Annotated in this window: 100 protein-coding genes, 16 tRNA genes, 3 rRNA genes, 1 other RNA gene, 6 pseudogenes and 2 riboswitches (2 of these 128 running past the window's edge); of the genes and pseudogenes, 39 read left to right on the top strand and 87 right to left on the bottom strand. The window is 39.0% G+C overall.

Annotated elements, in window-relative coordinates:
- Positions 1 to 576 carry the 3' end of a DUF4041 domain-containing protein gene (locus ACJYYY_RS02060; RefSeq protein WP_408869049.1) on the top strand. It extends 780 nt beyond the left edge of the window, so only the last 576 of its 1,356 coding nucleotides appear in the window; the start codon falls outside the window, past its left edge; the stop codon is at positions 574 to 576.
- Between the two features lie 37 nt (positions 577 to 613).
- Complete coding sequence (locus ACJYYY_RS02055; protein ID WP_408869048.1) at positions 614 to 1,783, top strand: tyrosine-type recombinase/integrase; 1,170 nt, start codon at positions 614 to 616, stop codon at positions 1,781 to 1,783.
- Positions 1,784 to 1,885: 102 nt separating this feature from the next.
- On the opposite strand, the gene ssrA is transcribed toward ACJYYY_RS02055, so the two are convergent.
- The 6 genes from ssrA to ACJYYY_RS02025 form a co-directional block, all read right to left on the bottom strand.
- Positions 1,886 to 2,252: a transfer-messenger RNA gene (gene ssrA, locus ACJYYY_RS02050) on the bottom strand.
- 175 nt (positions 2,253 to 2,427) lie between these two features.
- Positions 2,428 to 2,895 carry an SsrA-binding protein SmpB gene (gene smpB, locus ACJYYY_RS02045; protein WP_035312952.1) on the bottom strand — a complete coding sequence of 156 codons (468 nt, stop codon included), beginning with the start codon at positions 2,893 to 2,895 and terminating at the stop codon, positions 2,428 to 2,430.
- A 143-nt stretch (positions 2,896 to 3,038) separates the two neighbouring features.
- On the bottom strand, positions 3,039 to 5,405 hold the full coding sequence (rnr, locus tag ACJYYY_RS02040) for a ribonuclease R (protein ID WP_035312950.1): 2,367 nt from the start codon (positions 5,403 to 5,405) through the stop codon (positions 3,039 to 3,041).
- 25 nt (positions 5,406 to 5,430) lie between these two features.
- Positions 5,431 to 6,177, bottom strand: a complete 747-nt coding sequence (locus tag ACJYYY_RS02035; RefSeq protein ID WP_408869047.1) for an alpha/beta hydrolase — start codon at positions 6,175 to 6,177, stop codon at positions 5,431 to 5,433.
- A 209-nt stretch (positions 6,178 to 6,386) separates the two neighbouring features.
- Positions 6,387 to 6,620, bottom strand: coding sequence for a preprotein translocase subunit SecG (gene secG / locus ACJYYY_RS02030; RefSeq protein ID WP_035312947.1), 234 nt, complete (start codon positions 6,618 to 6,620; stop codon positions 6,387 to 6,389).
- A gap of 142 nt (positions 6,621 to 6,762) precedes the next feature.
- Positions 6,763 to 6,951 carry a helix-turn-helix transcriptional regulator gene (locus tag ACJYYY_RS02025; RefSeq protein ID WP_035312945.1) on the bottom strand — a complete coding sequence of 63 codons (189 nt, stop codon included), beginning with the start codon at positions 6,949 to 6,951 and terminating at the stop codon, positions 6,763 to 6,765.
- A gap of 166 nt (positions 6,952 to 7,117) precedes the next feature.
- Here ACJYYY_RS02025 and ACJYYY_RS02020 point away from each other — a divergent pair, with 166 nt between their 5' ends.
- Entirely contained in the window at positions 7,118 to 7,441 is a 324-nt protein-coding gene (locus tag ACJYYY_RS02020; RefSeq protein ID WP_035312942.1) for a helix-turn-helix domain-containing protein, read from the top strand.
- A gap of 83 nt (positions 7,442 to 7,524) precedes the next feature.
- Positions 7,525 to 7,818: a hypothetical protein gene (locus tag ACJYYY_RS02015; protein WP_035312940.1), complete on the top strand. Its 294-nt coding sequence runs from the start codon at positions 7,525 to 7,527 to the stop codon at positions 7,816 to 7,818.
- Here ACJYYY_RS02015 and ACJYYY_RS02010 read toward each other — a convergent pair.
- The 3 genes from ACJYYY_RS02010 to ACJYYY_RS02000 form a co-directional block, all read right to left on the bottom strand.
- On the bottom strand, positions 7,808 to 8,653 hold the full coding sequence (locus tag ACJYYY_RS02010) for an LD-carboxypeptidase (RefSeq protein WP_035312938.1): 846 nt from the start codon (positions 8,651 to 8,653) through the stop codon (positions 7,808 to 7,810). The genes ACJYYY_RS02015 and ACJYYY_RS02010 overlap by 11 nt on opposite strands.
- 62 nt (positions 8,654 to 8,715) lie before the next feature.
- Positions 8,716 to 9,876, bottom strand: a complete 1,161-nt coding sequence (locus ACJYYY_RS02005) for a hypothetical protein (RefSeq protein WP_408869046.1) — start codon at positions 9,874 to 9,876, stop codon at positions 8,716 to 8,718.
- A gap of 169 nt (positions 9,877 to 10,045) precedes the next feature.
- Positions 10,046 to 13,138 (bottom strand): efflux RND transporter permease subunit, encoded by a 3,093-nt coding sequence (locus tag ACJYYY_RS02000; protein ID WP_408869045.1) that lies wholly within the window; start codon positions 13,136 to 13,138, stop codon positions 10,046 to 10,048.
- A 220-nt stretch (positions 13,139 to 13,358) separates the two neighbouring features.
- Between ACJYYY_RS02000 and ACJYYY_RS01995 the strand changes: the two genes are divergently transcribed.
- Complete coding sequence (locus tag ACJYYY_RS01995; RefSeq protein ID WP_035312936.1) at positions 13,359 to 13,910, top strand: YdeI family protein; 552 nt, start codon at positions 13,359 to 13,361, stop codon at positions 13,908 to 13,910.
- Between the two features lie 2 nt (positions 13,911 to 13,912).
- Positions 13,913 to 14,542: a hypothetical protein gene (locus ACJYYY_RS01990; RefSeq protein ID WP_408869044.1), complete on the top strand. Its 630-nt coding sequence runs from the start codon at positions 13,913 to 13,915 to the stop codon at positions 14,540 to 14,542.
- Between the two features lie 15 nt (positions 14,543 to 14,557).
- On the opposite strand, the gene rhaM is transcribed toward ACJYYY_RS01990, so the two are convergent.
- From rhaM to ACJYYY_RS01965, 5 genes are read right to left on the bottom strand one after another with little or no spacing between them, the layout of a single operon-like run.
- A complete protein-coding gene (rhaM, locus tag ACJYYY_RS01985) occupies positions 14,558 to 14,872 on the bottom strand; it encodes an L-rhamnose mutarotase (protein WP_035315482.1) in 315 nt (104 codons plus the stop codon).
- Positions 14,873 to 14,874: 2 nt separating this feature from the next.
- Positions 14,875 to 15,693, bottom strand: coding sequence for a rhamnulose-1-phosphate aldolase (gene rhaD / locus ACJYYY_RS01980; RefSeq protein WP_198015775.1), 819 nt, complete (start codon positions 15,691 to 15,693; stop codon positions 14,875 to 14,877).
- 11 nt (positions 15,694 to 15,704) lie between these two features.
- Positions 15,705 to 16,958: an L-rhamnose isomerase gene (gene rhaA, locus ACJYYY_RS01975; protein ID WP_408869043.1), complete on the bottom strand. Its 1,254-nt coding sequence runs from the start codon at positions 16,956 to 16,958 to the stop codon at positions 15,705 to 15,707.
- A 1-nt stretch (position 16,959) separates the two neighbouring features.
- On the bottom strand, positions 16,960 to 18,405 hold the full coding sequence (gene rhaB, locus ACJYYY_RS01970) for a rhamnulokinase (protein ID WP_035315484.1): 1,446 nt from the start codon (positions 18,403 to 18,405) through the stop codon (positions 16,960 to 16,962).
- Positions 18,406 to 18,419: 14 nt separating this feature from the next.
- The gene (locus tag ACJYYY_RS01965; RefSeq protein WP_035315486.1) at positions 18,420 to 19,694 is read right to left on the bottom strand and encodes an MFS transporter; all 1,275 of its coding nucleotides are present in this window, start codon (positions 19,692 to 19,694) and stop codon (positions 18,420 to 18,422) included.
- A gap of 112 nt (positions 19,695 to 19,806) precedes the next feature.
- Here ACJYYY_RS01965 and ACJYYY_RS01960 point away from each other — a divergent pair, with 112 nt between their 5' ends.
- The 4 genes from ACJYYY_RS01960 to ACJYYY_RS01945 all read left to right on the top strand — a co-directional run bounded on the left by ACJYYY_RS01960 (position 19,807) and on the right by ACJYYY_RS01945 (position 23,849).
- Positions 19,807 to 20,811, top strand: coding sequence for an AraC family transcriptional regulator (locus ACJYYY_RS01960; RefSeq protein ID WP_408869042.1), 1,005 nt, complete (start codon positions 19,807 to 19,809; stop codon positions 20,809 to 20,811).
- An 89-nt stretch (positions 20,812 to 20,900) separates the two neighbouring features.
- Entirely contained in the window at positions 20,901 to 21,830 is a 930-nt protein-coding gene (locus ACJYYY_RS01955) for an ABC transporter ATP-binding protein (RefSeq protein WP_035315488.1), read from the top strand.
- Entirely contained in the window at positions 21,823 to 22,620 is a 798-nt protein-coding gene (locus tag ACJYYY_RS01950; protein ID WP_035315489.1) for an ABC transporter permease, read from the top strand. Before ACJYYY_RS01955 ends, ACJYYY_RS01950 begins: the two co-directional genes overlap by 8 nt.
- Positions 22,621 to 22,721: 101 nt before the next feature.
- Positions 22,722 to 23,849 (top strand): cation:proton antiporter, encoded by a 1,128-nt coding sequence (locus tag ACJYYY_RS01945; protein ID WP_035315491.1) that lies wholly within the window; start codon positions 22,722 to 22,724, stop codon positions 23,847 to 23,849.
- 227 nt (positions 23,850 to 24,076) lie between these two features.
- On the opposite strand, the gene ACJYYY_RS01940 is transcribed toward ACJYYY_RS01945, so the two are convergent.
- Positions 24,077 to 24,283, bottom strand: coding sequence for a TM2 domain-containing protein (locus ACJYYY_RS01940; RefSeq protein WP_035315493.1), 207 nt, complete (start codon positions 24,281 to 24,283; stop codon positions 24,077 to 24,079).
- Between the two features lie 64 nt (positions 24,284 to 24,347).
- A complete protein-coding gene (locus ACJYYY_RS01935; protein ID WP_408869041.1) occupies positions 24,348 to 25,382 on the bottom strand; it encodes an NAD(P)/FAD-dependent oxidoreductase in 1,035 nt (344 codons plus the stop codon).
- Between the two features lie 123 nt (positions 25,383 to 25,505).
- Here ACJYYY_RS01935 and ACJYYY_RS01930 point away from each other — a divergent pair, with 123 nt between their 5' ends.
- The 4 genes from ACJYYY_RS01930 to ACJYYY_RS01915 are packed head-to-tail and all read left to right on the top strand — an operon-like array spanning position 25,506 to position 29,185.
- Positions 25,506 to 26,309: an ABC transporter ATP-binding protein gene (locus tag ACJYYY_RS01930; protein WP_408869040.1), complete on the top strand. Its 804-nt coding sequence runs from the start codon at positions 25,506 to 25,508 to the stop codon at positions 26,307 to 26,309.
- The gene (locus ACJYYY_RS01925) at positions 26,299 to 27,216 is read left to right on the top strand and encodes an ABC transporter substrate-binding protein (protein WP_035315496.1); all 918 of its coding nucleotides are present in this window, start codon (positions 26,299 to 26,301) and stop codon (positions 27,214 to 27,216) included. The genes ACJYYY_RS01930 and ACJYYY_RS01925 overlap by 11 nt, the downstream gene beginning before the upstream one ends.
- 21 nt (positions 27,217 to 27,237) lie before the next feature.
- Positions 27,238 to 28,224 carry an iron ABC transporter permease gene (locus tag ACJYYY_RS01920; RefSeq protein WP_035315498.1) on the top strand — a complete coding sequence of 329 codons (987 nt, stop codon included), beginning with the start codon at positions 27,238 to 27,240 and terminating at the stop codon, positions 28,222 to 28,224.
- Complete coding sequence (locus ACJYYY_RS01915; protein ID WP_035315500.1) at positions 28,217 to 29,185, top strand: iron ABC transporter permease; 969 nt, start codon at positions 28,217 to 28,219, stop codon at positions 29,183 to 29,185. The genes ACJYYY_RS01920 and ACJYYY_RS01915 overlap by 8 nt, the downstream gene beginning before the upstream one ends.
- Positions 29,186 to 29,514: 329 nt before the next feature.
- Here the strand turns inward: ACJYYY_RS01915 and ACJYYY_RS01910 are convergent, their stop codons facing one another.
- The 4 genes and pseudogenes from ACJYYY_RS01910 to ACJYYY_RS01895 form a co-directional block, all read right to left on the bottom strand.
- Entirely contained in the window at positions 29,515 to 30,294 is a 780-nt protein-coding gene (locus tag ACJYYY_RS01910) for an HAD family hydrolase (RefSeq protein ID WP_035315502.1), read from the bottom strand.
- A gap of 156 nt (positions 30,295 to 30,450) precedes the next feature.
- Positions 30,451 to 30,597: pseudogene (locus tag ACJYYY_RS01905) on the bottom strand (SDR family oxidoreductase); the annotation flags it as partial.
- Between the two features lie 174 nt (positions 30,598 to 30,771).
- Positions 30,772 to 31,668 carry a LysR family transcriptional regulator gene (locus tag ACJYYY_RS01900; RefSeq protein ID WP_035315505.1) on the bottom strand — a complete coding sequence of 299 codons (897 nt, stop codon included), beginning with the start codon at positions 31,666 to 31,668 and terminating at the stop codon, positions 30,772 to 30,774.
- 166 nt (positions 31,669 to 31,834) lie between these two features.
- The gene (locus ACJYYY_RS01895; protein ID WP_035315507.1) at positions 31,835 to 32,440 is read right to left on the bottom strand and encodes a hypothetical protein; all 606 of its coding nucleotides are present in this window, start codon (positions 32,438 to 32,440) and stop codon (positions 31,835 to 31,837) included.
- A 247-nt stretch (positions 32,441 to 32,687) separates the two neighbouring features.
- Here ACJYYY_RS01895 and ACJYYY_RS01890 point away from each other — a divergent pair, with 247 nt between their 5' ends.
- Positions 32,688 to 34,100: a DHA2 family efflux MFS transporter permease subunit gene (locus tag ACJYYY_RS01890; RefSeq protein ID WP_408869039.1), complete on the top strand. Its 1,413-nt coding sequence runs from the start codon at positions 32,688 to 32,690 to the stop codon at positions 34,098 to 34,100.
- A 70-nt stretch (positions 34,101 to 34,170) separates the two neighbouring features.
- Here the strand turns inward: ACJYYY_RS01890 and ACJYYY_RS01885 are convergent, their stop codons facing one another.
- Genes ACJYYY_RS01885 through ACJYYY_RS01855 form a run of 7 tightly spaced genes read right to left on the bottom strand, consistent with a single transcriptional unit; the run spans position 34,171 to position 40,067 of the window.
- On the bottom strand, positions 34,171 to 34,689 hold the full coding sequence (locus ACJYYY_RS01885) for a hypothetical protein (RefSeq protein WP_408869038.1): 519 nt from the start codon (positions 34,687 to 34,689) through the stop codon (positions 34,171 to 34,173).
- A 52-nt stretch (positions 34,690 to 34,741) separates the two neighbouring features.
- Positions 34,742 to 35,260, bottom strand: coding sequence for a hypothetical protein (locus ACJYYY_RS01880; RefSeq protein ID WP_035315912.1), 519 nt, complete (start codon positions 35,258 to 35,260; stop codon positions 34,742 to 34,744).
- Between the two features lie 52 nt (positions 35,261 to 35,312).
- Complete coding sequence (locus ACJYYY_RS01875; RefSeq protein ID WP_408869037.1) at positions 35,313 to 35,825, bottom strand: hypothetical protein; 513 nt, start codon at positions 35,823 to 35,825, stop codon at positions 35,313 to 35,315.
- 52 nt (positions 35,826 to 35,877) lie between these two features.
- A complete protein-coding gene (locus ACJYYY_RS01870) occupies positions 35,878 to 36,396 on the bottom strand; it encodes a hypothetical protein (protein ID WP_156921252.1) in 519 nt (172 codons plus the stop codon).
- A gap of 1 nt (position 36,397) precedes the next feature.
- Entirely contained in the window at positions 36,398 to 36,787 is a 390-nt protein-coding gene (locus ACJYYY_RS01865; RefSeq protein WP_408869036.1) for an LPXTG cell wall anchor domain-containing protein, read from the bottom strand.
- Positions 36,788 to 36,790: 3 nt separating this feature from the next.
- Entirely contained in the window at positions 36,791 to 39,067 is a 2,277-nt protein-coding gene (locus ACJYYY_RS01860) for a hypothetical protein (RefSeq protein WP_035314554.1), read from the bottom strand.
- Between the two features lies 1 nt (position 39,068).
- Positions 39,069 to 40,067, bottom strand: coding sequence for a WxL protein host-binding domain-containing protein (locus ACJYYY_RS01855; RefSeq protein ID WP_408869035.1), 999 nt, complete (start codon positions 40,065 to 40,067; stop codon positions 39,069 to 39,071).
- Positions 40,068 to 40,299: 232 nt separating this feature from the next.
- Here ACJYYY_RS01855 and ACJYYY_RS01850 point away from each other — a divergent pair, with 232 nt between their 5' ends.
- Entirely contained in the window at positions 40,300 to 41,805 is a 1,506-nt protein-coding gene (locus ACJYYY_RS01850; protein ID WP_408869034.1) for a helix-turn-helix domain-containing protein, read from the top strand.
- Positions 41,806 to 41,832: 27 nt separating this feature from the next.
- Here the strand turns inward: ACJYYY_RS01850 and ACJYYY_RS01845 are convergent, their stop codons facing one another.
- From ACJYYY_RS01845 to ACJYYY_RS01820, 6 genes are all read right to left on the bottom strand, one after another.
- Positions 41,833 to 42,690: a WxL domain-containing protein gene (locus ACJYYY_RS01845; protein WP_035314560.1), complete on the bottom strand. Its 858-nt coding sequence runs from the start codon at positions 42,688 to 42,690 to the stop codon at positions 41,833 to 41,835.
- Between the two features lie 30 nt (positions 42,691 to 42,720).
- Positions 42,721 to 46,479, bottom strand: coding sequence for a pectate lyase-like adhesive domain-containing protein (locus ACJYYY_RS01840; RefSeq protein WP_408869033.1), 3,759 nt, complete (start codon positions 46,477 to 46,479; stop codon positions 42,721 to 42,723).
- Between the two features lie 30 nt (positions 46,480 to 46,509).
- Positions 46,510 to 46,866 carry a hypothetical protein gene (locus tag ACJYYY_RS01835; protein WP_035314564.1) on the bottom strand — a complete coding sequence of 119 codons (357 nt, stop codon included), beginning with the start codon at positions 46,864 to 46,866 and terminating at the stop codon, positions 46,510 to 46,512.
- A gap of 68 nt (positions 46,867 to 46,934) precedes the next feature.
- On the bottom strand, positions 46,935 to 47,720 hold the full coding sequence (locus ACJYYY_RS01830; protein WP_035314566.1) for a WxL domain-containing protein: 786 nt from the start codon (positions 47,718 to 47,720) through the stop codon (positions 46,935 to 46,937).
- Positions 47,713 to 48,753, bottom strand: coding sequence for a DUF916 and DUF3324 domain-containing protein (locus tag ACJYYY_RS01825; protein ID WP_408869032.1), 1,041 nt, complete (start codon positions 48,751 to 48,753; stop codon positions 47,713 to 47,715). Before ACJYYY_RS01825 ends, ACJYYY_RS01830 begins: the two co-directional genes overlap by 8 nt.
- 31 nt (positions 48,754 to 48,784) lie before the next feature.
- On the bottom strand, positions 48,785 to 49,606 hold the full coding sequence (locus ACJYYY_RS01820; RefSeq protein WP_035314567.1) for a WxL domain-containing protein: 822 nt from the start codon (positions 49,604 to 49,606) through the stop codon (positions 48,785 to 48,787).
- Positions 49,607 to 49,854: 248 nt separating this feature from the next.
- Here ACJYYY_RS01820 and ACJYYY_RS01815 point away from each other — a divergent pair, with 248 nt between their 5' ends.
- Positions 49,855 to 51,351 (top strand): helix-turn-helix domain-containing protein, encoded by a 1,497-nt coding sequence (locus tag ACJYYY_RS01815; protein WP_408869031.1) that lies wholly within the window; start codon positions 49,855 to 49,857, stop codon positions 51,349 to 51,351.
- A gap of 42 nt (positions 51,352 to 51,393) precedes the next feature.
- Here the strand turns inward: ACJYYY_RS01815 and ACJYYY_RS01810 are convergent, their stop codons facing one another.
- From ACJYYY_RS01810 to ACJYYY_RS01760, 11 genes are all read right to left on the bottom strand, one after another.
- Positions 51,394 to 52,023, bottom strand: a complete 630-nt coding sequence (locus ACJYYY_RS01810) for a hypothetical protein (RefSeq protein WP_035314572.1) — start codon at positions 52,021 to 52,023, stop codon at positions 51,394 to 51,396.
- Between the two features lie 113 nt (positions 52,024 to 52,136).
- Entirely contained in the window at positions 52,137 to 53,387 is a 1,251-nt protein-coding gene (gene dltD / locus ACJYYY_RS01805; protein WP_035314574.1) for a D-alanyl-lipoteichoic acid biosynthesis protein DltD, read from the bottom strand.
- On the bottom strand, positions 53,384 to 53,620 hold the full coding sequence (gene dltC / locus ACJYYY_RS01800) for a D-alanine--poly(phosphoribitol) ligase subunit DltC (protein ID WP_035314577.1): 237 nt from the start codon (positions 53,618 to 53,620) through the stop codon (positions 53,384 to 53,386). Before dltC ends, dltD begins: the two co-directional genes overlap by 4 nt.
- Before the next feature lie 21 nt (positions 53,621 to 53,641).
- Positions 53,642 to 54,826 (bottom strand): D-alanyl-lipoteichoic acid biosynthesis protein DltB, encoded by a 1,185-nt coding sequence (dltB, locus tag ACJYYY_RS01795; RefSeq protein ID WP_035314578.1) that lies wholly within the window; start codon positions 54,824 to 54,826, stop codon positions 53,642 to 53,644.
- Complete coding sequence (gene dltA, locus ACJYYY_RS01790) at positions 54,823 to 56,340, bottom strand: D-alanine--poly(phosphoribitol) ligase subunit DltA (RefSeq protein ID WP_035314580.1); 1,518 nt, start codon at positions 56,338 to 56,340, stop codon at positions 54,823 to 54,825. The genes dltB and dltA overlap by 4 nt, the downstream gene beginning before the upstream one ends.
- A 31-nt stretch (positions 56,341 to 56,371) precedes the next feature.
- Positions 56,372 to 56,518, bottom strand: coding sequence for a teichoic acid D-Ala incorporation-associated protein DltX (locus tag ACJYYY_RS01785; RefSeq protein ID WP_084038628.1), 147 nt, complete (start codon positions 56,516 to 56,518; stop codon positions 56,372 to 56,374).
- A gap of 388 nt (positions 56,519 to 56,906) precedes the next feature.
- Positions 56,907 to 59,717, bottom strand: coding sequence for a lectin-like domain-containing protein (locus ACJYYY_RS01780; RefSeq protein WP_035314581.1), 2,811 nt, complete (start codon positions 59,715 to 59,717; stop codon positions 56,907 to 56,909).
- A 97-nt stretch (positions 59,718 to 59,814) separates the two neighbouring features.
- Positions 59,815 to 60,651: a WxL domain-containing protein gene (locus ACJYYY_RS01775; protein WP_035314583.1), complete on the bottom strand. Its 837-nt coding sequence runs from the start codon at positions 60,649 to 60,651 to the stop codon at positions 59,815 to 59,817.
- A gap of 35 nt (positions 60,652 to 60,686) precedes the next feature.
- Positions 60,687 to 61,007 carry a hypothetical protein gene (locus tag ACJYYY_RS01770; protein WP_035314585.1) on the bottom strand — a complete coding sequence of 107 codons (321 nt, stop codon included), beginning with the start codon at positions 61,005 to 61,007 and terminating at the stop codon, positions 60,687 to 60,689.
- Between the two features lie 23 nt (positions 61,008 to 61,030).
- Entirely contained in the window at positions 61,031 to 61,822 is a 792-nt protein-coding gene (locus ACJYYY_RS01765) for a WxL domain-containing protein (RefSeq protein ID WP_035314586.1), read from the bottom strand.
- Positions 61,812 to 62,849, bottom strand: a complete 1,038-nt coding sequence (locus ACJYYY_RS01760) for a DUF916 and DUF3324 domain-containing protein (RefSeq protein ID WP_408869030.1) — start codon at positions 62,847 to 62,849, stop codon at positions 61,812 to 61,814. Before ACJYYY_RS01760 ends, ACJYYY_RS01765 begins: the two co-directional genes overlap by 11 nt.
- A 235-nt stretch (positions 62,850 to 63,084) precedes the next feature.
- On the opposite strand from ACJYYY_RS01760, the gene ACJYYY_RS01755 reads away from it, so the two are divergent.
- A complete protein-coding gene (locus ACJYYY_RS01755) occupies positions 63,085 to 64,578 on the top strand; it encodes a helix-turn-helix domain-containing protein (protein WP_035314590.1) in 1,494 nt (497 codons plus the stop codon).
- A 266-nt stretch (positions 64,579 to 64,844) separates the two neighbouring features.
- On the opposite strand, the gene ACJYYY_RS01750 is transcribed toward ACJYYY_RS01755, so the two are convergent.
- From ACJYYY_RS01750 to ACJYYY_RS01735, 4 genes and pseudogenes are all read right to left on the bottom strand, one after another.
- Positions 64,845 to 65,036, bottom strand: a complete 192-nt coding sequence (locus ACJYYY_RS01750; RefSeq protein WP_035314592.1) for a hypothetical protein — start codon at positions 65,034 to 65,036, stop codon at positions 64,845 to 64,847.
- A 16-nt stretch (positions 65,037 to 65,052) separates the two neighbouring features.
- Positions 65,053 to 65,439: pseudogene (locus ACJYYY_RS01745) on the bottom strand (S-layer protein); the annotation flags it as partial.
- Positions 65,440 to 65,667: 228 nt separating this feature from the next.
- A complete protein-coding gene (locus ACJYYY_RS01740; RefSeq protein ID WP_035314597.1) occupies positions 65,668 to 65,970 on the bottom strand; it encodes a hypothetical protein in 303 nt (100 codons plus the stop codon).
- 7 nt (positions 65,971 to 65,977) lie between these two features.
- Positions 65,978 to 66,337: a M23 family metallopeptidase gene (locus ACJYYY_RS01735; protein WP_232217936.1), complete on the bottom strand. Its 360-nt coding sequence runs from the start codon at positions 66,335 to 66,337 to the stop codon at positions 65,978 to 65,980.
- A 789-nt stretch (positions 66,338 to 67,126) separates the two neighbouring features.
- Here ACJYYY_RS01735 and relB point away from each other — a divergent pair.
- The 3 genes and pseudogenes from relB (at position 67,127) to ACJYYY_RS01720 (ending at position 68,747) form a co-directional block, all read left to right on the top strand.
- A complete protein-coding gene (gene relB / locus ACJYYY_RS01730) occupies positions 67,127 to 67,348 on the top strand; it encodes a type II toxin-antitoxin system RelB family antitoxin (RefSeq protein ID WP_035314599.1) in 222 nt (73 codons plus the stop codon).
- A complete protein-coding gene (locus ACJYYY_RS01725; protein ID WP_408869029.1) occupies positions 67,348 to 67,620 on the top strand; it encodes a type II toxin-antitoxin system RelE family toxin in 273 nt (90 codons plus the stop codon). Before relB ends, ACJYYY_RS01725 begins: the two co-directional genes overlap by 1 nt.
- A 181-nt stretch (positions 67,621 to 67,801) precedes the next feature.
- Positions 67,802 to 68,747, top strand: a pseudogene (locus ACJYYY_RS01720) (IS30 family transposase).
- 4 nt (positions 68,748 to 68,751) lie between these two features.
- Here ACJYYY_RS01720 and ACJYYY_RS01715 read toward each other — a convergent pair.
- Positions 68,752 to 69,021: a hypothetical protein gene (locus ACJYYY_RS01715; RefSeq protein ID WP_035315522.1), complete on the bottom strand. Its 270-nt coding sequence runs from the start codon at positions 69,019 to 69,021 to the stop codon at positions 68,752 to 68,754.
- A 377-nt stretch (positions 69,022 to 69,398) separates the two neighbouring features.
- On the opposite strand from ACJYYY_RS01715, the gene ACJYYY_RS01710 reads away from it, so the two are divergent.
- From ACJYYY_RS01710 to ACJYYY_RS01695, 4 genes are all read left to right on the top strand, one after another.
- Positions 69,399 to 70,184: a hypothetical protein gene (locus ACJYYY_RS01710; protein WP_408869028.1), complete on the top strand. Its 786-nt coding sequence runs from the start codon at positions 69,399 to 69,401 to the stop codon at positions 70,182 to 70,184.
- Between the two features lie 84 nt (positions 70,185 to 70,268).
- A complete protein-coding gene (locus ACJYYY_RS01705; RefSeq protein WP_035315526.1) occupies positions 70,269 to 71,000 on the top strand; it encodes a hypothetical protein in 732 nt (243 codons plus the stop codon).
- 100 nt (positions 71,001 to 71,100) lie between these two features.
- Positions 71,101 to 71,496 (top strand): hypothetical protein, encoded by a 396-nt coding sequence (locus ACJYYY_RS01700; RefSeq protein WP_035315528.1) that lies wholly within the window; start codon positions 71,101 to 71,103, stop codon positions 71,494 to 71,496.
- Positions 71,497 to 71,771: 275 nt separating this feature from the next.
- On the top strand, positions 71,772 to 72,857 hold the full coding sequence (locus tag ACJYYY_RS01695; RefSeq protein ID WP_408869027.1) for a hypothetical protein: 1,086 nt from the start codon (positions 71,772 to 71,774) through the stop codon (positions 72,855 to 72,857).
- An 86-nt stretch (positions 72,858 to 72,943) separates the two neighbouring features.
- Here ACJYYY_RS01695 and ACJYYY_RS01690 read toward each other — a convergent pair whose 3' ends face one another.
- The 10 genes and pseudogenes from ACJYYY_RS01690 to tenA all read right to left on the bottom strand — a co-directional run bounded on the left by ACJYYY_RS01690 (position 72,944) and on the right by tenA (position 82,038).
- Positions 72,944 to 73,318 carry a Pycsar system effector family protein gene (locus ACJYYY_RS01690; protein WP_408869026.1) on the bottom strand — a complete coding sequence of 125 codons (375 nt, stop codon included), beginning with the start codon at positions 73,316 to 73,318 and terminating at the stop codon, positions 72,944 to 72,946.
- A 267-nt stretch (positions 73,319 to 73,585) separates the two neighbouring features.
- Positions 73,586 to 74,715: pseudogene (locus ACJYYY_RS01685) on the bottom strand (IS3 family transposase).
- A gap of 670 nt (positions 74,716 to 75,385) precedes the next feature.
- A complete protein-coding gene (locus tag ACJYYY_RS01680; protein WP_035315555.1) occupies positions 75,386 to 75,616 on the bottom strand; it encodes a hypothetical protein in 231 nt (76 codons plus the stop codon).
- Between the two features lie 461 nt (positions 75,617 to 76,077).
- A complete protein-coding gene (locus tag ACJYYY_RS01675; protein WP_051457049.1) occupies positions 76,078 to 76,341 on the bottom strand; it encodes a winged helix-turn-helix domain-containing protein in 264 nt (87 codons plus the stop codon).
- Between the two features lie 1,395 nt (positions 76,342 to 77,736).
- The gene (locus ACJYYY_RS01670; RefSeq protein WP_035315560.1) at positions 77,737 to 77,958 is read right to left on the bottom strand and encodes a hypothetical protein; all 222 of its coding nucleotides are present in this window, start codon (positions 77,956 to 77,958) and stop codon (positions 77,737 to 77,739) included.
- 43 nt (positions 77,959 to 78,001) lie between these two features.
- Positions 78,002 to 78,707: pseudogene (gene mobV / locus ACJYYY_RS01665) on the bottom strand (MobV family relaxase); the annotation flags it as partial.
- Between the two features lie 501 nt (positions 78,708 to 79,208).
- Positions 79,209 to 79,823 (bottom strand): thiamine phosphate synthase, encoded by a 615-nt coding sequence (gene thiE / locus ACJYYY_RS01660; protein ID WP_035315561.1) that lies wholly within the window; start codon positions 79,821 to 79,823, stop codon positions 79,209 to 79,211.
- Positions 79,813 to 80,628 carry a bifunctional hydroxymethylpyrimidine kinase/phosphomethylpyrimidine kinase gene (gene thiD, locus ACJYYY_RS01655; RefSeq protein ID WP_035315563.1) on the bottom strand — a complete coding sequence of 272 codons (816 nt, stop codon included), beginning with the start codon at positions 80,626 to 80,628 and terminating at the stop codon, positions 79,813 to 79,815. Before thiD ends, thiE begins: the two co-directional genes overlap by 11 nt.
- The gene (gene thiM, locus ACJYYY_RS01650; protein ID WP_035315564.1) at positions 80,625 to 81,368 is read right to left on the bottom strand and encodes a hydroxyethylthiazole kinase; all 744 of its coding nucleotides are present in this window, start codon (positions 81,366 to 81,368) and stop codon (positions 80,625 to 80,627) included. The genes thiD and thiM overlap by 4 nt, the downstream gene beginning before the upstream one ends.
- The gene (tenA, locus tag ACJYYY_RS01645) at positions 81,349 to 82,038 is read right to left on the bottom strand and encodes a thiaminase II (RefSeq protein ID WP_035315566.1); all 690 of its coding nucleotides are present in this window, start codon (positions 82,036 to 82,038) and stop codon (positions 81,349 to 81,351) included. The genes thiM and tenA overlap by 20 nt, the downstream gene beginning before the upstream one ends.
- Before the next feature lie 74 nt (positions 82,039 to 82,112).
- Positions 82,113 to 82,211, bottom strand: a riboswitch (TPP riboswitch).
- 62 nt (positions 82,212 to 82,273) lie between these two features.
- A riboswitch (TPP riboswitch) is annotated at positions 82,274 to 82,371 on the bottom strand.
- Positions 82,372 to 82,659: 288 nt separating this feature from the next.
- Between tenA and ACJYYY_RS01640 the strand changes: the two genes are divergently transcribed.
- On the top strand, positions 82,660 to 83,340 hold the full coding sequence (locus tag ACJYYY_RS01640) for an IS6 family transposase (protein WP_035315567.1): 681 nt from the start codon (positions 82,660 to 82,662) through the stop codon (positions 83,338 to 83,340).
- A 592-nt stretch (positions 83,341 to 83,932) separates the two neighbouring features.
- Here the strand turns inward: ACJYYY_RS01640 and ACJYYY_RS01635 are convergent.
- Positions 83,933 to 84,685, bottom strand: a complete 753-nt coding sequence (locus ACJYYY_RS01635; RefSeq protein ID WP_408869025.1) for a hypothetical protein — start codon at positions 84,683 to 84,685, stop codon at positions 83,933 to 83,935.
- A gap of 141 nt (positions 84,686 to 84,826) precedes the next feature.
- Here ACJYYY_RS01635 and ACJYYY_RS01630 point away from each other — a divergent pair, with 141 nt between their 5' ends.
- On the top strand, positions 84,827 to 85,426 hold the full coding sequence (locus tag ACJYYY_RS01630; protein ID WP_408869024.1) for a hypothetical protein: 600 nt from the start codon (positions 84,827 to 84,829) through the stop codon (positions 85,424 to 85,426).
- 125 nt (positions 85,427 to 85,551) lie between these two features.
- On the opposite strand, the pseudogene ACJYYY_RS01625 reads toward ACJYYY_RS01630, so the two are convergent.
- A pseudogene (locus ACJYYY_RS01625) lies at positions 85,552 to 86,681 on the bottom strand (IS3 family transposase).
- 2,598 nt (positions 86,682 to 89,279) lie between these two features.
- Between ACJYYY_RS01625 and ACJYYY_RS01620 the strand changes: the two are divergent.
- Positions 89,280 to 90,032 (top strand): replication protein, encoded by a 753-nt coding sequence (locus ACJYYY_RS01620; protein WP_051456925.1) that lies wholly within the window; start codon positions 89,280 to 89,282, stop codon positions 90,030 to 90,032.
- 780 nt (positions 90,033 to 90,812) lie between these two features.
- On the opposite strand, the gene ACJYYY_RS01615 is transcribed toward ACJYYY_RS01620, so the two are convergent.
- Positions 90,813 to 92,363, bottom strand: coding sequence for an RNA-directed DNA polymerase (locus ACJYYY_RS01615; protein ID WP_408869023.1), 1,551 nt, complete (start codon positions 92,361 to 92,363; stop codon positions 90,813 to 90,815).
- A gap of 339 nt (positions 92,364 to 92,702) precedes the next feature.
- Here ACJYYY_RS01615 and ACJYYY_RS01610 point away from each other — a divergent pair, with 339 nt between their 5' ends.
- The 6 genes from ACJYYY_RS01610 to ACJYYY_RS01585 all read left to right on the top strand — a co-directional run bounded on the left by ACJYYY_RS01610 (position 92,703) and on the right by ACJYYY_RS01585 (position 97,634).
- A complete protein-coding gene (locus ACJYYY_RS01610; protein WP_035314539.1) occupies positions 92,703 to 93,932 on the top strand; it encodes an LPXTG cell wall anchor domain-containing protein in 1,230 nt (409 codons plus the stop codon).
- Positions 93,933 to 93,979: 47 nt separating this feature from the next.
- Complete coding sequence (locus tag ACJYYY_RS01605; RefSeq protein WP_035314541.1) at positions 93,980 to 94,198, top strand: hypothetical protein; 219 nt, start codon at positions 93,980 to 93,982, stop codon at positions 94,196 to 94,198.
- Between the two features lie 28 nt (positions 94,199 to 94,226).
- Positions 94,227 to 94,595: a hypothetical protein gene (locus ACJYYY_RS01600; protein WP_035314543.1), complete on the top strand. Its 369-nt coding sequence runs from the start codon at positions 94,227 to 94,229 to the stop codon at positions 94,593 to 94,595.
- A gap of 599 nt (positions 94,596 to 95,194) precedes the next feature.
- The gene (locus ACJYYY_RS01595) at positions 95,195 to 95,794 is read left to right on the top strand and encodes a tyrosine-type recombinase/integrase (RefSeq protein ID WP_035314545.1); all 600 of its coding nucleotides are present in this window, start codon (positions 95,195 to 95,197) and stop codon (positions 95,792 to 95,794) included.
- Between the two features lie 515 nt (positions 95,795 to 96,309).
- Entirely contained in the window at positions 96,310 to 96,519 is a 210-nt protein-coding gene (locus ACJYYY_RS01590; protein ID WP_035314547.1) for a DUF3173 family protein, read from the top strand.
- Positions 96,520 to 96,521: 2 nt separating this feature from the next.
- A complete protein-coding gene (locus ACJYYY_RS01585) occupies positions 96,522 to 97,634 on the top strand; it encodes a tyrosine-type recombinase/integrase (RefSeq protein WP_408869022.1) in 1,113 nt (370 codons plus the stop codon).
- A gap of 91 nt (positions 97,635 to 97,725) precedes the next feature.
- On the opposite strand, the gene ACJYYY_RS01580 is transcribed toward ACJYYY_RS01585, so the two are convergent.
- The 24 genes from ACJYYY_RS01580 to ACJYYY_RS01465 all read right to left on the bottom strand — a co-directional run bounded on the left by ACJYYY_RS01580 (position 97,726) and on the right by ACJYYY_RS01465 (position 108,867).
- Complete coding sequence (locus ACJYYY_RS01580; RefSeq protein ID WP_035314549.1) at positions 97,726 to 98,193, bottom strand: MarR family winged helix-turn-helix transcriptional regulator; 468 nt, start codon at positions 98,191 to 98,193, stop codon at positions 97,726 to 97,728.
- Positions 98,186 to 98,605: a hypothetical protein gene (locus ACJYYY_RS01575; protein WP_035314550.1), complete on the bottom strand. Its 420-nt coding sequence runs from the start codon at positions 98,603 to 98,605 to the stop codon at positions 98,186 to 98,188. Before ACJYYY_RS01575 ends, ACJYYY_RS01580 begins: the two co-directional genes overlap by 8 nt.
- A 288-nt stretch (positions 98,606 to 98,893) precedes the next feature.
- The gene (locus ACJYYY_RS01570) at positions 98,894 to 99,892 is read right to left on the bottom strand and encodes a DUF2971 domain-containing protein (RefSeq protein WP_035314551.1); all 999 of its coding nucleotides are present in this window, start codon (positions 99,890 to 99,892) and stop codon (positions 98,894 to 98,896) included.
- A 138-nt stretch (positions 99,893 to 100,030) separates the two neighbouring features.
- A tRNA-Leu gene (locus tag ACJYYY_RS01565) sits at positions 100,031 to 100,113 on the bottom strand.
- A gap of 16 nt (positions 100,114 to 100,129) precedes the next feature.
- Positions 100,130 to 100,200 (bottom strand) — tRNA-Cys (locus ACJYYY_RS01560).
- A 10-nt stretch (positions 100,201 to 100,210) separates the two neighbouring features.
- Positions 100,211 to 100,282: transfer RNA gene (locus ACJYYY_RS01555), tRNA-Gly, on the bottom strand.
- A 7-nt stretch (positions 100,283 to 100,289) separates the two neighbouring features.
- Positions 100,290 to 100,361 (bottom strand) — tRNA-Gln (locus ACJYYY_RS01550).
- A 22-nt stretch (positions 100,362 to 100,383) separates the two neighbouring features.
- Positions 100,384 to 100,456 (bottom strand) — tRNA-His (locus ACJYYY_RS01545).
- Positions 100,457 to 100,486: 30 nt separating this feature from the next.
- Positions 100,487 to 100,560 (bottom strand) — tRNA-Trp (locus ACJYYY_RS01540).
- A 5-nt stretch (positions 100,561 to 100,565) separates the two neighbouring features.
- Positions 100,566 to 100,649, bottom strand: a tRNA-Tyr gene (locus tag ACJYYY_RS01535).
- A gap of 15 nt (positions 100,650 to 100,664) precedes the next feature.
- A tRNA-Phe gene (locus ACJYYY_RS01530) sits at positions 100,665 to 100,737 on the bottom strand.
- A 10-nt stretch (positions 100,738 to 100,747) separates the two neighbouring features.
- A tRNA-Asp gene (locus tag ACJYYY_RS01525) sits at positions 100,748 to 100,821 on the bottom strand.
- Between the two features lie 26 nt (positions 100,822 to 100,847).
- Positions 100,848 to 100,921 (bottom strand) — tRNA-Met (locus ACJYYY_RS01520).
- Between the two features lie 16 nt (positions 100,922 to 100,937).
- A tRNA-Val gene (locus ACJYYY_RS01515) sits at positions 100,938 to 101,013 on the bottom strand.
- 36 nt (positions 101,014 to 101,049) lie between these two features.
- Positions 101,050 to 101,121, bottom strand: a tRNA-Glu gene (locus tag ACJYYY_RS01510).
- Positions 101,122 to 101,151: 30 nt separating this feature from the next.
- Positions 101,152 to 101,240: transfer RNA gene (locus ACJYYY_RS01505), tRNA-Ser, on the bottom strand.
- 6 nt (positions 101,241 to 101,246) lie between these two features.
- A tRNA-Asn gene (locus tag ACJYYY_RS01500) sits at positions 101,247 to 101,319 on the bottom strand.
- A 5-nt stretch (positions 101,320 to 101,324) separates the two neighbouring features.
- Positions 101,325 to 101,440: ribosomal RNA gene (rrf, locus tag ACJYYY_RS01495) — 5S ribosomal RNA — on the bottom strand.
- Positions 101,441 to 101,564: 124 nt separating this feature from the next.
- Positions 101,565 to 104,494: ribosomal RNA gene (locus tag ACJYYY_RS01490) — 23S ribosomal RNA — on the bottom strand.
- A gap of 206 nt (positions 104,495 to 104,700) precedes the next feature.
- Positions 104,701 to 104,776: transfer RNA gene (locus ACJYYY_RS01485), tRNA-Ala, on the bottom strand.
- A gap of 24 nt (positions 104,777 to 104,800) precedes the next feature.
- Positions 104,801 to 104,877: transfer RNA gene (locus ACJYYY_RS01480), tRNA-Ile, on the bottom strand.
- Between the two features lie 99 nt (positions 104,878 to 104,976).
- A 16S ribosomal RNA gene (locus tag ACJYYY_RS01475) occupies positions 104,977 to 106,524 on the bottom strand.
- The 16S, 23S and 5S rRNA genes sit together here with 16 tRNA genes alongside, the layout of an rRNA operon.
- A 487-nt stretch (positions 106,525 to 107,011) precedes the next feature.
- Positions 107,012 to 108,364 (bottom strand): glucose-6-phosphate isomerase, encoded by a 1,353-nt coding sequence (locus ACJYYY_RS01470; protein ID WP_035314288.1) that lies wholly within the window; start codon positions 108,362 to 108,364, stop codon positions 107,012 to 107,014.
- Between the two features lie 161 nt (positions 108,365 to 108,525).
- A complete protein-coding gene (locus ACJYYY_RS01465) occupies positions 108,526 to 108,867 on the bottom strand; it encodes a CvfD/Ygs/GSP13 family RNA-binding post-transcriptional regulator (RefSeq protein WP_035314290.1) in 342 nt (113 codons plus the stop codon).
- A 187-nt stretch (positions 108,868 to 109,054) separates the two neighbouring features.
- Here ACJYYY_RS01465 and ACJYYY_RS01460 point away from each other — a divergent pair, with 187 nt between their 5' ends.
- A complete protein-coding gene (locus tag ACJYYY_RS01460; protein ID WP_035314291.1) occupies positions 109,055 to 110,218 on the top strand; it encodes a MalY/PatB family protein in 1,164 nt (387 codons plus the stop codon).
- 48 nt (positions 110,219 to 110,266) lie between these two features.
- On the opposite strand, the gene ACJYYY_RS01455 is transcribed toward ACJYYY_RS01460, so the two are convergent.
- A complete protein-coding gene (locus ACJYYY_RS01455; RefSeq protein ID WP_035314293.1) occupies positions 110,267 to 110,857 on the bottom strand; it encodes a peptidylprolyl isomerase in 591 nt (196 codons plus the stop codon).
- A 120-nt stretch (positions 110,858 to 110,977) separates the two neighbouring features.
- Between ACJYYY_RS01455 and ACJYYY_RS01450 the strand changes: the two genes are divergently transcribed.
- The 4 genes from ACJYYY_RS01450 to ACJYYY_RS01435 all read left to right on the top strand — a co-directional run.
- Complete coding sequence (locus ACJYYY_RS01450; protein ID WP_408869021.1) at positions 110,978 to 112,186, top strand: MFS transporter; 1,209 nt, start codon at positions 110,978 to 110,980, stop codon at positions 112,184 to 112,186.
- A 161-nt stretch (positions 112,187 to 112,347) separates the two neighbouring features.
- Positions 112,348 to 114,753, top strand: a complete 2,406-nt coding sequence (locus ACJYYY_RS01445) for a Na+/H+ antiporter subunit A (RefSeq protein WP_408869020.1) — start codon at positions 112,348 to 112,350, stop codon at positions 114,751 to 114,753.
- A complete protein-coding gene (locus ACJYYY_RS01440) occupies positions 114,734 to 115,165 on the top strand; it encodes a Na(+)/H(+) antiporter subunit B (RefSeq protein WP_232217928.1) in 432 nt (143 codons plus the stop codon). The genes ACJYYY_RS01445 and ACJYYY_RS01440 overlap by 20 nt, the downstream gene beginning before the upstream one ends.
- A protein-coding gene (locus ACJYYY_RS01435) for a Na(+)/H(+) antiporter subunit C (protein ID WP_035314296.1) crosses the window boundary here: on the top strand, positions 115,166 to 115,343 show its 5' portion. Its footprint extends 167 nt past the window's final position; only the first 178 of its 345 coding nucleotides appear in the window; its start codon is at positions 115,166 to 115,168; the stop codon falls past the right edge of the window.

Raw genomic sequence — 115,343 nt, 5'->3', positions numbered from 1 at the left:
CAAAAGGAGATAGCATCAAAAAGAAAAGTGTTAAATAAAGAAATATCACATTTTGAAAATATGATTAATGAGTTGAAAGAAAAAATCACAACTTCATCTACTGAGGAAGAACGTAATGCCTTAACAATTGAAATAGATATTTTACAAAAAAAGGTAGATAAATATCAAGAAGAAAAAGAAGATTTGGATTATAGAGAATCTAATGCTAGAGCTGGATACGTCTACATTATAAGTAATATTGGTTCCTTCGGAAATGATGTTGTAAAAATAGGTGTAACTCGACGACTCGAACCACTTGAGCGAATCAATGAATTGAGCAGTGCATCAGTTCCATTTAAATTTGATGTTCACGCACTAATATTTAGTTATGACGCCTATACATTAGAATCACAACTACATCAACATTTCTCAGCACATAGAATTAACAAGGTTAATAATAGAAAAGAATTCTTTAAAGTTTCTATTGAAGATATAGAAGAAGTTTTAGTTTCTCATAAAAATTTGACTATTGATTTTGAAAAGATGGCTGAAGCGCAAGAATATAGAGAAAGTTTAATAAAAGAATCCACTTTATAATTTACTTTTCACTTAACATTTAAATAGGAGGCTGAATATGGCTAGTTACAAAAAATTAAAATCCGGATGGCAATTCCGGATTTCTTTTTATATAGGAGGCGTTCGTAAAACAAAAAGTGTCAATGGGTTTAGAACAAAGTCAGAAGCACAAATCGCTGCCACTGAATTAGAACAACAATTAAGTCGAGGTAATTCTTTAACAGCTGGTGAAATTCCTTTCGTTCAATATTTCACTAATTGGTACACGCTTTTCCGTAAAGGAAAATTAAGTTGGAAGAATGATCGCGACATTGAAATTAGTATCAATACAGCGGAACGTTTTTTTAAGGCCACAAAGTTAAAAGATATCGATCGTCATCTCTATCAAGAATTTTTAAATGATTATGGAGCAACACATGCAACTGCTACTGTAAAAAAAATCCACACCTATACACGCGCCTGTTTACAGGATGCATTAAATGACGGTGTTATCTTTAAAGACCCTACCTATCGTGTTAAGGTTGTTGGCCAAGTTAAAAACAAAGACGAAAGTCTTAAATTTTTACACGAGAATGAACTCCTAAAATTATCTAACAATATGCAAGATAATCTTAATCCACGTTATCCTTCGCGGTATATGATTTTATTCGGTATCGCCACTGGTTGTCGTTTTTCAGAAGTGGTGGGTCTTACCTGGGATTGTGTTGACTTTAAACAACAAACGATTAAAATCAATAAAACCTTTGATTATCAACGAACGCTTGATTTTTTGCCAACAAAAAATGATGGTTCAATGAGAACTATTTCTGTAGATCCTTTCACTCTCTCTTTTTTAAAAGAGCTACTTGTTTACCAACAAACAAAACTAAAAAAGAAAAACAGCAAGAACCTGGTGTTTATAGATGCAAATGCAACCATAAATTCAAACACTGCTGTCAACAAAGTTCTAAGAGCAGCCTGCGCTGAACTAAAAATAAATTCGATTACTTTCCATGCATTACGTCACACTCACGCTTCCATTCTGTTGTATCGTGAAATAAACATCAAGTATGTTTCACGAAGATTAGGTCACACCGATATTGTTACTACATTACAAACTTATGGTCATATTCTTGATGAACTTGAGCAACGTGAATCATCTAAAGTTGACCAAGTCATGGATAATCTCTATCAACAAACACGCGAATTAGAGTGTACCGATAATGTACCAAAAATAATAAAACAATGATTTACAAGTTAATCTCTCAAGAACAAAAAAAGAACTTAAACGCTATTATATCAACGTTTAAGCTCTTTTTTTATTGTGCATTTCCATACAGGTTTAACACTGAAATGGAGACGGCGGGAGTCGAACCCGCGTCCAGACATATCGGCACTTGAATTTCTACACGCTTAGTCTACCTATTAGAATTTCGCCAAATAGGCAGCCGGTAAACAGGCTTTCTAAAGGCTAGTCTGATTAATCTCTTCTGTCATGCTCCAGACGGAAACAATCGAGCGTATCCCACTTAATTTGAGACCCTGATCTTACCACATGGGCGATGGAAGGAGGATCTTGCTAGTTAACTACTTACGCAGCTACTGCAAAGTTGTTGTTAGTTTTGCCAGTTATTATTGGCTGTGACGTTTTGACAGAGACGATCCCTCTGACATGCCATCCAAGCTCGAACTATGCCTGTCGAATCCGTAACGTCCCCTCTATAAAGAGGTTAGCTTCCGGGAATAAGCCGAAAAAGCTTAATTGTAGATATAAAAAGTGGGAGCAGTTACAATCCGGCAACATACTCCCTTGACGTTGTTTTTGCGTGCACGTCATCACAATTGGTTTGGCACCAATACGCTAATTATAACAAGTTACCCATCAAAAATCAACTAGTATTTTTGATTATCACGGAAAGCACGTTGAATATCGCGCTTCGCTTCTTTTTGTTTTAAGTCTTGGCGTTTATCATACTTCTTTTTACCGCGTGCTAAACCGATAACAACTTTTAAAAAGCCGTTTTTAAGATACATTTTCACAGGGATCAAAGAGTAACCTGATTCCTTCGTATCACCAATTAATTGGTCGATTTGCTTACGATGAAGTAATAATTTACGCACACGTAACGGTTCATGGTTGTAGCGGTTTCCTTGTTCATACGGACTAATATGCACGTTGTACAAGAAAATTTCACCCTTGCGAATTTGCGCATAGCCATCTTTTAAGTTAATGCGGCCATTACGAACCGATTTAATTTCAGTTCCTTGCAAAACAATGCCTGCTTCATACGTTTCTTCGATAAAATAATCGTGGTACGCTTTTTTATTGCCTGCAATTTGTTTACCTGCACCTTTTGGCATCTGTTGTCACCCTCTCACTCTGATGAATGTTTCTTTGTTTTCAACTAACAGCTGACTCTTTCACGCAATCACTTGTGACTCACGTCACGGCGTGCTCGCCTTCCAAGTGTTGCGCTGCTGACCAGTTGTCTTCGCTTTTATTTTTACTTCGAATATTTTTGGTAAAATGGTTTTTTCGCTTTTTTATGATTATTATTGTTGCTTTGGCCGCCACCTTTGCCTTTACCATACTGGGGTTTATCTTTATCCCCTTTAGAGCCTTTCGGTGCATAACCTTTCATATTAAGTGCTTTTGGCACTTTTTTGCCTTTGGTATATTCACGTCGTTCTGTTTTAGGCAGTTCTTCAAGGTCAACCACGACTGCTGGACCCGGTTGCGCTACTGAAAAGTCGATTTTACGTGCATCGACATCGACTTTTTCAACTTTAACCATAATTTCATCACCGATGCGGTATGTTTTACCTGTACGTTCACCGATTAATGAGAATTGTTGCGGATTAAAGTTATAGTAATCGCCTTTAAGGGCACTGATATGAACTAAGCCTTCAATTGTGTTTTCAAGTGAAACAAACAACCCAAAGTTAGTCGCTGAACTGATAACGCCTTTAAATGTTTCGCCCACTTTATCAAGCATAAACTCGGTTTTCTTCAATTCATCCGTTGCACGTTCTGCTTGAATCGCACGACGTTCACGTTTCGATGTATGATCCGCAATCTCAGGTAATTCAGTGTTCCAGTGCGTTAGCGCTGCCTCATCTGTTTTGTGATTGATTAAATACGAACGAATTAAACGATGCACAATTAAATCGGGGTAACGACGAATTGGCGAGGTGAAATGTGTGTAAAAGTCAGTCGATAAACCAAAGTGGCCGAGGCTATGTGTATCGTAACGTGCTTGTTGCATTGAACGTAACATCACAGTTGAAACAACCAATTCTTCTGGTTTCCCCTTCACTTTTGCAAGTATTTCTTGCAACATGCTCGGTTTCAAACCATCCTTCGTGCTTTTTACAGTCAAACCAAAGTTGGTAATAAATTCGAAGAATGTTTGTAAACGGTCTTCTTTCGGTTCCTCATGCACACGATAAATAAATGGCACGTGCATGTTATTGAAATGTTCCGCCACTGTTTCGTTGGCCGCCAACATAAATTCTTCAATCATTTTTTCACCAACACCACGTGTTCGTAGTACCACATCGGTTGGATGCCCCGCCTCATCAACCAAGACACCAGCTTCGCTAATATCAAAATCAACGGCACCACGCACATCACGACGGTGACGTAATAATTGCGCCACTTTTCCCATCATTTCAACCATTGGCACAACGGTCGCAAATTGTTCGCGCACAGCCACATCATGATCGGTTAAAATTTGGTTAACACCCGTGTAGGTCATTCGTTCGGTTGTATTAATCACACTTTCAAAAATATCATGGCTAACCACCGCACCATTGGCATCAAGCTCCATCGTACATGATAGCGTAAAGCGATCTTGACGCGGATTCAATGAACAAATACCATTTGATAAGCGGTGTGGAATCATTGGAATAACACGATCGACCAAGTAGACGCTTGTGCCTCGATCAGCGGCTTCGCGATCGAGCGCTGAACCTTCAGTCACATAATGACTAACATCGGCAATATGCACGCCTAACTCAAAGTTACCATTCGGTAATTGTTTCACGCTAACCGCATCATCTAAATCCTTCGCTGACTCGCCATCAATTGTAATTAACATTTCAGCACGCAAATCACGACGCGTACCAATTGTCGATTCTTCGATTTCATCAGGTACGTCGTTAGCTTCTGCCAACACATCCTCTGGGAATTCGATATCAATTTCTAAGCCATGCACGATTGATAAAATATCAACCCCCGGATCATTTTTATGACCGATTACGCTCGTTATGTAACCTTTGGCTGGTTGGTTCGCCTGTGGGTAGTCTTTAATCGTCACAACAACTTTATGGCCTTCCACTGCTTGTACACTGCCTTCAGTAATAATTTCCACTTGAAAGTTCAATTTTTTATCATCTGGTGTCACAAACGCATCACCATTCATTTTTTCACTGTACGTTCCGACCAACGTCGCCGTGCCACGTTCGATGATTTTAATAACCATACCTTCTTGACGTGAATCATTGCGTTTTGATTGAATGATTTCAGCCATAACGGTGTCACCATTCATCGCATTGTTTGTCATCCGCGGTGGAATAAAGACATCATCTAAACTTTTATCTTCAGGAATAACGAAACCAAAGCCTTTTTCATGCGCCTGGAAGCGACCTGTCATATGATTCATTTTTTCTGGTAAGCCGTAACGATTGCGTTTGTTACGAATAACCTTGCCTTTTTCTTCGAGTTGTACGAGTGCTTTAACAAGTACTTTAAACTCATCTGCCTCTGTTAATTGTAGCCCTTTTTCAATCTCTTCTAACGTCACTGTTGTTTCCTCTTGTTCTTGTAGAAAAGCGATTACCTCATCTTTGTATTGTGATTGTGATAACATGCACAACACCTCCTTATCATTGTTGTTAATTACTCCAGTCCAAACTTTCTATAAAAGTAAGAATGTCTTGATGTAATTGATTTCTTTCTTTATCCAGCGTCAAAATATGGCCCGACTGTGGGTACCATTTGAGTTCTTTTTGAACCGATTCAACGTGGTTATATATATACTTGGCATTTTCAGCTGCAACCATCTTATCTTGCTCCCCTTGTGTAACTAAGATGGGCGCATAAATCATGTCAATGTTTTGACGAATTGTTTGTATCTCAGCAGCTAACTTTGTAATTGTTTCAAATGACGCCGAGTCAAACCGTGCCATTTCGCGGGCAATTTGTGCCTCATCCTTGCCTTCATACTTTTTATAGTTAGCCGCAAAGCGACTAAAACCGGCAATAATTGGCGAATCACCATCAACTTTGGCTGGTGCAGCCATGGTCACTATCCCTTTAACAGGCTTGCTATAGCCTAGTTTCAACGAAAAAGCCCCACCGAGCGATAAGCCCATCACAACAATCTCGTCAAATCCTTCTTTTTTTAAAAAATCATAGCCATCGACGGCCGATTGCCACCAATCAGCGGGTGTTGTTTCAAGTAACATTTCCGGCTCCAGTCCATGACCTTTGTACAACGGGGCATAGCTCGTTATATTCTCATTTTCAAGAAAACGACCGAGCATCCGCACATCGGTTGTATTACCGGTAAAACCATGTAAAAGCAAACAGGCTTTCGGGCCTTTTTTAAAATAAAACGGTTCTGCTTGACGAAGTTTCATTTGGTGTTCACGTCCTTATCTGTGGTGAGTTTAAAAGTTGATAAACAAAAAGCATCTGCCTTATGCAGATGCTTAAGCGATTATCGCTTCGTTTCTGTTTCTAAACAGCCGCACTCGTACCGTTGGAATGATCTTTTTTTGCTAATTATCCAGATGATACATCCCGCTTGTTGTAAACAAGAAGTTGTCATACAGCCTTAATTTGTTACTTATTTCACAAAAAAACTTAGTAAAATAACTAATACAAAGAAAACGATAGAAAGGATTACTGTTGCACGATGTAACACAAGTTCAACACCACGCACTTTCTTTTTACCGAATAATTGCTCTGCGCCACCCGTAAGTGCACCTGATAAACCGGCATCTTTACTTGGTTGCAAAACAACAGCAGTAACTAATAATACACAGGTAATAATTAACAACACTATTAATAAAGTATGCATAATAATCCTCCAAAACAATATATGTGCCTTTAGTATAACATGAAATGACTACCTATGCTAGTTAATGACATGTGCTAAGCGTTTTCTTTTCACCTTGTTTCAACACGCTCACTCTGAATCACAAAAGACACATTACGTAACATCAATCATCAAAAAATCGTGTCCAATCAAAGCCTAAAATTGTAGCTACTTTTTTTGCGGTCTTGACAGTCGGGTTCCGCTGACCGTATTCATACATTGCATAGGCCGTCCTTGAAATCCCTGTTTCGCGAGCAACATTCTCTTGTGTCAATTTCTTTCCCTTACGAATAACGACTAACCATTTTCTCATGTCGCACCTCCAAAAAGTCACGTTACGTGTACTGAAACTATAGCCTTTTTTACACAGCTCTGTCAACTATAACGAAAATAACGATGATTATTTTACCAACTTATTATAAGACGTTATAATAAAGGAAGAACGACACATTTAGTGACGTCAATTGAAGGAGTGAAACATGGATACTTTGAAGAAATTACGTCATCAAAAAAACATCCGCCAAATCGATGTTGCGACTGCTCTTGGCATCGCACGAACAACTTATGCAATGTATGAATCAGGTCAAAGAACACCTGATAAGGAAATGCTCATTAAATTAGCGGACTTTTTTGCTGTTTCGGTCGATTATTTAATTGGTTATGTCAGTATTCCACCACAGATGAGTCAGCTAAATGAAATAGGTCTACTCGACTGGTATAAAAAACTGCCCGAAGCAGCACCAGAGGATTTGCAAAAATTAAAAGACATTTGGGAGATTATTAAAAAAGATGAAAATTCTTAAGTAATCTTCTCGTTATTTTCAGTTGTTTCACATCTTCCTTAACTATAATTACTTTATAGTTAACATAAAGGAAGTGCCTTATAATGCCACATAAACAAAAAATGACAACCGCGATGATCATTGAAGCGATTAACGCTTCAATCTCATACGATTGCCAACTCAATAGTCAATTATTAACCACACAACTGCAACACTCTAAACAGTCACAGTCATTTGAAGCTCGTGTATACCTCCAAAACAAACTGCTTTGTTTTCTAGATAACGTCATGATTATTCAGGCGATTCGTTCTTGGTTAATGGTCGAATACGACTTGAATCCCTACATTAAACTCGAACTATTTACTGATGAAGCGCATCATATTTCCGCTAGCTTTTAAAGGTGACCTCATGACCAATTGGCAAAACGCCTGCCTCATCGCCATGTCCGATTGCCGCCGTACGCACTAGTGGAATACCCGGTGGTAATACATCCGCTAGCAGTTGCTCGATTTGTTGACTCCCAGTCTTATCTAACTCACTAAAGGTACCTAATACCACACCGACACAGTTATTAAACACATTTAACTGGGCCAACTGAGCCACATAGGTCGCGTTGCGTTCATAATTACCCGATAACCCTTCTAACAATAACACCCCTTTGTTTACCTTTGGCCAATACGATGTCCCTGCTAATTTCAGCAAACACCGGATGTTGCCACCATAAACAATGCCCGAAAAAGTTTGTTCATTACGAACAAAATGATAGCTAGGCAACGATCCATTAGACATAAACTGTTTAATAAACTGCTGTTGTTGAGTGGCAGCGGACGAACCCGCTAAGGTCATCAATTGGAAATAGTAACCTGCCACAGCTGTTTTTTGCCAAATCGCATTTAACAAGGTCGTTAAATCACTCAATCCAACGAGTGGTTTTTTTGTTTGTTTTATAATGTCAAAATCAATAAAGGGCAGCACTTGATTCGCTAAATCGCCACCTGAGATATCAAAAATCAGTTTAATTTTGTCATCCTGATATAATTTAGCAAGTTCAACCGCACGTTGATGCGCTGTGCCGCTGGCCTGGCCTTCACAAGCGAAAAGTGTTGCCGCTCTAACTGTTTGAATACCCAAATCAGCCAGAAACTGCTCGATTTGCTTTAGCTTTATTTCAGATGCACGCGGACGACCATTTGAACAAGCAATTAGACCGATAGTATCACCGTTTTTCAACACCGCTTCACACCTCTTTTCTTTACTTTCATCATACACTATCCTTTACATATAGTTAATCCGAATTATTGTTTAGGTTTGGACGCTTCCTTCGTCTCGTTTTTGGTGGCCTCACTCGATGCTTTTTCTGCTGCTTGTTTGGCTGCCTCACTCGACGCTTTTTCTGCTGCTGCTTGTTTGGCTGCCTCACTCGACGCTTTTTCTGCTGCTGCTTGTTTGGCTGCCTCACTCGACGCTTTTTCTGCTGTTGCTTGTTTGGCTGCCTCACTCGACGCTTTTTCTGCTGCTGCTTGTTTGGCTGCCTCACTCGACGCTTTTTCTGCTGCTGCTTGTTTGGCTGCCTCACTCGATGCTTTTTCTGCTGCTGCTTGTTTGGCTGCCTCACTCGCAGCCTTGTCCATTGCTACCTGTCGAGCAGATTCTTCCGCTGCCAAACGTTCTTCCTCGGCAATTCTTAAACGTTCCTGTTCTTCATCCATCACTAGTCGTTTATTAAGTTTAACTAATTCTATATGATAGGTTTGGCGGATGGCTTTATTTTTGATTTGTTCTAACAAATTTAACGCCTCTTCATAGTTTTTTCGTCGCTCAGATAAACTTACTAACTCCGTTTCATTTTCAAGTGTTTCCTCTAGTTGTTCTGTTGCACGGGCTTGTTTCATTCCGACTCCGACAACCGTCATCATCTCTGTATGCCACTGTGTATTGGTAAAGTCAGCAAGTGTTTCATTCAATTTCACTAGTGTCTTCATTTTTGTAGATTGGGCAATAACGATTTCATCAGATGGAATCACTTCATCACCGCTTATAGCTGGATTCGTAAACTGAACATTCAGCTCGCTTTGTAGGGCGTACATTTTTGTTACGGCCGTTACAATTTCATTCAATTGCGTACGTAAATCTTTTTGGTGTACGCGTGCCACTTTTTTTTGAACACTTTTAATTTTTTCTAACGAAATATCTTCGTTTAAAAACGAACTATTTTCAGCAACATATAGTGATTTAACCGCCGTTTGGGCAATACGTGCACGACCTGTTGTGCTGTTTGCCTCAGCTAATTTAGCAGCCCGTTCTTCCTTTGCTGCCACCTGTGCTTGATACTGTAAACTACCAACATATATGCCCAGAGCTATTACAAATATCCCAATTGCAATCACACTTTTTTTAACCGTTCGCTTTTTTGCCTGCTGTTTCTTTTGTTCATGATAATCTGCACGTGTTGGCATCTCATCTCCCCCTTTTTTACCTGAAGTGCATAATGACAGTCTTTTGCTTCCTCTTATTGCATGTCTTTAGTCAATACCCTTTTCATTAATAAAAAATACTTATTTTTGTTTTTTATATAAAAAAACAGTCCTCTATTGAGGACTGCCTTTTTAATGTCAACTGTCGTTTTTAATCATCAACAATTACATTACGTTTTTTCTTCAATAATTTGGAAAGTAATTCATACATCAGAGGAACAATCACTAATGTTAAGGCAGTTGAACTAATCAATCCACCAATAACCGTAATCCCTAAGCCTTTCGAGATCAAGCCACTACCTTCAGCACCAATCGCTAACGGGATCAACGCACCAATGGTTGCAAGAGCTGTCATTAGGATTGGACGTAAACGTGTTGCCCCCGCTTCAATGATGGCTTCGCGCATCTCTAATCCTTCATGCTCTTTATGAATAATCCGGTCGACAAGTACAATTGCATTTGTTACAACGATTCCGATCAACATCAGTAAACCAATCATTGTTGAGACATCAATCGGCTCATTCGCAATCAATAAGGCAATAATCGAACCAATTACTGTCACTGGTAACGAGAATAAGATTGCAAGTGGCGCAAGTCCCTCACCGAAGGTAATAACAAGGATAAGATAGACTAACGCAATTGCCGCAACCATCGCTAAGCCCAGTTGACTAAAGGCACTATTCATATCCTCAGTCACACCACCAGTATCAATTGTAACTGATTTAGGTGTGTCAATTTTATCAACTTTTGCTTGTACTGCTGATGATGCTTTCGAAATATCTTTATCGGTCACTTTACCCGACACGGTTGCATACACCTTACCTTGACTACGGCTCACTGAGTTCGCTGTTGTGCCATTCTCGACTTTCACAAGTTTCGACAAAGCAATCGCTTCACCAGTCGGTGTCTTAATCGTTTGTTTCAAGACATCGTCAAACTCTTTTGGTGCTTTGACGCTGCTTTGAACCTCAACATCGATATCTTTATCGTCTTTTTTAATCGTTGTTAAGACGGTTGCTTTTTTATTCGGGTTGATGGCTTGGCTAATTTGAGCGGTTGATAAACCGGCTGCTGCCACTTTCTCGCCATCAATTTTCAACGTATGCTCTTCGTACGTTTCAGTTAAACTCGATGACACATTGTTCATATCATCACGTTTAGACATGATCGCTTCTATTTTTTTAACAGTTGCTTTCAAATCTTTTTCGCTGTTTCCATAAACAGAATAGCTTAATTCACTGTTCGACGTCATACTGAAATCTTGAGATTTCCATTCGCCAGCTTGTTTCAAGCCCATAATTTTGTTCATAACTTTTTCTTTCACTGCTTCAAAGTTTTTCGTGTCACTGTCAAAGGTGACATACATTAACGAACCGTTACCCGAACCACCCATCATCGGGTTAGCACCACCAGTTGATAATTGTGTCATCTTAACATCTTTCCGTTCCATAAATAACTGTTCAACTTTTTCAACATCTTTAGCGATGTCTTTTTCGGTTTGACCCGCTTTTGGAGTGTATGTCACATACATTAATTTTTGTTCATCGTCAGGCATGAAACTAAAACCAACGAGTGGTGTTAAACAGAGGCTACCAATTAAAACGATGAGCGTTGCCATCGATGTAATCCATTTATGATTAAGCACCCACTTTAAAATACGGGTATAACCGACTGCCATCTTACCATGCTCTTCAGTTTGTTTCTTAATAACCTTCGTCGGGTTATTAATTTGTTTTTTAAATAGTGAATGTGATAACACCGGTACAATTGTAACCGCAATAATTAACGAGCCAATTAACGCAAATGCCACCGTTAAAGCAAATGGCAGGAAGATTTCTCCGACCATGCCACCGACTAAACCAAGCGGTACAAAGACAGCTACGGTTACTAAGGTTGAAGACACAATTGGCCGGAACATCTCAAGTGTTGCTTCGCGAATGAGTGCCTTGCCTTTTAATTTCTCATCCGGTAAATGCATCCGACGATAGATGTTTTCGACCACGACAATCGAGTCATCAATTACGCGACCAATCGCAACGGTCATGGCACCTAAGGTCATCATGTTTAAGGTAATATCCATTTGTTTCAAGACAATAATACCCATTAATAACGACATCGGAATGGATACAATTGAAATAATCGTTGAACGGAAGTTACGTAAGAATAGTAAGATGATTAAGACGGCGAATAGTGCACCGAACAATGCTTTATCGAACATTGTTTTCACTGATGCTTCAATCGGTTGCCCTTGATCTAGGGTTGTATCGATTGTGACATCGTAACGGTCTTCGTATGTTTTTAACTTGTCTTTAACAGCGTTAACAACATCCACCGTATTGGCATCTTGGCCTTTAACAACTTGAATGGCTATCGCTTCTTTACCATTTGTGCGTGAGACAGATTCGACAACACCGACTTTTTCAATCGTTGCAACGTCTTTTAATTTAATGCTCGCTGGAACACCGGCCGCTGCAGCTGCTGCGGCTTGTGCTGGATCCGTAATCGTAAGTGGAATAAGCAGATTTTCTAGTTCCTTAACCGTTGTTGCTTTACCATCAACAGCGACTGATTCTTGTGACTTTTCAAAGTTGAACAGTCCAAGCGGCATTTTCAAATCGGTTGCTTGAATGATTTGGGCAATCGCCTCTTCCGTTAAACCATATGACTTCAGTTTTGCTTCATCATACGTAAGTTTCACCTTATCAATTTGTTGACCACTCGCTGCGGCTGAACCAACACCATCAATCCCTTGAATATCCGTCACGATGTTATTTTCGACTGTGTCGGTTAATTCTGCAATTGATTGTTTGTCGTTCGAGACACTTAAGGCAATTACCGGGAAAGCGTTGATTGAGACACGATCGATGATCGGCTTGTCGACCGTATCAGGGAAGGTGATTTTTTCAATCACTTCTTTGACGTTATCTTGCGCCACTTTCATATCGATGCCATACTTATACTCAATCTGTAATGATGACATGTTTTGATATGAAGTTGAAGTGACCGTTTTGACACTCTTGAGTGACTCCACCGCATTCTCAATCGGAATCGATACATCATTGGCCACCTGTTCTGGCGTTGCCCCTGGATACGTTGTCGCCACTGAAATAATTGGCACAGAAATATCAGGTAGTGTCTCCATTTTCATTTTAACGCCGGAATAAATTCCCGCACTCGCGATAATAATTGTCATTATCCAAATCGCTAGTTTGTTACGTAACACAAAGTTTACAATACTTTTCATGATTTTCTCCCTTTTATATGTATTCTTCCACGCGAAAAAACGTCGCTTCACCTTTAATATAGCATTCCAACTTGTCGATTGCACCTCATACGGAGCGAATCAGACGATGATGAACAAAATAACGTTTTCTGTTCAGTATATGGCTCAATTGAACGGCGAGACCGTCTCTGTTATTCTATAACTAACGAACTAACTAACAAACTACTAAAGGAGCATCTAAATGATAAACACCTTATCACTAACAAATCGCAAGGAGTTACGCACTTGGTTCGAATGTAATTATCAAACTGAGAGCGCTTGTTGGCTCACAATTACTATCAAACCTCAGCCTAATATTCTTTTTTACCTCGATGTTGTCGAAGAAGCCCTCTGTTTTGGGTGGATTGACGGCGTAAAAAAGAAAAACGCCGAAGGACAGCTTATGCAACGACTTTCACCACGTGCTAAACGCAGCAACTGGACCGAACTTAATAAAGCCCGTGTGCGTCGGCTTGAACGTGAAGGTTTAATGACTGATGCTGGACGCCGCGTTCTTCCTGCAATGAATGACTTTGTCATCCACCCTACTATTTCAGCTGCCCTACAAGCTGACCCACTCGTCTACGCTAACTTTTGTCAATTCCCCTCACTTTATCAATGTATTCGTGTCGATACCATACAAAGTTATCAACATGATCAAGCACTCTTTAGTAAGCGCTTGGATAAACTAATCGAGAATACCCGTTTAAATAAAATGTATGGCCAGTGGAATGATGATGGCCGGTTGAACTGAAAGTGACAGTAGCTCGTTCAACTTCGAAGATATTGGAAGATAAAAGGTCTGCGACTATTTCCCGTCGCTGCCTTTTAGCTGAAATATCCCAGAAGTTAGCTGATGGAACTGGAGAAACAAAAGTGACAGCAGCTCGTTCAACTTCGAAGATATTGGAAGATAAAAGGTCTGCGACTATTTCCCGTCGCTGCGTTTTAGCTGAAATATCCCAGAAGTTAGCTGATGGAACTGGAAGAACAAAAGTGACAGCAGCTCGTTCAACTTCGAAGATATTGGAAGATAAAAGGTCTGCGACTATTTCCCGTCGCTGCCTTTTAGCTGAAATATCCCAGAAGTTAGCTGATGGAACTGGAAGAACAAAAGTGACAGCAGCTCGTTCAACTTCGAAGATATTGGAAGATAAAAGGTCTGCGACTATTTCCCGTCGCTGCCTTTTAGCTGAAATATCCCAGAAGTTAGCTGATGGAACTGGAAGAACAAAAGTGACAGCAACCGTTAGAAGCAAACAGCTTCGAATCGCGAAAAAGGAAGTGAAAGTGACAGCCCTTATTCATCCCAATCACTCTTATTGTTCTTCATATTTAAAGCAAAAAAATAGCAACGGAGCGTTGTTTTTAGCAACGTACCGTTGATATTTTTTTGCTGCTTTATTCCAAATAAAAGACCGCTTCAAGGGCTGTTTCAACCGGGCTATTATCCGCATTCGTTTTCATTAAAGGCTTCATTGCGACCCACCATTCTTGACAAATAGCTGTTTCAGCAATTTTTTGGTAAGCCGCCTTATTATCAACTTCCAAATAAGCAAAGAGTTCATCCGTTGTTTCATCAAAGAAAATCGAATAGTTATGTGCTCCATGTGTCTTCAAGGCCGCCTTCATTTCCGGCCATAACTCATCATGCCGTTTTTTGTACTCGTCTTTTACATTTGGTAACAAATACATTTTACTCGCAATTCGTTCCATCGTTACACCCCTTTCAAATAGCCTGCCACTGGTGTGACTTTAAACGCATCTGCCAATGCTTGTAATTGTGCATCAGTAATCGTCTGTTTCACACCACCTTGTGCTTGTACATAGGTATATACTTGGGCAGCTTTTTCGGCTGTTTCAATTAAGCCAAATACTTCATCCATGTCTTTACCACAGCCATAGATGCCATGATGTGGCCACACAACGAGACGACTCTTTTGCATTTTAGCAGATGTTTGTTCACCAATAACAGTTGTTCCTGGAACAAGCCATTCAATCACACCGACACCGTCTGGGAACACAACAATACACTCCGTACACATTTGCCATAATGTTCGTGTTAGCGCACGTTCTGCCAAATCATGCGTATATGTCATTGCTAATAAATGTGTCGCATGGCAGTGCATCACAATCCGGTTGTTGGGATCGACTTCCAATCGTTTAATATGACTCATTAAATGTGAGGGCAACTCACTCGTTGGCACGCCTCCATCTACAAAGCCCCATAATACTTCAACAGCTGCGCCATCCGTTGCAATACGAATGACACCGAGACTCTTTTCTGGTTCGAATGCGACATTTTTGAAGTACTTACCTGAACCCGTCACAATAAAATAGCGTCCTGCTAAAGCCGTTGCATCAAATGCTAAGGGTAGCGTTCGTACGACTGTTGTTAACGTCAAATACTGTGCAACCTCGGCCTCCGTTAGCAAATAACTAATATTCCCGCCGTTGCGTTCATCCCAGCCTAAACGATACATATTGGCCGTTGTTGCCATCATCTCTTTTACAAAGTGAGCATTAATAATTGTCATCAGTGCGCCTCCTAGCGTTTTGCTAATACATTTTTTTCATATGCTTTTACTGCTGTCAACCAGTCAAGTCCAACTGGTACGCCTTGTTCTTGACAATAATAGTTCCACACACTACCGAATGGAAAATCTTTCAGTTCTTCAACCAATGCTAAGCGTTCTGTATAATTCCCCTCACGTTCAATTGTTTTTAAGTAGTCTGTTGGTTCTAACATCGCTTTTAGAACTGCTTTAATCGCGTTACGGGTTCCGATTACCCAAGCAGCCACACGGTTAATTGTCGCATCAAAAAAATCGAGGCCAATATATGTTTTTTGCAACAAATCATTACGAACAAGTTCACGTCCGATTGCTTGCAATTCATCATCCATGACAACGACATGGTCACTATCCCAACGAACAGGACGACTAACATGTAACAAAATTCCACTGCTATATAACGATAGAGCCGATAATTTATCAGAGATGACTTCCGTCGGATGGAAGTGTCCGGCATCCATACAAATTAATTTATCACGGGTTAAACCATAACCCATATAAAATTCATGAGAGCCAACCGTGTATGCTTCCGCACCAAGACCAAACACCTTACTTTCAACCGCATCTAATGTATGGGCTGTATCATAGCTCGTTTCAAAAATTTCATCGAGTGATTCCATTAGGCGTTGACGTGGACTAAGACGATCAATCGGTGTATCTTTGTATCCATCTGGCACCCAAAAATTATTCACACACACTTGACCGAGTTCCTCACCAAAATAGTTAGCGATTTTACGTGAGGCCTTTCCGTGTTCAATCCAAAATTGACGAATTGAATCATCTGGACTCGCTAATGTAAAACCATCTGCTGAATTAGCATGTGAGAAAAACGTTGGATTAAAGTCGAGTCCGATTCCCTGCGCTTTGGCCCAGTCAACCCATTTACTAAAATGACGCGGTTCTAATGTATTTAAATCGACTTGCTCCGTTGTATCTGCATACATTGCATGTAAGTTTAATTTATGTTTCCCAGGAATTAATGCATAGGCTTGCTCCAAGTCAGCCCGTAATTGATCCGGTGTATGTGCTGCCCCTAAATAGTTGCCGGATACAGCAATACCTCCGGTTAATTCACCGTCTGGATTTAAGAAGCCACGAACATCGTCGCCTTGCCAACAGTGCATTGAGATTTTCACCTGTGCAATTTTGCGTAAAACCTCATCTGTATCGATTCCAAGTGTGGCATATTGTGCTTTTGCTTCATTATATTGTGTAGTAATGTTTGTCATTTTAATGACCTCCTATTTTTGTTAGTAAGTGTTCAAATTCATTGTTTGCGTTATTAGATGGTTCATATGTTTCACCAGCAAATGATTGAGCGATCACCTGGCGTGCTTCTGCAAGATTGTCAATTTCTCCAGCAGTAATCATCTGCACCGCAAGATTACCAATTGCAGTCGCTTCAGCTGGTCCGGTTTTAATCGTAATGTTTGCTAAATCAGCGGTTAATTGGTTTAAGACTGCCACATTACTCCCACCACCGACAATGTAAAGCACCGCTGTTTTTTCACCAACAATCGCATCTAACGCCTTAATTTCTTTGGCATAACATAATGCTAAACTGCTATAAACACAATTGGTTAATTCACCGGTGGTTTGCGGAATCGGTTGGTTTGTTTCGCGACAATAATCTTGAATCGCAGCAATCATCTGTGGCGGATTGTTAAATCGCTCATCATTCACATCGATTACCGAGGTGAAGTAAGCGGTCTCATTTGCAAGTTCCGCCATTTCAGCATAACTGTGAAGATAGTCTTCATTACGGGCAATTTCTTGAACAATCCAAAGGCCCATAATGTTTTTTAAGAACCGGTAGGTACCATAAGCGCCCCATTCATTCGTATAGTTAGCCGCAAACGAGGCAGCGGTCACTTTGGGTGTTGCTAATTCTTTGCCTAATAACGACCAGGTTCCGCTACTAATATAAGACCAATTGGCGTGTGTTGCCGGTACACCAACAATTGCTGAGGCAGTATCGTGCGTCGCGACTGTAATTATTTCACAGGCAGGTAAGTCAAATGTTGGAAACTGCTCTCTTTGTAAGGGACCTAACACAGTGCCAGCTTCAACGAGTTCAGCAAACAACTCAGGTTTAACACCAATCTCACTTAAGAGATCGTCATCAAAGAGCTTATCTGAATAGTTTAATAACTGTGTCGTCGATGAATTGGTCACCTCTGAGACGGCTTTTCCGGTTAAACAATAGCCGATGTAATCAGGGATTAATAATAATGTATCCGCTTGTGCCAGAACGTCTTTATCTTCCACGTATAACTGATACAACGTATTTAATTCCAGAAATTGAATGCCCGTTTTTTGGTAAATATAATCTTTTGAACAATGCTCAGTCAGGTTTACAATTGCATTTTCTGTCCGTTTATCGCGATAACTAATCGGATCCGACAGTTTTTGGCCTTGTTGAAGCAGCACATAATCAACACCCCACGTGTCAATTCCGACCGAGCATGACTCAATCCCACGTGACTTTACGTGTGTTAAGCCAGTTAAAATTTGTGTCATCAACTCATCAATGTCCCAACGATCGTGTCCGTCTTTATGAGAAAAGCCATTTTTAAAGCGATGAATTTCTTCTAATGCAAGCTTGCCTGCTGTGATTGATCCTAGCAATACTCGACCACTTGAAGCACCGATATCAACTGCCACATAATGTTTCATCTAACGTCCCTCCTCTATTTCTCCGTTGAGCCGTAACGTTCTTTCGTAATCGCGGCTAACGATTTTCCTTGCGTGTTTGGCGTCCAAATCACACCGATAATGAGTGAAATGACGAGCATGATAATCATGAAGACACCGGCTGCTTTGAACCCTAGTGAGCTGAGCATTAGTGGGAATATCATTGACCAGATGCCGACACTTGAACGAACCACAAAATACATTAAGCCTTGTGCGGCCCCTCGATAGCGAGCTGGGAATAATTCTGAAGACCATAATGCGTAAAAGGCCTGTGCACCAATACCTGCTTGAAAGCCCCAAGCGATAACAAAAATCCATAAAGCCAACCACGTCATTCCTGCGAACGTTAAAACGATCCAAGCGATAACGCCAAGGGCTGCCCCAATCGTAAATAGTGTACGTTGACTAATTTTATCCGCATATTTAGAGAAAACAAAGTAGGTTGAAACAGCTGTTGTCGTCCAGAGAACCGTTTGTAACAAGTTCGCTTGCGTGTTTGTTAGCCCACCTACTGTTTCGTAGACGAATGGCATAAAGAAGCCCATTGCTCCAGCAACTAAGTTCCAGAACATGTACACTCCTACGAGGAATAATAACGATTTAATATTAATTTTATTCGTAAATAATTCTTTATAGGGATGTGCTTTTTTAGTGATTTTTTCTTCAGCCTGTGATGCTTGCCAAGCTTCCGATTCGTCGAGTTTCCGTTGCATTTGCCATGCAATAAAAGCAACAACAAACAATGTTCCGAAGATGATTCGATTACCCATTAATCCCAGTGGCGATAAAATAACACCGAGCAAGAAAATAATTGCAGGTCCAATCGACCAGGCAAATTGTGATATCCCAATATTACGGGCACGATTTCCTGCATCTGATGTTTCTGATATATACGTCCAGGCTGCTGGAACACCAATACCGACTGAAATACCAGTAACTAAGAAGCCGGCGAGCAACATCGTGAAATTCATCGAGAACATAATTAAGGCGACACCGAGCATGTAAATTAACATATTATACGTGTAAATAAATTTTCGGCCATATTTATCCGCTAAACGACCACCGAGTAATGCACCAATTGCTGCCCCAAACGCATTGGCACTTACCGCACCTAAGATACCGACAGCTAAACTTGATAAATTTAATTCTTCCGCCCAAAGTGTTAATCCTGAGGCCCCTGCAACTATCGCACCGGCATCCAAATAATTTGTTAATGAGACCGCAATAGTGCCTTTTTTATTTCCTGCTTTGTTCACAACTGCTTCCGACATTTCTTTTCCTCCTCTTTGTAAACGCTTTCTTAATTCTATTTAACCGCTTTTTGTATCCGCTTACAATGTCATTGTGTTAGAATGAAAGTATCAAATTCACAGAGGTGATAAAATGGATAGTAGTCTTTTAAATACGATTTCACAGTTATCTACGATTGAAAAAAGACAACAATCAGGTATGGCTTTTATTATGGATATTCCTCAATCTGGCATCCTCAGACTAAATAATGAAATTGAGTTGATTAATGACTATTTCTTCAAACACAAAGATATCTTCATTAATCGGCACAATCGTTTTGCTGACTACCCCGCTCATAAACATGAATTTGTTGAACTGAATTATATGCTCAAGGGTAGTTGTCAACAAGTTGTCGATGGTCATGAACTCACCTTACATGAAGGTGAATTATTATTATTAGACGTCGGCTGTACCCATTCTTTAAAAGCATGTGGCGAAAATGATTTATTAATGAATATTGTTTTCAAAAACCAAGCGATTAATATCGACTGGCTCACGACCATGCATAAACAAAATAGTCCCGCGTTCAAGTTTTTATTGAATGCTTCTGGTAAAACTAGCTGTAATCAAACAAAGTATCTTCATTTTGAAAGTAGTCATATCACACATATCCAATTTGTTTTATCACGGATTATTCATGAATATTATTTAGAGACAGATTACTCCACTCGCATAATACACATGTACTTGCCGATACTTTTCACTGAGCTTATTAGGAAATGTGATTCGATGCTTAGCCACTCATTAACGAAAGAATTGTCTGTCAATGATGAACTGATGCTTTCTATTTTAAAACTAATAGAAACTGACTATCAAACACTCACTTTAAAGCAACTTGCTTCAAAAATCGGCTACAATACAAACTACACTGGTAATCTCATCAAAAAAATTACAGGGCTGACCTTTACACAACTTTTGAATGAACGTCGGCTTATTGTTGCCCATCACCTCATAGCTACAACCGATTTACCGATTAATGCGATCATTGAGACGATTGGTTGTTCCAATAAAACTTATTTTTATAAAATATATAAAGAACACTTCCACCACTTCCCCTCTCACGCACGAAAAAAACAACAAGACACCTCCTATATTTAAGCTATCAATTGGAAACCGAACGAACTAATGCTATAGTACTACTTAAAGAGGGTATACCTAAAAAAAGATATAAATAAGGCGGTGTTCATATGGAGCGACAAACAGTGTTACAACTCGAACAAATCACTAAAAAAATCAAACGCAAGTCCATCGTAAGCGATATTACCTTTTCGCTTAAACAAGGCGAGATTTTAGGCTTATTAGGACCCAATGGTTCTGGTAAAACAACGATTATGCGACAAATAGTCGGTCTTACCTTTCCGACAAACGGTAAAATCGTTGTGATGAACGAGCAGGTCAGCCCAACTAATCGTAAATACTTAAAACATATTGGTGCCATTATCGAAAACCCCGAATTTTATAACTATATGACAGGCTACCAAAATTTAATGCAATTCATCCGCCTGTCCAATTATGAAATTACAACGACCGAACTCGATCAATTAATTGAACGCGTTCATTTAACCGACAGTATCCACAATAAGGTTAAGACTTATTCGCTCGGAATGAGGCAACGTCTTGGCGTCGCTCAAGCTATCTTACATAAACCAACCATTCTTATTTTAGACGAACCAACAAACGGACTAGACCCCCAAGGTGTGCGTGAATTCCGCGAGTTGTTAAAAGAACTCGCCTTTAAAGAGAACGTCGGTATTTTAATTTCGAGCCATCTGCTACATGAGATTGAACAAATGTGTACTCGCCTCCTCGTATTAGAAAAAGGCGTTATCATTAAGGATACATCTTTAGATAATATGCTTGTGCAAACAAATATCATTAAGTTAAAAACTTCCGATAACCACTCAGCCAAGCTGTCACTCGAGACCTTAGATTACGAGGCAAACTTAAGTGGGGAGCAACTTATCATCACGTTGAAAACAGCATCTTTGGCCGAGGTCATTCGTACACTCGTCCAAGATAACATTGATATTATCGCCATCGAGCAACCGCGTGAAACGCTCGAAGATAACTTCATCAAACTAACCAATCATTCACAAGGAGGCGATGTGCATGTTTAGTCTCATTCAAAATGAATTTTTCAAACTGTGGTTCCGTCGTTCAACTCTGGTTTTTGTACTGCTCACAGCTATTTTCGGTCTAGGGTTTGCTTATCTTTGCAGCTCACTCGAATTAGTATCTGATGGCGCCTACTATTTTTATAATTTAGGTGGCATTACGTCGTTAATTAATTTATTTATTGTCATCTTAGCCAGCACGATTGTTGCCAGTGAATTTAGCCAAGGCACCATTAAATTTTTATTGATTCGGCCATTTAGTCGCACACAAATATTGTTATCGAAAATCATCACGGCTTTTATCATGGCGATTTTATTAACACTTCTCCTATTTATGACGAGCTACCTCGGTACGTTACTGTTTTTTAAAGATGTTAATCTCACCGCCAATTTAACGAGTGTCGTTGACGTCTCTGCACTCAATTTAGCCTTTCGGACAGCAGGCGCAAATCTTTTACTCATGTTATTTTATATTATGATTTCTGTTTTCATCTCCGCTTCATTCAGATCGCAAGCATTGGCAGTTGGTTTTGGTACTGCCGTCTTATTTTCTTCGAGTATTTTAAATGGTATTTCGATGATGCTCATTCAAAAATACAGTTGGTTACGATGGAACCCGTTTAATACCTTAAATATTAAGGATAGTGTGATGCCTGCTAAATTAGCTGAATCAAACCTGTTTGACTTCCATCTTTCAGCTCCGCAGATGATGATTGCTTTGATGGTCTACATCATTATTTTTTATCTCTTGTCACAGGTTATTTTCAACCGTCGTGATGTATCACTTAGCTAAATCCACATACTATGATATACTATGATTAGAACTTATTTATATTGAAAAACAACTGGAGGAGCCTGTCATTGACGGGCTCTTTTTGTCTTGAGGAGGAAATTATGGAGTTATTATGGCAATTGGCACTTATTATCGTGGCAGCAAAAAGTGTGGGGTACTTATCACAACGACTCGGGCAACCGAGCGTCCTTGGTGAAATTATCGTTGGTATTTTAATCGGACCAGCCGTTTTCGGTTGGCTGACTTTCTCTCATTCACTCGAAACCTTTAGTGAACTGGGTGTGATTTTCTTAATGTTTTTTGCCGGTTTAGAAACAAACATGAAGGACTTGCGTGACAACCAAAAATCAGCCATCACCGTCGCCGTCTTAGGTGTGATTGCACCCTTTATTGGTGGTTACCTAGTCGGTTATTTGATGGGCTTATCACTGACACATTCTCTGTTCATCGGGATCGTTTTTTCGGCTACGTCAGTCAGCATTTCAGTTCAAACCTTCCGCGAGTTAAATGTTCTTAAAAGTCGTGAAAGCATTACCGTCCTTGGGGCGGCTGTCGTTGATGATGTGCTTGTGATTGTCGGTTTAGCGGTGATGTTAAGTTTAACCGTTGCCGATGATATGAGTTTATCGCTTGTTTTTATTAAACAGCTCGTTTTCTTCATTGTTATTATCCTGATCAGTTGGAAAATTGTGCCACTCATCGCTCGCTTATTCTCAAAATCGAACGATGCTTTTATAGTTTTTGCTGCCATTCTCTGCTTAAGCTTTTCATATTTCGCAGATGCAATGGGCTTAAGCAATATTATTGGTGCCTTCATTGCCGGCTTAGCCTTGTCGGGCATCAAACAAAAAGTGGTCGTTGAAGAGAAATTCGCGCCCGCCATTTTCACCTTATTCGTCCCGGTCTTTTTTGTCGGAATTGGATTATCAGTCGACTTCACCGGTATTGGCTCTCATCTGTTATTATTACTCTTACTAACAGTTGTCGCTATTATTACAAAACTAGTTGGGGCTGCAATTGGGGCACGAGTCACTGGCTTTGATACACGCGGATCGCTCATCATCGGGGCGGCCATGATTTCTCGAGGCGAAGTCGCTTTGATTACTGCCAGTCTCGGCTTGAGTGCGGGTCTCATCTCGCAAAGTTACTTCACACCGATTATAGTCGCGGTCATTATTACGACCTTAGTGACACCACCTTTACTTAAAGCCTTAATTAAACCCGCATAAGATGAACACGTTTTTTTAGTGAAAGTAACAAAACAGCTCCTACTCTATCGATTACTTTCGATAAAGCTGGGGCTGCTTTTTTGTATCTATTTGTCTCTTGCCTGATCGAATCTGTTTTTGGATTAATCCAAATAAAAAAGGATTAGCAAGCATCTATTCTGCCACTAATCCTTTTTTGGTTGCGCTAGATTCCTATGAATCGACTTTTTGTTTCTTTTTATCGTTCATTAAAGTGCAATTTTACCATCGCTATCTGCTGTTTTAAAGATGGCTAAAATGCCTTGGATAATACCAATCACACCTGGTATCCCTGTCCAACAAAAGATTAAGAACAAGATGCCGAGTCCATTTTTACCGGCATAAAATTGATGGAGACCAAAATGACCTAAAAACAAGGCTAGTACTATGTAAATAACTTTATTAACTTCCTTCATTTCCAATCACGCCCCTTTGTATCTTTAGAATATCATGGTTAGTATGTACCTTCAACTTTAACGGTCATGAGAATAGTTTTTCTGCCACTGTTTTATTGAGTGATTTAAACATCTCATTATGCGAAGAAACCATGCCGATTGCATCTGCTTTTGGTTCAACAAATTGTTTGCATTGGTTGATTGCATTAGCAGCATCTTGAAACGTACCGGCAATTAAATTGAGTTTGCCTTCATACGCAATAATGTCGCCTACGGCAAAGATACCGGGGACAGACGTTTCACAATAACCATTGCCTTCGATTAATTGATGTTCGTTCATCTTCACCTTTGCTTGCTCAATGAGGGCGTTATCAATCTCATAGCCGTGATTAACAATCACTTCATCAACATCAACGATTTGCTCCTCACCATCTCGTAACAGCGACACACCACAAATCCGACTGTTATGTTTATCTGAAATAAACGACCGTACAGTTGTATTATACCAACATTCCACCTTATTGTGAGCCAACTTAGCAATATCCGCTTCATGGGCCACTAATTCTGTTTTGCGACAAGCAATGTACACTTTTTTGGCATAGGGTTCAATTTCATTCGCCCAGTCGACGGCCGAATGGCCTCCGCCTGATACAAGCACTGTTTTGCCACGAAAACTTCCGAGCGATTTGACGGTGTAATTGAGGTTGGTCACTTCAAATCGTTCTGCGCCTGTAATCGCAATTTTTTGTGGTGTAATGATGCCACTCCCCACAGCGAATATAACCGTTTTAGAGTAGTGCGGCTGACCCGATGCTGTCATTAATTCGAAGTGATTGTCCTTCTTTGTCACCGAAACGACCTTTTCTTTGAGCACAACAGTTGGGTTAAAGGTATGGGCCTGCGTCACAATTTGGTCAATAAATTGTCCGGCTGGAATCGGTGGTTGTCCGCCAATATCCCAAACGATTTTTTCAGGATAAATTTGTAGTTTTCCACCGAGAGATGCTTGAAAATCAATGACTTTCGTCTTCATTTGACGCAGTCCTGCATAGAAGGTTGAGTAGCACCCTGATGGGCCACCCCCGATAATCGTCACATCATAGAGTTCTTTTTCATCCATTAGACCTAACTCCTTTAGGCGGTTAACCGCGATTGTTATTGACAAGGCTAGTAATTTAAGTTTATTATACACTTAATTGATAACGATTATCAATCTATTATTACTAGATGGGAGTGCGCTGACATGACGCGTTTACATATTTCAAAACTTGACGTCTTTTATGGCTCTAAAAAAACAGTCGAGTCAGTTACCTTAGAACTACCCGATCAAAAAATAACCGCGATTATCGGACCCAACGGTTGCGGTAAATCAACCTTATTAAAAGCCGTTGCACGCATTCTACCTTACGAAAATGGTAGTATCGTCCTCGATGGTGCCGAAATTAAGCAACTGCCCTCATTGGCAATTGCTAAAAAGCTCGCCATTCTACCACAGTCACCTGAAACACCAATCGGTTTAAGTGTTTATGACCTCGTTTCTTACGGGCGTTATCCGCATCAACGTCGCTCTAATAAAGCAGCCGATAAAAAAGTGATTGAGTGGGCCTTAGCAGTCACACAGATTACGTCTTTAAAAGATGCCCTCATTGATGAATTATCGGGCGGTCAACGCCAACGTGTTTGGATCGCGATGGCTTTAGCTCAAGATACTGACTTTATTATTTTAGATGAACCGACAACTTATTTAGACATCGCTCATCAACTCGAGGTATTGGAGTTATTACAGCAGCTAAACATTCAACAACATCGTACAATCGTGATGGTGTTGCACGATTTAAACCAAGCCGCACGCTATGCCGACCATATTGTCGCAATGAAAGAAGGCAAGGTGCTTTATGCCGGCACACCGCAAGAAGTTATGACCAGTCCTAATCTCGCTGCCATTTTCAACATTGAAACAGAAATTGACTGGGATGAACGTTACCATTGTCCACGCTGTATTTCATATAACTTATTGCCAAAAAAAGGAGATTCTCATGAAAACTAAACTTATGCTTGTCTGTATCGCTGCACTCGTCCTTATCTTAACAGGCTGTGGCACTGACGCAGCTAAACACACAACTGCGAAAGCAGAGCCTAAAACATTCACCTATCAATCTGAAGATGGTCCGATTGAACTACCAGCGAAGCCACAGCGTATCGTCGTTTTATCTGGTTTTGCAGGGAACGTTCTTAAATTCAGTGACAAGGTTGTTGGTGTTGATAGCTGGTCAAAAATGAATCCGAACTTCGATAAACAACTTAAAAATGTCACCGAAGTGTCTGAAGACGACCTCGAAAGCATCATTGCCGTTAAACCTGATTTAATCATCGCCCTTCAAACCGTTAAAGGTAAAGAAAAGCTTAAAAAAATCGCCCCCACTGTCCTCTATACGTATGGTAAACTTCCCTACTTAGAACAGGCACTTGAAATTGGTAAGGCGATTAATCAAGAAAAAGCAGCTGCTGCTTGGATTAAAGATTACCAAGCCCGTACCAAAGTAGCGGGTAAAGAAGTGAAGGCGCACATCGGTGAAGATGCGACGATTTCAATCTTAGAAAAATTCAATAAACAAGTGACTGTGTTCGGTGATAACTGGGGCCGCGGTTCTGAAGTTGTCTATCAAGAAATGGGTCTGAAAATGCCTGATATCGTGAAAGAAAAAGCCTTAAAAGCTGGCTACTACACGTTATCTAACGAAGAATTAGGCAACTATATGGGCGACTATGTCATCTTAAGTTCTGCCAGTGATGCCGATAGTTCTTTCCAAAAAACAGCTTCATTTAATGCGATTCCAGCCGTGAAAAACAACCGTGTCATCAATGTGGAATCAGCAACCTTTTATTTCAATGATCCCTTGACGCTTGATTTCCAATTAAAAACAATCAAAGACGCGTTACTAAAAATGAATTAATCACCTTCGGAGGTACTATTTGTGACATCACACCTTAATCGACCACTACGTTTCGTTATTATTAGTGTGATACTCTTACTCTTGCTTGTGTGTGCATTCGCCTTAGGGGCAACAAATTATTCGTTGCCTTACCTTTGGCAGAGCCTGTTTGACGGGGCGCATGCACAAACATTCACAACCCTCCTCGAACTCAGGCTGCCACGTAATGTTGCAGCCTTACTCGTTGGTGCGGCATTAGGAGTATCAGGCTGTATTATGCAAGCAATCACCCGTAATCCTTTAGCTGATCCTGGCTTGCTTGGTTTAAGTGCCGGGGCAAACCTCGGCATTTCACTTGTGATGGCGCTCATCCCAACTTTATCATTTTACGGCATCATGGGGGCCTCTTTTCTCGGAGCCACATTGGGGGCTCTCCTTGTGTTAGGCATGAGCCAATCGCATAGTATTTTCAAAGTTATTCTGGCCGGGGCCGCTATTTCAGCTTTGCTCACCGCCATCGCAGAGGGCATTATGCTGTTAACAAAGTCCTCACAAAGCGTCACAATGTGGACGTCAGGTGGGCTAATTGGGGTGACGTGGGCGGAGGTCAAACTGGTTTTCCCGGTTATTGCCATTGCCTTACTCTGTGCTTTGTTGCTCGCAAAAAAAGTTGGCTTGCTGAGTATGAGCGACGAGGTTGGCATCGGGCTAGGACTTAATATTAAACAAACAAAATTACTGTTATTTTTATTAACAACATTGTTAACCGGGGCTGCCGTTGCCTTAATCGGGAACATGGCCTTTGTCGGTCTCATCGTGCCGCATATTGCCCGCTATGTTATCGGCACAAACTACCGCTATCAATTGCCGATGGCGGCCTTAACTGGGGCCGGCTTACTCTTACTAGCAGATACGTTAAGCCGTGCGCTCAATCCGCCGTTCGAAATTCCGATTGTGGCGATTTTATCGATTGCCGGTTTGCCGTTCTTTTTATTCATCGTTCAACGCGGAGGTGTGACTCATGACTAAACAACAACGACGTCTGCGTTTTAGTGTAATTGCCCTTCTGTTACTTGTCTGTTTTTTTAGCTCGTTGATGGCTGCAAGTCATGCGGTTAGTTTCAACCGCATTTTAGCGACTTTAGTCGGTGATGGTACTATGATGGAAAATTTCATCGTTTGGGAAATCCGCTTACCACGTTTATTTATCGTCTTGTTTGCTGGTATGGCACTTGCCTTATCCGGTGCCCTGCTGCAAACGGTCATTAAAAATGACTTAGCTGATCCGGGTATCATCGGTATTAATGCCGGTGCAGGCGCTGGTATTGCCGTATTCTTCTTATTCGCACCGCTTTCCTTAGCGAATCAATCGTATTTATTGCCCGTGGCCGGCTGTGTTGGCGCAGGCTTAACCGCTACTTTAATCCTCGTCTTATCAAATAACAAAACGAGTGCGATGATTTTAAACGGCATCGGTTTTTCGTTTGCGATGTCTGGCATCATGGTTGTGTTAATGTCACCGACGCGGCAAGAAAAGGTGGATTTTTTGGCGAGTTGGCTCGCCGGTTCCATCTGGGGTACAAGTTGGTTTTATGCCGCGATTTTAGCGGGACTTTGCCTCGTTGTTATCCCGACTATTTTAAGCCAAGTACGACAACTCGATTATTTACAACTGAGCCGTGAATCAATCATTGGACTTGGTATCCCCTTAAAACGGTGGCGCATCGGTTATATTAGCTCCGCTGTTGTGCTAGCTGGTGTCGCTGTATCAATTACAGGTGGTATTTCGTTCATCGGCTTACTTGGCCCGCACATCGCCAAAAATTTAGTCGGCACTAAACACCGGCATTTTTTACCAATGAGCTTGCTAATTGGTGCGATTTTGCTTGTCGCTGCTGACGGCATTGCCCAACGATTGAACATCCCCGCTGGCATTATCGTGGCAATTATTGGCGCACCATATTTCATTTATTTATTGAGGAAAAAGTAAAAGTACGTTAAAGCTGTTTTAACCTGCAGTGATTGGAAAGTTCGAGCTTGCGATTATTTTCTATCGCAAGCAGCGAAGTTGAAATTTACGTGCTGTTAGCTGATGTAACTGGAGAGGTAACAGCGAAATCAAACTGTTAGAACTGTCGAAATTGGAACTACCGAATCGGCCGATTATTTACCGTCGGCAAGTGAGGAGTGAAATTTCCTAAGTGCTGGTTGATTGAGCTGGATAAATAAAAGCGAAATCAAACCGTTAGAAACGAGAATATAAAAAAAAGAAGCTGTTATCACAGCTTCTTTTTTTGACACTCTAACTTTAGTATTCAATTAAACAATTTCCAATAGCGCTGTTAACGACGTCACAGTATAAGTGGGGGTTATGCCTTCAATCAATGGTTTAGCCTCACGATTTAGCCAAATCGATCGCATCCCACTACGATTAGCACCTAATATATCAGTCATCAAATTATCACCAATCATTATTGTTTCTGTGGCTTCAATCGCTAATGTCGCTAAGAGATGTTCAAATAAACGCACATCCGGCTTACCATAGCCGATATCGCCTGAAATGATGATGCTCTCAAAGAAAGGGACTAGCTCAGGAGTTAAACGTAATTTTTCATTTTGTAAACTCGGGGCACCATTCGTTAACAATACCAATTGGTATCTCGCCTGCAGTTCTGCTAAAACAGATAGGCTATCCTCATATAAAAAGGGACTTTGACGGCGCATTGTGATGAAATAAGCGGCACAAGCTTCCGCTAGCTGCCAGTTTTCAATGCCACAAGCTTGTAAGCCTTGATGCCATGCATCATTACGGTAACGAGGAGCCAATCTTTGCAACGCTGAAAAAACAGGTAACGACTCATCAAACTGAGCCCACAAACCTTCAAATGGATTGATTCCAATTTGTTGAGTGAGCGAATAAGTTGGATAACTGGCATAAAGCTTAGTGGCTACCTCTCTCACGGCTTTTTCTAGCAATTCCGCATCAACACCTGTTTGTGCCTTGGCATGCTCACAGGTTAATCTAAAGGCCTCTGAGATACTTTTCTTATCCCATAATAAAGTATCATCTAAATCGAATACTAGCGTTTTGATTGTCATTGACTTCGCTCCCCTACGTTCGTTTTTTTTAGCATAGCATAATTTTCAGCTAAAAAAAACCAACAGTTTGTAGACCAAGTCAGAAAGACGACTTTTTTTGAAAACAACTCAAGTGGCTTTTTCTACGAGCGGACTGCACTTTCAATCATACTATCATTAACGAGCAGAATCCCCACCATCAATTACTAATGCTGCCCCTGTAATATAAGAGGATTCATCCGATGCTAAAAATAGCGCTGCATTGGCGACTTCAACTGCTTTACCTAAACGTTTAAGTGGTGTTGCTGCCACAAGCGCCGCCATACCTGAGGCACCACCAGTAATCAGCGCAATTTTGTCATTTAATCTGTTCATTTCATCAAAAACCCTTTTTTAATAGATTTCACTTCTTAACGAAGTCCCTCCTGCTACTTTACCTCAAATCAGTCCATATGAACCTCTCGAACTATTAAAGGATAATCGCTTTGATAAAGCTTTTTATATCGCTGTAAAATATTGTTTCAACTGTTTTTCAAATAGTTGAAACCCCTTTTTTTGCTCTAGACCCCGTTGTGAAATCATTATCATCTCCACTGTATTTTGTGGGACATCCAATGGTTTAAAGGCTAACGGCTGTTCTTTTTTTCGTGTAGCCTCCACAAACGAATAATCCACACCAAAGGTTGCCGCTCCTTCATGCAATGCCTTCGTTAAGGCATTGGTATTATTTGAACTCAGTCGCAAATTAGGACAACCGTATCGGCAGATGACTTCTTCAAAATACCATAAGATAAAATCATCACGATAGCTTACTAATGGATATGTCAACAATTCCTCAGGGCTGATTTTAGCCTTACGTCCGTAGCGGCTCTCCTTTGGTACAATAGCCAACATCTTGGCTGTTTGTAATCGTTGCGCATTCACACCCGTCAAATCTAACTTCATCTCAGGATGAATCATCAACAGTCCAATATCAAGCTCATTCTGTTGCACCGCTTTAATAATATCAATACCGTTCTTTTCTGCAATCGCTAACTGCACGTCTGGTTGTTGCTGATTAAACTGTGTGCTTATTTGCATCAACAAGTGCATTGCTGTCGGAATCGTCGCTAGCCGAATCACCCCATTGGAACACATCGTTGTTCGCTCGATTTGCTGATGCATATCGCTAACAACCTTCGTGATTTTCTTAGCATATTGAATCACTACTTGACCTTGTGCAGTCGCCTGGCTGCCTTTTTTTGAGCGTTTAAAAATCGATATTGCTAACTCCTTTTCAAGCGCGCTAATTGATTGACTCATCGCAGATAGCGTAATATTAGACTGCTCACTCGCCTTCGTTAATGAACCACTACGGGCGACAGCAATGACATACTCAAATTGTTGTAAATTCATAGTCTCTCCCTTCAGTTTTACTTAAGTTAACTAGCTTCTATGTCTAGTTTACTAAATTTAACATACTCTCACAACGATTTTGTAAGCGTTATCAATCAGTTGGAAACAACCTGTTTATATTCTTAAAAAAAAGACATTGACTCGATTGTCAACGTCTTAATTGCTACTATTTCTTAACTTTTCCTTCTAGCTGCTGTAACAGTGCTTGTATTTGATCATGGCTTTTTGTATTGGTAATGTTTTCCAAGCGTTTTTGGAAATCATCAAACTTACTTTGCGAAAGCTTAGCATCCTGTTTATCTTTCGCTAACCATTTTGTCATATCAGTTCTTAAGTTGTACGTATCCGATAGTTGTTTACTTGCACTTGCCAATGACATTAGACGTTCTTCTTTCCATTTTGAATCAGGAAAAATATCCATCGCGTTAATCGCTGCTTGAATTTTTGCTTGTGTCGCACTATTAGTGACAACACCTTGTTTAATTAAGCGATTGGTCATCTTGTTAGCCTTTTGACGATCTTCAATATCAGGCAACCGCGATTCTAATTCACCTCGTAAAACATCTTCCGAAACATTGTCGATATCTTGACGAAGATCAGTGACTGAAATAGTATTGTCGACATAACCATCCTTATCAACGATTGCTCGCACTTTCTTTGCAATTTTCTCATTATGTGTACTATGCGATTCTTGTGTATAGTAATACGCAGCATACGTGCCTCCACCTACTATTAGCAAGCCAATTAGCAATTTAATTACAAATGCTTTCATACATTCTCATACCCTTCTCTATATAGTGAAGTATTACTTTCATTTTAACACATTTCCACCTGTTTTAATTCCCTCCTTATCACTTTCCTCTCAAACAATTCACCCTATTTCAAATCGAAACCCTTGAAAATTTCCGAGGAAATAAAAAAAAACTGCTACTTGCCTATACAGATAGTTTATTATCAGATAGAATTACAGATATACTTTGTAACAAAGTATTTTCATTCTTTAGAAAAGAGGCGATTATTTGAAAAGTACAACACAAACACCTATTGAAATTAAACATACACAACTATTACTCGGTTTACTAATGGCTGGTTTCATTGGATTATTTGGCGAAACAGCCTTAAACATAGCCTTGAGTCAATTAATGAAAGATTTCACAATTACCCCAAGTACTGTACAATGGCTTAGCACCAGTTACATTTTAGCAATTGGTATCCTAGCACCCTTATCTGGATTACTCCTTAGATGGGTAACCACCCGAAAATTATTATTATCATCTATTCTTATTTTCATCATCGGAACGATTATTTGCGCAACTGCTCCTTTATTTGCGTTTTTATTAATCGGACGGATTATTCAAGGTATCGCAACTGGTATTTTAATCCCACTCATTTTTAACACTGTCCTAATTATTTATCCTCCCGAAAAACGAGGGACAGCAATGGGATTCGTAGGGCTAGTCATTAGTTTCGCACCGGTAATTGGCCCTACTATTTCAGGTTTTTTATTATCTAGTTTATCATGGCGTTGGATTTTCATCGTGATGCTCCCCTTTTTAGCCATCGCTTTCATTGTTTCATATATTTACATGCGAAACATCACCACGGTTACCCGACCAAAAATCGATGCATTATCGGTGGCACTCTCCGTCATCGGTTTTGGTAGTGTTGTGTTTGGTTTTTCATCTGCCGGCGATAAAGGTTGGGGGAGTATCGAGGTTGTTTTCACAATTAGCATCGGTTTAATTGCCCTCGCGCTCTTTACATACCGACAACTAAAAATGGTTATTCCAATTTTAAATTTACGCGTCTTTCAATATAAAAACTTCTCATTAGGCGTGTTGATGATTATTTTAGCATTTGGCATGATTATGGCTGTAATGCTCGTTTTACCGTTGTACTTTATTGATGGACGGCTATTGCCCGCGGCCTTAGTTGGCCTCTGCTTACTTCCTTGTGGGATTGCTAACGGGCTGTTCTCAGCTGTCGCGGGTCGACTATTCGATTCGTTCGGAGCAAAATGGCTCGTTAAGATCGGTGCCTTGCTTGCAGTATTGGCGATGACATTTCTCGTTTTCGCCACTGCAACAACAGCTATCGCAGCGATTATTATTGCAACCGTTGTCTTTATGATTGGCATTCCATTAATTTTTTCACCCGCTCAAACAAACGCGTTGAATCAATTACCACCTGAAATTGCACCGGATGGCACTGCCGTCTTAAACACGATGCAGCAAATCGGTGGTGCGATTGCGATTGCACTAACAATGGTCTTTTTAACCGCTGGAAAAACAGCGTATATCAATTCAGGCGGTGTGAATACAGCCTTTGAGATGATTAACGGCGCCCATTATGTCTTTATCTTTTCGTTGATTATCGCTGCGGTTCTATTCATCCTTTCTCTCTTTGTTAATACGAAAGCTTATGGCAAATAATTCACCCATACATTATATAAAACAAAAAAAGCCATTATCGATATTTCGATAATGGCTTTTTCTAGTTACATTATTCCGCTGGTTTTAATGTCCAGTCAAGTGTTGTTGCATATGTGCCAGCTGCGGTTGCTTTCGGTGCAGCTAATGTTGGGTTTAATTCAATTGTATGTTCAAAACGTGATCCGTTTGCTACGAGTTGATTTTCTTCCGACACTGCGACTGTTTCAGCTGTTACGCCTGCATTTGCTGTCGCTGCTAAGTTAATTTGCAAGCCTTGTTCTGTGAAACTTTTAGCATCGACGGGCGCTGTTTCTTTCACTGTTAAATCCCAATTTTCATCAATCCCACGGTAATCATTGATGCCGATAATTGCCTCTGCTTTAGCGCCTACTGTTTGCGCTTCGCCCGTTAAAGTAATGTCTTCAAAAGCAATCGTTGGTGCGATTTCTGAGAATGTTAACTCCCCACCTTTTAAAGTTACACTTGCTGCTGTCGAACCGTCACGCACCTCATCTGCTGATACAGTTGCTACGCTTACTCCGATTGTTCCGACGGTTAAACCAATGGCCATTAATTGTGCTAATTTCATATTATATTCCTTCTCTCTGATTAATTTTTTTATTTGTTTACTCATTTGCTACTTATTCTGCTGGTTTTAATGTCCAGTCAAGTGTTGTTGCATATGTGCCAGCTGCGGTTGCTTTCGGTGCAGCTAATGTTGGGTTTAAGTCAATTGCATGTTCAAAACGTGATCCGTTTGCTACGAGTTGATTTTCTTCCGACACTGCGACTGTTTCAGCTGTTACGCCTGCATTTGCTGTCGCTGCTAAGTTAATTTGCAAGCCTTGTTCTGTGAAACTTTTAGCATCGACGGGCGCTGTTTCTTTCACTGTTAAATCCCAATTTTCATCAATCCCACGGTAATCATTGATGCCGATAATTGCCTCTGCTTTAGCGCCTACTGTTTGCGCTTCGCCCGTTAAAGTAATGTCTTCAAAAGCAATCGTTGGTGCGATTTCTGAGAATGTTAACTCCCCACCTTTTAAAGTTACACTTGCTGCTGTCGAACCGTCACGCACCTCATCTGCTGATACAGTTGCTACGCTTACTCCGATTGTTCCGACGGTTAAACCAATGGCCATTAATTGTGCTAATTTCATATTATATTCCTTCTCTCTGATTAATTTTTTTATTTGTTTACTCATTTGCTACTTATTCTGCTGGTTTTAATGTCCAGTCAACTGTTGTTGCATATGTGCCAGCTGTTAAATCTTTCGGCACATCTAATGTTGGGTTTAGGTTCACCTTTGTTTCAAAACGTTTACCAGCAGCAAAAATTTCATTTTCTGAAGATACTACTACGTCTTGAGCGATTCCATTATTATCGATTTCAGGCGATAATTTTATTTGTAAGCCTTGTTCGCTAAAACTTTTATCGGTTGGTGTTTCTTTTACTAGTAAATCCCAAAATGTATCCACACCTCGATAATCGTTAATCCCTAGTTCAGCTATCGCTTTCGTACCGACTGTTTTAGCTTCGCCTGTTAAAGTAATGTCTTCAAAAGCAATCGTTGGTGCGATTTCTGAGAATGTTAACTCCCCACCTTTCAAAGTTACACTTGCTGCTGTCGAACCGTCACGCACCTCATCTGCTGATACAGTTGCTACGCTTACTCCGATTGTTCCGACGGTTAAACCAATGGCCATTAATTGTGCTAATTTCATATTATATTCCTTCTCTCTGATTAATTTTTTTATTTGTTTACTCATTTGCTACTTATTCTGCTGGTTTTAATGTCCAGTCAAGTGTTGTTGCATATGTGCCAGCTGCGGTTGCTTTCGGTGCAGCTAATGTTGGGTTTAAGTCAATTGTATGTTCAAAACGTGATCCGTTTGCTACGAGTTGATTTTCTTCCGACACTGCGACTGTTTCAGCTGTTACGCCTGCATTTGCTGTCGCTGCTAAGTTAATTTGCAAGCCTTGTTCTGTGAAACTTTTAGCATCGACGGGCGCTGTTTCTTTCACTGTTAGATCCCAATTTCCATCAATCCCACGGTAATCATTGATGCCGATAATTGCCTCTGCTTTAGCGCCTACTGTTTGCGCTTCGCCCGTTAAAGTAATGTCTTCAAAAGCAATCGTTGGTGCGATTTCTGAGAATGTTAACTCCCCACCTTTCAAAGTTACACTTGCTGCTGTCGAACCGTCACGCACCTCATCTGCTGATACAGTTGCTACGCTTACTCCGATTGTTCCGACGGTTAAACCAATGGCCATTAATTGTGCTAATTTCATATTATATTCCTTCTCTCTGATTATATTTTTTACTACAATAGGCTCCTAAAATGACTATTCCCCAACCGATAATACTGAATATTCCGTTATTATCACCTGTCTGTGGCAATCGAACATACTCAATACTAATATTTTCGGTGTATTCCTTCTGCGTATGATTGTCGACATAATAACTAATATTACCTATGCTATCCTGTTTATTTACCTGTTTTTCAATCACTAGCGGTGGTGTTAATACGGCACCTGTTTCATCTGTCAGATGTTGATCAAATACGCTTACTGACACTTTTGTTTCAGCCTCATCAAAAACCATTGCCTTCACACCACCAACACTAGCACTAGCACCCATACTACAAAGAACAAGAAGCAAAACGACAACTGTTTTTTTCATCATTTATTCCTCCCCTAATATGAGCGACCACTCAAGTGTGGAATGATATGTTTTATCCGCTTTTAAATTATTATGAGCAGGTAGTTGTAATAAGACACCTTGCTCAGCTCCCCAACTTATTGAGGTGTTATCCGGTTGATTCTCTATTTTATCTTGACTATATATTGTGATATTTTCCGTTAAATAGCTCCTGTTGTTCTGATAATCGACAAATGTCATATATTGATCCAACTCTTGCTCACCTGATACTTTCAAATTGATGTGCCAATTTGTTTTCAAACTGTCCATTCGTGTATCATCTACTTCTAACTGCCAATCATCAATTGCGCGTTCGACAGTTGTTTCACTAGGATTGAACGTATAGTCTTTAAAATTCATCGTCGTCGGTACCTTCATTGAAATATCACCGTCGTCGACTTCAATCGTAATTGGCTGATCGTAACGAATTACATTATTTTCTCCTAGTTGCTCTTCAACTAACACTTTACCTGCTTGCAAGCCTGTTTCAGCTGTATTCGGATAAGAACTAAACCCTTTCAGCGATACATTGCCCGGTAATTTCCCATGATAAAACGCATGGATCATAGCATCTAACTCACTCAATGATGTTAATCGTGAAACAGGAACTGTTTTAACTTCTAAATGCGCTGCTGCAACCGTTGAGAATTTTTTATTTTGATACAGATAATAGATTGCTTGTTCATGAATTCGATTGTTATCGATGAAGGCTATTTTTTTACCATCATTATAGGTTTCTAACAAATTAGTGTTTTCAGCCATGCCATCCGTTGCTACTTTAATAACACTTCCCTCCGGCAATTCCTTACCGATTGGCAACGATTTAAAGGAGTCAATCGCATCCGTCGCTTTTAATTGTGCTTCTTCACTTGGTGTGCTCTCATTTAAAATCGGATTATCTAACTCTGGTTTATAAACCGCTATCGAGATATTATTGCCTACTACTTTTGTCACATTACGATCATCAATATCGACTAAATCAAGTTTTCCATCGTTAACCGTCACTCCACCAATAATTTGATTATCGGTATTGGTTAATTGGATGGCTGTTCCCATTTTAACTGTGACTGGGACAGTCAGCTCTAAGTCACTATGATACTTCTCACTAAAAATCCGAATCGCAACTTCACTTGTTCCAACTGCATTGGCCGAAAAAGTTGAAACTAATTCAACCTCATAATCCGTGCTATCAATCGCATCGCCACTTAAGGTTGTCACGTCTTTGACCCATTGTTTGAGGACTACTTTAGGAATGTCTTGTCCGAGCACGAGTGTTTGAGCAACCGGTTGTGCGACTAACGTCTCAAACACCTCAAATGGGACGGTTACAATCGTTTGTTGTCCGTATTCATCTGTTAATTGAATGGTAGCCTCAGCTGGCCCTAAGACGCTTGTATCTGGTTGTGTTAAAAATGTCGCGGTGACTTTCCCTGCACTTGTTTTAACGTTATAGTAATCACTCACCTCTAACGAAACTGTGCTACCGTATGCCAGTCGTGTTGTTTCTTCTTTTGGTGTCACGACAAGTTCCGGAGCTGGCTCGGCAAAATTGAGATTCACCGGACCAATACCCCTTCCACTTCGGACTTCTTCTTCATCTTCAATTTGTGTCCAACCTAACAAAGCCATTTTACGATACGTTCGTAACGAATGTTGTACTGAGTACATGAAATTAAGTGTCGTGTTAGTCGGTGCATTTTTTAACTTAGTGAACGTTAGTTTTCCATTTTGGCTACCGTTGTCTTTATACGTCACTCGAACTGTGTCGTCATTTGTAAGATAAATATCGGTGATTCCAACCATACCAGAGAAACGTATATTCGCATTATTTGGTAAATAATAAAAGTCTGGAATTAATTTAACGTTCGGAACTACAATTTCAAGTGTGCTGCCTTTTAAATAACCTAATTTTTTTGGATTCTCACTAATCGCTGCTCTGACAGCTCTTTGAAGCGCCTCTCTATTTGCATCGGCTAATTCACGCGCCTCAAGATAATAAGAATAGTTACCTCGTAAAGTCGGCCCACTGTTACTCGCCATTTTTTCGCTTTGTGTCACAAGCGGTTTATCTATCACCGCTTCACTACCTGTTAGACTCGAATTATTTATTTTGGTTTCGTTCGAATCAACTTCACTATTCTCTGCCTGTATACTATTATTTTCACCATTATCTGATGGTAATGTCGTTTGTGCTTCCACTGGTGATACCATCACTACTAAGCTCGCACACATGATTAACTGTAATAGTCCGGATCGCTTCATCTTACTCCACCTCATTTCGCTGTTTGTTTTTTTTCAATAAAATAATAATGATCATTAAAATTAAGACTGCAATAATGCCCAACAAGATATACATTTTCAGTGAATTCGTGTTTTTTTCTTTTTCATCGACAGATGTCGCATTAAGGGTATCTGCTTCCTCTTTATCAATCGTTAATGCCTCTGTCCATGTTTTCTCAAAACCATCCGCGATTACTTTCAGGGTCACCTGATAGGTTCCTACTTCAAATGGTTTATCAAGTGCCCATTGTAAGTCTGCCGTTGATTTCGGAGCGAATTTCAGGTTGTTTTTCTTATTTTCGTAATAGGTCGTATCTGTCTTGTCTTTTTGCACTTGCAATGACATTTCTATATTGCGTAAAATCGCGCCTTTTGGATTTTCTAACACAGTTACCAATCGATTGCGTAAACCTGTTTGGCTAATCGTGACTTTTTTCAAATTCAATTTGGCCTGTTGTTGATCCGTTTTCGTTTGTAGCTTGATGGGGATAATGTAGCTGTACTTATTTTGAATATTACTTTCTGATTTAGCGGCACTCACTTGTTCAATCTTAATGCCACCTAACATTAACCCATCAATACCAGACATTGGAATCTTCACTTCAACATTGAGTGTTTTTTCTGACTGAGCAGCAATGCTCCCTGCCTCATCTGCTGTCGCTATATTAGTAAATGTATCTTTTTGTTTCTTTTGTTCGACCTTATTTTTGTAATCAATGATTCCATTACTATTCGTTACCCCTGCAACAACAACACTGTTTAGTTGCATTGCCTTTTTACTCTTGTTTTTTAAAATCACCTGTATTATTTGAGTACTACCTGGCTTGACTAATAGGTCAAATTGATCGGTTATATTTTTTTGTTGATTTTCTGGCAAGACTGGTGTTACTGTATACATAGGGCCTTTATTGTCCGAGGCATAAACATTTCCCCCTCCGATAAACATGCTTATAAATACAATAGCTACTAAAAAATTTTTCATCTTATCCTCCCTAACCTTATCCTTATAAAAGAGCAGTGATTTATGAAATTCCAAATTTCTCAGCTGTTTATACTAATCTTTTTTCTAAAAAACATCACTTTTGCTCTCTATCTAAATATAACTTTACATTATCCTGTAATGACACGATAGCCCATTATCTGTAAAAAAATTAACACGAATTGCAACAGCCGAACTGGGGTATAGTATTAGGAGTATTGAAAGGAGTCATATCATGCATAAAATTCTCGATAAGCAAGAAGGCTATAGTTTACAATGTTTACGTTATTTTGCCCGTAATAAACGTTCCACTTCGATTGACCTGCAGAAAATGTCTGAGGCACTGGATTGGAACCGACGTGCTTTAGCTAAAAATTTGGATTGTCTCCAAGACGATATCCAAAAGAATGATTGGGGAACTCATTTGAATTTCACTTATAATACCTCAAGCATTACATTAGAAATATCCCCCCTTTTTTCAATTGACTTTTTTGCAACGCATTATATTGAAACTAATATTCAATTCCAATTTTGTCATGCCATTTTTAATGATGAATTCGTTAGCTTTCAAGATTTCACTGATAATAATTTCATTACAAAAGCAACAATGTATCGTAAATTAAATCGTTTGAAAGAGTTACTTGAAGCCTTTGAAGTTTCACTCGACTTAACTAAACACGAGCGATTAATTGGTGAAGAACATCAAATTCGTTATTTTTTTTACTGTTTATTCACCGATGCTTACCACTTTTTAACAGACTTCGCTCATAACGTTGACTCCAATTTATTGGATGATTTATTAGCAAACATACATGCCCATACACCTTTGATGCCTTATTCAAGTTTATTAAAGCTACGAACCTTTTTAGCCATTACCATCTCTCGTATTAAACAAGGATTCATTTTAGATCATTCATCACCGTTACCTGATATTTCGACTGTTATCTTAACCAAGACAGATGTTGAGGCTTGGGTAGCTAACACTTTTTCAACAGTGCTCGGCTTAACTGATGAGCAAGTGGCAGCTGAAGTTAATGGCATGCATTTTATGATTTCAACACTCAATGTGTATCCGCTCGCTTACTTTGAAAACATTAATTTCACACCGTTTAATGCGGCTTCACTTTTCAAAGTTGAAGCTGAACAGTTTATTAATTGCTATTGTGACTACTTTAATAAATCATTAACAGCAACGGAATATGCCCACTTACAAGTTAATTTAATCGCGATTAACGCGCATATCAAGCATGTTAAAGGCTCAGAACATAATTCACGCATGCAACTCAACTTAAAAACAGTAATGGAACGTCATCCACTTACGTTTGAGACTTGTGCTTCTTTTTTCACTTATTTAGAAGAACAAACCCATATTGTACTCAACAATGCAAGTAAGGTTCAATATTTCTTACTACTTCGTGATGCTATCCGCTTCATGCATAAACCTTTACGTGTCTGTCTTTTATCAAAAATAACAGACTCTCAACATGTTTTTTTAAAAACTATCTTACAACAATCAACACAAATACCGTTACAATTCATTCCATATCCTGATGAAACTGTTGATTTGTATATTTCAGACTTTCAAGTGCAACATCTTGAAGAACGCTACCCCAACGCACTGTTTTATTTCTGGTCTTCAATGCCAGAAGAACAGGAATGGGTCTATATCTTAGATATCTTACATAAAACCTATCATGAAAAAGGAGTCGCTACCCTTATTACGACACAAAAAAAAGGTTAGAGGACTATGTCCTCTAACCTTTTTCATTTAGTCTTCGTTACTGTTTGTCGGTACATCTGATAATGACCAAATCAATGATGAACTGTATTGATCTTGTGTTTTAATTGCTTTGCCTGGAACTGCTAAGGTTACCGCAGAGTTCCGCATCACATCAAACTCTGTTGGAAGCGTTGCTTCTGCTGTTTCAGTCGCCTCAGTTCCTGGTTTCCAATCTTTTCCAGCCATGACTGTTGGTTTTTCGCCAACTGATGAGCCGAATTTAGCTAACCATACACCCGAACCTTCTTGAGCTTGTGCTGAGAAAACAACTGCAGGCGTGCCTGGTGTTAATACAATTGCACTCGGAACATTTGATGGCGCAGTCACAGTTGATCCGGCCACTGTACTAACCGTACTCGAACCTAAGGTGATTACTGCACCTTCCAAAACCTTATTTGCAGTCGATGTTAATTGGCGTTCCTGTGTCACTTGCAATGTCCAACCTGCTTCAGTTCCACGATTATCGGTTACTTGCACGTAGTTGGGACGATACTCAGTTCCTGAAGTCAATTCAATTTCTTGGGCATAGGCTGAATAGATCTCATCCTTGGTGGTGATTTTACTTGTTCCGAATTGTAAACTAGAAGCAAAGTCAATGCTGAGTGGTCCAGCTGTTCCTTCGCCTGGTCCCTCTGGATTGGTTGGGTCAATCGGTACAATCGGATTGGTTGGATCAGGATTTTCTGGATCGACCGGTAAAGTGGGGTCTGTACTTGTAATAAAGTTGACGACCGCGTTTGAGTTGTAACTTCCACCCTCAGCAGCATGCGTTGTTGTTACACCTGTCACGGTAGCTGGTACGAGTAATGCTGCGATTGCGAGTGTTTTTCCAAATGTCATTTTCATTTTTAAAATCTCCCTTTTTAGTTGAATTTATTAAGCTGGTGTATCTTTTAATACCCATTCAATGGTTCCTTGATAACTACCGGCTATACCTACGCCAGCTTTCACATTCAAGTAAAATCCTTCACCATTGTCTGACCAATGACTTGACAACTGATTTTCATCGGTTGTGTTTGTTTCACTATAAAGCGGACTAAACGTATCAGTTATGACCGTCTCATTACCTGTCTTTGGTTTGAATGATAATGCATTTATTAATTCAGAAGCATTGGCGGTCAGTTGTTGACTCATCCGTGCATCTAATGTCCATTGACTACGAACCACACGTGTATCAGTTACAATTAAATCACCTGTTTTAGATACTAGACCATAACTTTTATCAATCGGTTTAATCGCTAGATTAGAGCCGAATGATAAACTTTCGGGAACAGCTGCTAAGCTTAATACTCCCGTATAAGCTTCAACAACGTAGCTCACACTTGCTTCCTCACTTTGAACATCATTTGGACTTAGGTAAGTCGCAACTGTGTTAAATGAGTTTTTGACGTTTGTTTCTGCTAAATCTAATTGAATTTTGGCTTCAAATGTCACAGTAGCTGTTTCACCACCTGCTAAACTACCTGCGTTAACACTTAATCTGTTATCTGCCGATAAGCTCGAAGCCGGTAAAACGGTTTCTTCACCTGTTGCATCAGTCAATTTGAGTGTCGCTGGATCAACACGTAATCCTTGCGGAATAGCGTTATTAATGGTTGTATCAGTTACGGTTCCTCGATTGGCTGTATTCGTTGTGTTCAAATGGTATTTAACAGTATCACCGACATTAAATTTCCCTGAATTGTCGGTTAGGTTCTCAACGGTTTGGGTGTTTTTGATAATTGGTTGGGCTGCAACTTGTACGAGTGTATTCGCTGTTTTTTTCAAACTTTCATCACCATCTGCTACCATTGCCTGATTCAGTACCCCTTTGCCGACAGTCTCTTTTGTGACAACTACATCAATAGTAATGACACTTTCTTGATTGACCGCAATTTTTGGAATTGTTAAAGAGACATTGTTAGATATGACATTCAATGTTTGTTCTACACCATCTAAGGTTACTTGAGTGACTGTTAACTCACTCGGAACGATATCATCGACTACGGCTTGAAGCCATTCCAAACTCCCGACATTTCCGACTGTTAACGTATACCTTAACTGATCTCCCACAATGGCTAACGTTGGATCCATTGGTGTTGACTCAACCGGTGGTGCTTTTGTCGTTAAATTGGTCACCGTTTGAGTGAGAGTTGATAATGGAAAGACGTTTAACGTCGTAACCTTCGTTGCTGCTTGAAAAATCGCATCATGCACGGCTGTTTCAGCCACTGGATTTTCATTTCCCACCGTATCTTTCAAAAATATTTGAACGACACCGTCTGCTGGGAATTTAAGCCCCTTAGGCAGACTCAATTTCCACTTGCCATCAGATGCGACTGTCGCACTTGCATCAACGGTTTCACCGTTAATGGTAATTCGTATCGTTGCACCTGCTTCTGCCTCACTCCCACTGATTGAACGATCAACCACTTTGATTGGTTGATCAATTTTGGCCGGTGGCGGTGGAGTAATATCACTAATCGTGGTGCTAGCTGATTCACCAGTATACGGACCACGTGTTGCTACTCCAGAGATTGTTGTCCCTGCTTTATAAAAGCTATCTACTGTATAGCGAGCATAGCCATCTTTATCTGTTATACCTGTGTATGTTTGACCCGCTTCATCGATAAAAGTCACACTGGCTTGTCCCTCAGACGCATACACAGGAATATAGGTCACTTTACCCTCAGCTGTCGGACCATCATTATTTGGTACCTCACCAATTTTCACGCGTGCCGTGATTGTTTTATCAGCATCGGTATTCACTCGTTGGTCAGCAATCTTTTCAGGCCATTCAACCGTTGGGATTTGGTTCATTCCGGCGATTCGACGATAATCTGGTAATTTCACACCAACTAAACTAGCCTCTGATGAGGTCGCAGCTCCATTTGTGCTATAAACCTTGAAATTCGCTACTTTAGCACTCGTTAAATCAGAGGGACCTAATGGATCACTGGTTGTTTTCCATAAATCAATATCTGTATTGGTGAGATTGAATGTCCCTGTTGTGGACAATTCAATCGCACGAGAATTGGCCCCTTTATCATAATTACGAATATCGTATCCAGCTGGATTATCAATAGTCATCGTTGTCGTACTATACATTTTCACTAACGGTTGGCCGGGGCGAACCCCAATAATATATAAGTACGAGCCCGCTTCTGCTGTAAATGTTGGACCACTTACAGTTGCATAAACTGACTCAGCATTCGCTCGACTCGTCAGATTGACAATTGCTCCCTTTTTAGCAGTAAAGGACGAATTTGTATTTTGCATCCTAACCGCATTCCCTGGCATGATGACGTTGAAAATGGCGTTTTCACCGATTGTCATTGCTGCGTAATTCATATACACAGCCGGATAGGTCGTACCGTTTTGTGTCTGTCCGATTTGAATAATCGAGTTTTCGCCAACGGTAAACTCCTTGCTTTCACCTGTATTACCTGCAACGGCTGGAAGATTATAGTAAAATACGGAATAGTTATAAACACTAACATTACCCGTATACTGAGTACCTGGTTCAAAAACAGTTGATCCTGTGTAGACGTTTTCAGCACAAGTGCTAATGTCATTAACTCCATACCAGGTCATTTCACCACCGGTTGCTACAACTATTCGTTGAACTTTACTTCCTTCGGTTTTTATATTACCGAGTCTCATTCGCCATTTACCACCATTAGAAACTGCTATACCAGCATCAAGATACCCCATATCGGCTGCAACGGTACAAGATGCTATAAGATCATGCATATGAAAGTCGTAGATGGCTTTAGATTGGACAATATTTAAGGTAGGCGCGTATGCTGTCAGTTCTAATTTATGTCCATTCCCATTTAGTTCTAACGAACGCGCCGTAAAACTAATCGACCCAGTTGCTTTTAAATCATTCATAAGATTGATTTTAGATACTGTTGCATCTTTCCACGCTACTTGAAATTCAGCCCAGGTTGTTACGTTTACTTCAGTGCCTGCTCGTGCCATTCTTTTCATTGCTTTTTCTGAGGTTGTTTCAGTTGTTTCACGAACTTTCGCTGCCGTTTCTAATTGTTCAGTTGTAATCGTCGTATTTTTTTCAATTGCTTTGTTCGCTTCACTTTGTGCGCTATCTGTTGCGGCAACGTTTGTTGCTGGTGAAGATGCACTTTCTTTCTCTGCTTTTTCACTTGTGTCAAGTATCGACTGTGAATACTCTGGTTGTGTCACTGTTTCAGCAGCCGAAATGCTCGTTTCAAGTGCTGATGGTTGCGACTCTGACACACTAATCGCCAATTCGTTTGAAAGTAAGTCTTGTTGTTCAGTCTTAGTTTTTGCTACTAATTTAACTTGTCCGACTGCTGTTGGTTTGATTGTTACAATTGTTTTTTCATTACGACTATTGAGTGTTAGTTCTCTTTTGTTCTTATCAAACCTGCTGTCTTTAACATCACATTTAACGTAGTCAACACCGACTGGCAACATTATCTTTACTGCTTCTTCACGTTTTGTAGTATCCGTTAAACGGATATCGATTTCTTCGTTCAATGTACCAGTCATTTCATCTACTGCTAGTTCAAGCGTTTGACTATTATCGGCCTGAGCTTTATCAATTACGGTACTAAACGATGAAAAAACCACTATGAAGATGATACTTAAATACGTCATTTTTTTTAACATAAACTGTCTCCTCCATTTGTTTTAACATCATCATTTTGCATAACGTAAGCGATACAAGCTCCTACCAACTAATATAAAACCGCCCAACATCAGAACGAGTGAGTACTGATCGCCTGTCACTGGTAAAATGGTGCTACTTGTTTGTCTGTGTGTTTCTCGTTGTACTTGAGTGTTTACTGGTGTTTCTCCCTCCGAGTCGTTTGAGACTGACTCAGTTTCTGCAGGTTCATTGTCAATAAGTGTATCCTCGTCAACTACATACTCGCCGTAAAAACCAGTGACCACATTTGATTGATAGGCTGCTGCCTGTGCGGTTTGTATAGCGATTATATTTCCACTACAGGTGAGTGCACCAATGATGACAAAAACTAATACGCCTTTTTTCATCAGGTTTCCCTCCTCCAACATCTACCAACAAATGGTAGGACACCACTTACTGGTATATCTGTTACTTATTAATTACTTACAACATCCGAAAGGAGCCATGTCAAAGTTGAACGATATTCAACTGCTGATTTAGGTGTACTACCTGGTACAGCTAGTTGCACAGATGTGTTTTTTTCCACTTCTTTGCTCGTACCATCTGCTTGAACTTCTGTTTTCATTTCATTAGTACCGAAACGATTCAGCCACGTCCCATCTCCTGCTCCTTCAGCTGCAGTCATAACAGTCACCGGTGAGCCTGGTGTTAACTCGATTTCCGCTGCAACAGTAGGAGCTGTAACACCGATTGCGTTTGAAACCGCTTGACTATCATTAATCGTAATTTGTGCCCCTTTTAATTCATTATATTTGGCAGTCGCGTTTGAAAATTGATTGTCTTGTAGCACTTTTAAAGTCCAACCAGTTGAAGACCCACGGTTATCAGTCACTTGAACATAGTTCGGTGTCGTTTTACCCTCTTCTTTGTATGTTTGAGGTGAGGCATAGTAAATTTCATTTTTTGATGATATTTTATTAACACCAAAATCAAGACTTGAGGCAAAATCAATGCTCAATGGCCCTGGTGTTCCTGGGTTGGGTCCATCTGGATTGGTTGGATCAATCGGATCAACCGGATCTGGATTAGTAGGGTCGGTTGGATCGATTGGATTGGTTGGGTCTGTGTTTGGAATAAATTTAACCGCTCCATTTGAAACGTATTTTGCCCCTGTTTCACCTGCTGATACGGTTGTAATTGTTCCTGATGCACCAGCACCGAGTAATGCTGTGATTGCTATGTATTTGCCAAAGTTATTCATTGTCAATTCCCCCTGTGGTTTCTTTTATATTTTTTTTACGTAAAATCAGCCAAATAATAAGCCCTATCAATAATAAGATAATCAGCCCACCGATAATGTAATAAGTTGTATAGCTTTTAACAACCGTGACATCTTTTTCGTTTAAGGCAGTGGCTTCATCATCTGTAATCGTGAAATCTTTGGACCACTTCCACTTATTGTCATAGGATTGAGCGGTCATATTCAACGTGTAATTGCCTGGTTCTAACGTTTTCCCATCGCCTAAAGCGATTGGATATGCAAAATTACTGTTGGGTGCCATTTGCATCATTTCTTTTTTTGATTCGTAAAGTACCTCACTCTTACCTTTTTTAGTGATTTTCGCATCTATTTTCAATTGGTTAACGTAGGTCGGTTCACTATTTTGGATGGTGGCATTAATTACGTTACGGTAGTTTCGTTGTGCAGCCTCGACATCATGTAAATGCAGTTTCGGAGCTACTGCTTTAATGTCTTGACGCATTTGAATACCAACAACATAAGCATAACGATTATCAATGGCCATTCCATTACCTTCAGTTTTTCTAGCTGTTTCATCCACATCTTCTTCAAGTGTGATACCACCAGTTACACTACCTTTAAAGGCCTTCTTTGGTGCCTTTACATCTAATTTCAACGCGTAACTTGAATCTGCTTTAATCGTAATTTTCTTTTCTGTTGTAACTAAATCTTTCATATCGTAAAGTAACGTTTCATCATTTTTTTTCTTAGAAGGACCATATTCAACAACACCACTTGAACTTGTCGTTGTCGCCGCAATCTTCGGTTGAATGGTGACGGCTTTATTGGTGGCATTTTTCAACATAATGGTAAGTTGTTGTGTTTGACCAGGTGTCACTTTAAGATCAAAGTAACCTTTTTTCTGGTCAATTTGATTGCTTGGTTTTTGTGGTTCCACCGCAAAGTTAAACTCAGATGCCGCAACCGGTTGTAGACCACTGCCTAATACAATTAGTAAACTAATCACCATTCCCATTTGTTTTTTTATGTTCATCAATAAAGCCTCCATTTACAATTTAAGTAGGTTAGTTCCCAGGTACATCTGATAATGACCAGGTAAGGACTGCTTGATAGTTAGCTGCTGATTTTGCAATTGCGCCTGGTACCACTAAGCTGACATTTTTATTTTTATTAATGGTTTCGGTTGTTGTGCCATCATCACTCAAAGCAGCGGTATCATCAAATAAGGTTTGACTTGAACCAAAGCGAGTAACCCAAGTTCCTTCACCTCCATTAACCGGTGCAGTGGTAACTACTTCTGCCGAATTAGGTACGAGTGTCACTGAGTCAGTTACTGTCGGTTTAAGGGTATCGGTTGTCGTTGAGGTAGCGGTCATTCCATCTAACGTAATCGCTGCTCCAGGTAGTGTTTTATTTTTAACATTATCTGTCGTTGTGAGGTCGCCCACTTGCTTAACTGATAAAGTCCATCCAGCAGCAGTCCCACGATTATCGGTAACTTGTACATAGTTAGGTTTATTGCTCGTAACACCTTGTTCATTAGTAACTTGTTGTGAGTAAGCATAATAGGTTTCATTCGTTGATGAAATCTTTTGTGTCCCAAAATTCAAACTTGAAGCGAAATCAATACTCAATGGTCCTGCTGTCCCTGGTTCAATGGGCGCCGTTGGATCGATTGGATCAATCGGTGTTACGCCTCCACCACCTGGTTCTTCGGGATCCACTGGTAAGGTTGGTTCATTATTAGGAATGAAATTAATAACAGCATTAGCATCATAAGAACCTTTAACCTCATCTGCTTTAGCTACTGCTGTTCCTCCAATTGCCGATGTTCCTAATAACGCGATAATCATCGTTGCTTTGCCGTACCTCTTTATTGTTGTCATCTTGTCATTCCCCTTTTCTATTTTGTCCTCTAGCGGATAAACACTTCATCACTAGAGGCAAATAACTATTGTTCCGTTGTTATTCTAGGAAAAGTAGTTTAAACAAACTAACTCTTAACTCACCTTTAATACTAAATCAATCCTATTATAAAGAAAAGTTCATAAAAAGGTGTTATGATTACACATATCGTTCCCCCTCTAATTAACAGTTTTAAAATCCCGTCACTATAGGTCAGGAGACAACTAAAATGCATAAATTACTTGATAAAGAAGAGAGAAACACCTTGACTTGCCTTGAGTATTTTTCAAAAGAACGCACATTAAAAACACATAACATCCAATCGATGATGGATGAACTTCAATGGACACGTCGCAGTCTCGTTAAAAACATTGACTTTCTCCAATCTGAAATAACCGCTCAACAATGGGAAAACTATTTAACCTTGCATTTAACCGCCACAACGATTGAAGTCGAACTTTCACATTTATTTTCAATCGATTTTTTTGCCAATCATTACATCATTCAAAGTGTGCCCTTTCAATTTTGCTTAGAAATCTTCAATGGCGACTTTGAAAGCCTTAAAATGTTTACTGAAAAGAACTTTCTATCGAAACCAACAATGTATCGTAAAATTAATGTTCTCAAAAAAGTGCTCGCCGATTTTGAAATTACAGTTGATTTAGCCGATGAACGCCGTTTCATTGGAGAGGAACATCAAATTCGTTACTTTTTTTACTGTCTTTTTTCAGATGCGTATCCTTACACAACCGTCTTTACACATTCACTCGATATTGAACTTCTTAATCCGCTCATGGAAGAACTCATCGTTTTGCATCCGCGGATGACTTATACCAGTGTCTTAAAAATACGAACATTCATTGCCATCACGTTGACACGCATTCAGCAACAACATATTATCGATGCCGCTTCGTCATTGCCGACAGACTGTGATTCGATTATTTTACCGAAGAAAAACATCACCACATGGTTCAGTCCGAGCTTACAAACGTATCACTTAACGACCGATCAGGTTGATAGTGAACTTAACGGGTTACACTTCATGTTATCGACTTTAAATATTTATCCGATGTCTTATTTTGAAACGGCACATGTGCCATCTTTCCTCTATGATTCTGAATTCACACGCAACGCGGAGACACTGTTGATGCATTACTGTGCATTTTTTAGTTTGGCACTTACAACCAATGAATACTCCTATTTACTATCGAATTTAACGGCCATCAATCGACATATGCTACACGTTAAAGGTTCACAACATAATTCACGTATCCAACTAAATCTAGAAATCATTGGGAAATCTCATCCTTATATTTATCAAGCCTGCCTCGCTTTTTATGACTATTTGGAAAAAAAATTAACGATTACCCTCAGTGAACCGATTAAGATTCAATACTTCTTGTTATTGCGTGAATCACTGGATCGCTTATATCCACCACTGACTGTGTGTGTGTTGTCGAAAATAACCGATGCTCAACAAGCTTTTCTCAAAAAAAACATTAAAAAGTTAAGCAGTGTTAAATTAGTTTTCGCACAGTTCCCCGATGCAAATGTCGACTTATATATTGCTGATTTTAAAATTAAGCAGCTTGAAAAACGTTATCCAGAAGCTGATTTTCATTACTGGTCTTCAATCCCTAGCGAATTCGAATGGAATCTACTCACCGAAACATTAAAAGAGTGCTACCACCAAAAAGCTTTTGTACTTCCCTACAGTCAAAAATAAGTAGCAAAAAAGCAACCCCAAAAAGGGTTGCTTTTTTGCTACTTATTTAATTTGTTTCGTATAAACTGTTTCTTCTCCTGTGCTTGTTGTCACAGTTATATTGATTGTGTCACCTTTAATGTTATAGTTCGCGATTGTCGATTGATGTGCTTCTTGATTGTTGACGACTGACTCACGAATCATCCCTTCGTTATTTCCTAACACAAGTGTTAAAGGTACGTCTTGTCCCTTTCGTGTCATTGTTAAGGTCGTAAAATCGACTGCAATGTCAGCCTGTGTTGCCTCATACTCGAGAAACGTTTTTAAAATTGTTTTAGTATCCTTATCTAGGCTACTAACTGGTTTATGATCAACTGACGATTCAGGTGCACTGACACTCGTCGCTGACTCCGTTACTTCCTTTGAACCTGTCGTTTGTACACTCGCATTTGTATCGGCTTCAACACTGTCCGTCGTTGACGAAACGACTGCGACAGTTGCTTCAGAACTCGCTTGTTGCTCATCACTCGTAATTATTTCTGAGCTGCTCGCTACTTCACTGCTCTCGCTACTCGTAGCTTTATCAGTAGACGATGATGAGACGCTTGTGGCTGACTTGCTCGTTTCGTTTTGACAAGCGCTTAAAGTTGCAATACCACCGATGGCCATGCATAAAACCAACCATTTTTTCATACCAATCACTCCACTCTCTCGTTAAATAATCCCACTAAAAAAACAAGGTTCTTCTATTCTTAGAATAACATATCCATTCATGGTAGCGCTCGTGAAAACCTTTTTGAAAGCTCTTAAGGATAACGTTTGGCTTTCCATTCTGGTGTTATAAAATAAGAATCGATGTGATATTCAGGTGTTTTTGTGGTTGCCGTCTCTAAAAACGGCTTCAATTTCTCATCTAAATCAACCCAACCAAGCCAACCGAGATGAATGGTATCTTGCAAATAACAATCAGTATCACGTTTTTTTGTTAAATCAATTACATCAAAGCCTTGCGATGATAATTGATAATTGATTTTTGTCGAAAAATCATCCAGCATTGCTGTCGATAAACCTGTGTAGGCGGCCCATCGTGCATTAACCGGTGTCACTACAAATTGAACATCGACGTGTCGACGCGCAAGTTCCTGTAACACAAGTTGAAAATCGGCATATTCGGGTGACTCTAAATAATCGTACTTAGCCTGTGAACCAGCTAAGGCCTTTAGTTTTCCCGCAATTCTATGTTTGTAAAATGAATTTTTAATCCCAAATTCATTATTGGATGATTTAAGCGTCGCAATTGTTTCCGCCTTTTCCTTAAGTACGTTAACATCGTAATTAGCAGGTAAGACTTTTTCAAACCGACGAAGTTCATTCCAACTATTCGTTGGCATATGCCCCCCAAAAACAGCTTTATTATTACTAATGATACTCGCTTTCATTGACATATATTTCACTTGAAAAGCTGACAGTTCTTTTTGATTGCTTACATCTGTCAAAATACCTGTCAGAATTGCATCAGTTTGTAATGACCCGAACTGCAAAAGACGATTGGCAACATAACTTTTTTCAGTTGCGTCGATTTGATTATTGTTGATAAAATCAATCGCTTGAACGGTTGAAAAATGTTGGTTAAAAGCACCTTTTGAAACACCTTTTTTAACAAACCATTGCGGGGAGATAAAAAAGACCATCTTTTTACGTTCGAGTGTCTCACCCATTGCTTGAAAGGTCAAATAATGCGACAACGATTGTGTGCCCGCTTGTCCAATTAAAAAAGGGGTGTAATTACGATTGTATTTATCGGCTAAGGCTGCCGGATGAAACGCGTCATAGCGCTGTAATTCTGATGAACCGACAAACGGGATGAATTGTTTATCAGCCATTGCTGCCCGGTAAATATCATCATTACGTTTCACTTTTTTCTGTGAGACAACTGCTGCATCATGCAACACGGTTGGCGTAATCTTTTGTTTGAAAACTGGCAGAGTGTAAACCGCAACTAAGAGGAATAACGCGATTATCACTGGACCTAACGCTATAAACAAGCGTTTTTTCATTGATATTCGGCTACCTTGTTAATGATTAAAGCTGGTGTTGACCATTCCTCACGGTCAAATTCTGATACAGGTACGGTAATATCAAGACGACTTTCAATTTCTAAGATTAATTGCACTGTTCCCATTGAATCAAGTAAACCTTCTTCAAATAAATCGAGTGCTTCATTTGCTCGCACGTCACTACTTCCGGTAATTTCTTCTAAAATATCTAAAATTTCTGCTTTGATTGTCATTATATAATCCCCTTTATCATTTTATTTAAAAAACATTGTATCGAGAATACCTGAAAAAATTAAAAAACTGAAACATACGGTATTAAAGGTAATGAAAATCGCCAGGCCATAGGTGAACCAATTGCTTGGTAATTTTTGATTTTTTTTCTTATAGCGAAGCCACGCATCATTAACAATGATGGCAACGCCATGAAAGACACCGTACGCAATATAGTACCACGTCAGGCCGTGCCAAACACCCATTAATAAAAATAAAGCCATGTAACTAATATTAGAAATCACAATCTTACTTTTAAAAACTTTTTTCTTGATTAACGTGAACACCAACCGCATAAAAACGTAGTCGCGGAACCAAGTCGATAAACTCATATGCCAACGGTTCCAGAACTCTTTTATGTTTGGACTCGCAAACGGTTTATTAAAGTTGATGGGAATTTGATAGCCCATTAAATAACTTGTACCGACTGCAAAGAGACTGTACCCGGCAAAATCGAAGAAAAGATATAAGCTATAACTATACATGTAAGCGACCGTATTCAATGAAAAGAAGCCGTTCAGAATCGCGGTTTTTTGCATGTATTCGACCACATACGTGTTTAAGTAGTATGCGATAATGAACTTATACAAACAGCCCATTACCAACATGAAAATCCCTTTATCGAACATCGTTAAATACTTATCACGGGTTGGAGGCACATACAGTTCTTTTTCAAACCGACGATAGCGGTCGATCGGACCAGATGAAATAGTCGGGAAAAATAACATGAATTCTAAAAAGCTCCGTGAACTGAACTTCTTCATTAAACCATCACGAATATCCATCGCCATTTGCACAGCCTTAAATGTTAAGTATGATATTCCTAAAAAGCCAAGCAATGACGAATGAGCGGTTAACAACGGTAGTGTTTTCGAAAGGAGTAATGGCATTAAGCTCAGGAGGATAACACCGTAAAAGACATAGCTGTTGTTCGCTTTTTGGCGATATGTGAAGTAGCCATAAATCAGCAACCATTGCCAAATAACATAACCGATGATGGCAATCCCTTGATGCCAATTGCTACCACCAAAAATAAAGTACAACATCACTAGTGTCACTATATTTTGATACACTAAATAGCGTTTTTCTCGCAATAAGCCAATCATCAAAGGTATCAAAAGGATAAATAATAAAATCAGATACATCGGTCCATTATAGGGGATACTCATTGATTCACCTCATTCATTAGCGCCTTACGGTCGACTTTGCCATTTAATGATAAAGGCAGTTCCTCGACATAGACCCATCGCGTTGGCACCATGTAATCATTGACCAACAACCCGAGTTCATGTTTTAGCTGTTGTGTAAGCTGTGTCACTTTTTCATACGGATGTGTTTTCACAACTACATAGGCGACTAAACTCTGAACTTTTGTACCATTCAGTTTTGCAACGACACTGGCATGTTCAACTAAGGCAAGTTGTTCGATGTTATGATCGATATCTTCTAGTTCAATACGATAACCTTTATATTTCAACTGAAAGTCGCGTCGGCCCTGATAATAAAACAAGCCTTCTTCGCGACGGCCGAGATCGCCCGTACGATACGTGTGTTGACCCTGATATTTAATAAAAGCCTCCGTCGTTTTCTCGCTGTTGTTTAAATAACCACGTGAAACCGCTGGACCACCAATCAACAATTCGCCGACTTCACCATCAGCCACTTCATTTAACTGCTCATCGACAATCACAATCGGAGTATCGACTTTGGCATAACCAATCGGCAAACGGTTTACTTCGTTGAGCAATGTTGGCGTCACCTCAATTTGCGTCACTGCCACTGTGGCTTCTGTAGGACCATATGTATTGAAAATGCGGGCCGTTGGAAAACGTTCCTGCAATTTCTGTGCTGTCTTAACCGTTAATTCTTCACCACAGAAGAAGAAATGTGTTAACTGAGGGTACTGTTCTTGCACAAACTGAGCATCCATTAAACAAATATCCATGAATGATGGGGTTGATACCCAAACGGAGACTTCAAGCGTTGGCAACGTTTCAAACAACAGTTTGAAGTTAGTCGTTGCTGCTTTTGTTAGCGGCATGAGTTGCCCGCCAGTTAATAAGGCTGGGTATAAATGCATCACTGATAGATCAAATGAGTATGGCGCCTGCGCTAAAAAGCGTTGTTGCTGTGGCAGATCAAATGTCGTTTGCATCCAGTTTGTAAAACTTATTAAATTTGATTCGCTAATTTGAACGCCCTTTGGTGCTCCTGTTGTACCTGATGTGAAAATAACATAGACAATCTCATCACCAGTTACGGCTGTTTCAACCGGTAAGGCCTCAAACCTATTCGTTGTGAAACGCTGTAAGTCGTCACAAGTATACAGTGAGCAATTTCGTGTTATTTCCGTTGGAAACGGTGCGGCTGCAATAATTAAGGCTGGCTGTGCGACTGTGATTATTTGTTGCAGTCGTTCAATTGGCGTTTGACTATCCACTGGAATATACGGATGTCCGGCCTTCATCGCACCGATAAAACTCGCAAGCATGTCAAACGACATGCCACCATAAACTAAAATTGGTGCTTGTCTCGTCAATGTTTCGTGCTGATTTAATTGATAAGCCAACGCATCTGACTGTCTTTGCAAGTCCTCATACGAGTAACCTTTATCAGCAATTTTATACACAGGTGCTAGCGGATTCGCTTGTGTCACTTGAGTTAATTGTTTAATAATATTCATTCATGAACGCGCCGTGCGCTTCCCTCCTAATTTAAAATTCATTATAAATAAAGTTACTACCAACATTGTTATCAATATAGATGTAGCTTAATGTTAAGAAAACCGCGAAATAAAACAATGTTTTGAGACTGATACGCAACCATTTGTGCGGTTTACTGTCAGCTGATACTTTCTTCATTGTTTGTCTCCTCCATCCTTCTACTAGGTAATAAGTAATTATAACAAAAAACTATCAACACACTATTTCATTTTAAGCTTGATGAACGGTTGATTTTGATAACGCTGTTCCCTAAAAAACCTAACAACTTAAGTTGTTAGGTTTCAAATTGTAGACAACGTCAGAAAGACTTCTTTTTCATTTGAAACTAACTCAGAAAACTTTGGCTACGGGATGATTAGACTGAATAAAACGACTGTTATATCCTCTAGTTACATCAACTAACAGCTAGCAACTTTCAGATAAATCGCAGCGACGGGAAATAGTCCCTTTCATTTATCTTCCAAGTTGTTTGCTTCTAAATGGTTGCTTTCACTTTTATTTCGCTAGTTGCACCAGCACAATTCTATCAGCGCGGCGCATCACTCAACGTCCAGCCCAGGATACCCTTATAATCGCCAGGTGCTCCTTTTCCACCTGGAACAACCAGTTTAAAGCCACTTCCGGTTGGCTTCCACCGATCAGATAAGACCGTTTCAACCGCTTGATTACTCTCCGTATAAAGTGGCACATCCACAGTCGTCACACGTATCAACTGACCAGCCTCGTTTTCGAAGTGAATTGTATTCGCTAACTCAGCTTGACCCACATGCAGTTGTTGCTTCATTTTAACCGATAGCACCCACTTTGTTTGTTTAATCCGAGTGTCTGTCACAATCAGATCATCTTGATAGCTTTGCATTGAGTATGTTTGATTATGAGCCTTGCTTGTTAAGCCACTCCCAAAATCAAACGATTGTGGTACTGACGTTAAAGCTAGTTTCCCCACGTATTTATTTTCTACATAAGCGAACAGTGGATCGAGGGATTGACCTACAGCATTATCTCCCGTGGCCCGTGCCTTGTTAGTAATCATTTCAGTTGGTGGAATCTGCGAAACACGTACGCTTAATTTGAGTTGTTTTTGTTCGCCAGCTTTTAATTGACCCACCGACCAACGAATCGTCTGTCCTTCGACAGTCGTTGGTTCATCACTCTTAACAAAGGTTAAGAACGACGGCAAATCATCCTCAACCATCACATCTTCCCAACGACCGCTGTCCTTTGGTAAGCTCGCCGTTAGCGTGTACTCGATGACATCTTGATAGCCTACCTGTAGACGATTAGTCGTTTTCGTTAATTGTGGCCGTGGTGCGCGATAATTGAGGAGATTCACCACAGTTGGCCCCTCGGATTGGTCATCTTTAATCGTAAATTGATGGGTTGTTCCATCTATCAGATAGCCAGGAGCTGCCTTTGTTTCTGTCAGTGAATATTCACCAGGCAGAAGGTTTTCCAGCCTAATATTTCCTTGTTTATCGGTCAATAACTCTTTTTCTAATACAGTTCCCGCAGCATTGTTCATGCGATAAGTAACACCCGCGATTCCCTGTTTAGAATCGCCATCTTTTTTGTGCACCTGTAATTGTCCCGTACGAATAAAGGTCGAATTCGTATCGTGCGGCATTTCATATTCAGCCTGATAACGTGCTTTATTGATGATTTCACCAGTTGTTTTCACTGTCGCATCAAATTGAATATCAAACGTTTCACCAGGTTGTACCGTCCCTAAAGAAATTTGTCCGTTATTCCATTGAGCATCACTCATTGCTTTACCGTTAATCGTTAAGCTTCCTCCGTTATATTGCAAGCGCTCGTCCAGTTCATCGCTCACAAGCGCATTTAAAGATTCAAATCGATTCGTAATACTGTTCGATACTTGCACACGGTAACGGACCTTATCTCCCACTGAGACAGCCTCTGCTTCAGCAAACAAACCTCCTGTCGTCAAATTTTTCACGGACTTATTAAGTGCTACCTTATTTTGATCGGGTAGTTGGATAATCGAGGCCGAGTGAAAGTTAGTGTATGAGCCAGTTGACCCTGTAAAGCCCCAATACGCCATCGTTCCTCCGAACGTTTTCTCCACATCATCTACCTTATAATGAATTGGTGTGTAATTATCAAAATAATAGCTAATCATCTGTGTCGTTGCATTCCATTCAACCTGTAAGGTCCGCCACGTATCATTTGCTAATATTTGTTCGTTTGCTGTCGCAATTTGCAAGCCCATGTGGTCCGCTTCAGTACTGCCATTTTTATTGCCAGGTATTTGCACAGCAATATGCCCGCGATTCTCGGCTTTTTTATTAACAAAGCGATCGGAACCGGCCGAACTGCTTGAATTATAAAACGTATCGAACTCTAAAGCGACGGCATTTTTAATATAATTTCCCTTTTTAGTATTGTAGGCACCAAGACCTGCTCCTGGTTCACCAATGGCTTCTAAACCACGCGAGTCATTTTGAATCACAAAGGTCATACCATCGGCACCTTTAGGATTATCACCTAAATAAACAGACATTTTCAAATCAAAGTCTTTCGTCATATCCACCTGTTTTTTATACCACATCCCACCTGATTGGCTTTTTTTATTCTCGGTAATGATTGCCTGTGATTTGTTCGTTGGATGAATTGAACTATTTTTGCCCGTCACAATATGAAATGAACGTGCAACATCCAATTCCGAAAACGGTGGATTGTTCTCATTATTAAATAAGGCAGGTGGCATCACTCGCGATTGCTTTTCTTCAAACTTAACTTTCGACGCTGTCTTTGATTCACTTGCTTGCGATGAGGAAGTTGTCACTTCGCTTTCTTTTGGCAAGGAAACCGGTACCTCACTTGCATGAGGTAGAGCGCTTGTTGTGGTGCTTGCAATAGTAGACGTTAATGCACCCTCAGCGACTGTCACCTTATCACTCACTTTTTTTTCAGCAATATTAACCATCACTTGATTCGATGTCTTATTTCCAGTTGCATGCGATACAGTCGCCTGTATCGGATAATCGCCCGCTTGTATCGCGATGAGCGAGATGCTATTGTCTGATTCTAATTCTTTCAACGTAACGACATTCGTCGTTTCATCAACCGTCAACTTATCGATTTGAGACTCTTTTTCAACGACCTGTAGGCCTTCTGGCAACCTAAATTGAAGTTCCTTAATCGCTGGATTTGTCACTTTAATTTGCAATTGTACTGGTTCATCGATAAGAATCTTTTGTTTCGTTAACTGCAGCATCACTTCTGTTGTCATATCGGCTTCTGTTCGGTCACTACGAATTAAAAAAGTCGTGACACTTAACATAAGTACGAGTATTATTACGAGGACTTTTTTCACAATTATCGCGTGCTCCTTCCGGGTTCATTTAGAAAAAGAGCCACAGAATTGACTTTCCATGACTCTCAGACAGTTACGACTAACAGCCTTAAACAACTTATATATCAGCACCATTTGTTGGCACTTCTGCTAGTGTCCAGTTTAACTGTGAGCGATATTCAGCTTCTGTTTTTAACGATTTACCTGGCACAGATAAAGTGACCGCCGTATTACGCATCACCTTGATTTCCGATGGTTCAGCCCCTCCTTCACCCGGTACTAAATCGCTCCCTTCTTGTAACGTTTTTTCTGAGTTACCAAAGTGTGCCGTCCATAACCCTGCTCCTTCACCCTCGTTCGCTGCCATTACAGGCACTGCTTCTTCGGGTTGTAACACGACTGTTTTGGCAACCTGAGACGGTGCTGCTAACTCTGAACCAGTGATTGTTTTAACCTCACTTTGCTCTAAAGTAATGACCGCACCTTGCAATTGCTTGCCTGCCGTGGAAGTCAGTTGTTTTGCCTGTGTTACCGTTAATGTCCAGCCAACTTCAGTTCCACGATTATCGGTAATCTGAACGTAGTTCGGACGATACTGTTGCTCGCCTGCCACCGTAATTGCTTGAGCATAGGCATTATATACGGCATCCTTCGTTGTGATTTTAGTAGTTCCGAATTGTAAACTTGAGGCAAAATCAATACTCAGTGGACCTGGTGTTCCTGGATTGGGACCCTCGGGATCTGTTGGGTCAATTGGATCAACCGGTGTCCCTGGATCCGGATTTTCTGGATCAACTGGTAAAGTTGGGTCGGTGCTCTGGATGAAATTGACCACTGCATTTGACTGATAATCTTGCGTTTCTGCCGCCTCAGCTGTCATAATAGTACCTGTCACCACCGCTGTTATTAACGTAGTAATTGCGATTCTTTTACCAAACATTTGTAAATTTGTCATTTATATCGCTCCCTTTTTTCGCTATTTTTGTTACTTCATGTTATCATTCGCTGATTTCGTTGCGCTTGTTCGATTATTTGAATACCCCTAGTCAAACTCGCTATGATAAGCAGGTCGGCTGTAAATAATAATCCCGTCTGTGTATCGCCTGTCATCGGTAAATGACTAGGCAGCTCCATGGATGACGCATTCGGTTGCGCTGTACTTTGTCCCGTCGGCTCAGAAAAAACATACTTCCCATAAAAACCTGTTACCACCTGTGACTGATAACTAGTATCGACTGAGGCAACTACCGCATTAACCTGTCCACAAAGGCTTATCATCACTATGAGAATAACGCTGTTAATTATGCGCATCTTTAGTCCTCCCTTTACGCTCGTTAGTCATTGCTGTTAACTTCCGCTAGTACCCAAGTCAAGCGTGAACGATATTCCACTGCTGACTTGGGCGTACTTCCCGGCACCGCCAATTGCACAGATGTGTTTTTAGTAACTTGTTTTACTGAACCATCCGCTTGTTTTTCTGCGACTTGTTCAAGTTTCCCAAAGCGACTAATCCACGTGCCGTCACCAGCTCCTTTCGTCGCAGCCATTACCGGCACCGCCTCCCCTGGTTGAAGAGTGACTTTCTTAGAAACAGTCGGCGCTTCAACCGCGACTGTATTCGAAACCGCCTCACTATCTTTAATTGTGATAACAGCCCCTTTTAACTCATTGTATCTGGCATCATCATTTTTGAATTGTGTGTCTTGCTTCACATGTAACTGCCATCCTGCCGATAAGCCGCGATTATCGGATATTTGCACATAGTTTGGTGTTTCTTTCCCAGCTACTTGATAACGTTGCGGATTTGCATAATACAGTGCATCAACTGATGAAATTTGATTCACGCCAAAGTCAAAACTAGAGGCAAAATCAATACTTAAAGGACCTGGTGTCCCTGGATTAGGACCTTCTGGATCCGTTGGGTCAATCGGATCAACTGGCTCAGTCGGATCGGTTGGATCAACCGGATCGACGGGATCAGTATTTGGTATAAATCGAACCGCTCCATTACTTTGGTAATTTGCTCCTGTTTCAGCAGCCTTGACTTCGGCCGTATTTACAAGTAATCCCATTGTACCTAAACCAACTAAACTTGTGACTATCAAACACTTCTTATCATTTTTCATCATTACTTCCTCCTCTGTTTTGTTGACGCTTCTTCCTTAAATAAAGCCATAAACCAATTAAAAACAACGCGACGCTAATCCCACCGCTATAAAACCAAAAATAACTGTTCTGAACAGTCACGTCCGTATCGTTATACTCTTTTGCCTTAGCACTTGTAATTGTGAAATCTTTTTGCCACTGCCATTTCTCTTTAAACGATGAAGCTGTCATTTTCAAAGTGTAGTCACCCGCTTGTAATCGTTCCCCTTCACCTAAGGCAATTGGATAATCAAAGTTCGTATTAGGCGCCATCTGCATCATCGTAGTACTGCTTTCATACAATACCTTTGTTTGGCCTTTTCGCGTTACTTGCCCCTCGACTTGCAGTTGATTCACAAAGGTCGACGTCTTATTTTGAATCGTAGCTGCGACAATATTACGATAATTACGCTGACTCGCAAACACCTTTTTCAATTCAAGTTGCGGTGTGATTTTTTCGGTTGATTGACGTAGTTCGAATCCGACAACATAGGCATAACGATTATCGATTGCCATCCCACCATCACCCGTTGATGCCTTCGTCTCCGGTCGTTCTTCAGTCAACGTCAATCCGGCCACAACAGTACCACTAAATTTTTCATCTGGGATTGCCACCTCGATGGGCAACAGATAAGTCGAATCTGCTGCTATCGTAATTTCACGTGGCACTGTTAGCCATTTCGTTACATCATAAGGCATCGTGGCATCACGCTTCTTTTTACTCGGACTATAATCAACAACTCCGCTGTTATTGGTCGTCGCACTCGCAATTTTCGGACGAATCGTAACCGCTTTATTCGTTGAATTCGTCAATTTCACCTTTAATTGTTGCGTTTGTCCTGATGATACTAATAAATCAAAATAACCTTTTTTAGCATCCTTTTGATTGGCCGGTTTTTCAATTTCGACTGCAAAATTGAAAGAACTCGCACCCACTTGCCTGTAACACAACAACAAGATCACAAGACTCACTAAAAAAAGCCATCCACTCAGTCTTTTAAAAATCATTCATTAACAACACCTTCACTTGGTTTAATATATTCCATCCAAGCCTCCCTCCTCTTTAACTGCAAGCATAAACGATTACTTCTTAGTCGCAAACTAATCATTTATTACTGGCTAAAACAAATATACCCCGTATTAAGTAACCATCCTATTCACATAAATGCTGTCAAAAAGACCATATATTGAACACATCATTGACGAGTACCCTTTAATATCTATGCTAGGAAGGAGTGTTGACATGCATAAATTACTTGATAACCATGATAAAAACAGCTTATTCTGTTTGCGCTATTTTTCCGAAAAAAAATCGCTATCAAAAATAACGATTCAAGACATGCTCAACGATTTGCAATGGGAGCGACGTAAACTATTAAAAATACTTGCTGACTTGTCTGAAACGAGTAAACAAAACAACTGGGAAACTTACCTGACCTTTAAATATGTCAACAATGAACTACATATCGAGCTTTCAGATGCATTTTCTCTTGATTTTTTCTTAGCCTATTATTTAAAAAATAATGTTCTTTTCCAATTCTTAATCGAGTTATTCAATGATGATTTTATTGATTTACAAAAGTTTACCGAAGAACGTTTTTTAGCAAAAGGGACTTTTTATCGTAAAATGAAACGCTTAAAAATACTGTTAGCTGATTTCAACTTACACATTGATTTAACAAAAAAAGAACGAATTATCGGTGAAGAACACCAAATCCGCTACTTTTTTCACTGTCTTTTCACTGAAGGTTATCATTTTTCGCTTGCGTTCGCACATAAAGTTGAACATGCCCCCATTAATGCTGTGCTAGCCTTTATAAAGAAGATCCATCCCGAACTCCCCTATTCTTTTTCCCTTAAGTTACGCTCTTATCTCGCCGTCACTTTAACACGTATTACGCAAGGGTTTTATGTGCCTCTGCAAGAAGATTATCCGCACGCCTTCTCAACTACAGTTGCGACAGATATTTTAACTCAGATTCAAACGTTATTATTAACAAACCTTTCGCCAAAACAACTGCGGGCCGAAACAAATTTCTTTTATATGAGCTTGCTCGCCAACAATACCTATCCCTTAGATTACATCAAACGCGAAAAATTACCTGTACAGCTTTTTTTAGAACATGTTTCCCAACAAACCAAACGTTTTATCAACCTATATGCCCGCTTTTTTAAACAGCCGTTAGCTGCCACTGAGTATTTTTACTTACTGATAAACTTAACCGCAATCGATACCCATACGAGGCTATTCAAGGGTTCTACTAATCATTTTCGCATGGATTTCAATGTCAGTCTGTTAAAAAAAAACTATCCCTTACTTTATAGTATGTGCGATAACTTTTATAACTTTTTACAAAAAGAAAACAGTCGTACCTTGTCTGATACGATGAAAATTAACTATTTCTTCTTACTACGAGAATTAATCGATACGACTGAACGATCCGTTAATATCTGTTTGTTATCCAAAGTGAACAGCCTCCAATATGCCACTTTAAAGAAAAAAATCCAACGCTTATCACAGGTTGATTTGAGCTTTATTAATCATCCGTCTGCCGAAGTTGATTTTTATATCGCGGATTTCAAACTAAGTGCGTTAGAAGATGCCTATCCTGACGCTGTCTTTCACTACTGGCCTTCATTGCCCGATGAAGCCGAACAGTTTCGTTTAGTGCAACGACTCAACCAACTCTACCGTCAGCCCACTCAAAGGCCTCGTGCAAAAAAAACGACAACCTAATATTAGGTTGTCGTAGATTGTAGACAAAGTCTAAACAGACTTCATTTTCTTTAAAATTCTATTACAGTGACTTTGTTTACGAGCTGATAAGGCTAAATAGAAACGCTGTTATATCCTCTCATTGTATGAAAAACGAGCCTTCGAGGTGAGTGTACAGATGGTATTCGACTCCGAGAATGCATGCATTGACGACCTAGAACAGCGTTTATCTTCAGTCTGAAAGTAGTAAACCGCGATGGTTTAGTACTTTTTTATGTAGCACAGTCTTATTTACGATTGAATAGCATTAAATAGCCGAGTACAATCCCTAAGATGATATAGACGTTTTTAATGACATAAACAGCGATATGATAGTTTTGACTCATATCTTCTGCTGAAAACGGATAATCCAACTGCTTAAAACAAATAACCCCCACTATAAAAATAATCACCATTACAATGTACTTTAAAAATTTCATTTTTCTTCCTCCTTCGTTAATAATTAGCAAGCTCTGCTTCCGTGTTTACATTAATGATTTTCGCACCACTATGAATGCGTTGCATTAATTGTGCCATTGTTGCTTGTGGAACAGCTATACAACCAGCTGTTGCTGTTGCTGCTCCATTACTCACATGTAAAAAGAAAGCCGAACCGCCACCGACACCTCCATTATAGTTAATAGTGATGGCATATTGATACTGGGTCGGATAATCAATTAAATGCTCATCCGCCTGATTAGACGAACTCCGTTCCTGCCATGTATTATACTGCGGGTCATTGACGTTTGAAATCCAATAACTATTGGCTGTAATTGGTTTAAACGGTAATAGTGTGCCTGGATTCGATGTCCCGAAGGCAAACCCTAAACCATAGCTCCCTTTTGGTGTGGCACTGCGCGATTCACTTGCTTGACTTTTGTTTGTGCCTGTGTGATTTGTTTAATTGATATTCCGCTTGCAAAAGGTCAGACTTAACTTCATTAATGACATTGATTTCATGATCATTAAATAATGACCTGGCCACAAACCCTTCACTCGATATGAGCAAGGAACTGGCATCACTTTTCACATAATTACTTTTGTAGCGTGTCATTTCATTCTTTGTTGCTTCTAACAAATAAGGCTCATTTTCTGGTCGCGTTTTTCGAGTGAATCATAGGCAAACAGCGCCTCCATCAATTGATAATTAATGTCTTTGATTGTCTTCATTTCATCGAGCGGTTTTGCGGGTTCTTCTTCAACTTTCGCAAGCGAACGGAATTTTTTCAGCTCGCTATCTTTTGCCTTGCTTTCTTTTTCATTCTTTTGATTGCGGACTTGCAGAGCGTCATTACTATTCGTAACGCTAATTAAGCGACTGATTAAAAACAAGACGAATACCACAGCTATAACAATTACGACTTTGTTCTTCATTTTCTCCCTACTTTCCGGTTATACCTAAAATTGGTGCGGGGTCAATTTGTCCGCCCCATTGTTCTTTTCTAATTTCAAAATGCAAATGAGCCCCTATTGATTGCCCTGTATTGCACACTTTACCCATGACTCGACCTTGTTTCACTTCTTGAACTTTCGTTACACTGACCTCATTTTGATGGGCGTAGAGTGTCCATTCTTTACTTTGTTTATGTTCCAGCAACACCACATTACCATAATTATTAAAGCCATTACTATTACTTCCCATTCCGGCAAAAATAACCACGCCATCATCAGCCGCTTTAACAGCTGAATTCATCGGTTGTGCAAAGTCCAAGCCTTTATGTTGTTCCCTTTGACCTGTCACTGGATTGATTCAATCAACAAAAACTGAGCTTGCAATCGGATTATCTACGGGAATAATGTACTTCCCTGTGCCACCACCAACGAGATTACCACTGCTACAATCATAGTATTGGAGGATGTTTTTGAAATAATCTTTATCCCCTGGTCCTGCACCAAAGCCTGGTACGACATTTTTATAGAAGTAATAATTGGCTTCTTCTGACCATTTTCCATTGCGTTCTTTTTTGAGCCATGGGCCAAACGACGGAAACTGATATAAGACGGATGAAATGTTTACATCGCCTTCATTAGTCGGTGAGGGATCATGTCCAGCCTTAGTCGCATCGACTTTAAAGTCATTGCTGGCAAAGGTTTTAAGGTGTTTTAAACAATGTGTTTAAAACGTTTGTACCAAGATAAAATGGTACTAAACTAGTGGTTCTATCGTGAAAGAGGTAATTGAAATCTTCGAATGATTCATTCCAAAAGGACGTTCTATAAGTCCGATAAGCGCTCGACTTGTCCAACGGATTCAAACATGGATGAATAAGTTACCACGTCGGATTTTAGGATTCCAAACACCAAAAGAACTATTTTCAGAAGAAATTACAAAACTTCAGTTGTTCACAAATGAAAAAGTAAACTTACTATCATGATTTGATACGGATGGCTAACTTATTCTTGCAATTCATGATTTAAATTATTTACTTGTGATAACGTCACTTATGTTAACTATTATAAATTTGACTTCTTGTGTACATTTGTAATACAATAGAAACGTAGAACAAATGTACACAAGGAGGTTTTTTATATGAGTACCGTTACATTTAGAGTTTCTGATGAGGAAAAATCATTCATTCAATCTATGGCTGATTTAAATGGATTAAGTTTATCAGAACTGGCTAGAACTAAATTATTAGAAGGATTAGAAGATCAAATTGATATGGATTTATATAACAAAACAATCAAAGCTCATGAATTAAATGACGAAAGTATCTCACACCAAGATATGCTTCTAGAATTAGGATTATGATGGATAGAACATACACCGTTCGATATGAAAAAAATGCACAAAAATCACTAAAAAAAATAGATAAACATCAAGCTCGTCTTATATTATCTTGGATTTCTAAAAACTTAGAAGGAACTGATTCTCCTAGAATTCACGGAAAAGGTTTAGTAGGAAATAAAAGTGGTCAATGGCGATATAGAATAGGCGATTATCGTTTATTAGCAAACATAGATGATGATACTATAACTATTCTAGTTTTAGAAATTGGTCATCGTACAGAAGTATATAAATAAAAAAGACTAATTGTATAATCAAGTTATGTAGTGATCCCCAAAAGTTAGACTTTTAGGGAGTGGAGAAATCCACTCCTTTTTTTCATATCGCCGATAGTAAAATTAAGCTAGACAAATAAAAAAGTCATTTGTGCGACACTCAAAATAGTTCCGACCAAAGAATTATTAGGAGTGAAGACAAATGACCTATAAACATCTCTACACCAAATGTACTTGTAATGATAGAAGCCTATTTCCAAACGAAACAATCTGTTTTAACCGGATTGAAGAGACTAGGACGTTCAAGACAAACGATTTATAATGTCTACAATTTTTTTAAGAAAGGTTCCTCAGCCAGTGATTATTATCAAAAATACAAAGAAAATAAAACATATTGTGGCAGACGACCTATCATTTTAAGTACGGATCAACAAACTTACATTCAGAAAATGACAGCTAAAGGCTGGACACCTGATGTGATTATTGGTCGTGCTGAGATACCTATCTCATGTTCTGTTAGAACGCTCTATCGCCTATTTAAAGCGAACGACTTCGATATCACAAAGCTACCAATGAAAGGTAAACGTAAGCCAAACGGACACAACGAACGTCGCGGAAGGCAAGCATTTAAGCGTAATATTTCGGAACGATTGACTGATTATACGCAATTCAATCAAGAATTTGGACACTTGGAAGGTGATACAATTGTCGGTGTTCATCATAAAAGTGCTGTTATCACGTTAGTTGAGCGACTTTCAAAAGTGATAATCACATTAAAAGCAGCAGATATCGAAAAAGCAACGACTGCTTGGTTAAAATCTATTCCCGAACATATGTTTAAATCAATCACGTTTGATTGTGGAAAAGAATTCTCAAACTGGAAAGAAATGAGTAACTCGAATGATATCTCTATCTATTTTGCGGATCCTGGAACACCTTCACAACGCGGTCTAAACGAAAATTCTAATGGCATTTTGCGTCGAAATGGCTTCCCGAAAAAGATGGACTTTAACCAAGTTGACCAAAACTTCAGTTCAGCTGTTGCTTCAAAAAGAAATCACATCCCAAGAAAATCATTAAACTACCGGACACCATTGGAAGTGTTTTTGAGTGACGTAAATGAAGAACAATTGTCCAACTTAATTTGACAAATCATAGTTTATCTAGGATAGCTTCAAAACTTCGTCTGCTTTGTTTATTCTCTAAAACGAACTCGAGATAAGGGAAACATTCAAAAACTTCTAATTCCCACCACGAACCATAAGCAATCATATCGCCTCTAATTTCATTGTTTTTAAAGTCGATGGTGATGGAACATTCTTTCGTGGAAAGACCTGTGCGATACTCAAAATTGTATCGGTCAAAGTCGTAACTTTCGGGTGCGGTCGTTGAAATACATGTTTCACTGTAATCTAATTTCATTTTTAATCTCTCCCTTTGGTTTTTTTTGAGTAGTGTCAGATCTTTTTTCTTGCGTGTTTCTTTTTTGTCAGTGAATGAAGTCGTTTGCTGTGCTTATTAAAAAGCCCCTCTATCTTTAAAAGATAAAGGGCGACTTGTCGTGCATTTTACCCTTTTCGTTTAAAGATAGAGGGGCTATAAGCAAAAGCAGTAAACGGCTAGCACATGAAAACAGAACGACGTGAGGGTCAAGAAACACGCGAAAAAATGGGTTTTATCAAGGGATTTGTGACGGTATTTGTTACAAATCCTTTCATTTGTTGACGTTTCTTTTTTCAATTATTTGAACTTAAATGGTAAACTAAAAATGATGACTAGTTAACGAAAGGATCGTGCTTATGAAAGACCAAAGAACCATCAAAAAAGAAAAGCAACGCATGTTTATCATCTTAGGTGACCTTTACGATGAACATAAGCCTCTTGATTATAAACACCCCGCAGGTTCTAATTCAGAATGTGAAACCTGTCAACGGATCGCAAAATGCAGTGATATTATTAACAAACTTGAAAAAGAAATTGATAAACTTGAACCTAAAAAAATAAAACAAGCCAGTCTTGCTTATTACGAACCGACTCAAAAAAGAGTTCCTATCAAAGTGAATAAATTTAAAGTGTTCCATGTCCGTACAAAAGAAGGTAATGAATACTATTACCGCGTCTTGACTAAAAAAGAAGTGCTAAAAGATTTCGATAAAGACGAACTGAAACACTTGGAATTAACAGTGATCGAAGAGTCCGACTGGGATTCTATTGTTTTAGAATCAGGAAAACAAGGGTTTGTTATTTTACAAACCATTATTCGTAAAGATAAAACAGGACGGATTGGTGAAAAATCTTACTCAAATGTTAAATCAATCAAAGAGTGTACCCGAAAAGAATCGGACGATTTCATTTTCTATGATGGTGAAAATCATGAAGAAGTCATTGTTTTTTGTGAACCATCTCCTGCACAACAGACAAAAAAAGGAAACAAAATTCATATCGTTTCCAAACGAGGGTCATTTGCTATTGAACCAGAGACTTACCTCACTAAAAATGCGGTAGGACGATTGGATAGCTATGATAAAGAAGAATTCGAGGAACTTTATAATATTGCAGAGAAAAAGGTGTGGATCTCAATTTGAAAATTTCTGATTCGTCCCTATAATGAAACCTCATAGTACGTAGTATGAGGCATTTTAGTTAATTCTTATGAAAGGAAGATAATCATGCGACCAAAATATATCATTGAAGAAGAAAAACAACGTTTAATGGCTATTTTAGATGATTTACGCAGTGAACATAAAACAAAAACTTACGGTCATCGTGTGACAAAGAGTTCAGAATGTGAACTTTGTCTTCTGATTGCTACGTGTACTAAAACGCTTAACCAATTGAAAGAAGAAGCTTTTTACTACCCTAAAAAGAATGAAAAATTCACTGTGTTTCAAGTGGTGACTGAACAAGGTAAAGAATACTATTATCGCGTGATAGAGAAACAAGAAATTTTTAATTATTTTACAAAAAATGAGTGTCGTCACTTACAAATCTCTGTAGCAGACGAATTTTATTGGGATGGTGTTCAGTTGGCCACCGATAACTACGGGGCTATTCTTTTAAGTGAACTTGTTTCAAAAGATATGATGGGGTTTCTTGGTGTGAAAGATTATTCAGTAAAAGCCTCATATCAAGTATGTACGCCAAAAGAAGCCTATACATTTACACACTTTAGTGGCGAAAACGACAAAATCATTCGAGATTTTTGTCATCCTCATATCGTGGAAAGAACAAAAAAAAGAGGAAAACTACAAATTTTCGCACAAAAAGCGGCCTTTTCAATTGAGGCAAACACCTATCTAGTAAAAAATATACTTGGAGCTATCGAAGGTTATACGACAGAAGAATTTGAAAGATTGTACCACGTATCAAATAAAGAGAATAATGGAGACGCGCTTGCTTAAATACGAATAAAATTTAATGCCTGGTCTTTTAAAACACGTACATTACCGAACGATTTTCGCCTGCAGGGGAAAATAATGTTCGTATTTAAGGAGAGAAGGTATGAAAAAGATAACCATCTATACAGAAGCTCATTATTTTAAACAGGATCATGTGGCCTATGCGGGTTATGTGATTAAATACAAGGGGCATTATAAAACCCTGACAACGCATAGTGACGCGATTGATGAACAACTCATTTGTTTAGATATGCTTTGGCAAGCTGTCAGCACTTTAAAAGCAGGCTGTGATATTACTGTTGTTTCACGAAAAGAATTGCTTACAACGGATATGAGAGCGGGGACAGGCAGTAAATTATGGGAACATCTTAATAGTTTACGATTGCAACATGGCCATCGATACTCTTTTCCAACATCTCTATCTGATTCAGATAATTATTACTTAGATGCCATTCATGAGGCGTTCGCATCTAAAAAAGAAGAGAATCCTTTTTATTAATCACGATATTTTTAATTACACGTTACTACATTCATTTGAAAGCAACTACTTATGAGTAGTTGCTTTTTTATTGTAGCCATCCAATTAATGATGTGTGGCTATTTATTACAGTCAATCGTTTCTTTTCATCAACGTATATAACTATATTTAAGATACTTAAAGACTGTCTTTACGCAACGATATAGTTACTTTTTTAAAATAACTATACTTATTAGTAGTGATCTTATGCTAAAATTAGTATGTATTATCTAATAAATATATCGGGGGCGTTTTTATTGAAAAAAATAACAGCTTTATTATTTCTTTGTACCATCGTATTACTACTCACAGCTTGTGGGAGCTCAAAAAAATTAACTGACTATGTAGAAGTGAACTTTTCAGGAATTGACAGCAAAGGATCAGCATCAGCTTCTATTGATGAGGAAAAATTAATAAAAGATGTTTTTGATCTTGACTCTGTTAGTAATATTGCAGATGAAGAAGTGAAAAATGAAATTAAAAATATGGATGATTACTACAAAATTGAACTTGATAAAGACAAAAATTTATCTAATGGTGATGAAATAAAAGTAACTATCACAGTATATGAGGAAAAAACGAAAAAAATAAAAGGTGGCGAAAAAACAATTAAAGTCACTGGTTTAGATAAACCAAAAAAATTAACTAATAAAGAAGTTGAGAAAAACCTTGTTATCAACTTTACAGGTGCTAGTGGGAGAGGAACTTCAAAAATAGATAATGTATTTGACAGTCCATTAGATTCTGTTGAGTTTGAAATTAAAAATGATGGTTACTTAAAGAATGATGATAATGCGACTATTATTTTAGATAAAGAAGTTATTTCTGAATTAAACGACAATGGCTATGTGTTAGAGGATAACTTTGCTCCAAAATTTAAAGTACAACATTTAGATAACGTATTAAAAAATGCAAAAGATATCGCCAATATGAAAGACATTACACGAATGATTAATGAAGAAGTTAATAGGTCTTATGAGGATAGTCATGTAGAAGATTCATGGGGTACTCGATATGAAGTGAAAAAAGAGACGCTTATGTACCGACAATTTGATAAAGATACAGATTCTGAAAGCTCATCTTATACAATGTTTGATTCTTCAACAACAAACGGGAATTTAATAGGTGTTTTTAGTATAAAAGAATACTCTGGTGGCACTGAAAGTAAACTAGAAGACAGTTATACCGCCATAGTTGGATTTTCAAATATTATTGCAGACGACAAAAACAAAGTAAATGTAGCAGATATGGAAGCATTATCTGATGAAAAAGACGATACTTATTCGTTAGAATCTGTTCTTAAGTTGTATGAAGGTTATGGTTACGAAAAAGTGCAAGAATAACGTCTTTAATTAAATGAAAAAGTGAAAAAAATATTTTACTACAAAAAAAGCGACTCATTATTTTAAATGAGACGCTTTTCCTATTTTTAATTTAATAAAAAAGCACTTAAAAAAACTACTATGAAAGCTACTGTAGACATTGTTAACCATAAGATACCGTTATTATATAATTTGAATTTTTTTGTGCAAATTTTTGAATTGATATATATTTGAGATAATAAATCTTCTTTTATTTTTTCAGGTGTTTCATCCTCTATTTTTTGTGTGAAGTCTTTAAATTCTTGATTTCCTATAGTTTGAAAATGCATTAATGAATCTGTAATTATTTCATCTTCTTCAAATTCTTCAATATCAATTCTTCCTTTTAAGGCTCTCATCAAGAATATGAAAGATCCAATTATAAAAACTATAAAACATAGAATACTTAACAAATTTATGATCCAAAGTGAAAATATATACATGTTTTCGGAATATCGAGGAGATTAAACTGTATTAAAAAAATCATACCCTTTTATAAAAGTACTGCTAGATATAAAACCTGCAAGTAATATTCCAAGAAAAGCCAGAGCAAATGATACTTTTGTATCGCAATTATTTATCCATACACTTACACTTTCTAATTTTTTTTCTAGATATTCATTGTTTTTTCCCCCATTATAATAATCACATCCTAATTTAATATATTAATTACATCTATCTTGGAATGGCAACAGTAAATTGAACAAAAATTATAAGGGCTGTAATTTAAATTCGGTAGGCGTTAAATAACCCAATGTTCCATGAATACGGATGTTGTTAAACCAATGAACGTAATCATTTAATTCAAGTTCTAGCTGATTAAGATTGGAAAAGTGAGCTTGGTTTGCGAATTCTGTTTTAAACACTTTGAATGTTGCTTCCGCTACAGCGTTATCGTAAGGACAACCCTTCATACTTAGTGAACGTTGAATATTAAATGTTTCAAGCGCTTCATCAATCAACCGATTATCAAATTCTTTCCCTCGATCCGTGTGAAACAGCTGTATGTCATTTAAATTTGCAGAAATGCTTGCTAATGCTTCATAGACAAGACTTGCAGTCTTGTTTTCTCCTACACTATGTCCAATAATTTCACGATTGAAAAGGTCTACAAATAAACATACATAATGCCACTTTCCACCGACACGAACGTATGTTAAATCACTTACAACGACAGCTAATTCTTTTTCTTGAATGAACGCACGTTTTAACTCGTTTCTTATAAGTGCCTCATTCGAACGTGATTTTTGCGGTTTAAATTGAGCCACAGTGTAGTTTGAAACTAAACCTAACGAATGCATTATGCGGCTAATTCGGCGTCTTGATACATGTTTAGGTTCAGCTAACTTTAATAATTCTCTTTTGATTTTACGCGTACCCTAATTATTACGGCTTTCTTTGAAAATCCGTTCAATTTCTTTTGAAAATGCGATGTCCTCTGTTTTTCGCTGCGAAGTGGCATCTAAATTTATATGATAATAATAGGTGCTCCTTTTAATCTCGAGGACGGCACACATTGCTGATACCGAATAAAGGTGAGCGTTATTACGAATCACATTTATTTTCGTCCCATGATCAGCGCCGCTTGCTTTAAAATATCATTCTCCATTAGTAACCGCTGATTTTCTTTACGTAATTTATCTAGTTCTATTTCATCTTCTGTTCGATTATCTTTAGCTGCGAACGAGCCAGTAGCTTGAGGATTTTTAATCCATTTATCTAATCCCGAAGGGGTTAAATCATATTCACGAGCAATATCAGCACGTGACTTTCCATTTTCATAAAGCTTCACCATTTGCAGTTTAAATTCAGGCGTAAATGTTCGACGTTGACGTGGCATAGTAGCACACTCCTTTTTATTAGTAGTCTTAGTTTACAAGCCCTCATTTATTCTGTCTAACTTAGTGTAGCCTATCCATTTTACCCTTTTCGTTTAAAGAGAGAGGGGCTATAAGCAGAAGCAGTAAACGGCTTTGTTCACTAAAAAAGAGAGGCAAATAAAAAAGATGACCGCACTCAAAAAAGAGATGATTTTAGTGTTCTTCTAAAATCATCAATAAAAGACAAACAGCAGGTTTGTCTTTCCATAGGAGAATTATCTAAACAATTCCCTTTTCGAGTCATGCTTTGAAAGACTTTATGTTCCTTGAGTTTATCACTGTATCAATCTTTTTTACAAGTTATAGATTGCGTTTAAAAATACACCTAAAAAAAGGCCGTGTATAAAATATACACAGACCTTAAATCTATTCATAAATTTAAAAAAGTTGTAATTTTCTAAAAATAAAAACAAGCAAAAACACTGTTGAAATTACACTTGCTGAAAACAAGGTATATACCAAACCCTTACTTTTCGTTTTTGAAGCAGACATGAGATTATTTGATACTAAAATCCATAAAATCATAGAAATAATTGCTGAAATAAACATACTATTATACATATATATCACCGTCCATATTTTTATACGTTCTAAAGATTTGAACCTCTCGTGACTTCAGTCATGAGAGGTTCAAAAATCTTTAACCCTGTTTATAAACTTTTCCCCATCAATAATTCCTTTTTTGTAAAGCTCCTCGGCAGTTGTAAAAGATTGAGTATAACTATCTGAAGAACGTGTCAATAAAAAACTGCGTTCCTCATCTACTCTACTAATCCACCATTCTTCATTTTTGTAATCAAAACTTATTTCTTGACCTTCTTCTATTGCTTCTTGGAATTTTTCCCATGTGTTTTGATCCATTCTTTTTCCTTCTTTCTGTTACTAATACCAAGTATTTTTTTTCGTCCATTTTCCGTTTACATTATGCCAACCATGACGGTGTGGAACTTTAGGGTGTTTTTTAGCGTTACCATGATTTGTATAATGAATATCTACTTCTGCTTTACCATTTTTTCCGTAATATCTTCGTATATCAACCTTACCATTTTTTATAAGGTCTTTAGACGAATAAGATTTAGATACTCTAGAAGGTAAAGACCTAGTTTTCTTAGTAACCTTTATAGTTGTGTGTCTATTTTTAACTTTAATCCCTTTTTTCTTGGCAGTATTATAGAGTTTAGCAGGTGTACTTTTCGCACTCTTATTTTTCTTAGCAGGCGCTTTCCCTTTTTTAGCAAAGTGTTTTTTGATCGTTTGATAGGCCCAATGTCCAGCACCAATGGTAACACCACCAATAACGATAGCACCTGTAGCAGCTAAAGCTACTTGACCAACTCCAGGTATAAATACTCGTTTTCTTTTGTCGTATAGTTTGGTGTTTCTTTGTCGATTTGTTTGTTAGTCTTTTTGTCGGTCTTTTTTCTGACTTTCCCTTTTATATAGGCTTGTCCTTTTGCATTTATCATTATTATATTTTTGTCGTTTTTTGTCGTATAGTTTGTCGGCAAAAACTTAATGTGATATTGAACTGTTTGTTTGCTGACATTCAATTCTTCTGCTAATTCTTTTATGGTTTTTTCGCTCATCGTTTTCACCTCGTGTGACTAATTAGTAAGTTAAGTGTATCATTTTTTGCTCGTTGTGCAGGTAGGAACTCACACTAATTCGACCGACTTTTTGAAAAAGAGTTGGGGTGTTGAACTATAAAAAGGAGGGTCACTCTACAGAAAAAGGGTGTGCTACAAATTTAGCAGGTTAAGGGGAAATGCTATCAACCCTTTGGAAAGCTAGGCAGTGCCTAGCTTTGTAGTGATATCAAAACATTGTGAAAAAACATAACTTTTACAGCCCCTGCCATAACAAAAACATAACGTGTATGGCGGAAATACATAACCCCCCATAAAAGCCCCATACACGTTATGGCACTTTTTCAGTCATCGCCATAGCTTTTACAGCCCTTGTATGGCGGTTTTACAGTCGCTGCCATAGGTTTGACAGCTTTGAAACAGCCGAATTAACAGTGAAACCATAACATTGACATAACCTCTTTTGAAACAGGCGATTTTCACAAAGTAGAGGGTCCGGTGAATTTTCGATTTGGAGTAGACAGGATCGTTCTTATCGAGTTAAAAATCACCTTCAAAAAAGAGGAAAGGGTTGGTTTGTCCTCGAAAAAGGCATACAGGATTTATGCGTACAGGTGCGTCCTAGGGACGAGAGAAAACCGGTTAGAACAAGGGTGTATAAAGCACGTATGGGCGATGATAGGCAAAAAAAAAGAAAACCGCGTCAGAGAGGGAATCTCAGACACGGTTAAGGTTAACATAATGCGACTTAAGGGAAGTTACACCGTATATTTATAAAGTATGGTTGTTCTGAAAAAATGTAACGCGAATCCTTAGTTTGAGTATTTGTTAAAGTTAGTATGATTATATACAGGTGTTTCTAACAATGCTAAAAAAATTTAAACAGTTTTGTGTTACTATAATAATAACAATTAACTTTAGGGGATGATTTTTTTGTTTGAATATAAAGATATATACAAATTGATGTGTTTATATGTGTTTACTGTTATTTTCAGCTATTTTATAAAAGGAAATTATACTATAAAAGAAGTTGTATTCAACTTAATCATTGTAACTGTGGCATATGTTTTTGCTTCTATATTTAAAAATAAATGAAAACATTCGGAACGCTGATGCGTTTCGATTTTTTGATTTTTCACATATACGTTGTATAAAACAGTATGCTAGAAAATGCAAATCGCTTTTTTTTTTTGCCTTAGAGCGACAAGGCTTAAAGACCTCACATACCTAACAATTCCGTGCCGAAATAGTTAGGTATGTATCAAGTAAAAGAATGAACTCATTTTCGCTACGCTCAAATCGTTCCTAAAACCATAAAAAAAATAATTTTTTTATTTAAAAAACAAATTTTTTTATTCCACGATAATCAGATTGCCTGGAAAGATGGCGAACTAATTATCGTTCCATACCACGGTTTCGCTTAGGTGGATTTTCACGATTCTCGATTCGTTTTACTTCACTATCTTCTACTCGGTCTTTAATCAGCTCAACAAACGTTTTAAACGTCCTAGAATCGCTTACAAACGCTTTTAACCATGTTACTTCACTTTCTAAATCCCGATTCTTTGCTTTCAATGATTGAATTTCTTTATGAGCAGCTTGAAGCTGCTTAGTCAAATTTTTTCGTTTGCTTTCTCACATTAAGAGAACTAACATCAAATTTCATGTCTCTAATTGCTTCGCTCATTTGAGCTTTCACATTAATTTTTTCATCCAGTCCCGAAAGCTCACCTTGCTTTTCAAGCAGCTGCGATTCAATTTCTTTTAATTCCTGTTCCATCGTCATTTTTTTAAATATCTGCATTTCGATATGTTGACGGTTCAGCCCTTTTTCGCCACGCTGCAAGTCAAAGCCATGCTTATTGATTTCTTCTGCAAAATGGTCTTGTATCCACAATAATTCTGCACGATTAAAGACGTTTTTACCTTGTAGCTTTCCATCACGCATTGGCACAATGCCAACGTGCATATGTGGTGTTTTTTCGTCCACATGAACCATCGCATACGCTATATTTTGTTTGCCATAGCGCTCCGCAAAAATGTTCAAGATTTCCTCAAAAAATTTCTGACGCTCCGCTTCAGACAACTTTTCAAAAAATGGGGAATCGGACGTCACCAATAATTCATTGACTAGTACCGCCATCTTTCCTTGTCTTTCTCGAACCTGTCTTTTGCGATTCAATAATTTCACTTACTCGTTTATTAAAGTCAATCGGTTCTTCGTTGACCAAATCATAATTTTCATGCGAACGGGTTTCATCAATATCAAAATTCGTTCGGCTTTCTCGTTCTCGTGGGTGGTGAAACTGCATGCCTTTTAAAGCGGGTGATTTTATCTTTTGCATATGCACGACTACATAACTCATGGTGTCATCACTCCTATTTTCATAGTACTAAATAGTGCAGCGGTTACAGCGATTACGGTTCCCAACTTCCATGTAAAGTATATCACACTATACTTTACGTCCGTAAAGGTGTGCTTTGCCGAGGGCTAGTCGGGCAGTCGCCCGAGCCGGAAACGTGCTGGAGCGCACATGGTTTCCGACAGGTCAAAAGCAAAAAAGTAGTTGGCGATCTACCGCAAAATGCGGTAGGCCACCAACTACTTTTCTAAAAATAAAAACATTCCCAAACAGCGCTTTGGCTGCGTTATTGACTTGTAATAAATAGATAATCACTAAAAATATTTTCTCCATTTTATTTTGCCTGTAATCGTATGTATTAATTGTTTACTAGAAATCTTATAAGCTTTCATAGCATACTAATCCAACTTCTTTTGTCTTAATATCATATATGCAAATAGAGCTACTTAAGAGCACCTCTATTTGCATATAGATAATTTGTTAATCGATTCTCTTAATCATCTTTTAACCTAGATTTTTGATTGTATTTTTAATATCTGGACTTTCACAAATTACCGAAATCACCGCTACACCATCTGCGCCACTTAATCGAACATGGCGAGCATTTGATTCATCAATGCCACCAATTCCTACAATCGGGAAATCCGAATACTGCCTTCTTGCCCTAATTAAAAAATCTAGTCCCGCAGGTGGTTTAGCGTCAGACTTTGATTTTGTTGAATAAATTGGACCGATTCCTACATAATCAGCCCCTTGTTGTATAGCAAAAGCTAGCTCTTGTTCATTGTGTACAGAAACGCCTACAATTTTATCCTTAGCGAGTGACCGAAATTCAGTAATGGCTGTGTCATCTTGCCCTACATGAATTCCATCAGCCTCTATTTTCAAAGCCAATTCAACGTCATCATTCACAATAAAAGGCACATGATAGGCTTTACACAGTTTCTGACAAGCCATTGCAAAATTTTCATAAGCTGCACCCTTTAAACGCCCTTCGCCTTTTTCACGCAATTGGAAACACGTGATCCCTGCTTGTAACGCTTTTTCTAACGTTTCCAGTGGTTCCGTACTGTTTTGTGACCCCATTATAAAATAAACGCCCAATACATTACGGTTCATGTGTCATTACCTCGCATTTCCCTTGAACTTGTTTATACGCAAAATGATTCGTCGGTCCATGCCCTTTTCCGATATGTAAGGGGTGACTAATCGCTAAATGAATAAACTTTTTCGCTTCGATGATGGCTTCTTGTAAAGGGAATCCTTTTGCGAGTAACGCTGTGATGGCAGCTGAAAACGTACAACCTGTTCCGTGCGTATCCTTTGTATCTATACGAGGTGTCGCGACACTGAATTGCCCACCTTTCCAAAATAGTATATCTGTCGCATGTAGTCCTTCAAGATGTCCACCCTTCATGACAACATACTGTACACCTAACGCTAGTAAATCATTTGCTGCTGCTTGAATATCTTGTTGCGTTCGAATCGTTCTACCCGTCAAAACTTCCGCCTCTGGTATATTCGGTGTACACATAAAGGCAATCGGCATCAATTGCTCTTGCATCGCACGAACCGCCTGTTGTTGCAATAAATTGGCACCTCCCTTTGCAATCATGACAGGATCGACAATTAAGGGAATAGACGTATTTTTTAAAACATCGACAACACCTTCAATGATTGTTGCATCAAATAGCATACCTGTTTTGATTGCTTTCACATCAAAATCAGTAAGAATTGCTTGTAACTGTCTCTGTACAAACGATGATGTTATAGGCGAAATCCCATGCACACCTAGCGTATTTTGTGCAGTCAATGCGGTAATGACCGATGTGCCAAACACACCTAATTCCTGAAATGTTTTTAAATCGGCTTGAATCCCAGCACCGCCACCGCTATCTGAACCTGCTATTGTACATGCAATCATATGCTTCCCTCCGCAACTAATTCTAAATAGTTCAGCACATTTTCTTGCATCGTGCCAATCGCTCCGAAAGCCCATTCGCTTATTTTTTTATATTCAATTAACACCTGTTCCAAATCTGTTAATGGCTCTGTACTACTTGCCAGTAAAGCTGCACAAATCGCACTCAGCAGACAACCTGTACCTGTCATTTTTGTGATTTTTTCATGACCACCAGCAATTTCACATACTTGTACACCATCTGTTAATACATCTTTCTCACCTGTTACGATGACGAAACAACGGTATTTTTGTGCAATATACATGGCTGTTTGTTTCACATCCATGGCGCCATGCCCACTATCTACACCTTTTGATACCCATTCCACACCAGCAATTGCTGCGAGTTCTCCTACATTACAACGGATTAATTGCATTTGAATTTGTTGGAGTAAATCAAGCGTAGTTTTTGTACGATAAGCTGTTGCCCCTGCACCAACAGGATCAAATACAACGGGTACTTGATGCTTATTGGCACTTTGACCAGATAGTCGCATCGAAGAAATCGTCTGTTCATTTAATGTCCCAATATTTAGTAATACGCTATTTGCCTTACTTGCCATTTCCATTACTTCTTCTTGTGCATCCGCCATAACAGGAGATGCCCCAACTGCGAGTAGACCATTGGCTGTAAAATTTGCGACGACATAGTTCGTGATGCAATGGACAAGCGGTTTTTGTTGATTAATTTTTTGCAGGCTCATTATGATACACCCCCTCAATCCAATCTTGTTTCGTCCAAGCCATTTCCCAAAACTGCCACTCATAATAACAACTCTTCTTAAAATGTGCTTCTAATACTGTTTCTTTCAGTGACTGCTCCGATGCGAATCGATTCATCATCTTTTTTTGCTGGTCAATCGTATCTTTCATTTCATCTGAGCCATATACAGCAATCCACTCTGCATATAATGGAATATCTGGCGATGCGTATTTTAGTTTTTGCCCAATTTCTTGGTATAGCCATGGACAAGGCAAAATGGCTGCGAATGCTTCTGCTACATCTCCTGTAAAAACAGATTGATACATATGACTGACATAATTATAGGCAGCTGGTGCTACCTCAAATTGTTCCATTTCCTCAGCCGTTACCCCTAAATCCTTAAACGTTTTACGATGCAATTCTAATTCAGCCTCGTGTATAAATTTGGCTGTTTCTAAAAAATACTGAACGTCTTCATCATTTGTTGCTTTTGCTGCTGCAAGTGCTAATACTTTTGTATAATGCTTCAAATAATAAGCATCCTGAAGCATATAAAACTTAAACTTTTCTAATGGTAATGTGCCATCTGCAATCCCTTGTACAAATGGATGGTCAAAACTCGCCTCAAAATAAACGTTCATTTCCTTCCTTACCTTTTCACAAAACTCCATACATAGTCCTCCTTTAAATGGTGGACGTAAGCGCAAAAAGGCGCCTCTAAAATAGAGACGCCAAAAAAGGGTAGATTACACCACTAATTGCTCCCTACGTCAGTGTTAACTGTCAGGTTCTAAGGGTCAGGTTTTAACCTTCTCAACACCGAAGTGTCCCCCCGCAATTAAAGTATTTGCAAAAAGAAAGGCTCCACGTAAAAATACGCAGAGCCTAAGTAAGTACAAATTTATCATTCTTATGTACTTTGCTCCCTACGTCCGTATTAACGGTCAGGTTCTAAGGGTCAGGTTTAACCTTTTCAACACCAATGTGTCCCCCTGCAAATGCATTTAATTAGTTTTAGTGTATCAGAGTGAATGAATTTTAACAAGCTTACCTAAAACAAGTACAATACTCAAAATTATCATAAACATTCCCAACACCGCTTTGGGAACATTCAAGCCCTACTTTATTGTTGTCATAATTAACAGCTCCTTAGTTGTATTTTTCATTTTTGCATCGGTCATAGATAGCTCTTATATCACGTATATACATTCTTTTTTCGGTTCTGTTGCAAAGTTTTAAACGATCCTTCAAATAAGGTATAATAATAGAAAAATAAACTTGGAGGAACGAAAATGAACCATTTTAAAGGGAAACAATTTCAAAAAGACGTGATTATTGTGGCTGTTGGTTATTATCTTCGCTATCATTTAAGTTATCGTGATGTACAAGAACTCCTTTCTGATCGTGGTATTGAAGTTTCTCACACCACCATTTATCGATGGGTACAAGAGTATGGTCCTATCATTTATCAAATATGGAAAAGAAAGAATAAAACAGCCTGTTACTCTTGGAAAATGGATGAAACATACATCAAAATCAAAGGGGAATGGCATTATCTTTACCGTGCGATTGATGCCGAAGGCACTACTTTAGATATTTGGTTACGAAAAAAACGAGATACACAGGCTGCTTATGCTTTTTTCAAACGTTTAAGTAAGCAATTTGGAGAACCAAAGGTGATTGTCACGGATAAAGCTCCCTCTCTTTATAGTGCTCTAAAAAAATTAAAAGAGAAAGGATTCTATCTAAAAACCGAGCATCGGACCGTTAAATACCTGAATAATTTGATTGAACAAGATCATCGCTTCATAAAAAGGCGGAATAGATTGTATCAGAGTTTAAGGACGACTGCTAATACGATCAAAGGGATAGAAACCATTCATGCACTATATAAAAAGGGCCGAAAAGAAGGTAATCTCTTCGGCTTTTCCGTCTGTCTTGAAATTAAGGAATTATTAGGACTTCCAGCTTAATCAATCATAATAGAGAGAAAGAGCTTGTGTCACTTAAAACTTTGCAACAGAACCAATGCGACCAAGCGAACAAAATAGAGGGTCAAAACGTTGATTTAACAACATTTACACGTTGTGAATCTTGTGACATTTGGCTGTTTTTTTTGTGACATATGTTACAAAACGTTGAAATGAAACAAAAGAGTAAGGATATGTTAAAATAAAAGAGCTTAAACTGTCGCAAGTTAAGCTATATGATTATAAAGAAACACAGTCATCTCGTGAGAGACGGCTGTGTTTTTTTGTGATTTAAGAACGATCACGTGTCATACAGGAATTATACGAAACGGTGATCAGTTTTTCATTTGAAAACGTTGCTGTGACAGCGATGTATAAGACGTGTATGGGTGATTGTGGGCATGTGTGTTCTAAAGGCTGTTAGAATGGGTTTCTCAGACATGGTTTAGTTAACCTAATTAGCCATTATGAGAAGTTAATCTGCATATTTATAAAAATGGTTCAATTATATGTGAATTTCTTAAGCATCTGAGTTCGTGATTTATTTTTCGTGTCCAGCAACTTTTTCGAACTTCAGATAACTTATGTAATACGGTCAGTTTATAAAAGATTTCAATTGGTCTTTATCAGTATCATATGTTGTTATTTTACCGTTGGATATCTTAAATAACGCAGGTACAGTTTCCAACTTCAAAGTATCTATTATCTTTTCGAAATTTTCATTTTGTAATTCTTTTTGTTTATTGCTATCTAAATAAGAAAAATTGATACTTTCAGTTCCCATGTGTTTTGATAATTTCGGAAGGAATTCTTGACAATACTCGCAGTCATTTCGTCCGATATAATAATACCCATCCCTTTTTTTATTGATGGAATCAATGAATGAATTTGCATTAATTTCAGTAATTCTTTTTTCTGTCTTTAGTTTATCTATACTATTATCGTAGTCAGTTATGGCATTGCTTTTTTTAGTCACTTTCAAATGGAGTAGATTTTTCAATGTTTTTGTATCTTCAGAATTTATTTTTTTGTTTTTTGTATCTTTAGAGTTGCTAACAATTAAAAAATCTCCATCAAACCATATTGACATAACTGTTTCAAGGGTACTTTCTTCCAGGTTGCTAATATGAATTATATAATCTGGCGCTGTTTTTACTTTTTTGCTTGAAACTTTACTATTTTCAATAATTTTCAATAACTTTTGTATATCTTCTTCTTTAGTTAGTTTGTTTTTTTCATCAAATTTAATGCCGTTACTATCTTCTACTCCTACTTCTAGTACTCTTCCTTTAGAACATCCTATTAAAAATATAACTAAAATAATTGCTAAAACTATTGTTTTCTTCACATTAATTCCTCCCAATATAGTTTAGCAACATCTTTTAAACATGATGTTGCAATGTATAACCGTTCCGTTTATACTATAACTAATTATATATGTATGCGCTATCATAGTAAACATATAATTAATATTTTAGGAGGATAAATTATGAAAAAAAGAATTGCAAGTCTTGTTTTATCTTTAGTAATGTTATTTTCTATTTTTAGTGTCGTATCTGCGGATGCCAATGAACCTGAAGTTAAATTCGAACCACAATTAGTAAATGAATACTATAACAACGAAGGTTATTTGGTAAGTGAATTTTCAGATTTACCGGATAATTTCGTTACAGATTCTGAAGGGAATATTTTGAAAGAAAATGCACCGACTCTTAGAAGTGGATGTGCGCTAAGATATAGTTATAAGACGATAAAAACAGAAAAAATAAAAAATAATAAGTTCATATCTAACCATCCAGGATTTAAAAAATGGGATAAAGTTAATGGGTATTATTTTAGTACTAAAAATTCAAATTATTCAGTTGGATTAAGTGGTTTTGGTGTTAGTGTATCTGCATCTGTTGCCGCTCCAGGTTCAGGGACATTTATTTCTGCTTCTGCTAAAAAGTGGTCGCGCCCAGCAATATATGGTGATGCATATAAAACTACTAAAACAGTAACTGTTACTAATCCGTGTGGAGCTAATAAAAAGTATAATAAAAATTATTACACTACTAAAAAAACGTATAATAAAGCTATATATAAATAAATTAAAACCACCAATCTAAATTTAGATTGGTGGTTTTAATTTTATATCATTAGATTATTATAAGATAGAGATACCATTGTTTTAACACTGTTGCTTTGGAATGGCAACAGTAAATTGAACAAAAATTATAAGGGCTGTAATTTAAATTCGGTAGGCGTTAAATAACCCAATGTTCCATGAATACGGATGTTATTAAACCAATGAACGTAATCATTTAATTCAAGTTCCAGCTGATTAAGATTGGAAAAGTGAGCTTGGTTTGCGAATTCTGTTTTAAACACTTTGAATGTTGCTTCCGCTACAGCGTTATCGTTAGGACAACCCTTCATACTTAGTGAACGTTGAATATTAAATGTTTCAAGCGCTTCATCAATCAACCGATTATCAAATTCTTTCCCTCGATCCGTGTGAAACAGCTGTATGTCATTTAAATTTGCAGAAATGCTTGCTAATGCTTCATAGACAAGACTTGCAGTCTTGTTTTCTCCTACACTATGTCCAATAATTTCACGATTGAAAAGGTCTACAAATAAACATACATAATGCCACTTTCCACCGACACGAACGTATGTTAAATCACTTACAACGACAGCTAATTCTTTTTCTTGAATGAACGCACGTTTTAACTCGTTTCTTATAAGTGCCTCATTCGAACGTGATTTTTGCGGTTTAAATTGAGCCACAGTGTCGTTTGAAACTAAACCTAACGAATGCATTATGCGGCTAATTCGGCGTCTTGATACATGTTTAGGTTCAGCTAACTTTAATAATTCTCTTTTGATTTTACGCGTACCCTAATTATTACGGCTTTCTTTGAAAATCCGTTCAATTTCTTTTAAAAGTGCGATGTCCTCTGTTTTTCGCTGCGAAGTGGCATCTAAATTTATATGATAATAATAGGTGCTCCTTTTAATCTCGAGGACGGCACACATTGCTGATACCGAATAAAGGTGAGCGTTATTACGAATCACATTTATTTTCGTCCCATGATCAGCGCCGCTTGCTTTAAAATATCATTCTCCATTAGTAACCGCTGATTTTCTTTACGTAATTTATCTAGTTCTATTTCATCTTCTGTTCGATTATCTTTAGCTGCGAACGAGCCAGTAGCTTGAGGATTTTTAATCCATTTATCTAATCCCGAAGGGGTTAAATCATATTCACGAGCAATATCAGCACGTGACTTTCCATTTTCATAAAGCTTCACCATTTGCAGTTTAAATTCAGGCGTAAATGTTCGACGTTGACGTGGCATAGTAGCACACTCCTTTTTATTAGTAGTCTTAGTTTACAAGCCCTCATTTATTCTGTCTAACTTAGTGTAGCCTATCCAATATTCGTTGTATTATATAGAAAACTAGTTCATGCAAACAAACCAACCAACTATTCTACACCTTTATTATAACGAATACAGATGTTTGGTTCTATAATTTGAAAAATTGATAATATCGAATCCGATTCACTTAACTGAGTTAAGTGAATCATCTCTGAGTGGAAATGGTCTATCAATTCTTTTTATACGCAAAAAAAGAACCCTCTCACACTCCGAAAAGTGTTGGGGTTCTAAGTATACCGGCGGTCGGGGTCGAACCGACACGACCTTGCGGTCACAGGATTTTGAGTTTCAGCCAGAGACCCGATTTGATATTCTTACATAAAATTAAATAAGACTTAAGTCATCCATAACCAATTAGAATTGATTACAACTTAGTCTTTCAGGAAACTATTTGGTTACATATAGAAATTAATAGCAAGAACACATTCGCACTATCTCTTTCAATATATCTCTACTTGTATTGATTACTAACAAAGTATAGCATTTATTCAAACGCTTGTCTAGTGAAATTAGGCTAGATGGTTGAATATTTTGATTAGATGTTTATATATCCTCTATCTTTCTGTCTCAAAAAGGTCAGTTGTCATGATTAAGTAGATAGTTCCACCCTCAAATAGTTTTTGAATCAAGACAGAATCAACTCTTTCTAAAGGTATATTCCCTTTCTTGTACCTCAAAGCTCACGATTGTATTTCAATGGATTTTCTTCACTTGTTGTTAAAGACCTATCAGACTAAATAGTAACTAATAACTCAAACCACTTCTTAAACAACCTCTTAATGATGTCCTTTGATTTCTTATTTGGCATTTTAAGCCTTTATTTGTAACTCGTTCTTTCTTCCCTTCCGTTCTAAAGCAACTAATCCAAATTTAGAACGAGAACCGATCTCTTAGGGTACTGGAGCCTGTGCCCCCCTCTTAACGTGAAAAGTAACTCCTTCTTGCTAAATCAGCTAGAGCGTTTTTTCATACTCACATTAGGCAATATGAAATTTAACTTTGATTTTTCATCTTGCCAAGGATGAATTTTCACCACCCCCCACACACATTTTTTTGGAAATTCATACCGAAACAGGTACAGGGAGAAAAAAAGTGTGTGCCCTCACTAAGATAGTGGCATTATTCGCAGTCAGAACAATTCATCTTTCAACTTCCACAAGATGAATTTCAGACAAACAACAAGAACCCAAACCCAACATGCCTTATTTGCTATCGCAAAGCTTCTTATCACCTCTAAGTCTCTTACAACTCATCAAATTAAATACCACTTTCTTCTATTAATAGTGTAATTTTAGCACCTTAGATTATTCTTGCAATTAGAACTACTTTTCTATATCTTAGCTATGCTGATTCTAAAGCATAAATAAGCTTTTCATAATATAGATAAACTGATTGCAAAATAGATGTCTGCTTTTGACCATCTAGCTAAACTGATTTGCATAATAAACTGTAAATGATAACTCTCATTTACAACTTATTTCGAGTTCAGATGCCTAGATAATCGTACAAATAAATAATCGGTCAGTCCTATCTCATCATAAACCCAACATCCAATGTGAACCATAACTGAAATGACCAAATCAACCTTACTTCCTGCAAAACTAAGTTAAACCACAAGGCTAACCCTCAAATATAACTTTCTATATTTCCCATAGATAATTCAAGCTACATTATACCTAATAGATAGAGTAATAAAGCTAACAGGCTACGCATTACCCTGCCCAAAGCTAGATAGACCCCATCAAGTCCTACTGTAGAACAGACGTATTACTCCTGATACCTTTTCGAGGTATAAAGATGGTAAGCCTAGATACAGCAGTCAGATGTAATTTAGTAAACAGTTAGATACATAGTCAGAAAAATTTTAATGAGAGCTGGATGCTTTAGGATAGATAGAAATACGACATAGCTAGGTGCTCTAAAAAGCATCAGATGTTGATTTGTAGGGATTAAACTTTTTTTGACATTTATTTAGATGTTTTGAATACTATAGAAGTACTAAAGAAACAGTAACATTTATACAAGTTAACAAAGCATAGTTAACCATTTAAGGAGGTGATAGCCACTGAGTAGAACCGCTCAACAGATGAGTACAAGTTGTATGATTTTTCTTCATAAGTTCTTGTTTAAGGAAAATGTACAACTAGTACTAAGTAAAAGCTATACAAGCTTCAAGGTGACGTCTAGATGATTTTTAAAGGCATTGAAGTCGAAGTCAATTAGAAATGCTCTCTAGTGGGGTATTTGGGGCTAGTCGCAGTTTTTAATAACATTCTTTGATGCCTTATGAAACTACGACCCCCTAAAAAATTTTGAACGTCTCTGAAACCCGCTACACCTTAACTCTCTCAAAGGATTCCACCGTTTTTAATGTGAAAAGTCGAGTGTATCAAGGGATTAACACTGGTTTCCTAATAAGAAACCAAGCCCTTAAAGCAATCGACGCCCTTTTAAAGAGAAATTAATGTGTAGTAAGGACTTGAGTTATAAAAAATTTAAAGAAAAGAGGCAATAATGATGCATAACAAAAAGAAGAATGCAGGTCTTAGAGCAAGAAATTGGACACTTATCATTTATCTAGATAGTGCACCAGAAAACTGGAAAGAGATATTAACAGAGACTGGTGTCCCTTGGGCACATAGTCCACTACATGATAAAGATGTAGATGTTAATGGTTGTATTCTAAAACCACATTATCATGTAGTTATCAAATTTTCTCTACTGAAGTCTTATCAGCAAATGCTTAAACTAACTGGTAAACTACGTGCTCCAAATCCTCAAGTCTGTGTTTCACTCGTTGGTTCAGTTGTTCACTTTACTCATAGTAATAAATCAGATAAAGAAAAATATCAATATGACCAACAAGAGATTGAGTCTTATAACGGTCTTGATATTGAAGAACTACTGAAGCCAACAAAAACAGAGATGAATGAGATTTTAAAAGAAATACGAGCATTCATCATAGAAAATGACATTCAAGAGTTCTGGCGACTCTGTCAATATGCAGATAAAGAAACATCAAATTGGAGCAGAGTTATCAATACTAAACACACTCTTATCAATCAATTCGTTACAAGCTATAGACATAGTCGAGATAAAAGAAAGGAAGTCTTACAGGTAGATGAAATTCAACTTGAGTCAGCTCTATGCCTTCCAACTATAACTACAATTGAAGAGTACAAAAAGAGTCAAAAAAACGCAGAATTACAAGCCTTAGGTGTTAAGGAATACCAAGAATCATACGAATGTCAGTACTCGGTACAAGTATAAGTAAGAGACATTTCACTAATAAAAAATTAATTGATTTACGCTTGATTACACCTAATTAGTATTGGTAATAATCATACTCAGTTTGGTAAATAACTCATTTCAACAGATTCAAATGAGATAGAGCTAGATAATTAATTTAATATAAACCCACAGATTCTACTAAGTAGACTGTGGGTTTAATCTTGTATTTTAAACTCTTATACCGATAAGTAAACCATTTCGTTTAGGACAGGTACTACTTACTCAGAAGGCAAATAAACTCTGCCCTCTTTGATAACTTGAAAACCAAGTCTAATTTGTGAGGTTCGATGACAGAAGTTAACCGATCCAACCATTTAAAAGCTAAGCCTTATAAGTAACTAACCGAGACAGATGATATCTCGCCACTGAATAGTACAATGAAGCGAGTTTGATAATCTCCTCCCCACTCAAACCTATGGTATATAAGCTTTTATAATTTAAAACCTAGGTCAAACCCTTGGTACGAACGATTCCCTTGAAATTAAACCCCGAACCCCTTGAGCCATATAGCTTACAGACACTTTTTGTTCATGAACAAAATCGCATAGGGGGTCGTAGTATAAAAATCTGATTGCACAACCTGAAAAAGTATATAGCCAAATAACTCACTTATCCAATTCATACTCTCACTCTCGAGTACCGACCACAAACACAGTCTCCAAAACAGCGCAAAAAGACGTACACTGACAGTTTAAACTGATAACGATATTTTACATTTAAACACTAATACTCGCTCCTTTACAACGTCGAATCTAGCAATTAGAAATCATTTGAATTAAATATATTCCCAAACAAATCAATTTCATTAGGTAACATAGTAATCTTCATATCGTTAATATATTCTTCATTTATGACTTTTGATTCATCAAATCCATCAATAAGCCAATCTGAATTCCACAGAGAGTTTTCACTGGGGTTTTTAATTTTTTTACAAATTTTTGAGTTATATGCTTTATCTCTGTCATCAACTATCGAAAGCCGTTGAAGCCATAGTTCTACAAAATCTGTATTCGGTGTAGACTCAAATTTACAAGTTATCTTATCAATGATGTCTGATATCCTATCCTTCTCAATTAAAGTCACTAATTTACTTAATATCACAACACAATGTTCGATTGTATTGGGATTTTTCATCATTATATCTATTGTTATACTAATAAGCTGATTTATATCATTAGGTGTGGAGTCTAATTCACTAATTCTATACTTATATATATCAGATAATGCACGTCTTATGCTTCCAGAATGGGGGTACTTATCAGCTAATAGTTTAATTTGAATCAAATGTTTTTGAATACTCAATTTGAAGGCTATCTTACCTGATTCTTTATACTCTAGACTAGAACGCTTTACGTCCCAATATAATTTATCTGGCTTAATAGCATCTTTAATTATGTCACTAGAAATAAAAGTCTTACTTGTATTGAGTTTCATATTTATTTCAGCTAAGGTTTCAGATAGTGCCTTAATAATCCTTTCAACAGTATCTTTACTATTAGAAAAAATCCTATAATCATCTCTGTATCTCATAATATAAAAGTCTGATAAATTTAACTCCTTTAAACTAGCTGTTAACTTTGAATCAGCATAGCTTAACACAACTTCGGCAATAAAATCCATTAAAACACTACCTTGAGGAATTCCATTTGTTTGACCATGCCTCATATGTGTTATCTTTGCATCAATTTTATTACCAATACCTTTATGTTGACTTCTATTTTCTGACAATTTAGCCCACTCTTTTGTGTGGATAGCCCACGAAATAGTGTGTGTATAGATTGAATCATAGCAATTAGATACATCTGTATGACCACAATACTCATACTTAATAGCATGTCTAATTTGTGCCTGTTCTAAATTTTCCCACCAATTTAAGATAACTTCTGCTTTGTCACTCTTTTCCGAACGTGACTCTATTGGAAGTGAAATACACTCAACTAAAGAATCTGTATGAAGTTGTTTAACTCTTTCACAGATCACTTTCCAATCATCCTTCTTTGTAATAAGATTAACCAAATCTACATAAAGTAAAGGATGTATTAACTCAATAGGCCTCCAAGCATAATTACCATCTTTATTAGCTAAAATTAGGTGATTAACATTTTCATGGGTTGATAATTGCTTTTTCTTATCATCTATACTAAGTTTTTGAATGCTTTTTTTCTTCAACATGTCTTTGGCGACATTCAATATTGCTCCCATATCAAGATAAACTGGAAGACTTGAGGTTATATAACTTTCACTTTTTAACAAAAAAGCTTTTGCCTCATTATTTGTCATTTCTATAATACTTTTTCTAGTTTTTTTCATGGTAGTCTCCTTATTAGAATCATTAATATAGCTTTACTCACAGTTGTTCTTGTAATTTATTATACTACAATCAACTATTCGAAGATAACACCATTCTACATTTAAAGACTAGCACTCGCTCGCTTACAATGCCACAATTACTAATTAGAAGGAATAGCTTAAGCACCCCTAGTAAGTGAGTTAGGGTACTTTCTATTTTTGAATATAATTAAACCTAACCTAGCTACTCCTAACTAATTTAAACAGTCTCATATACTAAAAATCGTTTGCTTTTCAATTACCCACATGAGAAAATATTCATGTGAGGAAAGGTGGTAAATTGAGGACGGTATAATAATAATGACAGATTCAAAACGAACACAAGCCGAAGGTTTGGCAAAACAAGGAATTAGAGCTAAGAAAGTAACAGCCCACTTACTAATCTGTGGACTCGTATTATCAAGTTTAGCACTCCCTTTAACTTCCGTGTTAGCTCAAGAAACAAATGAGACAACAACGAGCAATCAAGCTAACCAAGAAACAGAACAAACAGCTACAGAAAAAGAAGTACCAGTAGCTTCCGAAACACCTAAATTAGAATCAGAAGCACCAGTTGCAGTTGAACCACAAGTCCCTGAGATATCAGAGAACGACTCAGAGACTCCAACAGAAGTAGAAAGAACCTACCATTTAGGAAGTGATGGGTTTTGGTATGCTGATGACAGAGAAGAACATATAGGTATTAATAATTATGTCGATATAGATTTCACCTTCACAGATAAAGAAACTGGTGAAGTTCTCGCCACTTTGAAGGAAGATAAATACTATTTTGATGTGGAATCTGGATTTTTTGTAGATTTAACTACAATAGGAGTTGATACCACTAATTATGGGCTTTTACTTGATTCACAAGAAGTAATTAAAAATCTGCATAATCCTATACTAGTAAATGGTCAACCTACTGAATATTATTCTCTCCTTTCATTTAAAAAAGCAGAACTATTTAATGACGGAGCTGGCAAGATGACATTAGTAGTGCCACTAGATAGATTATCTGACACACTACCACCAACTATTGACGAAGAAAATAGACCTGTACTAAAGGAAACAATCACAGAAGCTAAGACATACTTGGATAAAGATAAGTATCAAGCAAAATATGTGGACGCTTTAGACACAGCAATCAAATCAGGTGAACAAGCATTAACTGATAACCCTCAAGTACAAGCACGTACCTTGGTGGATAACACTTCAACTAATGAAAAAGTATTCCAAGAACACATTGATGCAATCAATAGTGCTTTAGCTGATGTAAAAGCTAATCCATTATCTAACCCAGTTGACCCTGTAGACCCTACCGATCCTGTAGACCCTACTAATCCTGTAGACCCTGCTAACCCTGTAGACCAAGTTAAACCAGGAACTACAAATGTATCAACTAAACCAAACAAAAAGGTTGCCTCAAAAGACAATTCAACTAACACTCTTCCACAAACTGGTGAGTCAAACAACCCATTAATCAATTCATTGGGATTTGGTTCAATCGCAATTGCCACATTGGCATGGTTCTTCAAGCGTAAACGCACTTAATTACAACTTGTAAACCTTTAATTGAACCAAAAAGGAGGACAGAACTTTTGAAAGCATTATTAATTACTTTTCTCATTGGGGTATTTTTCTTTGGTGTACTAACAGGCATACCTGTAGGTAGTGTTTTATTGTACGGTATACTACTTTTAATCGCAGTCATCGTCTTTAAAGGAATGCTATTTAAAAACATGGTGAAAAAAGATGCAGAATTTGACAGTAGATACTCCAAGCATTACAGAAAATACCGCAACAAGTTCGACAGATAAGAAAACAAGTAGTAAAGGAGTAGATTAAGTGAATAAAGATTCAGATAAAAATAGTTTGATACACAGGATAAACTACAAGGTGACAATGTGGATGATGACTGGAAAGATACCAAGTGATGAACACAATACAACTCATAATCATGGCTTTAGCTATGTTGCGATATTCAAGATAGTAAATCTCTTAGCTGCGATACTCGTATTCATCATTGCTTTTTTAGTTGAGCAATCTCTGTTTCTTTTTGGATATGGTGCACCCGGAATCATTTTGTTGGGGTTGTTAAATCTAGTTATTGCTTTTATAGTATACTGGATACTGACTCTACCCATTAAGCTGTTTGAAAATATAGCTATTATAGCGAAAAACAGCACTGATATAAGAAATAAGCTGTACAAATAACATTTCCAACCACTAAAACAACTAAAATAACACCATACTTTCCTCACACGAGGGGTCATTTGATTAAAAAGACCCATCCACTCGAGGAGTGTAGCCTAAGCATTATTTTTTAAAGAATAACATCCCTACATACCCCTCAACGTCCTCAGAATAGCTCTAAAGCGAATTTCCCTGTCCTTCCCATATGATAACATTTAATTTGGAAACAACGCTTAAAACCGTTTTTCTAGCTTTTAAAGGCGTCTCCTAAAATCCTATCTGACCAACAAAATCATCTAACTTTCCAATTAATAACTAGCCTTACCCAAACTAAGTTTGTTTTCATTCTTACTCATCAAGCTAATGTAAACGCATACAGGTTGTTGTTTAATTTTAAGAAGCATAAGAAAATAGCTCTACCATAGGGGTTTAGCCTACGGCAGAGCTATTTTTGCATTTTCGGCACTAGTATTCATTCAATACTAGATCATATGGGGTCTTTTTAATCAAATGACCCCTACCAAACCTTTGATTGACAAGGGCTAGCTTCTTATCGCAAGCTAAGTAGGGGCATTTTTCCAAAAAGTCCTTAAAATAACCCATCGAAGGAGACTAGAACCATGGCACAAAGACAGAATCATAATGTACAACCCATCAAGGACTCAATCATTCTCAAACAGGTACAGGACACACTTTTAAACAACTTCAAGGCAGGCAGACGAAACTACACAATCTTCCAATTCGGGAAAGCGACCTTATTACGAGTAAGTGACGTCTTATCCCTCGAGTATTCAGACGTGTTCACAGAATCAGGGGTACTCAAAGAACGTGCACACACAAAAGACCAAAAGACAGGTAAACCAAATACACTCTACTTAAAGCCACTAGAAAAAGACCTTATCATTTATCATGACTACTTGAAAGAACAAGGCATAAAAAGTAAATGGCTCTTCCCCTCCTCTACCAATCCAGACAACTGCATAACTAGAAAGCAATACTACAAAATCATGGACAAGACAGGCGACTTATTAGGACTTAACTATCTTGGTACTCACACGATGAGAAAAACTGGAGCTTATAGAGTATATGAACAAACTAAATATGATATTGGGTTTGTCATGAAGCTGCTTAACCATTCAGACCAAAAATCAACACTTAGTTACCTAGGCTTAGACGAAGTCACAAAAGAAGCAGTATTAGACGAAATTAATTTTGGTTAACCTAGATAAGACAGCTCACGAGTTGTCTTATTTATTTTGCCTTCTTTGGGGTACTGAACTCTGATTATAATTATTTGACTTGTATCTTCCAGCTTGTCGAATAGATATACTCACGGATCACTTGATTTTAAATCTCACTCAACCCAACTGACACAAACTCATTTTACTGTAACTTATACTTAATTTTCCAGTCAATTATTTACTGTCATTTTAACTTTAGAACAAAGAGCTAATGAATCAGATAAATCAACTTAGATTTTCAGTTATTTTGCTTCTTTATCTTGGGGTACTCAGAAGTTGTTTTCACTACCCTAGATATTGATTTTCACCTTAGGTGAAATCGTCTAACTCTGATACTAAAAGACCCTACTCGCTTTTAACTTCCGATGCTCTTTTGACCAGTATATAAAGAAATATTTTAGGATAAAGGGGCTGGACTTTAATTCAGATGTTTTAAATAATTATTTAAGTCAGTTAGAACTGATTTAAAACTATTATATCGGAGGAAAACAAACATGAATATTCCATTAATAAACAAACAAGGTTTAATCAACTTAGGTTATGGACATTGCACAGCAGAACGAATCATTAAACAAACTAAAGCTCAATTAGTTGAAGAAGGAATCACTTTTTACGACAATAAACGACTAGGTCTTGTACCAGTTATAACAGTTGAAGGTATGCTTGGAATTAAAATACCGTTAGAACTAGAAGGAGTGTGCTAATAATGTCAGTCACAAAAGAAAAAGGTAAAGACACATGGAAACTAGATATCTCTAAGGGGTACAATGCTGTTACTGGCAAGCGAAACCGATTCATTAAAAGGAATATAAAGACCCGTAAGGAGGCTTTAGAATTAGAAAGTTACTACAGAATGACGAAATATGGTGACTACTCTACTATTAAGGGAGCTTCACTCGACATCTTATACGAGATAATGAAAGCTGAAGACAAGAAAAAACAACGCAAAGAGAGCTATATTTCATCGCAAAACGGTAATTATAATAAACACTTTTCACCCTACTTCAAACACGCAACCATTGGCCTTTTAACCTACAAAGATATTGACGCATTCAGAGAAACATTGTTAGATAAAGATTTAACTAACAACACTGTCAATAAACAAATGATCTTAATGAAAAAACTATTAGACATTGCCGTTAAGGAAGGCTTTCTTAATGAAAACCCCTGTTCTCAGATTAAAAGACTGCCAGTACCTAAGCATAAGATGAACTACTGGACTGTAAAAGATTTCCAACAATTTTTGACCTTACTAGAACCAGATGATAGCTCATATAAATTAATTTTCAAGGTGCTTTTTTCAACTGGTATGCGTATTGGTGAATTGCTAGGGTTAACGTGGAAAGACATCGACTTTAACAGAAAAGAAATTGACGTAAATAAAACACTTATACATCTTCCAGGGAGAACCATACTCAACGAACCAAAAACAGATGCCAGTATACGTAAAATCACAATTCAAAGTAACTTAGCAGATGAATTACAGTCATGGAAAGAGACTCAAACTGCTAGGTTGTCACGATTTACTGATGATGTAGAACAATTACAAGTCTTTCAGTTTGCTCCTAGTATAATCTCTCGATACATGGTAACTAACAAGTATAACGCTATTTTAGAGCGAACAACAGAGCTAAAACGGATTCGGATTCATGACTTTAGGCACTCACATGTTGCCTTATTAATTGAGAATGGAGAAAAGCAATTTCCAATCAAAGAAAGACTCGGTCACGCCTCTATTCAAACGACTTACGACACATATGGACATCTTTACCCAAGTAAGCAAAAAAGCATGTCAGACAAGCTAAATGACCTATTTTAAAAAGAAAGAGCTTGAACGTAAAAGTAACGTTTAGGCTCTTTCTTTGAGTGTATCAAATATATATTAGTTTAAGACAATTCCTTCAAAAATGTTACCCCTTACTCGAGTTCGACTCAATCAATTTTAGTAACAAACTGTTAAAACACTGTTTATCTGTTTCTAAATTACCAAAGAATACATTATCAATCCCCTCAACCAAAGGCAAAGCTTTAGATAAAACTACTCTTCCCTCTTCTGTAAGCATAATTGACTTAGCTCTAGTGTCAACTGATGATTCTTGACGAAACAATAATTTTGTCTTTTCTAAATTTCTAATGATTGTAGATACTGTCATTACATCAATATCAGCTTGTTTAGAAATATCTACCTGTGATACTTCTTTATTTCTTTGACTAAGATAACCTAAAGATGCAAGTACTGTGAACTGCGGATGAGTTAGATTCACAGTTTTTAATTCATCTTTAATTAGTTTATGCCAAAGGTTATACACCTTTATAAATGATAGACCAGTTGATTCATTAGGTGTACTCTGAAAATCAGATGATAAGCTACTATCCATTTGCAACCTCTAAAAGTGAAAATACAGATTTAGGAACAGAAGAAAACACTTGAGAAACAAGACCTAAATCTTCAGATATAGCCTTTCTGTTAAGTGGTACAAATTCAACTGAGTGTTTTACTAATGTTTTGTCATCAATCTTAGAAATTTCATGACTAAAATAGATTTCTCCAATAGATGGAATAATTGTCTTATTAGTAAATTCCTTATTAGTCGTAACAGACTCTAAAACAAACGTTACCTGAGGACGTCCTACTAACTTCATAGTGCCATGTGTACCTGTTTTAAATTCACTTTCTAATGATATATCTTCTAAGTCAGACTCCCATGAGAACCATTTATTTACATCTTCGTATAGCCCCCAAACTTGCTCAAGTGTTGCATCTGTTTTTAATTCAAAACTAAATTTCATTGTAATAGCCTTCTCTCTTTTTATAGTAAGTACACTTATAGTATAAACACTTATTAAATAGGTGTCAATGATTTATTTTGAATTAATAGATATTAGTGTTGTAAAGTGAATACACATGCATACCTTCATTCACACGACTTACGACACATATGGACATCTTTACCCAAGTAAGTAGAAAAGCATGTCAGACAAGTTAAATGACCTCTTTTAACACAAGCCATAACCCACAATAAGCCACTCATTCCCTAACGAATTGAGTGGCTTATTGTGGGTTAGTTATAAAAATAATTAGTAAGGTAAAATCGAATTAGTTATCCTTACATTTTCAAAGCCATTGCTAGAAAGAAGTGAGTTAACTACTGAATATTCAACGTCACTACCAGTTTGAATAATTACTTCAGAAAGCATTCGTCCCATTAATCCACAAGAAACAAAAGGAACATCATCTACATAAAATTCAGGAGCTACTTGATTGCCATCTGTAATATTTAAAATGATAAACCTTCCCTCTTCTTCTTGGTATAACAGAGGGTTCTTTAACATGACTGCATATAAGAGTAGAGCCTTTAGACAATTATTCATAATTTCTTCCATATCTGGTGGGTCAAACTGCATGTTCCTTGACGATCTTAACCACTGAACTAAAACTACAGATAGCCTTTTCTTTTGTTCTTCTTGATTATATAGAACTTTTAAAGGGAAAACATACGCACTACCTACTGTATAGTCCATTAGATTATCTTTCCCATTTGAAAAATGGGTACCCAACTCTTCCATTAAAACCTTGGTATTCATTTTTAGCGCAACACCTTTTTTATTTCCATAATTGCCCCATAAAGCCTGAGAAGCTTCATTTTCAGAGAAAGACCACAGGTATATATCAAATTTAACGCCTTGAATTATACTTTTGAAATCACTTATTTCACTATCGCTAGCTCCTAATTCTTTAAGTAAGGATTCACTTAATTCGTAAGTATAACTAAATTCTTTTGGGTCATTCATATAAGATTTGCTTTTAATCCAAAACTTTTTTCCTGTAACAATAGAAGCTAAATTATCATAGCTTGTATAATGATATAATTCAGTGTTATCCTCAATTAGAAAGTCTTTAGCAATATTTACAGGATGTGCATATTTTTGAAATTCAGAATTTTCATCATACATTTCTATCAATGCTTGTTCACCATCTTTAGGTAACCTTTCAAGTGCTCTTCTAAGGTCATTAGGCAATATAGAAAAATCAACTAAGTCTTTAAGTCTTTTCTCCAACTCTATCCCTTCCTTCATCACAATTATTCTTCTTAAGATAATTAAAGTATACCATATATATCGGAAACATTTATGGCTCAAATTGGAGACTCTCCTAAAAATAACCAAGACAAAAAGAAGAGCACCAACGTAAGATACACGTTGATACTCTAAGGATACCGGCGACGAGACTTGAACTCGTACGCCCTTGCGGGCACTGGATTTTGAGTCCAGCGCGTCTGCCATTCCGCCACGCCGGCGTATACTTTATAATGAAGGCGGTAACCGGATTTGAACCGGTGGTGAAGGTTTTGCAGACCTCTGCCTTACCACTTGGCTATACCGCCACATAATAAAAGCGAAAGACGGGATTCGAACCCGCGACCCCCACCTTGGCAAGGTGATGTTCTACCACTGAACTACTTTCGCAAAAAAACTGGGGTGGCAGGGATCGAACCTACGCATGATGGAATCAAAATCCATTGCCTTACCGCTTGGCTACACCCCAAGGATATATATAAATTAATAAAGGCGGATGATGGGGATCGAACCCACGCATGCCTGAACCACAATCAGGTGTGTTAACCACTTCACCACAACCGCCATAATAAATATATTTAAACATCAAAAAAATGGCAGGGACAGTAGGAATCGAACCCACATCAAAGGTGTTGGAGACCTCTATTCTACCGTTAAACTATGTCCCTAAAAATGGTGGAGGAGAGTGGATTCGAACCACTGAACCCTAAGGAACGGATTTACAGTCCGTCGCGTTTAGCCACTTCGCTACTCCTCCATATAGATGTTGCAATGGCTCAGGACAGAGTCGAACTGCCGACACACGGAGCTTCAATCCGTTGCTCTACCAACTGAGCTACTGAGCCATAAAACTAACGGTCTGGACGGGACTCGAACCCGCGACCTCCTGCGTGACAGGCAGGCATTCTAACCAGCTGAACTACCAGACCAAAAACTTGTTTGCAATTGCTTGCAATTGCGGGAGCTGGATTTGAACCAACGACCTTCGGGTTATGAGCCCGACGAGCTACCAGACTGCTCCATCCCGCGATAATAATAATAAAAATGGTGGGGGTTGACGGGCTCGAACCGCCGACCCTCTGCTTGTAAGGCAGATGCTCTCCCAGCTGAGCTAAACCCCCAACTTACTAAACTTGCAACTTATCGAAGATAAGTTATGACCCGTACGGGATTCGAACCCGTGATACCGCCGTGAAAGGGCGGTGTCTTAACCGCTTGACCAACGGGCCTTAAGACACAATTTTTAAACAGATTCACTACGGAGAGTAAGGGATTTGAACCCTTGAGACAGTTTACACTGCCTACACGGTTTCCAACCGTGCTCCTTCAGCCACTCGGACAACTCCCCATATTACTCCGCAAGTAGGGCTCGAACCTACGACAACACGATTAACAGTCGTGTGCTCTACCAACTGAGCTATTGCGGATAAATGCTTGGCAACGTCCTACTCTCACAGGGGGAAACCCCCAACTACCATCGGCGCTAAAGAGCTTAACTACTGTGTTCGGGATGGGAACAGGTGTATCCTCTTTGCTATCGTCACCAAACAGATAAATATGTCTGGATAATTATGAAATTATCAATGAAAGTTTGCACTCTCAAAACTGAATACTAATTGATGTTTTTTCGAAAGGTAACAACCCATCGTCATTTTCGCTTTTAAAACTTAATAAGGTTAAGTCCTCGACCTATTAGTATTCGTCCGCTCCGTACATCGCTGCACTTCCACTCCGAACCTATCAACCTGATCGTCTCTCAGGGGTCTTACTCACATAAAGTGATGGGAAATCTCATCTCGAGGGGGGCTTCACGCTTAGATGCTTTCAGCGTTTATCCCTTCCACACATAGCTACCCAGCGATGCTCCTGGCGGAACAACTGGTACACCAGCGGTGTGTCCATCCCGGTCCTCTCGTACTAAGGACAGCTCCTCTCAAATTTCCTGCGCCCGCGACGGATAGGGACCGAACTGTCTCACGACGTTCTGAACCCAGCTCGCGTACCGCTTTAATGGGCGAACAGCCCAACCCTTGGGACCGACTACAGCCCCAGGATGCGATGAGCCGACATCGAGGTGCCAAACCTCCCCGTCGATGTGGACTCTTGGGGGAGATAAGCCTGTTATCCCCGGGGTAGCTTTTATCCGTTGAGCGATGGCCCTTCCATGCGGAACCACCGGATCACTAAGCCCGACTTTCGTCCCTGTTCGACTTGTAGGTCTCACAGTCAAGCTCCCTTGTGCCTTTACACTCTGCGAATGATTTCCAACCATTCTGAGGGAACCTTTGGGCGCCTCCGTTACTCTTTAGGAGGCGACCGCCCCAGTCAAACTGCCCATCTGACACTGTCTCCCACCCCGATAAGGGGTGCGGGTTAGAATGGTCATGTCACAAGGGTAGTATCCCACCAACGCCTCATCCGAAGCTAGCGCTCCGGAGTCCAAGGCTCCTACCTATCCTGTACAAGTGACACAAACATTCAATATCAGATTGCAGTAAAGCTCCACGGGGTCTTTCCGTCCTGTCGCGGGTAACCTGCATCTTCACAGGTACTATAATTTCACCGAGTCTCTTGTTGAGACAGTGCCCAAATCGTTACACCTTTCGTGCGGGTCGGAACTTACCCGACAAGGAATTTCGCTACCTTAGGACCGTTATAGTTACGGCCGCCGTTTACTGGGGCTTCAATTCGCACCTTCGCTTGCGCTAAGCACTCCTCTTAACCTTCCAGCACCGGGCAGGTGTCAGCCCATATACTTCATCTTACGATTTTGCATAGACCTGTGTTTTTGGTAAACAGTCGCTTGGGCCTATTCACTGCGGCTCTCTCAGGCTTTCACCTTAATAGAGCACCCCTTCTCCCGAAGTTACGGGGTCATTTTGCCGAGTTCCTTAACAAGAGTTCTCTCGCTCACCTTAGGATTCTCTCCTCATCTACCTGTGTCGGATTGCGGTACGGGCAGTCATTAACTAACTAGAGGCTTTTCTTGGCAGTGTGGAATCAGAACCTACGGCACTAGGTGCCACCACATCACAACTCAGCTTACGCGGAAAGCGGATTTGCCTACTTTCCTGCCTAATTGCTTGTACATGCATATCCATCAGCATGCGTTCGTATCCTACTGCGTCCCCCCATCGCTCAAACATTAATGACTGGTACAGAAATATCAATCTGTTGTCCATCGCCTACGCCTATCGGCCTCAGCTTAGGTCCCGACTAACCCTGGGCGGACGAGCCTTCCCCAGGAAACCTTAGATATTCGGTGGACGGGATTCTCACCCGTCTTTCGCTACTCATACCGGCATTCTCACTTCTAAACACTCCACCAGTCCTCACGGTCTGACTTCGCTGTCTTTAGAACGCTCTCCTACCACGAACATCATAGATGTTCATCCACAGTTTCGGTAATACGTTTAGCCCCGGTACATTTTCGGCGCGGTGTCACTCGACTAGTGAGCTATTACGCACTCTTTAAATGGTGGCTGCTTCTGAGCCAACATCCTAGTTGTCTAAGCAATACTACATCCTTTTCCACTTAACGTATATTTAGGGACCTTAACTGGTGGTCTGGGCTGTTTCCCTCTCGACAATGGATCTTATCACTCACTGTCTGACTCCCGAGTATAAGTCGATGGCATTCGGAGTTTATCTGAATTCAGTAACCCTAGATGGGCCCCTAGTTCAAACAGTGCTCTACCTCCACGACTCTCTACCTCGAGGCTAGCCCTAAAGCTATTTCGGAGAGAACCAGCTATCTCCAGGTTCGATTGGAATTTCTCCGCTACCCACACCTCATCCCCGCAATTTTCAACTTACGTGGGTTCGGACCTCCAGTAAGTTTTACCTTACCTTCATCCTGGACATGGGTAGATCACCTGGTTTCGGGTCTACGCCTACTAACTAATTCGCCCTATTCAGACTCGCTTTCGCTGCGGCTCCGTCTTCTCGACTTAACCTTGCTAGTAAACGTAACTCGCCGGTTCATTCTACAAAAGGCACGCTATCACCCATTAACGGGCTTTAACTACTTGTAGGCACACGGTTTCAGGAACTATTTCACTCCCCTTCCGGGGTTCTTTTCACCTTTCCCTCACGGTACTGGTACACTATCGGTCACTAGGGAGTATTTAGCCTTACGGGATGGTCCCCGTGGATTCCGACGGAATTTCTCGTGTTCCGCCGTACTCAGGATACATTCTGGAGAGAAGCGCTTTTCGTTTACGGGACTGTTACCCTCTTTGGTTAACCTTTCCAGGTTACTCAACTAAACGCTTCCTTTGTAACTCCGTGTAGAATGTCCTACAACCCCAAAGAGCAAGCTCTTTGGTTTGGGCTGTTTCCGTTTCGCTCGCCGCTACTCAGGAAATCGATTTTTCTTTCTCTTCCTGCAGGTAATAAGATGTTTCAGTTCCCTGCGTCTGCCGTCAAACAACCTATGTATTCAGTTGTAGACACTATGCGATCAAGCATAGTAGGTTTCCCCATTCGGAAATCTCTGGATCAAAGCTTACGTACAGCTCCCCAAAGCATATCGGTGTTAGTCCCGTCCTTCATCGGCTCCTAGTGCCAAGGCATTCACCGTGCGCCCTTTCTAACTTAACCTTCAGATTTGTGTTCGTTGTTAAACAACTACTAACGCCTCTTTACTAATCACCTTACGGCTTTTAGTTCGACATAATGAACATATGTCTGGTTGGTCGTGCGATACGACCTGATGATTATAAATCACCTAAAATGAGTCTCGGTTGTTACTTGGTCTTTCTATTTCATATCAATTAGTATTCAGTTTTCAAAGAACAAAAAAATAATGGTGGAGCCTAGCGGGATCGAACCGCTGACCTCCTGCGTGCAAGGCAGGCGCTCTCCCAGCTGAGCTAAGGCCCCTTTATAAGGGTATTCAATTTAAAATGGTGGGCCTAAATGGACTCGAACCATCGACCTCACGCTTATCAGGCGTGCGCTCTAACCAGCTGAGCTATAGGCCCTTTGGAGAAGATTGACTTCTCAAAACTAAACGAACAAACAGATGTCATACAACAATTAATGTAACTTATCACACCCGAAGGTGTGTTCCTATTCCTTAGAAAGGAGGTGATCCAGCCGCACCTTCCGATACGGCTACCTTGTTACGACTTCACCCCAATTATCTATCCCACCTTAGACGGCTAGCTCCCGAAGGTTACCAAACCGGCTTTGGGTGTTACAAACTCTCGTGGTGTGACGGGCGGTGTGTACAAGGCCCGGGAACGTATTCACCGTAGCATGCTGATCTACGATTACTAGCGATTCCGGCTTCATGCAGGCGAGTTGCAGCCTGCAATCCGAACTGAGAATAATTTTATGGGATTGGCTCCACCTCGCGGCTTCGCGACCCTTTGTATTATCCATTGTAGCACGTGTGTAGCCCAGGTCATAAGGGGCATGATGATTTGACGTCATCCCCACCTTCCTCCGGCTTACACCGGCAGTCACTTTAGAGTGCCCAACTTAATGCTGGCAACTAAAATCAAGGGTTGCGCTCGTTGCGGGACTTAACCCAACATCTCACGACACGAGCTGACGACAACCATGCACCACCTGTCACTTTGTCCCCGAAGGGAAAGTTCTGTCTCCAGAATGGTCAAAGGATGTCAAGACCTGGTAAGGTTCTTCGCGTTGCTTCGAATTAAACCACATGCTCCACCGCTTGTGCGGGCCCCCGTCAATTCCTTTGAGTTTCAACCTTGCGGTCGTACTCCCCAGGCGGAGTGCTTAATGCGTTAACTGCAGCACTAAGGGGCGGAAACCCCCTAACACTTAGCACTCATCGTTTACGGCGTGGACTACCAGGGTATCTAATCCTGTTTGCTCCCCACGCTTTCGCGCCTCAGCGTCAGTAACAGACCAGAGAGCCGCCTTCGCCACTGGTGTTCCTCCAAATATCTACGCATTTCACCGCTACACTTGGAATTCCACTCTCCTCTTCTGTCCTCAAGTCTTCCAGTTTCCAATGACCCTCCCCGGTTGAGCCGGGGGCTTTCACATCAGACTTAAAAGACCGCCTGCGCGCGCTTTACGCCCAATAATTCCGGACAACGCTTGCCACCTACGTATTACCGCGGCTGCTGGCACGTAGTTAGCCGTGGCTTTCTGGTTAGATACCGTCAAGGGGTGAACAGTTACTCTCACCCTTGTTCTTCTCTAACAACAGAGCTTTACGACCCGAAGGCCTTCTTCGCTCACGCGGCGTTGCTCGGTCAGACTTTCGTCCATTGCCGAAGATTCCCTACTGCTGCCTCCCGTAGGAGTTTGGGCCGTGTCTCAGTCCCAATGTGGCCGATCACCCTCTCAGGTCGGCTATGGATCGTCGCCTTGGTAAGCCATTACCTTACCAACTAGCTAATCCAGCGCGGGTCCATCTCACAGTGACAGCCGAAACCGTCTTTCACTTGAACATCTTATGATGTTCAGCACATTCGGTATTAGCATCGATTTCTCGATGTTATCCCCAGCTGTGAGGCAGGTTACCCACGTGTTACTCACCCGTCCGCCACTAACTTCAAAGGAGCAAGCTCCTTATCCGTTCGTTCGACTTGCATGTATTAGGCACGCCGCCAGCGTTCGTCCTGAGCCAGGATCAAACTCTCGTTAAAAAGTAACGGTGTTTAAACCGTCAAATGATCCTTAACTAGTTCGCTAGCTAAAAATTTATTACTTGTTGTCGTTACGAAATTAATTGGTTAAACTCCTAAGAGTTTAAGCATATAACATCTTTTTTGTTCGTTCAGTTTTCAAAGGTCAATCGTTATCGGCTCTCGCTGACAACTTCTTAATATTATCATGTGTTGTGTTTGTTGTCAACATCTTTTTGAAAATGTTTTTTTAATCAAAACGCTTTATATCAGCGCCTCTCACTCAACATGTATTATCATAACAGTTACAAAATGATATGTCAACAATTTTCCTTTTAAAAAAACTGTTTCTTACGAGAAACTTTTTCCACTCTCGAAACCTTATTGTTTTCGTTTGTAAACTGTTTACTTAGTATATATGACAGCACCATCATTTGGCAATAGTTTTTTTCAAAAAAAATAAAGGTGGTAGGCTTTGAAGCGCTACACACCTTTATTAGTACTGCTTTTATTTATCTAAACGTGCTTCTAATTCCGCTTTTTCTGTTTCAAAACCTGGTTTACCCAATAAAGCAAACATGTTTTTCTTGTATGCTTCAACCCCTGGTTGATCGAATGGGTTAACACCTAACAAGTAACCTGAAAGGCCTACCGCTTTTTCGAAGAAGTAAATGAGGTAACCTAATGAAAACTCATCTAATTTAGGGATTTCGACAACAAAGTTGGGCACTTCACCATCAGTATGCGCTAATAACGTTCCTTGGAATGCTTTTTCATTAACATAATCAACTGTTTTACCGGCAAGGAAGTTCAAACCATCAAGATTTTTTTCATCTGATGGAATATCAATATCAAAACGTGGTTCCGCTACTTTGACAACTGTTTCCATTAGAATACGACGACCTTCTTGAACGTATTGACCTAATGAATGTAAATCTGTAGAGTAGTTCGCTGATGATGGATAAATTCCTTTTTGATCCTTACCTTCACTTTCACCGAATAGTTGTTTCCACCATTCGTTAAAGTACTGCAAGCTTGGTTCATAGTTAATTAACATCTCAACTGTTTTACCTTTACTGTATAACACATTGCGCGCAACAGCATATTGATAAGCGATGTTTTCCGAGATGTTCGGGCTACGTAAATCTTCGCTTGCTTGACGAGCACCCGCCATAATAGCGTCTGTATCGATACCTGCCGCTGCAATTGGTAATAGACCGACAGCAGTTAAGACTGAAAAACGTCCACCGATGTCATCTGGTACGACAAACGTTTCGTATCCTTCGTTATCCGCTTCTGTTTTCAAAGCACCTTTAGCTTTATCGGTTGTTGCATAAATACGTGATTTAGCTTCTTCTTTACCATATTTCTCGATCAAAAGACCTTTTAAGATACGGAAAGCTAAGGCAGGTTCTGTCGTTGTTCCTGATTTAGAAATAATGTTAACAGAGAAATCTTTGTCTTTAACAAACTCCACTAAATCATGTAAGTAAGTTGAGCTAATACTGTTACCAGCAAAGAAAACTTGTGGTGCTTTACGAACAGCTTTGCTATCCACGTTATTAAATGAACTCTTGATGAATTCGATTGCTGCACGAGCGCCTAAGTATGAACCACCGATACCGACAACGATTAATACTTCTGAATCGCCTTGAATTTTTTTACTAGCGGCTTGAATACGAGCGTATTCTTCTTTATCATAATTTGTTGGCAAATCGATCCAACCTAACGCGTCGTTTCCGACACCAGTGCCGTTGTGCAAATCATTATGAGCTGCAGTTACAGCACTTTGTAAGTAATCCATTTCATGTTGACCGAAAAATGCCAACGCGTTCGAATAATCAAATTTAATATGAGTCATTTCGAAACCCCCAGTAATTTTTTATTAACACCCTAACTTTATACTAATCAACCTGTTTTTTCAATATAAACATAACGCAATACTTCATTTAATGGACAACTAACGCACCACAATGTTCACAACTGAATCATTCGAAGTCAACAACCAGAGAAAGGAGCTTTCTAATCACTAATTTCACCTGTGCCTTTGAATGTCTCAATCCAAATCGGCATTTGTTTGCGTAACGGGTCAAATCCCGCTTCACCGACTTCGCTATTTTCACTATCTTCCATTGCACGCAATGATAAGCTCATCCGCTTCTTTCCTTCGTCAACGCTTACAATTTTAACTTTAAGCGTTTGTCCGACATGCAAGTAATCATTAATATCTTTCACGAAACCATGGGTCACCTCAGATATATGTATCAAGCCTTGTGTCTCTTCTGAAAGTTTGATAAAAGCACCATATTTTTGAATGCCATCGACGGTCCCTTCGACAATATCACCTATCTTATATTTGACCATACGTACCCTTCTTTCTAACGTTGTCTCTTCAATTATTAATTATAGCATTTTTATTGTCGCTTTATCAGCTCATAACTGTCCATTTTAGCGACTTTATTTCACTTGCGAAAGCTCGTTAACATTTTTATATCCCTTCAAATTGAGGTACAATAACGGTAGTTAAACTAACATACGGAGAGGTGACACGATGACAACTAACTTTAACGAAGTAAACAGACGCCAACAAACGAACTGTCTTAAATGGGATAACGCACCCACCGTCTTTGGCAAGGCGGTTTTACCGATGTGGATTGCTGATATGGATTTCCATCCACCAGCGGGTGTAACACTCGCTTTACAAAAAGTTGTTAACCATAATATTTACGGCTATAATTTCGTACCAGACGTAGCTAATACTGCCATTTGCAATTGGTTGCACCGCAAGTATAATTGGCAGATTGAGCCTGAGATGATTATTTATAATCATAATGTCGTGGCGAGTATTTCAGTAGCGCTTGAAGCCTTAACGCAGCCGGGTGAAAATGTCTTAATGTGCCCTCCTGTCTATAACCCATTTTTCGAAGTCCCTCCACGGATAGGACGTAACGTCGTCTTTGCGCCGTTGCATTATCAAGATCACCGCTATTATTTTGACTTTGATACATTTGAACAGCGTTTAGCTGATCCTTTGACAACTGCTTTCTTATTTTGTTCACCTCATAATCCATCTGGTCGTGTCTGGTCTCAAGCAGAACTGTCACAGATTATTATGTTATGCGCACAATACAATGTCGCAATTATTTCTGATGAAATTCATTCCGATTTAGCCTTTGAATCACACGTACCAATCGCCGCCCTCAACACAACACAGGCGACGATTGTCACCTTAATGGCACCCTCTAAAACATTTAACCTCGCAGGTTTACAAGCGGCCTATTTAATTAGTGATAATGCTCAGTTACGCGAGCGTATCGTAGCAATCCGGGCCGAACGAGCCTATCCTGACCTTAATATCTTCGGCGCTACAGCCTTACAAGCGGCCTATGAAACAGGCGGAGACTGGTTGACAGAATTACTCGTCCAACTCAAAAAAAACATTGATACTGCTCATAAGCAACTCAGTCAATTACCTTTAATAGAAGTAACACCTATCGATGCCTCCTATTTGCTCTGGATTGATTACCGTCAAACCGGTATTAGTGAAAACACCTTAATGAGCGAACTAATCGAGCAAGGTGTCGGCATCACACTCGGATCAGTCTACGGCGAAGAAGGACGCGGCTTCATTCGTATCAACGTTGCAACAACTGAAACCTTAGTCAATGAAGGCATCAATCGTATCGTTGCCGCCTTTACAAACTTAATGACATAAAAAAAGTGTTACCCTCTATCTATTAGAGGGTAACACTTTATTAATAGCTTATTTAAGAATCGTAATTTTGTTAATCACAACATCTTCAACCGGACGATCTTGCACGCCTTTTTTCACATCTGCAATCGCATCAACGATATCCATGCCTTCAACAACTTGACCGAATACAGTATGACGGTAATCCAACCATGGTGTTCCACCGTTTTCTTTATACGCATTGACAACTTCTTCTGGGAAGTCAGCATCTTTCATTTGGCGTGTCATGTTTTTTGGCACTTCACTTGCTTGCACGATGAAGAATTGGCTGCCGTTTGTGTTCGGTCCAGCATTCGCCATCGATAACGCACCACGGAAGTTGAATAAGTTGCGCGAAAATTCATCAGCAAATGATTTGCCCCAAATACTTTCGCCACCCATACCAGTACCGGTTGGATCGCCACCTTGTAACATGAAATCTTTAATAACACGGTGGAAGAATAGACCATTGTAGTAGCCATTTTCAACATGTGTAATAAAGTTTTCAACTGTTTTAGGTGCTTCCTCTGGGAATAACTTGATTTCGATTGTACCCATTGTTGTTTCAAACGCAACAAGACGTTCATTTGCTTGTACTTCTTTGGTTAATTGTGGGAATGACATAATTCAATCTCCTTTATAATTTATTTCACCTTATTTTAACATTGAATCTACTGATAACCAAACTAAAAATTCAAATGCAACTTTGTTTCGCTACAGACTGAATCGAAAGGACGTGTCTCTATGTCTCAACTAAAGAAAAACCTCTATCTTTTAATGGCCGCCAACTTTTTAGTTTCCATCAGCATGACAATGATTATGCCGTTCCTTTCATTGTACATCGCCACTTTTGGCAACTATTCCCAAGATCATATCCAGCGATGGTCAGGTTATATTTTCGGCGTTACCTTTTTAGCAGCCTTTCTCGTTTCACCCTTATGGGGGAAAATCGGTGACCGCCATGGCTTTAAACCAATTCTCATCTTCACCTCAGTCGGAATGGCGCTCTCGCTCTATTTAATGGGAGAGGTCAGCAGCGTATCTCATCTGTTCTTCTTGCGAATTTTCATGGGTATCGTAACTGGTTTTGTCGGTGTTTCCAATGCCTTTATCGCGCGGCAAACACCTAAAAAGGAGTCCGGTCGCGTGTTAGGAACCTTACAGCTCGGCAGTGTGACGGGGATGCTGTTTGGTCCATTGATTGGCGGCTATTTAGCTGATGTCTTTGGTTTCAAACAAACCTTCTACCTTTCAAGTATCGCCTTATTCATCGTAGCGCTCCTTGTTACCTTTGTCTTAAAAGATACTGTTACACACACCACCAATACAACAAAAAACGAAAAAGTACCAAATACGATTGCTTACATCTTACATATTCGTGTTTTAACGATGATGATGATTGCAACCAGTCTCGTCCAAATTGCCAACTTCAGTTTACAGCCACTGCTCTCGCTCTATGTTAAAGAGCTCGTACCGCACACGAACAACATCGCACTGTTATCAGGGCTAGCATTCTCAGCAACCGGCTTTGGGAATTTGATTATGACACGTCGTTGGGGTATTTTAGGTGACCATCACGGATACGAAAAAATTATCGGCTATCTGTTAATTGGCTCCGCCATCGCCATTATTCCAATGGCCTTTATCAATTCGATGACCTTATTTATTTTCTTACGCTTTTTATTCGGGATTGTCATCGGTGGCTTAATCCCATTAACAACGGCATACATTCGGCTCGCCTCACCCATTTCAATCCAAGGCGAGGTGCTTGGTTACAATCAAAGTGCCCGTTTTTTAGGCAACGTCATCGGTCCTGTCATTGGCGGTGAACTCGCAAGTCTCTTTAGTATTTCATTCGTGTTTATCTTTACAGCGTTCATGTTCCTGCTCACCTATTGCTTATTACAGATGAGTATGCGATCTGATCGCAAGCGTAAAATCGAACTGCATTAAGCGCCTCAACCTCCACATTAGCGTCTGTGCGAGGTTGAGTTTTTTTTCATTAAATCGAGCAGATACCTTCTATCATTTGTTATGCTATATTTTTTTAGTTATACTTAAAGTAAGTATCTTATTGTTTACTACCATTTATACGAAAGGAGCGATTCATTTTAGTGAACTTTTTACACATTGCCGTATTATTACCCTTATGCTTAGCTGCCCTTATTCCGTTTATTCATCGCCGCTTACAACAATGGCATCTTGGATGGTTAGTCCTCATCTTCCCATTAGGGTTGTTCTGTTACTTTTTAAGCTTCGTCTCACAGAATCTCACAACTCATCCGCTTGTATACACAATGAAGTGGATTCCCGACTTAGGAATTAACTATGTCTTACGTCTTGATGGACTGAGCCTCCTGTTTGTTTTACTTATTACAGGTATCGGTACCCTCGTCACCCTCTACTCAATCTTTTATTTGAGTAAGAAAAAAGAACAATTGCATTATTTTTATGCCTACCTCGCAATCTTCATGACCGCGATGTTAGGCTTGGTCTTATCAGATAATATGATGGTGCTCTATCTTTTTTGGGAAATGACTTCGATTAGCTCATTCTTGCTGATTGGGTATTGGCATAAGCGGGAGCGTTCGCGCTACGGCGCTAAAAAAGCGCTCTATATTACTGTCTTCGGTGGATTGATGATGCTTGGTGGGATGGCTATTTTATCAAATCTCGCAGGTAGTTTTAGCATTCAAACCGTCATTGCTCGCGCAGCTGCCTTCAGCGATTCGCCGTATTTCATCTTGGCGATGATTTTTATCATGCTTGGGGCCTTTACGAAATCGGCTCAGTTCCCCTTCCATATTTGGCTACCCGACGCGATGGAAGCACCAACACCAATTAGTGCCTACCTTCATTCAGCCACCATGGTTAAAGCCGGACTCTATTTAATTGCTCGCATGACACCGGTCTTTGCTCCCACACATCAATCGTGGTCGGTTACGATTATGATTGTCGGGCTAGTCACCTTATTTTGGGGCGCATTTAACGCCTTAAAGCAGGTCGATTTAAAAGCGATTCTCGCCTATTCAACCATCAGTCAGCTCGGGCTAATTATGTCATTACTCGGGCTTGGCTCTAACGCCTTACGGGAGGCGAACGGTTTTTATGTTGCCGCACTCGCAGCCGCCTTATTGCATCTCTTTAATCATGCAACGTTTAAAGGTGCCTTATTTATGGTCGTTGGTATTATCGATCATGAAACAGGTACGCGTGACATCCGCCGCCTCGGTGGCTTAATGAACGTCATGCCCTTAGCGGCAACGCTTGCCTTTGTTGGAACATTTGCGATGGCCGGCATTCCACCTTTTAACGGCTTTATCAGTAAAGAGATGTTTTTAGAATCGTTCGTGCACCTCTCGTCGATTGACGCACCAACACTGAGTACGTTGTCTTACATCTTCTTATTTGTCGCGTGGATTGCCAGTGTTATTACGTTCGTCTATAGTATGATTTTGTTCTTTAGACCATTTACAGGCAAACAAAAACCATGGCTGCAGCCAAAACGTGCAACACACACACCACTTGGCATGGCCTTTTCACCGCTTGTACTCATCGTCTTAGTAATTGTGAGTGGCTTGTTTCCGAACTTATTTGCCAATCGTTTAATTACACCGGCAATACATAGTGTCAAGACGACACTCAACCCTAGCTACGAGTTACATTTAGCACTCTGGCATGGGTTTACACCCGCGCTGTGGCTCACAATCGCCATCATTGCGGTTGGGACAGTGCTAGCAGTTACTTATTTAAAATGGAAGCCTGCGATTCAAAAGCGCTACCGTCATACCTTTGCTTGGAACGATGTGTATAACCGCGGGAACTATTACTTTGAAAAATTATCGTACCGCTCAATGACGACCGTTATGAACGGTAATTTACGGTTCTACTTAATCATTTTATTTATGACCTTTATTTTAATGACACTTGTCGGTGTTCTAACAACCGACTCGCTTGATTTTTCAATGATAAAACTGACTAAAATCGACGTGCTGGATGTATTAATTTTCATTGCAACCGCGATTGTCTTATTAGCCATTATGTTATCTAAAGCTCGCTTAACCTCGGTCATCCTACTCGGGGCACTCGGTTATTTAATCGCGATTATGTTTATGGTCGCTCGTGCTCCCGACATCGCGTTGACGCAACTTGTGGTTGAAACAATTTCAGTCATTTTATATTTACTGGCGTTTCGTTTCTTACCACAAATTGGTAAGGATGAGGAAAAAATCACCCCGTTTTCTTGGCGGTTATGGATTAGCTTAGGTGTTGGTTTCGTCATGTTCATGGTGGTGTTCTCCTCTTTCAATACGACCTTCTTTGATTCGGTGCTTTCGCCGTATTTCATTGAAAATGCCTACACTCTTGGTGGCGGTAAAAACGTCGTCAATGTCACCTTGGTTGATTTCCGTGGGTTTGATACGTTCTTCGAATCAGCGGTTTTAACGATTGCAGCCATCTGTATTTATTCATTGGTGCGCTTACGTCTGAACAAAGGAGATAAACAACATGAAGAATAATGATGTCTTACTCCGAATGGCGTCACAAATCATTGTCTTTATTATTTTGATTTTTGGTGCTGACTCGTTTTTCTCTGGGCATAACATGCCTGGTGGTGGCTTCATCGGTGGTCTTATCATCGTCTCGGCCTTTGTGTTACTCGCGATTGCCTATGACCTGAACTTAGTCAAACGGATTTTGCCGTTCAACCCCCTCCGTTTAGCAGGGGCTGGTTTACTCGTCATCTTAATTAGTTCGAGCATCAGCCTCTTTAAAGGTGAAGCCTTTTTGACACATACGACTGTCTACGTCGAATTGCCGCTCTTTGGGCACACTGGGCTGTACACGTCCACTTTATTCGATGTCGGTGTCTTGATGGTTGTGCTCGGCGCCATCCTCACTATCATTATTGCGATTGGGGAGAGTGATTAAATGGAATTGTTAATGAGTCTACTCATCGGGCTGATGTTTACTGCCGGTGTTTACTTAATCTTATCAAAAAATGTACTGCGGATTATTATTGGAACAGCCATTGTCAGTCATGGTGCAAACCTCACCTTACTGACGATTGGTGGTATCAAACGAGGTAACGCCCCCATCTTATTGGATG

Origin of the sequence: Brochothrix campestris (assembly GCF_046058945.1) — a bacterium.
Taxonomy (GTDB): domain Bacteria; phylum Bacillota; class Bacilli; order Lactobacillales; family Listeriaceae; genus Brochothrix; species Brochothrix campestris.
The sequence above is the reverse complement of the archived record's forward strand: the minus strand, read 5'-3'. Positions and strand labels throughout refer to the sequence as shown.

Excerpts from the sequence above, each read along its gene's own strand:
- ACJYYY_RS02055 (WP_408869048.1), top strand. The coding sequence starts at position 614 with ATGGCTAGTTACAAAAAATTAAAATCCGGATGGCAATTCCGGATTTCT.
- smpB (WP_035312952.1), bottom strand. The coding sequence starts at position 2,895 with ATGCCAAAAGGTGCAGGTAAACAAATTGCAGGCAATAAAAAAGCGTAC.
- rnr (WP_035312950.1), bottom strand. The coding sequence starts at position 5,405 with ATGTTATCACAATCACAATACAAAGATGAGGTAATCGCTTTTCTACAA.
- ACJYYY_RS02035 (WP_408869047.1), bottom strand. The coding sequence starts at position 6,177 with ATGAAACTTCGTCAAGCAGAACCGTTTTATTTTAAAAAAGGCCCGAAA.
- secG (WP_035312947.1), bottom strand. The coding sequence starts at position 6,620 with ATGCATACTTTATTAATAGTGTTGTTAATTATTACCTGTGTATTATTA.
- ACJYYY_RS02025 (WP_035312945.1), bottom strand. The coding sequence starts at position 6,951 with ATGAGAAAATGGTTAGTCGTTATTCGTAAGGGAAAGAAATTGACACAA.
- ACJYYY_RS02020 (WP_035312942.1), top strand. The coding sequence starts at position 7,118 with ATGGATACTTTGAAGAAATTACGTCATCAAAAAAACATCCGCCAAATC.
- ACJYYY_RS02015 (WP_035312940.1), top strand. The coding sequence starts at position 7,525 with ATGCCACATAAACAAAAAATGACAACCGCGATGATCATTGAAGCGATT.
- ACJYYY_RS02005 (WP_408869046.1), bottom strand. The coding sequence starts at position 9,876 with ATGCCAACACGTGCAGATTATCATGAACAAAAGAAACAGCAGGCAAAA.
- ACJYYY_RS02000 (WP_408869045.1), bottom strand. The coding sequence starts at position 13,138 with ATGAAAAGTATTGTAAACTTTGTGTTACGTAACAAACTAGCGATTTGG.
- ACJYYY_RS01995 (WP_035312936.1), top strand. The coding sequence starts at position 13,359 with ATGATAAACACCTTATCACTAACAAATCGCAAGGAGTTACGCACTTGG.
- rhaM (WP_035315482.1), bottom strand. The coding sequence starts at position 14,872 with ATGGAACGAATTGCGAGTAAAATGTATTTGTTACCAAATGTAAAAGAC.
- rhaD (WP_198015775.1), bottom strand. The coding sequence starts at position 15,693 with ATGACAATTATTAATGCTCACTTTGTAAAAGAGATGATGGCAACAACG.
- rhaA (WP_408869043.1), bottom strand. The coding sequence starts at position 16,958 with ATGACAAACATTACTACACAATATAATGAAGCAAAAGCACAATATGCC.
- rhaB (WP_035315484.1), bottom strand. The coding sequence starts at position 18,405 with ATGAAACATTATGTGGCAGTTGATATCGGTGCTTCAAGTGGTCGAGTA.
- ACJYYY_RS01965 (WP_035315486.1), bottom strand. The coding sequence starts at position 19,694 with ATGTCGGAAGCAGTTGTGAACAAAGCAGGAAATAAAAAAGGCACTATT.
- ACJYYY_RS01960 (WP_408869042.1), top strand. The coding sequence starts at position 19,807 with ATGGATAGTAGTCTTTTAAATACGATTTCACAGTTATCTACGATTGAA.
- ACJYYY_RS01955 (WP_035315488.1), top strand. The coding sequence starts at position 20,901 with ATGGAGCGACAAACAGTGTTACAACTCGAACAAATCACTAAAAAAATC.
- ACJYYY_RS01950 (WP_035315489.1), top strand. The coding sequence starts at position 21,823 with ATGTTTAGTCTCATTCAAAATGAATTTTTCAAACTGTGGTTCCGTCGT.
- ACJYYY_RS01945 (WP_035315491.1), top strand. The coding sequence starts at position 22,722 with ATGGAGTTATTATGGCAATTGGCACTTATTATCGTGGCAGCAAAAAGT.
- ACJYYY_RS01940 (WP_035315493.1), bottom strand. The coding sequence starts at position 24,283 with ATGAAGGAAGTTAATAAAGTTATTTACATAGTACTAGCCTTGTTTTTA.
- ACJYYY_RS01935 (WP_408869041.1), bottom strand. The coding sequence starts at position 25,382 with ATGGATGAAAAAGAACTCTATGATGTGACGATTATCGGGGGTGGCCCA.
- ACJYYY_RS01930 (WP_408869040.1), top strand. The coding sequence starts at position 25,506 with ATGACGCGTTTACATATTTCAAAACTTGACGTCTTTTATGGCTCTAAA.
- ACJYYY_RS01925 (WP_035315496.1), top strand. The coding sequence starts at position 26,299 with ATGAAAACTAAACTTATGCTTGTCTGTATCGCTGCACTCGTCCTTATC.
- ACJYYY_RS01915 (WP_035315500.1), top strand. The coding sequence starts at position 28,217 with ATGACTAAACAACAACGACGTCTGCGTTTTAGTGTAATTGCCCTTCTG.
- ACJYYY_RS01910 (WP_035315502.1), bottom strand. The coding sequence starts at position 30,294 with ATGACAATCAAAACGCTAGTATTCGATTTAGATGATACTTTATTATGG.
- ACJYYY_RS01900 (WP_035315505.1), bottom strand. The coding sequence starts at position 31,668 with ATGAATTTACAACAATTTGAGTATGTCATTGCTGTCGCCCGTAGTGGT.
- ACJYYY_RS01895 (WP_035315507.1), bottom strand. The coding sequence starts at position 32,440 with ATGAAAGCATTTGTAATTAAATTGCTAATTGGCTTGCTAATAGTAGGT.
- ACJYYY_RS01885 (WP_408869038.1), bottom strand. The coding sequence starts at position 34,689 with ATGAAATTAGCACAATTAATGGCCATTGGTTTAACCGTCGGAACAATC.
- ACJYYY_RS01880 (WP_035315912.1), bottom strand. The coding sequence starts at position 35,260 with ATGAAATTAGCACAATTAATGGCCATTGGTTTAACCGTCGGAACAATC.
- ACJYYY_RS01875 (WP_408869037.1), bottom strand. The coding sequence starts at position 35,825 with ATGAAATTAGCACAATTAATGGCCATTGGTTTAACCGTCGGAACAATC.
- ACJYYY_RS01870 (WP_156921252.1), bottom strand. The coding sequence starts at position 36,396 with ATGAAATTAGCACAATTAATGGCCATTGGTTTAACCGTCGGAACAATC.
- ACJYYY_RS01865 (WP_408869036.1), bottom strand. The coding sequence starts at position 36,787 with ATGAAAAAAACAGTTGTCGTTTTGCTTCTTGTTCTTTGTAGTATGGGT.
- ACJYYY_RS01860 (WP_035314554.1), bottom strand. The coding sequence starts at position 39,067 with ATGAAGCGATCCGGACTATTACAGTTAATCATGTGTGCGAGCTTAGTA.
- ACJYYY_RS01855 (WP_408869035.1), bottom strand. The coding sequence starts at position 40,067 with ATGAAAAATTTTTTAGTAGCTATTGTATTTATAAGCATGTTTATCGGA.
- ACJYYY_RS01850 (WP_408869034.1), top strand. The coding sequence starts at position 40,300 with ATGCATAAAATTCTCGATAAGCAAGAAGGCTATAGTTTACAATGTTTA.
- ACJYYY_RS01845 (WP_035314560.1), bottom strand. The coding sequence starts at position 42,690 with ATGAAAATGACATTTGGAAAAACACTCGCAATCGCAGCATTACTCGTA.
- ACJYYY_RS01840 (WP_408869033.1), bottom strand. The coding sequence starts at position 46,479 with ATGTTAAAAAAAATGACGTATTTAAGTATCATCTTCATAGTGGTTTTT.
- ACJYYY_RS01835 (WP_035314564.1), bottom strand. The coding sequence starts at position 46,866 with ATGAAAAAAGGCGTATTAGTTTTTGTCATCATTGGTGCACTCACCTGT.
- ACJYYY_RS01830 (WP_035314566.1), bottom strand. The coding sequence starts at position 47,720 with ATGAATAACTTTGGCAAATACATAGCAATCACAGCATTACTCGGTGCT.
- ACJYYY_RS01825 (WP_408869032.1), bottom strand. The coding sequence starts at position 48,753 with ATGAACATAAAAAAACAAATGGGAATGGTGATTAGTTTACTAATTGTA.
- ACJYYY_RS01820 (WP_035314567.1), bottom strand. The coding sequence starts at position 49,606 with ATGACAACAATAAAGAGGTACGGCAAAGCAACGATGATTATCGCGTTA.
- ACJYYY_RS01815 (WP_408869031.1), top strand. The coding sequence starts at position 49,855 with ATGCATAAATTACTTGATAAAGAAGAGAGAAACACCTTGACTTGCCTT.
- ACJYYY_RS01810 (WP_035314572.1), bottom strand. The coding sequence starts at position 52,023 with ATGAAAAAATGGTTGGTTTTATGCATGGCCATCGGTGGTATTGCAACT.
- dltD (WP_035314574.1), bottom strand. The coding sequence starts at position 53,387 with ATGAAAAAACGCTTGTTTATAGCGTTAGGTCCAGTGATAATCGCGTTA.
- dltC (WP_035314577.1), bottom strand. The coding sequence starts at position 53,620 with ATGACAATCAAAGCAGAAATTTTAGATATTTTAGAAGAAATTACCGGA.
- dltB (WP_035314578.1), bottom strand. The coding sequence starts at position 54,826 with ATGAGTATCCCCTATAATGGACCGATGTATCTGATTTTATTATTTATC.
- dltA (WP_035314580.1), bottom strand. The coding sequence starts at position 56,340 with ATGAATATTATTAAACAATTAACTCAAGTGACACAAGCGAATCCGCTA.
- ACJYYY_RS01785 (WP_084038628.1), bottom strand. The coding sequence starts at position 56,518 with ATGAAGAAAGTATCAGCTGACAGTAAACCGCACAAATGGTTGCGTATC.
- ACJYYY_RS01775 (WP_035314583.1), bottom strand. The coding sequence starts at position 60,651 with ATGACAAATTTACAAATGTTTGGTAAAAGAATCGCAATTACTACGTTA.
- ACJYYY_RS01770 (WP_035314585.1), bottom strand. The coding sequence starts at position 61,007 with ATGCGCATAATTAACAGCGTTATTCTCATAGTGATGATAAGCCTTTGT.
- ACJYYY_RS01765 (WP_035314586.1), bottom strand. The coding sequence starts at position 61,822 with ATGAAAAATGATAAGAAGTGTTTGATAGTCACAAGTTTAGTTGGTTTA.
- ACJYYY_RS01760 (WP_408869030.1), bottom strand. The coding sequence starts at position 62,849 with ATGATTTTTAAAAGACTGAGTGGATGGCTTTTTTTAGTGAGTCTTGTG.
- ACJYYY_RS01755 (WP_035314590.1), top strand. The coding sequence starts at position 63,085 with ATGCATAAATTACTTGATAACCATGATAAAAACAGCTTATTCTGTTTG.
- ACJYYY_RS01750 (WP_035314592.1), bottom strand. The coding sequence starts at position 65,036 with ATGAAATTTTTAAAGTACATTGTAATGGTGATTATTTTTATAGTGGGG.
- ACJYYY_RS01740 (WP_035314597.1), bottom strand. The coding sequence starts at position 65,970 with ATGAAGAACAAAGTCGTAATTGTTATAGCTGTGGTATTCGTCTTGTTT.
- relB (WP_035314599.1), top strand. The coding sequence starts at position 67,127 with ATGAGTACCGTTACATTTAGAGTTTCTGATGAGGAAAAATCATTCATT.
- ACJYYY_RS01725 (WP_408869029.1), top strand. The coding sequence starts at position 67,348 with ATGGATAGAACATACACCGTTCGATATGAAAAAAATGCACAAAAATCA.
- ACJYYY_RS01715 (WP_035315522.1), bottom strand. The coding sequence starts at position 69,021 with ATGAAATTAGATTACAGTGAAACATGTATTTCAACGACCGCACCCGAA.
- ACJYYY_RS01710 (WP_408869028.1), top strand. The coding sequence starts at position 69,399 with ATGAAAGACCAAAGAACCATCAAAAAAGAAAAGCAACGCATGTTTATC.
- ACJYYY_RS01705 (WP_035315526.1), top strand. The coding sequence starts at position 70,269 with ATGCGACCAAAATATATCATTGAAGAAGAAAAACAACGTTTAATGGCT.
- ACJYYY_RS01700 (WP_035315528.1), top strand. The coding sequence starts at position 71,101 with ATGAAAAAGATAACCATCTATACAGAAGCTCATTATTTTAAACAGGAT.
- ACJYYY_RS01690 (WP_408869026.1), bottom strand. The coding sequence starts at position 73,318 with ATGTATATATTTTCACTTTGGATCATAAATTTGTTAAGTATTCTATGT.
- ACJYYY_RS01680 (WP_035315555.1), bottom strand. The coding sequence starts at position 75,616 with ATGGATCAAAACACATGGGAAAAATTCCAAGAAGCAATAGAAGAAGGT.
- ACJYYY_RS01675 (WP_051457049.1), bottom strand. The coding sequence starts at position 76,341 with ATGAGCGAAAAAACCATAAAAGAATTAGCAGAAGAATTGAATGTCAGC.
- thiE (WP_035315561.1), bottom strand. The coding sequence starts at position 79,823 with ATGAACCGTAATGTATTGGGCGTTTATTTTATAATGGGGTCACAAAAC.
- thiD (WP_035315563.1), bottom strand. The coding sequence starts at position 80,628 with ATGATTGCATGTACAATAGCAGGTTCAGATAGCGGTGGCGGTGCTGGG.
- thiM (WP_035315564.1), bottom strand. The coding sequence starts at position 81,368 with ATGAGCCTGCAAAAAATTAATCAACAAAAACCGCTTGTCCATTGCATC.
- tenA (WP_035315566.1), bottom strand. The coding sequence starts at position 82,038 with ATGGAGTTTTGTGAAAAGGTAAGGAAGGAAATGAACGTTTATTTTGAG.
- ACJYYY_RS01640 (WP_035315567.1), top strand. The coding sequence starts at position 82,660 with ATGAACCATTTTAAAGGGAAACAATTTCAAAAAGACGTGATTATTGTG.
- ACJYYY_RS01630 (WP_408869024.1), top strand. The coding sequence starts at position 84,827 with ATGAAAAAAAGAATTGCAAGTCTTGTTTTATCTTTAGTAATGTTATTT.
- ACJYYY_RS01620 (WP_051456925.1), top strand. The coding sequence starts at position 89,280 with ATGCATAACAAAAAGAAGAATGCAGGTCTTAGAGCAAGAAATTGGACA.
- ACJYYY_RS01615 (WP_408869023.1), bottom strand. The coding sequence starts at position 92,363 with ATGAAAAAAACTAGAAAAAGTATTATAGAAATGACAAATAATGAGGCA.
- ACJYYY_RS01610 (WP_035314539.1), top strand. The coding sequence starts at position 92,703 with ATGACAGATTCAAAACGAACACAAGCCGAAGGTTTGGCAAAACAAGGA.
- ACJYYY_RS01595 (WP_035314545.1), top strand. The coding sequence starts at position 95,195 with ATGGCACAAAGACAGAATCATAATGTACAACCCATCAAGGACTCAATC.
- ACJYYY_RS01590 (WP_035314547.1), top strand. The coding sequence starts at position 96,310 with ATGAATATTCCATTAATAAACAAACAAGGTTTAATCAACTTAGGTTAT.
- ACJYYY_RS01585 (WP_408869022.1), top strand. The coding sequence starts at position 96,522 with ATGTCAGTCACAAAAGAAAAAGGTAAAGACACATGGAAACTAGATATC.
- ACJYYY_RS01580 (WP_035314549.1), bottom strand. The coding sequence starts at position 98,193 with ATGGATAGTAGCTTATCATCTGATTTTCAGAGTACACCTAATGAATCA.
- ACJYYY_RS01575 (WP_035314550.1), bottom strand. The coding sequence starts at position 98,605 with ATGAAATTTAGTTTTGAATTAAAAACAGATGCAACACTTGAGCAAGTT.
- ACJYYY_RS01570 (WP_035314551.1), bottom strand. The coding sequence starts at position 99,892 with ATGAAGGAAGGGATAGAGTTGGAGAAAAGACTTAAAGACTTAGTTGAT.
- ACJYYY_RS01470 (WP_035314288.1), bottom strand. The coding sequence starts at position 108,364 with ATGACTCATATTAAATTTGATTATTCGAACGCGTTGGCATTTTTCGGT.
- ACJYYY_RS01465 (WP_035314290.1), bottom strand. The coding sequence starts at position 108,867 with ATGGTCAAATATAAGATAGGTGATATTGTCGAAGGGACCGTCGATGGC.
- ACJYYY_RS01460 (WP_035314291.1), top strand. The coding sequence starts at position 109,055 with ATGACAACTAACTTTAACGAAGTAAACAGACGCCAACAAACGAACTGT.
- ACJYYY_RS01455 (WP_035314293.1), bottom strand. The coding sequence starts at position 110,857 with ATGTCATTCCCACAATTAACCAAAGAAGTACAAGCAAATGAACGTCTT.
- ACJYYY_RS01450 (WP_408869021.1), top strand. The coding sequence starts at position 110,978 with ATGTCTCAACTAAAGAAAAACCTCTATCTTTTAATGGCCGCCAACTTT.